Source organism: Clostridium sp. CF012 (assembly GCF_018861755.1).
GTDB lineage: Bacteria > Bacillota > Clostridia > Clostridiales > Clostridiaceae > Clostridium_AD.
Genome location: NZ_JAHLEF010000004.1, coordinates 115,343 through 221,414 on the forward strand (window position 1 = coordinate 115,343; position 106,072 = coordinate 221,414).

The following is a 106,072-nucleotide window of genomic DNA, read 5'->3' on the forward strand; positions in this document are numbered from 1 at the left end:
TCAACTATTCCACGAGATAGCACCGTAGTAGCATCAAGATGACTAAATGTAGTAGCTGGAGCAGGATCTGTTAAGTCATCTGCCGGTACATATACAGCCTGAACTGATGTAATAGAGCCTTGCTTTGTTGAAGTAATTCGTTCTTGCAATTCCCCCATTTCTGTAGCAAGTGTTGGTTGATAACCAACAGCACTTGGTATTCTGCCGAGAAGAGCAGATACTTCGGACCCAGCCTGTGTAAATCTAAATATATTATCTATAAATAACAATACGTCTTGCCCATGATCTCTAAAATGCTCTGCCATAGTAAGACCAGTTAAAGCAACTCTCATTCTAGCTCCAGGTGGCTCATTCATCTGCCCGAAAACCAAAGCTGTTTTAGATATAACTCCTGACTCTTTCATTTCATTATAAAGGTCATTACCTTCACGAGTTCTCTCGCCAACTCCGGTAAATACCGAAAGTCCATTATGCTCTTTTGCAATATTATTCATAAGTTCCTGAATAAGAACAGTTTTACCTACTCCCGCACCACCAAAAAGACCAATTTTTCCACCTTTTTGATATGGTGCTATTAAATCTATTACCTTAATACCTGTTTCAAATACTTCTGGTTCAACAGATTGTTCCTCAAAAGTTGGCGCTAATCTGTGAATAGGCATATATGTATCTACTTTAACGTCCCCCATTTCATCCATGGGCTTCCCAAGAACATTAAATAACCTTCCTAGTACTACATTTCCAACTGGTACTGTTATTGGATTACCTGTGTCAAGAGCCTCAAGTCCTCTCCTTAAACCTTCAGTACTTTCCATAGCTACTGCTCTAATAATATCATCACCAATATGCTGCTCAACTTCAGCTACAACTACCCTGTCATCCATTTGAATTTCAATACTGTTATATATATTAGGAAGACTATCTGAGTCAAACTTTATATCTATAACAGGGCCTATTATTTGAACTACTTTTCCGATATGTCCTGGCATTGTTTTCTCCCCTTTTTACCTTTGAGCTTCTGCTCCTCCAACTATTTCTGCAATCTCTTGTGTAATTGCACTTTGTCTAATTCTATTATAACTTAAATTAAGTCTATCTAGTATATCATTGGCGTTATTAGTAGCTGACCCCATTGACTCCATTCTAGCCCTGTGCTCGCTAGCTTTTGAATGCATCATCGAATTTAGCATTTTGCCACTTAGGAATAAGGCCGTAATTGCATGTAGTGTTTCTTCACTTATTGCACTAGTATCTACATAATCAATACTATTATTATCATTAATATCACAATTTAGAGGAAGTAGCTTTTCAACTTTTACTTCATTTTTCAATGCTGAAATAAGTTTTTTATAAACAATGTAGACTTCACCTACTTCACCACTAGTATACATACTAAGTGCATGATTAATAATAGTAGTAGCTTCCTTTTGAGAAGGTGGATCTGAAATTTCAACGTATTCAGCCACTGTTTCGATATTAAGCTTTTTTAATATAATTCTTCCCTTTTGACCTACAATAATTATATTGTAGTCCTCTTTACTTTCTTTTAATTTATTAATAATTTCATTTACTACTGACCAATTAAAGCCACCACAGAGACCTGTGTCTGAGGTTAATACAACATATAGTTTTTTTCTGTTATTATTTCCTCTTATGTAAATACTATCATTTTCGTAATTTTCTACAACCTGCTTAATAGTTTCTTCAAGCGCATATAGATAATTATTATTAGTATCTACTTTTTCCCTTATTTTTTTATATTTAGATGTGGCGACTAGTCCCATGGCTCTGGTTATTTTAGTAGTGTTTGTTATGGATTTTATTCTCCGTTTAATTGCAAGAAGCCCCATACCTGCCATGTCTCACCTCTCCTCCGCCTCCATAAATATATTATGGAGGCAAATTAATTATCACCTAAAGGTGGTGTATTAACTATTCCCTTGCGCAATACTGTTAATACTTTTCTATTGAAAATATTCTTTTAAACTCTTCTATAGAATCAATAAGTTGTTGTTTTATTTTATCATTTAGCGCCTTTACTTCTGCTAACTCTTTACCTACTTCTCTATGATGTGTATCCATGTACTCCAAGAATTCACTTTCGAATCTAGTTATTTGATGTACAGGAATATCCATAAGATAGTTATTAGCTCCAGCAAAGAAAATCATTACTTGCTTTTCTACTGATACTGGCATATATTGATCTTGCTTTAATATTTCAATTAATCTTTTTCCTTTTTCCAGTCTCATTTTAGCATCATGATCAAGATCCGTACCAAATTGTGCAAAAGCTGCAAGTTCCCTATATTGGGCAAGTTCTAGCCTTAAAGTTCCCGTAACTTGTTTCATAGCTTTTGTTTGAGCATTTCCGCCAACTCTTGATACAGATATTCCAGCATTAACAGCGGGTCTTTGTCCTGAATGGAACAATTCTGCCTCAAGAAATATTTGGCCATCTGTTATGGAAATAACATTAGTTGGTATATATGCTGTAACATCCCCTGCAAGAGTTTCTATTATAGGAAGGGCAGTTAATGATCCACCACCTAATTTATCTGAAAGTTTTGCTGCTCTTTCTAATAATTTTGAATGGATATAAAATACATCCCCTGGATAAGCTTCTCTGCCTGGTGGTCTACGAAGTAATAATGACATAGCTCTATAAGCTACCGCGTGCTTAGATAAATCATCATAGACTATTAATACATCTCTGCCTTTGTTCATAAAATATTCTCCCATGCTGCATCCAGCATAAGGTGCTAAATACTGAAGCGGAGCCGAATGAGAGGCTGTGGATGCTACAACTATTGTATAATCTAAGGCTCCCATTTCAGATAAGGTGTTAACAATATGTGCAACGGTAGATTGTTTTTGACCAATTGCAACATATATGCATACAACATCCTTGCCCTTCTGATTTAAAATAGTGTCTATAGTCAAGGCTGTCTTTCCTGTTTGCCTATCTCCAATTATGAGTTCCCTTTGACCTCTTCCAATTGGTACCATAGAGTCTATTGCTTTTATTCCTGTTTGAAGAGGTACTTTTACAGATTGTCTATCAATAACTCCAGGTGCTTCTACTTCTACAGCTCTTGTCTCTGTAGTTTTAATTGGACCCTTACCGTCTATTGGCACACCTAGAGAATTCACAACTCTTCCTATTAGTGCTTCCCCTACGGGAACTTCAACTACTCTGCCACTTCTCTTTACTACGTCACCTTCTTTGATACCTTCTCCACTTCCTAGAAGTACACATCCCACATTGTCTTGTTCTAAATTGAGGGCCATACCATATACTCCACCTGGGAACTCTAAAAGTTCCCCTTCCATGCAATCATCCAAACCATATACTCTGGCAATTCCATCACCTATTTGAATTATGGTTCCTGAGTCAACAGTGTCAATTTTCTTTTCATATCTTTCTATTTCTTTCTTTATAATGGATGTTATCTCTTCTGGTTTTATATTCATAAACTCACCTCTATTCCTATTTAAACATTAATTTTTTCATTTCGTCTAATTTGTTTTTTATTGTACCATCAATAACGTCATCGCCGACCCTAATATATACTCCACCTATAATGTTTTTATCCAATTTTTCATGAAAGATAATATTCTTATCATACATTTTGAATAATTTCATTCGCAAGTTTTCTTTTTCAAAATCTTTAAGTGGTATTACCGTTACAACCTCCACCAGTAGTGTATTATTACGCTCTAAGTGGATTTTTTCCATTTCTTTAAGTTTTTCTTCAGTAAACAATATTCTATCTTTTTCTATAAGAATAAGTAAGAAAGATAAAAGATCCTCATCAATTCTGCCCTTAAAAATCTTTATGAACATCTTCTTTTTTGCCGAGGTGCTTATTTGTGGGTATTTAATAACTTTAAGAAACTCAGCATCGTTCTTCATTAGCGAAACAATTTCTCTAAGGTCATTTAAATATTCTTCTACTTTTCCTTTTTCCTCAGCAACAGTGTATAGTGCTAGTGCATATCTCTTGTCTAAGTATTCATACATATTAGCTACCTACCTTAAATATAAAATCCTCAATCAATCTTCTATGTTCTTTTTCATCTATATGCTGCTCTAGAGCTTTTTCAGACAATATTAAAGATAAATCTATAACTTGTTTTTTAATTTCACTTTGTGCTTTTTCTTTTTCTCTTTCAATTTCGACTCTTGATCTTTCAATAATAAGTATAGCTTCTTGCTTCGCATCTTCGATCAATTCGCCAGATATTTTTTCTGCTTTTTGCTTGTATATTTCTACTATTTCCTTACCTTCTTTTTTTGCTAACTTTAATTTTTCACCATTTTCTATTTTCAATCTGTTAGCTTCTTCTGTATCACTTTTTGCTTTTTTAAAAGAAGAATCTAATTCTTGTTTTCTTTCATCTAAAATCTTATTTACTGGTATAAACAGATAACGTTTAGCAATGAAAAGTAGTATAAGGAAATTTACCATTGCAGCTGTAATATTACCTAAATCCATTTCTATCATATAAAATCACGGTTTATCAAGTTTTTTTCCCCTTATGCAAACCGAGAATTTCACCTACCTTCCCTTTACTATTTCTTTTTAGCCTTTCACACCAAGTAAAATTAATAATAACGCTATTAAGAAACCATAGATAGCTGTTGCTTCAGATAGAGCTCCACCTATAACTAACGCTCTAATTATTTTATCACTAGCCTCTGGCTGTTTTGCAATACCCTCTACAGCCTTTGCTGTAGCATTTCCTGTTCCTATTCCACCACCTATAACCCCGATAGCTGCTATTCCCGCTCCTATTGCTGACATTCCTGCTATAAATCCTGCTGAATCCATAAAATATTCCTCCTATTAATTTTTATTTTAATGTTCTGAAATTATTACAATATTAATCATTGTTAGCATTACAAAAATAACCATTTGAATAGTGCCATCAAATAAATCAAAATACATATGTAATGGTATTGGTATTCCAAGTTGCGCTACCCAAGTAATTTTACTCAGTCCACCATACACTAATTCCATAATTATAGTTGCCGCAAACATATTTCCAAATAATCTTAGACTTAAAGATACCGGTAGCATAATTCTCTCCATTATATTTATTGGAAGTAATAAGGGTAATGGCTTTGCATATCCAGTAAAATAATGCATTATACCGGCTTTTTTAATTGTATAGCCTTGTATAACTAAAAATGTAATTAAGCTCATTCCCAAAGTTACACTATAATCTGTAGTAGGCGGCTTTATTCCAAATAAGCCTACCAAATTCATCGATAAAAGGTAAATTCCTAGCGTACCTATAAATGGAACGAAATTCTTGAAACTTTTACCCATAGTCTCCTGTACTGTTTCTTCCACAAATTCTACAAGCATTTCAACTATGCTTTGTTTTTTGTCTGGTATTTTTTTAAGATTTCTATTAATAAATGCTATTAGTATGCTCAGCCCCAAAACTATTACCCACTGTACTATTAAACTCTGTGTAATTTGAAAATTATATCCAAATAAATTCACACTAGGCAATTGTGCAATTTCTCCCACTTACTCACTTCCCTTCACACTCTTTTATATTAATTCCGTAAAGTACTAGAGAAATAAATTGTGAAGTATACCCTAATATAAACGCAATTATAGCAAAATTCAAATAATTAAAAACCAATAAGCCTATTCCACATACTATAATTACCCTAAAGAACAATCCAAAAAAGGTAATAAATCCATACTTATTTTTTACTTTACTAAATATAAAATTAACAGATATCAAATTAAATAATAAACTAATACTTGCTACCATTAGACCTAACAAAAAAAATACTGCGTATTTTTTTTCAATAAAATAAATTAGAGTAGTTCCAATGAGTGCAATGAAAAAATTAAAGAAATTAATTTTCTTATACATCTGCGCAGACTTAATATTCACTTTTTTTATTCTCCTCACTATTTACTAACAAATCCAATTATAGTCTACTAATTTTTATAAATAAAACCTAGAATTTCTCAATTTTTCGAGATATGAGTGCATTTAAGTCGGTTTTTTCGAGGAAATCTCATGTTTGCTCTGAATATGTCTATATTGTGATATATTCCGGCTTATCAAATAATTTGCAATTACAATTATTCAATTAATTTATTTCTTTTAATATACTTAATATTCTCAATATTTATAATATTAATGCATAAGATTTTAATACTGTTGATTTCACTGCCCTTTAAGAACTTTTTTAAATAAATTATATTTAGTTAAACATTTACAAAAACTCTATAAAAAAATCTACCATCATTATAATTGTTCTTTTTTTCAATACAATTGCAAGATTTTATTTTTTTTATTTTCAAAAATTCTAGTAATTTCTTTTTTTATTTCAATTATTTTAACATCCAGTAATGCAAATATACATTAAATTACTCTTATTACGCTAGTTATAGGCTTTTTAATACTACATATGAGGATAAACAATACATTTAAGCACCTCTGGTTATCGTAGCCTAATATGATTTTTTTAACATTAGAAACTTTATTTCGAAAATTATTTTTTTTGTATAAATGCTAAAAAAATAGGTTTAAGAATTTAATTTATAAATTCTTAAACCTATTTTAATAAGCTTTTAACAAATCTTAAAATATTTTAATAGTGAATCTACTATTTTAACAGAAGCATTTCCATCACCATAAGGATTAATTGATGTGCTCATACGATTATACTCCTCTTCATTTCTTAGAAGCATATTAGCATTTAATATAATTTCCTGTACTTTTGTCCCTACTAGCCTTACTGTACCAGCCTTCTGAGCCTCTACTCTCTCCGTAACATCCCTAAGTACTAAAACTGGCTTACACAGGTGGGGAGCTTCTTCTTGAATTCCTCCTGAGTCAGTCATTACTAGGTAACATTTCTTCATTAAATTATGCATTTCGTCCGTGTCGATAGGCTGGAGCAAATGTATTCTATCCTCACCTTTTAAAATTCTGTCAACCACATCTTTCACTACTGGATTCGGATGAACTAGATACAATACTTCTACGTCTTCATTTTCGCGGACAACAATTTTCAGTGCATTACATATATTTTCAATTCCAGCTCCCCAATTTTCTCTCCTATGCGCTGTAACCATTATTACTTTTTTATTTTTATAGTCTATTTCATTTAGCTCACAATTTTCAAAAATATAGTCTTCCTTAATAGTAAACTTCATAGCATCTATAACTGTATTCCCCGTAACAAAAATAGCACTTTCCTCTATTCCCTCCCTTAATAGGTTTTCTTTAGAGGTAGTAGTGGGCGCAAAGTGTAAATCTGCAAGGGTCCCAGTTAATTTTCTATTAATTTCTTCTGGATAAGGGAAAAACTTATTATGAGTTCTTAGACCAGCTTCTACATGTCCAACGGGGATCTTTCTATAAAAAGCTGCAAGAGACGCAGCAAATGTTGTGGTAGTATCTCCATGTACTAGCACCATATCCGGCTTCTCGCTCTCAAAGATTTCCTCTAGACCTTGAAGCACAGAGCATGTTATCCCTGTTAAGCTTTGTTTTGATTTCATTATGTTTAAGTCATACTGAGGCTCTATGTTAAAAAGTTCCAAGACTTGGTCTAATAGTTCTCTGTGCTGAGCAGTTACACATACCACGCATTGTATTCGAGAATTTTTTTTTAATTCTTTAACTAGAGGTGCCATTTTTATAGCCTCAGGTCTTGTACCAAATATCACTATAACTTTAATATTTTCCACCAGGGTAACCTCCTAATTTAACTCAATTTAAATTACAATCACAAGAAAATAGCATTTATTAAATTCAAAGATATACAAATTACTCTTTGTGCTTAAAAATACCATATTTCCAAGCTGTCGAAACTGTTATCACCATTACTAATGCTAACATAAAGTAAGCCCTTTGATTGCTCATTTGCATTGCTATAATGGCAATCCCACCTAGCACAGCACTTATAAAATACATAATAATGACCGCTTGCTTTTGGCTAAGTCCCATATCCAAAAGCCGATGGTGCAAATGACCTTTGTCTGCTTGCATTATAGATTTCCCATTAGCTTTCCTTCTAATCATGGCAAAAAGGGTGTCATAAATAGGCAATGCAAAAGCTAGAATCGGCACCGCTATAACAAATGCCGTTGCAGATTTAATAGCACTTTCAATTGAAATTGCGGCTAGTAGAAAACCTAGTAATTGAGAGCCCGTATCCCCCATAAAAATAGATGCCGGATTGAAATTATATGGTAAAAACCCTAAAACCGCCCCACTTAACACCGCAGTTAAAAATGCCGCCTCCAGTCTTCCATTTATTATGGAAACTATCATTAAAGTAACACAGGATATAAATGCTATTCCTGCTGCGAGTCCATCTAATCCATCTATTAGATTAAAAGCATTAGTCACACCTATAATCCATATTATCGTTACAGGAATACTTACCCATCCTATGTTTAAATAAGGATAAAATTCTCTAAAAGGATTAGTTAAAATTGATATTTTTATGCCTGATACTAAAAGACATGCAGCAGCCATTACTTGTATTAAAAGCTTGTATTTAGGACTTAACTCTTTTATATCATCTATCATGCCGCCAACAACGATTATCGTTGCACCGACAATTATACCTAGTTGAGACTTTGTTAAAATACCATTATATAAAATTACTCCTATAACAAAAGATATATATATTGCAAGTCCACCCATAACCGGAACAGGTTTTTTGTGAACTCGCCTTTCATCTTTAGGAATATCAATGGCATTAACAACTATTGCAAATTTCTTAATTAAGGGGGTAATTATAAAAGAAATTAAAGCTGTGATTATCGCTAAAATATAAATATTAATCATAAAAAAAACCTTTCTTTCACAAAAACAGTGTTTTTATTTGATAAATATAAATTAAATCATCACCTAGGTGCTGATATATTAATATCCACCATCACCTTGAAGTGAGTCATCATTTTCTATCCATTTCTCTACATATACAATTTTATACTGTATTTTGTCATCTCTAATTATTACTTTTTCTATACCTGCATTAATTATAAATCTCTTACATAAGGAGCAAGGGGACGCATTATTAACTAATTCACCACTATTTACTTCTTTTCCAACTAAATACAAGGTCGCCCCTATCATATCATTTCTGCGAGCTGATATAATTGCATTTTGTTCTGCATGTACTGATCTACAAAGCTCATACCTTGTGCCTCTTGGAATTTTTAACTCTTCTCTTCTACAAACTCCTAAATCACAACAATTCACTCTGCCTCTAGGCGCTCCAGTATATCCCGTAGACATAATTTCATCATTTTTCACTATTATAGCTGCAAAATTTCTCCGCATACAAGTTCCTCGTTCAGATATGGTTTCGCATATATCTAAATAATAATTATGTTTGTCAATTCTTACCATAAATATACCTCACATAAATATATTTTAATTATGTAGATGAGAAATCAAAATCTAAATCTATAATCTAATAATCAATCCCTATCATTTTACACTAAAAAATTAAGAATTTAAAGTGTTTAATCTGCTATATATATAAATTTACTATAAATTAAAAAAAGCATATATTATTTTTAATAATATATGCTTTCTAAAAAAACTTAAATATAGAGAAAATATAGTTTTAAAGTATGGATTATAGATTTAAATTATTACTCCATTTATACCAATAGTTACCTCTTTGTATGGTACGATTATTCCAGCCTCAAGCATAGCTCCCTTTACGCAGCTAACAATCCCTGCGCAACAAGGTACCTCCATTCTCACCACTGTGATACTCTTAATATCATTATTTTTTAATATTTCTACGATTTTCTCTTTGTAATACTCATTATCATCAAGCTTTGGACAGCCTATTAGTGTTACTCTTCCCTTTATAAATTCTTTATGGAAATTCCCATAAGCGTAAGCTGTGCAATCTGCGGCAATTAATATATCCGCGCCATTTAAAAATCCAGCCTTAGTATTAACTAACTTTAGCTGTACTGGCCATTGATTTAACTCAGAAGCTACTGAGCCCTCTGCATCGTTATTTATTTTAGTTGATACTTTTTTTATATTTAAATCAATATTTCTTTTGATGGACTTTTCCATTGTACCAGGACACCCACAAGGCAAATTAGGCTTTACACTTTGTAGATCTTTTTTTATTTCAACAGCCTGAAGGTCATAATCTACAGCTTCTCTTTGGATTATTTTAATAGCATCTGTAGGGCATTGAGGTAAACAATCTCCTAGTCCGTCACAATACTCATCACTTATTAATTTAGCCTTACCGTCAACGAGCTCTATGGCTCCTTCATGACAGCCACTTATACATATTCCACAACCATTACATTTACTTTCATCTATACTAATAATATCTCTTTTCATTTTAACTCCTCCTGATTTTTTTATATATTTTTTTAAGTCTCATTAAAATAACTAGCACTTAATTTTATTAAATATTTCATTTGTTTTCATGTACCCCAGTGATAATTTAATTGACTGCCTATAGAAATTATATTAGAATTACTTATGATAATATGTAACTCATGTTACCAAATTGAAAATTTGAGGGTGATTTTATGGATAAACTAATAGATTGTTTAAAGCATTGTATTTTATTTAAAGACTTGACGGTTGCAGAATTGCAAAATTTAATTAAGAATATAAACTACTCCATTTCCGATAACTGTAAAAACTGTTTTGAATGCCGTACTTGTATAGTGGCATTAGAGGGTGACATCTGTGAATCACTCGGAATTGTAATCCAAGGCGAGCTGGAAGTACAAAAACATTATGCTAGTGGAAAAGTAGTTACATTGGCAAAATTAAATAGAGGTAAAACCTTTGGTGAGGCGATAGCTTTTTCAGAAACAAATATATACCCAGCTACTATAATATCTTCTAAAGGCGCAATTATACTTTATATTTCAAAAAAAGATATTATAGCTATGTGTAGCGCCTACCCTAAAGTATTGAATAATTTTATGCAACTTCTATCAAGTAAAATCCTTTTATTAAATAAAAAAATTAAAGAACTATCCTTTGAGACACTAAGGCAAAAAATATCGAATTACTTAATTTCTCAATATGAGATTCAAAACACCACAGCACTTACACTTTCTATGTCTAGAAAAAGCCTTGCTGAGCATCTAGGTGTTCAAAGACCATCCCTTTCCAGAGAATTTGTTAATATGAAGGCAGATGGCTTAATAGATTTCAATAAGAGCTTAGTCCAAATAAAAGATCTAGATGGCCTTAAGGATATATTAGTTTAATTGTGGCATGGTAGATTTTTTCCAGTAAATATTAAATTTTACTTGATAATTATTATCCATTCGTGTATAGTTAATATTGTAGGTAATTTAAGTATTAAATTCCTAACTAATCAGTAAACTATACTACTTATAGTAATTGTTATCTGACGCAATAGAATGCCAGGGTAGATAACAATTAATAGTTATTATCTACTTAATAGAACTAAGAGGGGGAAAATAAAAATGAAAAAATTTGTTTGTACAGTATGTGGATATATCCATGAAGGAGACTTAGCACCTGATGTTTGTCCAATTTGTGGTGCAAAAAGTGATAAGTTTATAGAGCAAGATGATAATGAGATGTCTTGGGCAGATGAACATAAAATCGGAGTTGCTAAAGATGCAAGTTCAGAAGTCGTAGAAGCATTAAGGGCTAACTTTATTGGAGAATGTACTGAAGTTGGTATGTATTTAGCAATGAGTCGTCAAGCTGATAGAGAAGGTTTTCCAGAAGTCGCAGAAGCTTATAAGCGAATAGCTTTTGAAGAAGCTGATCACGCTTCAAAATTCGCTGAACTTCTTGGAGAAGTTGTAACATCAGATACTAAGAAAAACCTTGAAATGAGAGTCGCTGCCGAACATGGCGCTTGCCAAGGTAAGAAAGACTTAGCTACTTTAGCTAAAAAACTTAACTATGATGCAATCCATGATACAGTACATGAAATGTGCAAAGATGAAGCACGTCACGGTTCAGCCTTTAAGGGTTTACTTAATAGATATTTTCAATAAGATTTAATTAAGTAAAAAAATAAAAGCAACTTACAGATGATTTTCTGTAAGTTGCTTTTTAAACTTTCATAGTTAATTTATAGTAATCAATTATTTAGTGCCGAACAATCTGTCTCCAGCATCTCCAAGACCTGGTACTATATATCCTTTTTCATTTAATTTCTCATCAATTGAAGCTACATATATATCCACATCTGGGTGCGCATCCGTAATAGCCTTAATTCCCTCTGGTGCAGCTATAAGACACATGATTCTTATATTTATAGCTCCTCTTTTTTTAAGCGCTGATATTGCATCTATTGCAGAACCTCCAGTAGCAATCATAGGATCTGTAATAATTACATCTCTTTCATTAATATCCTGAGGTAATTTACAGAAATATTCAACTGGTTGCAATGTTTCCTCATTTCTATACATTCCTATGTGTCCTACCTTAGCTGCCGGTATAATTTTTAGCATACCATCAACCATTCCGAGTCCTGCTCTGAGTATTGGAACTATAGCCATTTTCTTTCCAGCTAAAATACTACATTTAGTAGTACAAATAGGAGTTTCAATTTCTACTTCTTCTAATTGTATGTCACGTGTAACCTCATAAGCCATTAGCATAGCGACCTCTTGAACTAAGTCTCTAAAATCCTTTGAACCTGTGTTTTTATCTCTTATGTACGCCAATTTGTGTTGTATAAGGGGATGTGTTATTTGTGTTACTTTACTCATATATATTACCTCCTAATATTTTTAAAGTTTATTTAGACTATTTTTTCTCAATTTCAGTGATTTTATCAATTCTTTTTTGGTGTCTTTCTCCTTGAAATTTAGCACTTATAAATGCATCAACTATATCTAGTGCTAAACCAACACCAATAACCCTCTCGCCAAGAGTAAGTATGTTAGCATTATTATGCTCCCTGGTAGCATGAGCGCTAAAAGTATCATGACATAACGCAGCCCTTATACCAGGGACTTTATTAGCAGCGATGCCTATACCTATACCTGTGCCACATATTAATATGCCTAGTTCAAACTTTTCTGCTACTACTACCTCTGCAACTTTTAATGCATAATCCGGATAATCGCAAGAATCTTCAGTATAAGTACCAAAGTCTTTTATCTCAATATTTTTACTCTCTAGATGTAGGATTATCTGTTTCTTTAAATTTAAACCACCATGATCACTACCCAATGCTATTTTCATAGTAAAACACCTCCAAGATATATTTTCTTATTAAAAGATATTATACAAAAAAGAAGATATCAGTATTTAAATATACTATTTAAATACCATTATCTTCCTTGTATTATCCCATAATAAGAATACATTATTCTTTAATCCATCAAAAAACTTTGAATAAATTGTAGTATACGTAACATATGTTCCAATATTATTTACAGTAAATATTTCATTGCAAATAGCTTCTCTAATATAGCTTTTTCGCATTTTATCATTACAAATATATAATATATCCATAGTTCCTCCTCTTATTCATCTGGGTCATATAACAATTATCAATTGTTATATGCCTCGTATTTCTCTGGAATAGACGCCACCTATAACCTGCCATCTACCTATACGTAAATTATATCAAAACCTGCTGACTTCTTAAGCCTATTCATTATAGCAAAACCTATACCCTTTTCTTCAAAGGCTTCTGACAATATCAAATCTACATCTATAGCATCAAAGCTTCTTAAAACTTCAAAAAGATTTCTGCCCACGGTATCTAGATTTTTTCTGCTACCTAAAGAAATAACAGTTCCACAAGTATATTTGTCTTTTGTTTCATCTGTTGCCATAATACCTATTTTTTTCTTGCCCATACTATTCTGCACTATTTCATTGATTTTTGCAATAGTTTTTTCTAAATCTCCACATATAATTTTCACTGGGGCTTTTGGTGCATAATGTCTATACTTCATACCAGGGGCTTTAGGCTTAAAATCATCCTTTTGTTTAGACATTATATTTTTATCAATATATATCCCACCATCTATTTCTCTTAGCATCTCAATGGTTATAGCACCCGGCCTTAGTATGCATAGTGGTGTACAAGTGCAATCCACTATTGTTGACTCAAGGCCTACTTTACTTTTATCTCCACCTAAAATATAATCTATCTTTCCGCTTAAATCCTCAATACAACTCTCTACCTCAGTAGGACTAGGCCTACCAGATATATTAGCTGAGGGCGCTGCAATAGGCGTTCCTGCTGCCTCAATAAGCTTTTTAGCAATAATATTTGATGGCATTCTTATACCAACAGTATTAAGCCCTGCACTTGTTATACTGGGAATCAGATCAGACTTACTAAAAATCAATGTTATTGGACCGGGCCAATATTTGTTCATAATTTCTCTTGCTATATGTGGTATTTCTTTAACTAAAGGATCTATATTAAAATCAGATACATGTACTATAAGGGGGTTATCCTGTGGCCTTCCCTTGGCCTTAAAAATCTTTTCTACAGCTATCTCATCTAAGGCATTAGCTCCAAGCCCATAAACTGTTTCAGTAGGAAAAACAACTAATCCACCTTCAGCTATAACAAGCCCCGCCTCATCAATTATACTTTGATCAATATTATTTTCGTCTATTATTGCTACCTTCGTTTTCATCCTTACACCTCTTAATTAAATCATCTTCTTTAAAGCTGAAATATTGTTAAATCACATTAGTCATTATTAACCCCACTATTATACCCAAAAGTATTCCCAATGTATTTGTAATTCCAGACCAAAGTTTTTTAGACTGTGGAATCATTTCCCCATAAATCACATATAACATAACGCCTGAGGCAAATGCTAGAGCACCACCTAATATATTTGTAGATATACTCCCAATATAAATTCCTATCCAGGCACCAATCGCAGTAGGTAGTGCTGTTAAAAATGCATACAATAATATTTTTCCGCTTCTTGTTCCTGAGAGCATTAGTGGTGCTGCCACAGCTAAACCCTCTGGCACATCATGTATTGCAATTATCACACTCATTTTCAGTCCTAAGTTTTCTCCATTAACAAACCCAAAGCCCATTATTAGACCTTCGGGAAAATTATGAAGCATTATTCCAATAGCAACCATAAATGCCACCTTTGTAAATTGCGAATTTGAATTGCCACTTAGACTGCTTATTTTATCTATTATCGCAACAATGATAATGCCTAGGATTAAAAATAATAGTGTTCCAAACAAGCCGGTTTTCTCTGTAGCCTCTGGGATAAGTTCAAAAACTACAATAGAAAGCATAAGCCCTGATGCAAATCCTATAATATTTCCTAAGAACTTTCGTGAAGGTTTGTTCATAACAACACCTAAAAGCGCACCAGACATAGTACCAATCAAAGCTATTACTCCTGAAAATATAATTATCAAAACAATATTACTGTTCAATTTTATACCCCCACTTCCATAGAATCATAATCATATACCTTACAATTCCATATGAGAACAAAGTATAGAAACATTTATACACTCTACTTATTTCTCTATATCTAATTTTATTCCATCAGTGGGGGTTTATGCAGTATTCTCTATATTCTTTGATTTTTTCTATAGCATCGTCTGAAAATATTGCGTCAACACAAGATCTATAGACGTCATCCAGCAAAATATATTTCCTAAATCCACCATGTTTAATTGTAAAATAAAAATATGTTCCTTCTGGATTCTCAATTTTAATTTTATTATACATCTGTGCTACATAGGGGTGCTTTTTTAAAAAATCTATATCTATGGGGTAAATTCTTTTGTTTCTAAATTTTGATTTTGTTATTATAATAAGCTCTAAGTTCTTACCTTGATCTTCAGTATGAACAAAAACAACTTTTTTGCATATAATAATAAATTTATTTTTTGCAATTCCACACCATATGCTAATTTTGTACCCTTCCAATTTAAAATCAATATATTCCTCATTAATTCTAAGAATCATAACAGTAGCAATAAGTAGCTCATTGCACACCAAATATATTACAAGAAATGCATTTGTAATATTTGACACTATTAGCATAATAGGTAATAAAACAAAAATAAAGCACATCGATAGCATAAACCCTTTATAAGTTTTTTTTTGCTTTCTAATGGCTTTATTTATATTCATTAGTCTCACCTTTCACTAATCGTTATTGCCCATGGCTTGCATTTTTTCTGCTTGGTCAGCAGTTATTAATGTATTCATCATCTCATCGATGTCTCCATCAAGAAAAGCTTCTAATCTATACAAGGTTAAGCCTATTCTATGATCTGTTACTCTTCCTTGAGGATAGTTGTAAGTTCTTATTCTTTCGCTTCTATCTCCCGTACCTACTTGGCTCTTTCTATCTTCAGCTATTCCTGCTGATCTTTCAGCCTCAGCTTTATCAAACAATCTAGATTTTAATATCTTCAGAGCTTTTTCTTTGTTTTTTAACTGGGATTTCTCATCCTGGCAAGAAACTACAAGTCCTGTAGGAATATGTGTCATTCTTACTGCTGAATCTGTTGTATTAACACATTGTCCTCCATTACCAGACGCTCTAAACACATCTATCCTTAAATCATTTGCACTAACTTCAATATCTACATCGTCGACTTCTGGCAAAACCGCTACCGTAGCCGTAGATGTATGGATTCTTCCACTGGACTCTGTATCTGGTACTCTTTGAACTCTGTGTACTCCACTTTCGTATTTAAATTTACTATAGGTAGAGTCACCTTTTACCATAAATACTACTTCTTTGAATCCGCCAATATCTGTTTCATTAGCACTCATTACTTCAACTTTCCATTTATTACGTTCTGCATATCTCGTGTACATTCTAAATAGATTTGCTGCAAACAATGCCGCTTCATCTCCACCTGCTCCAGCTCTAATTTCGATAAACACGTTCTTATCATCATTAGGGTCCTTAGGTAAAAGCAAAATTCTTAATTCTTCTTGCATAGTGTCCTTAGTTAGAATTAAGTCCTTAATTTCCTCTTGAATCATATCTTTCATTTCTCTATCAGATTCATCTTTAAGCATTTCTTTGTTTGTTTCTAAATCTTCTTTAGCTTTTTTATATATTCTATATTTCGTAACAACTATTTCCAATTCTGCATGTTCTTTGCAAAGCTTTTGCCATTCTTTTTGATTGGCAATAACCAAAGGGTCTCCAATTTTCATTGTAATTTCTTCATATTTACTTTCTGTAAACTCAAGCCTATCTAACATTATTTATCACTCCGTATATATATTTTCACATCTAAACATTATACCATAGTTATGTGCGATATACAAATCCAACATAACTATGAATTACTCTACTTCAGTGACCTAATTCACAATATACTGTGGCCCACTAAAGTGTATTAATCCATTAAGGTGCCTTTAATAACCCTATCATTTCCAGATAAATCTTTAATGCATTCTATGGTATTAAATCCCGATTTTAAAAGGATATCCTGGACCTCTTCTCTTTGATCATACCCTATTTCAAAAGCTAAAAGACCACCCTTTTCCAAAACCAGCAAACTCTCTTTTGTAATTCTCCTATAAAAATCCAAACCATCTTCCCCACCACTAAGGGCAATGCAAGGCTCATAATTTTTTACATCCTCCATCAAAGTAGGTATAACTGCTTCTCTTATATAAGGAGGATTAGAAACCACCACTTGAAATTTCTTATTTTGTTGTATAGCACTTTGCAATAAATCACTACTCTCTACACTAACCCTACTCGCCAAGTCAAATCTGTCTATATTTAGTTTTGCAACAGCTATTGCATCGCCTGAAATATCATAAAGCGCTACCTTCGCCCCTTTAATGAATTCAGCTATAGCTATGCCAATAGCGCCACTCCCACTACAAACATCGCAGACTCTAGTATAAACTTTTTCATTTATACACTTAATCACTTCTTCAACTAAAATTTCAGTGTCAGGTCTTGGTATCAAGACTCCGGGCTTTACTATTAAACTCATACCCATAAATTCACATTCACCAAGAATATATTTTATAGGCATCTTACTTTTCCTAAGCTGAATTAGCTGTGAAATTTCCTCTTCTTGCTTTGGATTAAGATTAAAGTCTCTATTAAGCATTATGAACAACTTATCCACATTTAAAACCTTGCCTAGTAAAAGTTGTGAATCTAACATATAGCTCTCAATGCCAACTTTTTTTAAAATTCCATAGGACTTAAGAAGTATTTCTCCTATATTCATTACTTTCCACCACCCTTCTTAATCACAGTTCTAATTAATCTTCAATACCCTCAGCTACTTTAAGAGCCTTTATTGCCACTTCGAGTTGTGACAGATCCGGTTCTCTTGTAGTTAAATTCTGTAGCTTAAGTCCTGGATAAGAAAGGATTTTAGATAAGGAACCCTGGCTTTTTCCCATCCATTTAATAATTTCATAGCTTATACCTGAAATTACTGGAAGAAGTATAATCCTATACATTATTCTCTCCCCAATTGAATTCCAACCAGTTAAAGAGAACACTATTATACTAACTATCATAACTAAAAATAAAAAATTCGTACCACACCTTGGATGTAATCTTCCAAATTTAGCTGCATTCTCTGGAGTTAACTCAACATTGTTTTCGTAACAAAATATGGTTTTATGTTCTGCCCCATGATATTGGTATACCCTCTTAATATCTTCCATTTTTCCTATAAGATACACATATAGTAGAAATATTAAAACCCTAATAATTCCTTCTACAATATTCATACCCATATTACTTGTCCCCATTTTACTAAAAATATTAGCTACCAAGGTTGGTAAAATAAAAAACAACCCAATTGATATAACCAGCGAAATAACAAGGGATATTCCCATAATTACATCATTACTTTTTTCTTTGAATATTTTTTTTATCCATTTATCTAATTTTGAAGGTTCCCCTTCCTCTTCGAAAAATGAAGCTGAATAGTTTAATGTTTGTACCCCTATAACTAAGGACTCAATTAAAGAAATGAAGCCTCTTATTACAGGTAATCCAAAAAATTTATTCTTTTTAGTATAGGAGGTATAGCTTTTTTTCTCCACTACAATTTCTCCTTGCTCGGTTCTCACCGCAGTGGCAATGCCATTACTCCCTCTCATCATAACCCCTTCAATTACAGCCTGACCTCCAACATTAACATTCTTAGCCATAGTTACACCCCTTCTCTAGGAACAATATGACACTTTCTACATCGCGCTTCATAAGATTCTGTAGCGCCAATTAAGACAATAGGATCCTCATATTTAGCTGGTTTTCCATTAATCAAACGTTGAGTTCTAGTAGCAGGATTACCACACACTACACAAATAGCCTGAATTTTGTCCACAAATTCTGCTACAGCAAGAAGTGCAGGTATAGGTCCGAAAGGTTCACCCTTAAAATCCATATCTAGTCCCGCACATATAACTCTTTTATTATTATCAGCCAGCGCTGTAATTACATCAATTATACCTTTATCGAAAAATTGCACCTCATCGATAGCAACAACTTGTGTCTCTTCATCTAATAGGCTTAAGAGCTGCGAACTATCCTTAACCGGAACAGCCTCTTCCTTCTCTCCGCAGTGAGATACCACATCTGCCTTGCTATATCTATTGTCAATTTCCGGTTTAAAAACTTGTAATTTTTGTTTTGCAATTTTGGTTCTTCTTATCCTGCGTATAAGTTCTTCAGACTTTCCACTATACATAGGTCCTATAATAACTTCCACCCAACCATGATTTTTTGGTCCATACATACTCTTACCTCCAATTTTATAAAAAAACTAACTACATGTATTTTATCAAATATACACTATATAATAAAGTCAAATATAATTTTATTCTTATTGACTTAATAATCAATTATATGATAAACTTGAATAGTTGACAATACGGGTATATATCTATTTTTTGAAAGAGGTGAAAAATATGCAAGAAGGAATACATCCAGAATACCATAAAGACACAGTTGTTAAATGTGCATGTGGAAACACTTTTATTACAGGATCTACTAAACAAGAACTTAAAGTAGACGTATGTTCTAACTGCCATCCATTCTACACTGGAAAGCAAAAGAATATTGATGCTGGTGGAAGAGTAGACAGATTCATGAAAAAATTCAACATAAAAAACGAAGTAGAAAACGACGCAGAATAATATATTAATGGAAAAGATTTAATTATCTTTTCCATTTTTTTATTTATGTTATCTAGCCAATACTTCAAAATTCTTATTTAGCATTTCTAAAAATTCTCTATTATTCTTAGTTTTAGCTATTAAATTTAGGAGTTTTTCTGTCACCCCTGTGGCATTACCTTCTCTATACATTATCTTTCTTAAATTATATATAGTTTCCATTTCAATCTTAGTAAGCAATAAATCTTCTCTTCTTGTTCCTGATTTATAAATATCAATGGCAGGGAATATTCTTCTTTCTTGAAGTTTTCTATCTAAGTGAACTTCCATATTACCTGTACCCTTAAATTCTTCAAAAATCATATCATCCATTCTGCTTCCCGTTTCTATAAGTGCAGTAGCAAGGATTGTTAAACTTCCACCCTCTTCAATATTTCTAGCTGCTCCGAAAAATTTCTTTGGCATCAAAAGCGCACTAGGGTCAAGTCCACCAGATAGTGTCCTTCCAGAAGGAGTTACAGTTAAATTGTAAGCTCTAGAAAGTCTAGTTAAACTATCTAATAGAATAACTACATCTTGGCCTTGTTCAACCATTCTTTTAGCTCTTTCAAGTACCATATAAGCAACTTTTGTATGATGATCTGGTTCTTCATCAAAAGTTGAATAAATAACTTCGCCCTTAATAGATCTCTGCATATCAGTAACTTCTTCTGGCCTCTCATCTATTAAAACAACAATTAATTTTACTTCTGGGTGATTTATAGAGATACTGTTAGCGATTTTTTTAAGAAGTGTTGTTTTTCCTGCTTTGGGTTGTGCTACAATTATGCCTCTCTGACCCTTACCTATAGGAGATATAATATCCATCATTCTTGAAGACAGATCTGTTGAGGTAGTTTCTAGTGTCAACCTTTGAGTTGGGTAAATAGGTGTTAACTTTTCAAAGGGTCTTCTACCTATAGCTCTATCTGGATTTTCTCCATTTACTCCCTGTACGTACAATAATGCTTTGAATTTTTCTCCTTCTTTAGGTGTTCTAACTTTACCTTCTACCTCATCACCTGTTTGCAAATTAAATCTTCTAATTTGAGATGGTGAAACATAAATATCATCCTGACCTGATAAATAATTATGCCCTCTTAAAAAACCATAACTATTATTTTCAATTATTTCTAGAACTCCTCTTGCTGACCCTGATTCATTTATCATTTCTTGTAACTTTTCTTTTTTATTTTCATTTTGATTTTTAAAACCAGTATCAATGTCTTCATTATTAGGAGTTTCCTCAGACTGAATTGGATTATTTGGGATTTGCTGCTCTGAATTTTCTATAATATTATCTTGAACTTTAGAAGTGATTTTAGGACTTATTTTTTCTTTTAAAATAACTCCATCTCTTTGCAATGAAACTGGTGTTATCTTCTTTATTTCTTCAATTAACTCACTTTTTTTAAATTTAGAAATGTTTTTAACACCAAGTTCTTTGCAATGTTCCCGCAGTTCAACTACTGTCATATTTTCAAAATCTTTGTTTATCAAAATCTGCACCTCCGAAGGGTATTTTATATATAATATTTAATAAATATCATGGGAATTTAAAAACGTATTTACTATCCAATGAATTTTTTTGAAATGATATACTTTTTTAATTATATCCTATTTTAAAACTTTAATCCACTATATTAAAAATACACATAACCCGCAAAAGATTTATGTGTATTTTATAATTATTTACCATTTATTTTATATCATAGCATAGATTTTCTCTATAGTCTGTCTATGTTCGTTTACTTTTTTTATCACTTTTTCATTCTTACCAATGAAAAATATAGGCAATGCTAATTGCTCACATCCTCCTATTACCATATTTGTTTTCAAAAGCTCATTAATATCATAATGATAAGAATGTTCCTCACCGCATAGGCAGCATTTCACTTCAATTAATATTTCATTACCCTTTTGCAATTTAACAGATAAACATGGAAATCTAGTCCTCATACTCTCTATTTCAAATATTGTCAGTTCTTCCACCTTATATTGACCATTAGAATCCTTTAAAGCCATCGCAATATTCGTATCGAGTATCAATTTTCCCACCTCCACATTTTATATTTTCAAACAATCTCTTTTACGTTAGATGAAGTCTATTAAAAGTATATGCATTTTACTTCATAATAGTCTTTAATATTAAATTCTATAAATTTTATAAAATCCCTGCTTAATTTCAGTTGAAATTAAGCAGGGATTTTATTCTTACTACGGTAAAAGAACCTTTTTCTTATATTATGCTAACAAAAGTATATATTGCGTAGAATGCTTTGAATAAGCCTTAGTAATTCACAATTTATTTTATTTATAGATGCGTTAAGAAAATCACATGTTTGAGCGATAGCGAGTTTGTGATTTTTAGCATCTATAAATAAAATGAATTTTAGAATTACTTGGCGAAGTGAAAGCATTCCTAGCGATATATACTTTTCGTTATAGGATAATATAAGAAAAATCCTACTTCTTCATTGTCTACTCTATAGGATATAGGATACATTAAAATATTATTTTTTATGTTCTAAGGATGCCTTAATAAAATTCTTAAATAGCGCATGTGGTTTATTAGGTCTAGATTTAAGTTCAGGATGAAATTGAACTCCAACAAACCAAGGATGATCTTTAATCTCAACTATTTCTACCAATCTCTCATCTGGGCTTGTGCCTGTAAGCGTAAGTCCTGCTTCTGTTATTACTTTTCTATACTCATTATTAAATTCATATCTATGTCTATGTCTTTCATATATCACTTCATCACAGTATGCTTCATGAGCATTAGAACCTTTTGCTAATTTGCATGCATATAAACCTAGTCTCATGGTGCCACCTTTTTCATCTAAACCCTTTTGATCTAGCATTAAGTCTATTACCGGATACTGAGTTTCAATTTCAAATTCTGCACTATTAGCTCCTTTTAACCCTGCCATGTTCCTTGCATATTCTATAACCGCACATTGCATACCAAGACATATCCCGAAAAATGGCACTTTATTTTCTCTAGCATATCTTATTGCTTCGATTTTACCTTCTATCCCTCTGTCACCAAATCCACCCGGAACCAATATGCCATCAACATCACCAAGTATTTCACTTGCATTGTCTGATGTTACCTCACAAGCATTCACCCATTTAATCTCTACATTAGAATCATTATAAAGACCTCCATGACCTAATGCCTCAACAACAGAAATATACGCATCGTGAAGTTCCACATATTTTCCAACTAATGCTATTTTCACATTTCCAGTTAAATTCTTTAATCTGTCTACCATGGAAGTCCACGCAGCGTTATCTATTTCATGGCAGTTTAGCTTTAATTTTTTACATACTAGAGTATCTAACCCTTCTTTATGAAGCATAAGTGGCACTTCATATAGATTCTCAGCATCTAAATTTTGAATTACAGAATCTGCTTCTAAATTACAGAACAGCCCTATTTTAGCCTTCAAATCATCAGATATCTCCTTCTCTGATCGACACACTATGATGTCTGGTTGAATGCCTATACTTCTAAGTTCCTTTACAGAATGTTGAGTAGGTTTTGTCTTAAGTTCTCCTGCCATTTTTAAATATGGTACTAATGTAACATGGATAAAGCAAACATTCTCTATACCTACTTCATATTTAACCTGTCTTATGGCCTCTAAAAATGGTAGTGATTCAATATCTCCAACCGTTCCACCAATTTCAGTTATAACTACATCTACATTTTTTTCTTTAGCTACTCTATAAGCTCTTTCTTTTATCTCATTAGTTATATGTGGTATTACTTGTACTGTGCCCCCTAAATAGTCTCCTCTTCGCTCTTTTGATATAACTGACCAATATACCTTTCCTGTAGTTACGTTGCTATTCACGCTCAAATCTTCATCAACAAATCTCTCATAATGCCCTAAATCTAAATCTGTTTCCGCTCCATCATCCGTAACAAAGACCTCTCCATGCTGATAAGGACTCATGGTGCCTGGGTCTACATTTAAATATGGATCAAATTTTTGCATAGAAACCTTTAACCCTCTATTTTTTAAAAGCCTCCCCAATGAAGCTGCAGTTATTCCTTTCCCTAAAGATGAGACTACACCGCCTGTGACAAATATGTACTTAGTACCCATAACCATTCCTCCTATAATTTATTTTCATTTTACTTATATGTTTTATTTTCCTCTGATATTGTTAATACATACCTATATAAAGCTCTTAAAAAGCTTATACTAATTTTTCTAAAAACAGCTTGACAGATGCTCTTTATACATCTATAATAGAAATTACCCTATAAATAGAAACGTAAAGTAAAATGCTATAGTTATTTTCAAAAATAATATTAACATCTTATCACATTTTTTTGTGTTTTACTAGTGTTTTTTGTGTTTTCTTTTTTTTGAGAATTCTATTACATAAATTTATAAAAATTAAGGCTATGTTCTATAGAACATAGCCTTAATTTTAATTACTATTGAGCTTTGATACTAATTTTTAAAGTTGTACTTAAAATTTGTTGATTACCTATTATCATATCATAATCTATAAATACATCTCCGCCATTCTTATCCACGTTCATCTTTAACTCCCTAGTGTCTACAGTTAGATCTAACGCACCATGAGGCGTATTATATAAAGTTAAATCCCTTGCATATTTTTTAAATTTCATTTCTGTATTAGTAGTCCCAGTTCTTATAAGTGTAAAATGTTCTTCATCAATTTTTAATGTAGTAGTAGTTCCCTGCATCCCTGAAATTTCTGTCTCTTCGTATACAGCATAATAAGAATTGTCTTTTTTATAAAATTCACCTGGTGTAACTACCTCGATAGCGTCACCATCCTCTTCATTGTCAGATTGTTTGCTAACAATTGAAATTACTGCATTTTTCTTCATAATCTTACTCCTCACTACTTTAAAATATATTTGTTTATTTCTTCTTCTGTTGCCGGTGTTATTTCTATAAATCTGTTTAGTGGGTCACCATAATTACCATATTTAACAGTTATAGTTTTTTCATCCTTACCCTTACAATATCTTCCTGTAATTTTAGCTGCAAATTCAATATCCTCATTTGTGGCTTTACCAATAATAACAACAGTAGAACCATTGTAGTCCCTCGGTAAGAACATTAAATCATCAGGGTTTAAAAGTTGTTCTATTAATTCTCCCTCTTCCTGCATTCTCGTAGATATAATCTTAGCATCTTTAGATATCCTAAAGTGTCTTCCTAGTTTTAATAAATCTAGATCATTTTTAGATGTATCCTCTTTATGCTCTACCAGTTCCTTAAGTCTTCTAGAATAGTTGGGTTCCGTAAGTTTACATCCACCAGCAGGTGATGGATAGTCTTTAATACCCCACTTTGCCGCTAGTTCGATTTGGACTTTTCTATTTCTACCGCTTATATTTAAAAGTGCCTCTCTATCTATTAGCCCATCCATCTCCATTTCAGTTGGTTTAAGGTTTTTAGCACATAAGGGTCTTAAAATTTTATGACCTATTCCAGATTCATTTTTCACTATGTCTAAAGCCGACCTATTTTGAGACATAGGCCTTTGATTTAATACTTCTCCCGTTATAATAAAGTCTGCATGAAATTTTTCTAATAGTTCTCCACAATACCTCATCATCATAGCATGGCAGTCGATACACGGATTCATATTTTTACCATGTCCATGTTTTGGGTTCTTTACCATTTCAAAATGTTCCTCTGAAAAATCTACAACTTCTAAGGGTATACCTATTTGTTTAACAATTTTTAATGCATTTGCCTCATTAAAAAAGTATGATTTAAAGCATATGCCTATAACTTCTATGCCCTGATCTTTTACAAGTTTTGCTGCGAGTATGCTATCCAGGCCTCCAGAAATCATAGCTAAAGCTGTTGTCATAAAACCTTCTCCTCTCCTGATTGTATTTTATTAGACACTAATAAAACTACTATTTATTGTTTCTTTCTATAGCGAGTTCAATAAGCTCATCAATAAGTTCCCCATAAGTTTTTCCTGTGGCTTGCCACATTTTAGGGTACATACTTATTTTAGTAAACCCCGGTATAGTATTAACCTCATTTAAATAAACATCTTCTGTTTCTTTATCCACTAGGAAATCCACTCTTGCCATACCAGCGCAATCTAGTATTTTATATATTTTTATAGCTTGCTCTTTGATTATTTGTAGCTTTGCTTCACTAAGGGCTGCCGGTATTAAAAGCTTAGATGCCTCACTTTTATATTTAGCTTCATAATCATAAAATTCTTTGGCTGGAATTACTTCTCCCGGTATAGATGCCTTAGGATAATCATTTCCCAGTACAGCTACCTCAATTTCTCTTGCATTTATAGCCTTTTCAACCAAGACTTTTCTGTCGTGTTTTAGCGCTTCTTCTAGTCCTAGTATTAGTTCCTCTTTGTTATGTGCTTTTGTTATCCCTACAGAAGATCCGCCATTAGACGGCTTAATAAATACTGCATAGCCCAATTCTTTTTCTATTTTCTCTATTAGTATGTCTTTGCTTTTTACATACTCGTGCGCATTTATCACTACATAATCAGCTTGTTTTATATTAAAGTTTTCTAATAAGTATTTTGTATATATCTTATCCATGCAAATAGCAGAGGACATTACCCCCGGACCCACACAAGGAATATTTGATAATTTACACATCCCTTGAATAGTGCCATCTTCTCCAAAAAGGCCATGCAACACTGGAAATACTACATCTACCTCTTTATTAAATAAGAACTTCTGTCCTTCTGGAATTTTAAAAAATTCGTCCTTTTCCCATTCTCCGCTCTCTATGTTTTCTAATTTTCCAGTATATTCAAACCATAACCCATCCTTAGTTATTCCAATAGGATATATATCATATTTTGTTGGATCAATATTTCTCAATACTGAAGCCCCTGATACTCTAGAAACCTCATGTTCGGTAGACTGTCCACCAAATAATACTGCTATTTTCTTTTTCATTTATCATCTCTCCTTGTAGGCATAATAACTAGCTTATGAGTAATAAAAAATAAGTTTACCAAATAAATTTATTTTTATATATCATCTTTATCTATTACGTTGCATTTTAATTATTAATATCTAAATTTCAAATTTAAATACGCTCCATAATGCCACCACTCCAAATTATAATGGTAAATCAAAAAAAATTCAATAGAAGAGAGGATATATATACACTTTATGCAATATATCCTCTCTTCCACAAGGTAGTCTATGAGACCTCTTAGCCCTAGGCTAAATAGTTAGCTTTCCATTAGGAGTATCTATTATTTCCATTATTCTTTGCTCATACCCAGTATCAGCATTGATGTATACTATAAAGTCTTTCTCCTTGTATGAACCTAGAAATTCATAGCACAAGACTTCTTTATTAGTCTCCGTAGGTACGATAGCTAAGCTAATTTTATTGATTTTCAAACGCTTTCCAACCCTTTCTTGTGCTTTTACTACCGTTACTTTTGGCGTAGGTATCTGCCTTTTTTCAACATGAGATACTAAGAATTTTTCGGATTCAATTCCTATAATACTACCATCATCTAATGCGATCTTAAGCTTTACTTGATCTGGATAAATAGCTACTTCCCCTTGTTTATATACATAACTTACCACTGCTGTATTTTCATAATTCAGTGTATATGTAGGTTCCATATTTTTATACCCTATTTTACCAATAAACGCACTTCCAGCTTGTATAGCCTTATTAATATCTATGGTTGGCTTTCCTATAGCCCTATTATCTAATAAGTATACTATTCTACCTCCATTTTTGCTTACTTCTATTACTGTTTTTGGCTCACCTTTATCTCGTCCTTTAAAGGTTACTTGAAAGGAATAGGCGGGTATTCTAGTTTTCCCTTGTACCGCTTTATTTTCTATACTTTCTATTTTATCTTCTCCAAATATATTTTTTATTATTTTAGCTGCTTCACTTTCGCTTACTTCCTTTTGAGACATTATTTTAGGCTTTATTTCTAATATATTATCAGAAAAAGGGCCATCATAAATTAATGCTGGATATTGAACTATTTGTTTTTGTATACCCTTAAACTTCTCATTTACTATGTCATCCCCTACTTTTGCAAATACGGAAGTACTTTTTTTTCTAATCTCTCCCCATTTTACTTTACCAACATTTATTTCAGAAAGAACTCCATTTAATTGCTCTTGAAGTGTATATGACTGCAGCTCTAATTCATCAATTGCTTCATATTCCTTATCACTAAGATCTTTTCCTTCAGATGTTGCTTTGGCTAGAGTATAGCAAAAATCTCCTACTTGAGTTAAAAATTCGCTAGTATCCCCAATAACCGATTGTTCTATTGGCAAGGAATGTAACTTATCGTTTGCAGTGCCTGAATATCTAAAAATTTCTTCAAAAACTACTATACTCTGTTCTCTAGAACCCACAATAGCAGCTTTACCTAGATTTATTCTTATGTTTTGTACAGAGCTTATAAGTTCATACATATTTTTACTATATTGACCTTGAAGATAATTTCTATAATCTAACCGTTCTAAAAACATTAGTATCGCGAAAGTAGTTGAAAATACAACAATTACGGTAACAGCACTTGTATATAATATTCTTTTTTTTGTCATTTTCATATGTTTTCCTCCTGGAATTCTTTATCATTAGATAGCAATTATGAATGTATCTACTAGTAGTTTTTTTAGATATTTTAATTAACTAAATAGCTTATTAAAAATTTCTAATAATTTAAATTTCACTACTATTTTATTTTTATTTACTGTATTATCTACCAAATTATATTCATCCTCTGATAATACCTCTTTCATTTCACTCTCGGTTTTATCGAAGGATACATTTCCTTTTGTAATATCTACAAAACATAATGGCGGAAACATAACACACCACCAATTTTGTCCACTGCCCTTTCCAATAATTATTCTGTAAGCTTCATATTTTCCTTGAGGCAAAGTTATATTTCCATAAGTTTTAACCGGAAAATATTCCTGGGACAGGGTTGTTACTACTGAATATTTAAACCCATTTTCATTTATAACGCTTTGAGCAATTTTTTTAATATTTTTATCTTCATTATTTATAATCTCTCTTGATTGTTCTATACTTTTGCTATCCGCAAGCTTTGGCGATACATATTCTAAAACAGAATCTCTTACTTTTAATTTTATCCCTTGATCTATTTTGTCATCACTATTAGCTATTACATGAAACCTTATAAGTTTACCTGCAATATCACTTTGAGTAGCTTTTGTAGCTACGTTACTGCCATTTAAAACTATAGAAATAGTAATAATTATAGTAATACTTGTTAATATAACTTTTTTCATGGTTACCCCCCTGAGTACAATAATTTATATTAAAATTATTACCAAATTGTGTAATTATATTCACTGAACTGTTCCAATTCTTCTTATTTCAGTATTAACAGTAACTTTAACAATTGCATTTTTATATTTTTCTTGCCAATCCTTTTCTATTTTATTCCATAAAGAAGGTTTAAACTTTTGAATATGCTCGCTTACACCAAACGGATCTATTTCGAATTCCTCTTTAGCGACTTTCATAATTTTTTCGCACTCTATACTGATGGAGTTATTAAAAGTATTCTGCAACCTTTGCAATTCTTCTTTCCCCAGTATCTTCTTGTCTGCATAATATCCATTTATCTGACCCTCAAGGCTTAAATCTATATTAATGACTAACTTATCGTCCTCTTCCTCCACCCTCATTTCCCTTTCATACCCATTGATTATATAGTCAACGGGGTGACCATCAATGTAAATAACTTTTTTGCCAATGCTGAACTTACCACTCAGCAATTGAATATCCATTAATTCTAAAGGTGTAAAATATCCTTTTAATTCATAATTTTTAATTATAGCAGCCCCACTTAAAATCAATTCTTTTTTTTCCTTTTCTAAAGTTATTCTCGGTAGTAACACATTTCCATTTTCACTTAAAAGAATAAGGAACTCATTTAAATTTATACTCATAATCCTAGAATTTTTTTTACTGTTAGCCATAAGTCCAGAAATATAATATTGGGTACTGTTTTCCGTCATGGGTTTAAATTTTATATAATCCTCAGCTTTGCCGTCTGATACAACTATATCCATCATCCTATTTATATTAGGATTCCGCTGCAGGTAATCTACTACCTCTTTAACTGTGTCTTTATATTCTAATAAATTACTGCTTAATATTAGTAGCTTAGTATGACCCATATATATGTCTCTACTACTTTTAGCCATAGCCTCCGAGGATGCATCTTCCATAGAATAAGCCTCTGTATTAATATATTTCTCCTCTGCGCTTCCACTTTTTCCTGCCCCTACCATACTCATATCTGGAAATCCATAAGTTACATTCATTTTTTTAATCTTCCCCTCGGCAAAAGGTTCTTCTGGATTAATACCTTTCAATTCCTTTTCTTTGGCAATGTCTTCTCCTGGGTCAATAGCTATAGCAGCTATAAAATTGAGCCTATCTATTTCTACTTTATCCCAACATCCCGTAAGTAAAACGCAGCTTAAGATAATGGGTAACCCCATCTTAAATTTCATCTGTACTTTTCCACCTCCCTTTACCTTTTACTTTACCCATAAGTAGTATAAGTATGGGTAAAATTACGAAAACAAATATAGCAGTTAATAAAACCGGGGTAGTTTTGAATTGCAGTGTATAAATTTCTGCTATATTTTCTGGATATAATGCTACCACATAAATAATAGGCATAATTAAAAGTGAAGATATTTTAATGTCTTTCAATTTGAATACATTTTTTATAATCTCGCTGGAAAAGAAATATGTGTTAATAAAGGTAGTGAAATAAAAAAGTATCCAAAGTGCCATCACTATTCCTTCCCATCGCTCTATAAATGTACCAGGTATATATAGTGACCTTATCATAGAAATAGTTGGCCATAATAAAATCCTACTCTGCGCTTTAGAGAACACAGCTAAAACAAGTATTATTACAATTACATAAAAAATTGTTACAAACGTAATACTCTTTCTTAGCACACGGGATGCGTTTTTCTTATTCTTAACATAAGGAAGAATAAGGTAGGCTATTTCAAATCCCCCAAAACATAATAGTGCATATCTAGAAGCACTAAGGTAGTGGTCAGGTTTATTATTAAGTACTGGTAATAAATTTGTAAAGTCTGCATTTATTGCGATTAGTATGAACACCGCAAGTGTTGGAAGGAACATAATCCAGAAGGAAATTTCATTAAACTTAACTAAATCACTTATTTCACCTCTAACTAAGTAGGAACCTGTTAATATAATGGTGATTAAAATAAATTCTGAGGGAGTCTGATTTAATAAAAATTGTTTAATTACTTCAACAAATTCTCTCATCCCCAGGGACACAATGAATATACTATAAATCGCAAAAATAATAGCAAATATTCCTCCAAGAGATTCCCCAAAATTATTCTGCAATATATTCGTAAGATCCTCAAAATCATTTTTTTCCATAACCATATATATAAGATATAGCAATAAAAAAATTACTATTCCAGAAGTTAAAATAACTATCCAAGCATCACTACCTACTTTATCTATGACATTTCTTGGACAAGAAAATATTCCTATACCAGCCACAGCTACTACTACTGTAGTAAATAAGCCAAAATCTCCAATTAGTTTTTTATCTTGCATAATATTGACCCTCCCTCCACATAAAAGATGCTAGAAATCATTTCTGTCTTATCTTATCTCCAGTTTTCATATATTTAGGCCTTTCTTTTAGATTTTGTATTGGCGCTCTAATATACATATCTTTTAAATCCAAAATATTAGTATCAACCGCTGGAGCTAAATAAGGTATTCCAAAACTTTTCATTCTAACAAGATGAATGAGCAGTATAATGAGCCCAATAACTATCCCATAAAGTCCAATAATTGCTGAAGCGATAATAAGGAGAAATCGCACAAGTCTAAAAGCCGCAGTAACTTCATAATTAGGAGTTACAAATGTAGTAATAGCAGTAATTGCCACAATAATTATCATAATGGGACTAACTATTCCTGCACTCACTGCGGCTTGCCCTATAACAAGTCCTCCCACAATACCAATAGTAGCTCCAATGGGCCTTGGCAACCTAACCACAGCCTCCATAAGAAGAGCTAGGAACAATTCCATAATTATAGCTTCTACAAATGCAGGAAATGGCACTCCTTCCTTAGAAGCTGCTATAGCATAGGCTAATTTAGTAGGTATTATTTCTGGATTAAATGAAGTTATCGCTACATAAAGCGCCGGTGCTGTAAGAGAAATAATTATAGAAATCATCCTAATAAACCTAATTATAGAGCCATGCATCCACCTTTGATAATAATCATCCGGAGATTGAAATAAATTAGGCAAGGTAGCTGGAACAATAATTACAAATGGAGAATTATCTACAACCATTGCTATCCTACCTTCGTACAGTGCAGCCGCTACTACATCCGGTCTCTCTGTACTTTGTATTTGAGGAAATGGGGAGTATCTATTATCCTCTATTAGCTGCTCAATATAGGCAGAATCAAAAACTGCATCGATGTTTATTTTATCTACCCTACGCTGGAGCTCTTCAAGTACTTTTTTATTAACTATATCTTCAATATACATAATGGCCACATCTGTTTTCGATCTAGCTCCTATAGCTTTAGGTTTAACTCTTAACCTTGTATCTCTAATTCGCCTTCTTATTAAAGCAGTATTGAATCTTACAGTTTCTGTAAAACCATCTCGTGCGCCTCTAATTACTGTTTCACCAGATGGGTCTCCTACCCCTCGTACAGGCCAAAAACGCGTTGCAATAACATAGGCGCACGTTAACTCATCTATAAACATTAACGTGTCCCCAGAAAGGGCTGCATTAATTCCTTCACTTAATTTTTTTACTTCTCGCATATCAGTAACTGAAAGTATATCGTCTTTTATTTGCTCTGTATTATCTATCCCCTTTGAAAATAGCATTAATGGCTCTAAAACATAGTGATCGAGTAGAAGTTTATCTGCCATTCCATCAATATAAACTATTGACGCTTTCCAACTTCCTACATTGAAAGTTCTAAAAACTACATCAGAGTTATCTATCAAAAGTTCTTTTAAGTACTCTATATTTTTTTCAGCATCTAGTTGAATTTTATCATCAATTATCTCTTTCATATCGCTTCACTTCCTTATAGATATATGTAGATAGACATAACCGCAACTATTTATATTAATTTAACTCCTAATATCAGGTGCTGAAATATGATTAAACTATCCACCTAAGTATAAATAGAATAATAGCTATAATAATTACTAGTGAGCCTAAAGTGCGTGCTTTTTTACTAGTACTGTCATTACCAGTTTTTTTAAAACTTCTTGCATCAATAGTAAGTACTACTGAACCCTGGATTACCATCATTGTTAAAAAATACACATCAAACAAATGTAAAATTCTCATTATTTTTCTCCCTGTTTTATTATAATTAGTAAAAAAAAAAATTATAAAACTCTATACAGATGCAAATTGATTTCACCTTGCTTAAGCTAGTTTTAACGACACTCGTAGAAAATATTCATTTAGGTACAGGAAAATAAAAAAAACGCAAAAAAACCACAAAGGTTTTCCCACGTTCTATACTTCACTATAAAATTTATTCTAAATTGTTCTTGTTATATATACTTCTTTATATTGAGTTTTAAATTTATCATAGCATCTTTGAGCTTTTAACATATCATCAAAAAAAGCAAATATTGTGGGGCCGCTTCCGCTCATCATTGCGCCCATCGCTCCCATCCTGATCATATCCTCTTTTATTCTTTTGAGAACTGGATATTTCCTTAGGGTAACATTTTCAAGTAGATTCTTCATATTCTTACATACGTCTTCTAAATTTTCTTCTTCCATAGCTTTTATTAAGGCTTCTGTATCTGGATGCTTAAAGATTTTAGTAACGTCTAAGTTTTTATAAACCTCTTTAGTTGATACGCCAAAATTAGGCTTAACCAATACTAAAACTTGGTTTTTAAAAGGCGCCAGTGGAGTAATAATATCTCCTATACCTTCGCACAATGCAGTCCCCCCCATTATACAATAAGGAACGTCTGCACCTATTTTTACACCTAACTTCATAAGTTCATTGTCGTCTATGTCTATTTCGAATAATTGTTTCAATGTTTTAAAAACAGCCGCTGCATCTGCACTCCCACCTGCCATACCCGCAGCTACTGGAATATTCTTCTTTAGATATATATTTACACCTTCGCTAATATTATAAGTCTCCATAAAAAGTTTTGCAGCTTTATATACTAAATTCTTCTCATCTGTAGGTATGTAAGGTTTATTACAGCTTATATTAATACCTTTATTGCATTTTTGAAAGGACATAGAATCATATAAATCTACATTTTGCATAATCATTTTTAGCAAATGATATCCGTCTTCTCTTTTACCTACTATATCTAAAGATATGTTTATTTTTCCATAAGCTTTTACTAACATGATTTTCCTCCAACTCTTTATTGTTAATCCGCTAAGGCCACCTATAATTAATAACCGCTTATTCCTCCTTAGGAATTCAGAAACTTATATAAGATTAGCCTTTTCTTGTGAAACATTGTTAATAAATTTAGTATATTACAAGAAATTTAATATTGCTACATAAAATTTTAAATAAGCCACATGTAAAATAAATAACAAGTCAACTATACTAGTATAATGACTTGTTATTTATTAAAATATGACTATATAATTATTCTACCTGGTATAATAAGTTTTTGTGAAACTTTTATAACATTAGGCTCTTCTATCCCGTTAACTCTTGCAACTTCTTGCATTGTAGTATTGTACTTTTTAGCAATTTTCCATAAAGTGTCCCCAGATTGAACTACATAAATAGTGATACTAGCTTTTTTCTTAGGTACTTCACCTTCTATTGGGTAGACGTCAACTAAAAACTTCTTCTGCACCATGTAATTCACTCTTGTATATACCTTCACAACAGCCCTAATTGCTATATTACCAACCTCAATATCTGCATTTATATTTTCAAGTGTTACCTTACATACACTGCTCATATTTATCTTAGTGCCTAATATCTCCGCCCCACAAGTAAAGGGAATCTCCTCAGAAACCGCAGAAAGATATTTTTCTTCATCATCACTTCTATATAATACGGTTACATTCATTATACCCTCAATTATAACCTTATCCTCAATGACTTTTTTGTCTGTTACACAAACGCTAGCATTACACATAATAACCTTGCTAGGCTTTGCCATAGTATTATTTAATTCTATATCCCCCTTAACTAAGGTTTCAGTTAATAATTGTCCTTGCATTACATTAAGTCCATAATCTTTTTTATCCATCTCAAGCTTTGTAGTCGGTGAATAAACATCTTCAATCATATCCACTTCTTCTTTGTGCATAGCCCTTGTATTTGTTTTTATCAAAAACTCTACATCAACAATTCTTTTTTCTCCTAAATCGTCTTCTTTAATATCAAATCCCATAGCATCCACCCTAAAGTCTGTGTAATTGTCCATATAAGGGTTTACATCTTGGAAATCCAACTCTTTATTTAGCATAACTTCCTGTTCAATATAAAATAGTTCTCTACTATCTTTTCCCTTATACATCATATTAATAGATGCAAAAGCATTAATTTGAATTTTTCCTTCGTATAGCTTTACTTCTTTCTTATGGATATTAACATCATATTTTATAACTTTAGCAATTTCAGGTTTATCCATCGAAACTTTCATATTGGCCTTACCAATAAGCTCTCCATTAAAACTTTTTGTAACTTTATCTATACTAGTTGGATTTTTTAAATATTGAACATCCTTTACGGCCTCAATATCTTTAACTATTTGAAAACTAAAACTTTTATACACCTCAGATTTTAATTTCAAAATACCTTCTAGACATATTTTCCTCTCATTAACTATTTTACACTCCATATGTTCTACAAAACACTCAGCATCACAAAGCATTTCGGGCCTTGCACCCATTATATCTATTGTATTTGAAAACTTGGAACTATATACAACATTTTCTACATCAGTGCGCTCTTGATCTCTTGAAATATAAAGTACATTATATTGAAGTTGCCCTTCTAAATATACCTTATCTTCAATAATTTCTTTAGAACTTATAACGGCTTTAACATCTAACATAAGAACTTCTCTAACATCTGGATGAGTATCCGGTATTACATATTCTTCTTTTACTACTGTATCAGCAGTATTTTCTCCTAGTAGTTGCTCATACTCTATATTTTCTCTTATTAAATTTATCTCCATACTATACCTCCTTGTATTTCTATTGTGGCAACACTTTTGAACTGTTACCCTCCTAAAATACCTACTATTAATATATATAGAAGTAGTCAAGAAAATATGATATTCCCTTTCTTTATTCGTATTGCAAAATTCATCAAAATTTTACAAAAAAAATAAAAAAGCATATATTATGTAGATTGTATTTCCCTTTTAATAACGGAATACAGTCTATTTAATATATGCCCTGCCAATTTATAAATGCAAAAATGTAAAAAACGATACCAAGGTGCAGTATCGTTTTATCCTGCAAAAACTATTTGAACTGTTTTTGTCAAAACATCTGAATAACTATATGTCACGGTTCTACGGGTGTCATTATCTAATCTAATAACGAAAATACTTGTGTAAGTCTTTTCAATAACCCCATTATCTACAAGAATTTTTCGTCTTCCACCATTAGCCTTTAATGTTACTCTTTCGCCAACATGACTTTCAATTTCATCTTTTATTGAAGTCAATACATTTATCTGTTCCACAGTAAACACCTTCTCTCTACATTATACATTATACATGGTATATTTGTTTTTGTCAAGTAAACTAATTATTTTATCACTAAAATAACAATTTTGTCAATGTTAATTTTATGTTAACAAAATGCATCTTTATAGATTATTCTACACATAATTGATTTTTCTCTGTTTTATGAAGGCTCACATTATAAGACACTAATATATTTTAATTACGTAACATTTTAAATACTAACCTCCTTAGTATCTCCTCTAATTATATATATATTCAGATTTTTAAACAAAGCCCCCATACAAAATATGGGGGATCCTTTTGATACTTCAAATAAAATAATAGCCATGTATTTTTTCAGGCTGCCTTGGCTATATATACTGAGACTTAGGAAACCCCTCTCTATACTTGCCTCTAGTTTGTAATCCGCCTATACCCTTGAGTCCCGTTATAGTGTTCTGTATAACATCTTCTATGGCTACAACATTTTCTATATTCGTATAGGCTATCTTCTCAGCTACTAGAACTGGATCCAAACAATGTATTAAGACACGATTTGGAGATGAAGCAAAATTAGCACCAGCATCTAGAATTGCCTCATAACAAGATTGACATGCTCCTGCGAATATTACTAAATCATCATAGTTACTATTATAAGATCTAAGGGCCATAACAGACTCCACAAAGTACTTAGAATTTCTGTAACTATTTAAATTTATATAATCAGTTACTCCTTTTATCATACCATCATGACCAGTAATTACTACTATATCAGGTTTAACTTCTTTAACTAAATTTACTATTTCACTTGGTTGATTTTTTTCTGATATTACCCGTCCTACAGCCTCTAAAGATAGCTGTTTGTAAATTTTTAGGCAAACCTCTAGATATTCTGCATCTCCATCAACATGTAGTATTTTTCCTGGTCTTCCAAAAATCATTTCTTTATTTTTGTATTCTTTATATTCTTTATATTTCTCTTGTTTTAACTGTTGGTCTTTGATTTTACCATTAATATCTATGGTGGATCCTCTAGTTCCTTTAATCCTACTCATTAGCACTTTTTTAATGGCTGTGTTTACTTTTTTATTAAAAATTTTGTCTATTTCACCAATTTTGTTTTCTGATACTAATTGTAAATCCTCACTTAGTGAATCTGCTTCAATTCTTAAATTTATTCCCTTAAGTAAATACACCGACCTATTATCTACAGACATAATGTCTATTATTTTAAATGTTATGTCACCGCCGTAAGATTTTCTTACTACAATGTCTCCTATTTTCACAATATCATCTCCATATTAAAGCTTGTAATATATATTATGAAAATATAGTTAATAGGTGAAAGTAAAAAAGTTATGTAAACATTAAATCTACATAACTTTTATATATAGCATGCATGCTTTTTATAGAATAATCTATTCTACCTCTGATTGAATACTTTCTTATATTCTTCAATAAACGCCATACTCTTTTCTTTTTCAGAAATTAGCTCCTCCATCTTCTTGTTAAATGTATTTTGAATCCAAGTAACTTCATTATAATAATATCTATTACAAAGCCTCCAATAGCGTTGTGGAAATACTAAAAATGCATATATAAGTCGATACTCTTCTTCTAACAGAGGATTTACACTACTATATGCCTCGAGTATTATTTCAGCATATTTTATGTCCCAATCCTGCTTTTTAAGCACTTTAATTAAAAAATTAGATAAATCAAATGCTTTCACTTCTCTTTTGCAGTAATCAAAGTCAATTATGTTAACATCATTATTTTTATCAATAATAATATTATGATGTGTATAATCATGGTGGCAAAACCCTTTTTCTTCTTCTGTTTGCCTACATATATCAAAGTACAATGAGTCATCTAATATAGCCATAGCTCTTTTGCCCAATTCCTTTTGAGCGTCCACACTCTTAATGTAATTAATATCAAAGTCAGTTTTAAAATTCTTCTTTTTTCTAATCATGTCTTTCATTTTATCAAAAGACTTTATTCTTTTTTCCATTAAATGAGGCCATCTTCCAAGGTCTGTTTTTAACTTGCTATTTTCTGGTGGTTCATATCCCTTAGATGCAATATGCATATATGCTAATTTTTTTGCAGCTTCCACCAACTCCTCCTCATTGTGAAAATCACATTCTCTGCCATCTATCCAGGATGATAGTGTGTAAATATCTTCATTAACTAAGGCATAAGGATTTCCTTCAGTATTCAAAAAATATCTGTCTATCTTGTCAAATCCATTATTTGCAAGATGTTCTTTGGCTCCGTATACAAACAAAAGTTTTTGTGTTCCATAATTAATTTTCTTTAAACATTTAGCTCCATCATCTGTCTTTAGAAGATAAACTCCCTTGTTGGGACGTATACTTTCTATTTTAATACCATATTGTCTTTCAATTTCAAATTCCCTCATCATGTTACTCATCCCCCCCCTTATAATTTATATTACTAATATTTTTTTTTAGAATATATTCTTATATGTTTTAATAACATTTATGCTTTCTTTTAATATAATAAAGTATATCCATATATTAATCAGTATTTAAGGAGTCTTAAAATGAAAATTGGAATTGATGCAAGAGCTGCAAAATGGTATAGGGGAACTGGTATAGGAACTTATTGTTACCAACTAATTCACTCTTTAAATAAAATAGACAATTATAATGATTATTCACTTTTTGTACCGAATGATTGTCGGCTCGCCATACCTTTCGGAGAAAATTTTCACATAAAAACCATTAAACAAGAAAATCAAAGTAATTTTTGGAATGAGGTGAATATTCCTAACCCATTTATAGACAAGTCTATGGACATATACCATGTTCCTCAAAATGGTATTGGATTACCTGAAAACAAAGACTGTCCCTTCGTTATTACACTGCATGATGTTATCCCCTATAAAATGCCAGAAACAGTTGGCGAACAATATTTAAAAATTTTCAATGAAAAATTACCCAGTATTGTTTCTCTATGTGATGGAATAATTACTGTATCTGAATATTCAAAACAAGATATTGCTGAAGCTTTTAATTTTCCAAGAGAAAAAATATATGTTACTTATTTAGCTAGTGAGGATATCTATAAACCTTATAACAAGACTCTTAGCAAATTAATTATTGAAAAAAACTACTCTATATCAGGAGACTATATTCTATATATCGGAGGCTTTAGTCCTAGAAAAAATATTATCGGGCTACTAGAATCCTTTAGTATACTTTTACCAAAGTTAAAAAAAGATATGAAACTCGTCATTGCAGGTAGCAAAGGTAAATCCTATGATATGTATAAAAAAAGAGTACAAGAGCTTCACATTGAAGATAAAGTTATTTTCCCAGGATTTATATCTATGGACCATATCCCCTTCATGTATAATGCTTGTGAGCTATTCGTATATCCTTCTTTTTATGAAGGTTTTGGATTACCCCCAATTGAAGCAATGGCTTGTGGAGTGCCTGTAATCGCATCCAACGTTACCTCCATTCCTGAAATACTTAAAGATTCAACATTACTTGTAAATCCATATGATACTGTTGATTTAAGTGAAAAAATGTATAATGCTCTCCTTGATAATGACTTAAGACAATCCCTTATATCTAAAGGGTTAAAAAGATCCTCTACTCTAACTTGGGAACATACGGCTACTGAAACTCTAAAAGCTTATAGAAATATATCATTGAATAAATAGCACCGCCTTGCATCTTCATAAAATAACTAGTATACGCTAGTTATTTTATGAAGATGATTAATTTAAGCCAGCAAGATTAAATCCCCATATAGTGATTTATCACTATATGGGGATTCTCACCTAACAATTATAATAATCCTTAAAGGCTTTTAAAAACACTTCTCTATCCGCTCTATATTCCACTTTGTTTTTTAATCTGCTTAAGAACACTTCTTCACTCCACTGCTTTTTCCTTGTGTAATAATCTCTAGCTATACCGTAAAAATCCTCTGGAAAGCTAAGCATACCGTACAATACTTTTAGTTCCTCATTGTCTAATGGATTTATTTGTGTATATTCATTTATTATTGTATGACATTTTTCTATATCGTAGGCGAAATTTTTAATGGCCTTATTTATAAAATTACAAATATCATGTACCTTTAAATCTACCACCGCATAATCGAAGTCTAAGAAATATACTTGTTCCATATTAATTAATATATTATGGTGAGCTAAGTCATGATGACAAAATACAATTTTTTCTTTTTGGTTACATAAATTGTAATACTCCGATGCTTCCAGAATTTTTATACTTTGTATTATATTGTCCTCATAATACTTTTCGTGTTCTAGGAATATATAATCAAACTCATTTTTATTTTCATATAGAGTTGCTATATTTTTAAAAAACATAAGTTCCTTTAATTTTTTATTAAAAATTTGTATTATCTTACCACATAAATACCGCTTTTGATTTTGTACTAATAGAAGTTTAAAGGCTTCTTCATTTATAAGCCCCTCCGACGCCTTATGAAGCTCTGCTAGCGCTCTGGATGTTAACATAACATCTACTGGATTGCTATACTCACACTCTCTGCCCTCCACTAAACTCATGATACAATATATATCATCTTTCCAAGGAACATATATGTGTTTATCTTTTGTCTTTTCAAATTCAATTATTTTATTAAAATTATTGTTTTTAATATACTCAAGACCATAATTAATAAATTCAAGTCGTGAAGTGCTATAGTTCACTTTTTTTAAGACCTTTTCCCCTTTATCTGTATTAAGTATAAATACTTTCCTTACTGGAATAACATCGCTCACCAATAAATCAAATTCGCTAAATAAATTTACATCTAAATCATATTTACTTAAATAAGTCTTATCTTTATATCTAACGTCTAACATGTTCTCACCTCTTTGAATCATATCTATCGCAGCTATTCATAACTTTGAAGCTACTTATCACATTTTATGCTGCAATATTGTATTTTTTATTATTGACTTTTTAATTTAAAATAAAGAACCTCCATCTTGTGCTAATGCTTTTAAAAGTTTCTTAGAAAACCTGTCCTCATGATCCTTATTTTTACCTTCTCGGTACTTATTACAACATTTCATAAATTCGTAAGGATAAGATACTAGAGCTATTAGGAATTCCAAGCTGCTCGCCTCTAGTCCTTCAATATAACAAAATTCGCCAGCAAGTCTTTTGAAATCAAGTTCCAATCCTTTTCTTTTTAATTTACTAAGCAAAATAAAACAATCCATTTCCACCATGTTATAACTACAGTCTTCAAAACTAACTACTTCAATAAAAAAATTATTTTTTCGGAGGTTTTGAAAATCTGTATTTCCGAGGCATATTTCTGTTTTTTTCATACTTCTTGTTATAATCCCTATATAATCAGTTTGATATACCGCTCTTATACATGCTTCCCCTCTTTTTATAACTCCTTCCCCATATTCCATAACTAATTCTTCAAAGGAATTCTTAGGCTCAGCTCTTTTAATGTTATTTATATCAGAAGTCAGCCTTTTAATATAAATTTTAAAGTCTTCTATGACTTTTCCAGTATTGTTATTTAACCTATTCCTTAGATATCCATTAAATCCCAAAGATTTTTCATGAAAATCATGAATAACATGGAACTGTTCTATTATTAATTCTTCAGTTATATCTATAACCACATTTTTACATTTAAAATCAGTTGTTTTTACATTTTTAATACCTTTAAACACCATATAGTCTGAAAAATCATTATAGATGCTTATCGCCAATGGCACCACCTCTAATTAGATCTATTAGTTGCTGTAAAATAACACCTTACTATCTATTCTTTTTACAATTTTTGTCCATCTTCTTTAATATCTCTTTTTGCTCAAATTCTAACTCTTTTATTTTCTTTTGTCTTTTTTTTATTTTTTTTAATTTTTTAACTTCCTCTATCATCTTGTCAAGTTTCATATCATATTCTTCAACAGTAGAGTTTTGCGGCTGTATTATGTCAATTTCACTCTCATCCATGTACATATCATCTTTGTTTTTACCCACAATACTACCTCCCATAATTTATTTTTCTTAATTTTTCTATAAAAATTTGCCTATCCATCCTATCCTCATTAATCTTTTCAAGTTTCTTTAAAAAAAATTCTTCTCCCCAGTCCTTTTTTTCCCAATAATACTGAATTCCTGTTTGCCAATATTCCTGAGGAAATTCCATAAATGCTGCCATTACCTCTATGTCACTTTTATATATGGAATTTGTAGCATCATACTCATCCATTATAAAAAGTGCATTATCTAGGCTCCATTTTCCATTTTTCATTCTTCTTATGAGCAGGCTACTTAAATCATGTAAATGAGTGTCTAAGATACAATAATCAAAATCAATAATATTCACGCCTCCACTTTTTTCTATTAATACATTATGATGAGCATAATCATGGTGGCATAATCCCCTATGTTTAATTTCTTCTTTCATTTTATTTATATATTCACTTTTGCATAAATTACATATTGATCTCCTGCTTCTCTTGAGTTCTTCCTCCATTATTACTAAATAATTTTTATCAAATTCCGTAATGCATTGTTTTTCATTTATCCTTCTTTTGAAATCTAATATCTCATTTTCTCTGGTCTTAAACGTTTCTATCCATTTTAACCATCCTATTCTAGGTTTCATCTCAGGCGTGACTTTAAAATTCAAACTTTTTTTATGAAGATCTGCAAGCTTTAAGGTGCATAATTTTATTTCTACAGGATTATCATAATTGCATTCCCTTGCATTTAGCCACAGTGTTAAATAAGCGTATTTTTTTTCAATACTAATATACTCTTTGTTATCATTAGTCGCAATAATTTCAGGTATCTTTTGAAAACCATTAACCTGCAAATGCTTTATTGCCCCAATAATAAATAAAAAATGCTTAAAGTCATAATTAATGATTTTCAAGCAATACATCTCATTTTCAGTTTCTATTCTATAAACATTTTTTATTTTCTCTATATCATTAATACAAAGAGAATAATTGTCCTTTACTAACTGCTTTAATTCCTGGATTTCCACGCATGCCTCCGAAATATTGTTCTATTGTATTATATGAACACACCGAATAATTTGTGCACAATTATGTTTAGGCAAATAGCACACTTCTTAAGCTAAAATTATATATTAATATATATATTCTTTTAAATTAGATAATGTCATATGAACCCAGATGATGATTATATTATTAATACAGGATTTTTCCAATAATATTAAGGAGTGAATCCCATGAGGATTGCAATTGATGCTAGAGGTATCAATTTTTATAGTGGCACCGGTATAGGAACTTATACAGAAAATGTACTTAAAAATTTAATTAACATAGATTCTTTAAATAACTACAATGTTTATTGGTCAGGTAATAATTATGAGAGTATAAAAAAAGAAAACTGCAAAATAATAATGACCTCTAAAAAACATCAAAGATTCTTTGAGGATCACTATTTCCCAGCCAACTTATCAAAGGAAAAAATAGACATATATCATATGCCACAAAACGGAATAGGATACTCTGAGGAAATATCCTGCAAGAAAATAATTACTATACATGATTTAATCCCATACATTATGCCTGAAACTGTAGGAAAAGGATATTTGCTAAAATTTTTAAAAGAAATGCCCATAATTATAGGAAATGCTGATGGAATAATAACTGTGTCAGAATTTTCAAAGCGAGATATTCTTAAATTTTTCCCAATTGATGAAAATAAGATTTTTGTAACTCCACTAGCTGCTGATAAAAAATATACCCCTTTAGATAAAGAGCTCTGTAAAAGCTTTCTAAAGGATGTGTATAATTTAACGGACCCATTTATACTCTATCTAGGAGGGTTTAGTGAAAGAAAGAATGTGGCTTCTATATTAACTGCTTTCTCTAAAATATATAAGGATTTAAACAAAAATTATAATTTAGTTATTGTGGGTGGCTATAAAGACTCCAGCCAAAGGCTTCTAAAACTTACAAATGAATTGAAGATAGACTCTAATGTTGTTTTTACTGGTTTTGTGCCTGAAGAACATTTACCCATTTTCTATAACTCTTGTGATGCTTTTGTATATCCTTCTCTTTACGAAGGCTTTGGACTACCTCCACTGGAGGCAATGAATTGTGGCACTCCTGTAATAGCATCTAACCTTACCTCTATTCCAGAAGTCGTTGGAGATGGAGGAATTTTAATAAATCCCTACGATATTTCAGAAATTTCTTCAGCTATAGGCAACTTACTAAGTAACGATAAGTTAAGAGAAGAATTGAGTTATAAGGGATTAAAAAGAGCAAGTGAATTTTCTTGGCAAAATACTGCAATTAACACCCTTAAAGCTTATGAGAGTGTATACTATTCTAACTCTCCCTCATAATTGAGAAGGTTCGGCATGTAACAGTGTGGCAGATAGTATATAATGAGTTTTACAGACTCTTAGTTTATGTAATGAAAAATCCCCGTAAGCAGGCCAGGAAGGCCTGCTAGCACTTCTGAGACAGGACGTCGAATAAGTGCGTTAGGGGATTTTTCATGGAATAAACTTAGAGTCTGTTAACGAATTATCTACTATCAGAACATGTTACATGCCGAACCTTTCTTTTATAACTTATTAATAATGCTTGCTAAATATCCGGCTCCAAAGCCGTTGTCAATATTAACAACACTAACTCCACTAGAACAGCTATTTAACATGGATAATAGTGCAGCCAGTCCATTAAAACTAGCTCCGTACCCTATGCTGGTTGGAACCGCTATAACTGGTTTATCTACCAAACCTCCAACCACACTAGTTAACGCGCCTTCCATACCTGCTACAGTAATAACTACCCTAGCACGTCTTATGACATCAAGGTTTTCAAATAGTCTGTGAATACCAGCTACCCCTACATCATAAATTCTTTCCACCTTGTTTCCAAAGATTTCTGCTGTAACGGCCGCTTCTTCTGCTACTGGTATATCAGAAGTTCCTCCTGTTACTAATGCAATATAGGTACTTGAAATTTCTATATCCTTTTTTTTAATTACAATGGTTCTTGCAAGCTCATTGTACTGTGCATCATTACATATTTCTTTTACCCCTTCATACATTAACTGCGTTGCCCTTGTGCCAAGAATATTTACATCCTTAGTAAGCATCAAACTAACTATGCCTTTTATCTGATCTACAGTTTTTCCTTCGCAATATATAACCTCTGGGTAACCAACTCTAAGTTCTCTATGATTATCTATTTTTGCATATCCTAAATCTGAATATGACAAGTCTTTTAATTTATCTATACCATCTTCAATAGATATATCCCCACTTTTTATGGACCTCAGAAATTCCTTCGTTTGTTCTGAATTCATATATTTCCCACCTTTTTTTAATTTAAGCTTCCCATCTTGTATCCCTCTAGGTCTAATGTTACATATTTAAAACCAAGTTCTTTTAGTTTTATTGAGATTTTTTCTAAAACTTTCTCATTTAGAATCTTGTCAAAGTACTTCTTAGGAAGTTCAATTCTTGCTAGATCCTCATGGCTTCTAACTCTAACACCGCTAAAACCTAATCCCATTAAATATACTTCTGCAGTTTCTATTCTTTCAAGTTCTGCCTGAATTACTTCTTGTCCATAAGGTATTCTTGACAGAAGACATGCGTAGGCAGGCTTATTCCAAGTTTGCAACTTAAGTTCTTCAGATAAAGCTCTTATATCCGCCTTAGTAAATTCATTTACCAAAAGAGGACTTATTATATTTAATTCCTTTAGCGCCTTAAGTCCTGGCCTATAATCTTTTGTATCGTCAAAATTAGTGCCATCTAAAATATTATATATTCCCTCAGCACTGGCTTGCTGCTTTATCTTAGTAAAAATGGCATTTTTACAGATGTAACACCTATCTCTTGGACTAAACCTTATTTCATCTATCATTTCTACTTCAATAAATTTATATTTAACCCCAAACTGTTTTAGCAAAACTTTAGCCTCTTCAACTTCCCATTTAGGTGTGTAAGGAGCTATTACCATAATAGCTAACACATTTTCCTTGAGTACATCGCTACAAACCTTAAGTAATAGCGTACTATCCACTCCTCCAGAAAATGCTACAGCAACACTACCAAGGTTTTTTAAATAATTTATTAAATTATCGTGTTTTCGTTTTAACATATTTACCTCCAATGTTATGTATTAATCTTGGACTTCATTTCTTAATTTATCATATACTTTGCTTATAGGTATTCCCATACTCTGGGCTATTTTCTTACATTCTTCATATTCTAACTTACTTTTTATCTTTTTACCTTTGTAATAAGCTTCTTTCACTGTAACTTCACCGTAAGAAGTGTTTACTTTAATAAACTTTCTTTCAAGCATGGCTTTATTCACTTTAAAACTTCTTACGCCAAAGGTAGTAGTTTCTCTAAATAATACTTCTTTCATCTTTTCCAATTTAGTCTCTTTACACAAAACGCTTATTTTTACACTTGGTCTGCCTTTTTTCATTATAATTGGAGTTAAATATACATCTAAAGCGCCCTCATTAAAAAGCTTATCAATGATGTACTCATATGACTCTGGATTCATATCATCTATGTTACATTCCACAATTTCTTGAAATACACTATCTACATTTTCTACTTTATTAGTATTAGACAAATTATTCTCTTCTACGAGCATTACCCTTAGTACATTAGGAATTTCAGTATCTCTGTTACCTATGCCATAGCCGATTTTATTTACAGTAAAACTATTATTATCTTTAAATTCGCAAACATTAACTGCAAGAATTGCAGCACCAGTAGGTGTTGTAGTTTCAAAGGGTACAGCTCCAAGTTTTACTGGTATTCCCTTTAAAATCTCTACAGTAGCCGGTGCTGGTACTGGTATAATTCCATGAGCACATTTAACAAACCCGCCACCAAGCTCCACGGAAGAACTCATTATTTTATCAACATTTAAATAACTTATGCAGATAGCTGCTCCTACTATATCTACAATAGAATCTACTGCGCCTACCTCGTGGAAATGAACTTCATATAATGGTTTTCCATGGACCTTTGCTTCAGCCTCTGCAACCTTCATAAACATTTTCTTGCTTAATTCTTTAACATTAGAACTTAATTCACTGCAATCTATAATTCCCTCAATATCTTTAAGATTTCGCTGGTCATGATGATTATGATTATTGCTCATATGTCCATGAGAGTGTCTGTCTTCGTTTTCATCATGAGAATGTTCATGTTTATGCTCTTGTAACATTACATCTACCTTAGTGCCCTCTATGCCTTTTCTAATGCCTCTTGATACTCTTATTTCATATCCATCTAGCCTTAGCTTGTCTAATTCCTCTATTAAATATTTATCATCTACACCTAAGTCTAGCAATGCTCCTAAATTCATATCTCCACTAATACCTGAAAAACAATCATAATAAAGTATTTTCATTTTCATTCTCTCCATTTCTTTTGTATTTATCTCATTGTACCAAAAAAACAAATATTATAGAATAAATATAAACTTATATCATCAAATATTAGTTTGTTTGGTGGATACGTTATTTTATATATGTAGAAATAAACTCTTTTGACATTTTGGCGATTTTATCTGCATTTGTCCAGTGTAAATAATGCGCCCCACTCAGAATTTCAATCTTTTGAATATGGGGGTTTGAAATTACTTCTTCATGAAGTGGTAGCCACTCTTTTTCAACGTCCACCGCTTCTTTTAATAAGAAGGATAAAACAGGCAAATTATTAGGATATTTCACATCAAACAGTTCTTTTGTGTTTGTGTAGACCATGTTAAATTCATTTGTCACAGAGATATTGCCGCTATTCCAAGCTGTGGCTATTTTTTTCAATTTAATTTGTTTAGCTGAATAATAATTGTATCTATTTTTCCTCCATGATTTTTAGTTGCTTTTAATTATAGTTCAACTCCAGTCGTGGATTGATGGTCATGCCTCATTTATAAAGGCTTTATTCGTAGATTTGAGTATATTTCAAAAGAACCTATTGAAATTTTTTACCCATCCTGAATATAAGAACAAATCCAAAAGCTAATGAAGCTAATGAAAAAATAATATTAATGCCCTGTGGCATTCCTGGATATATTAGTAATACCGACCCTAACACAAAACCTAGTATTAGCATATATGTCTTCCCTGGATACTTTTTCAGCAGTTTTTCTATGGTTTTTGTTGTAGCTATCGTCCCAATTAATATGCCAATGCTTAAAGGAATTAAAAACGGCATATTTCGTGCACTAATTGCTCTAACTGTAACATCATATAGTCCTAAAATTAACAACATAAAAGATGCACTGATACCAGGAAGTATAAGTGCAACAGCTATTACAATTCCTGCAATAATCAAAAAAATAGCACTTTTGGTTCCGCCAATTGTAGTCATGTTACTAACAACTTGTGGTTTAGCAGCCATAGCTAACGCTATCACAAGCCCTATTACAAGTAATAAAAAATCGCTAGTTTCCTTACCTTGGAAAGTAGCTCTCTTATAAAGCACAGGAATACCTCCCCCAACAACACCTATAAAGAAAAATCTTGTTTGAATAGGATAATTATTAATTAGCATTTCTATTAAGCGACTAAATAACATCATTCCTACTAATCCACCTAATGCAATTTCTAGAATTAAAATACTATGCTTCTTCCAATCTTGAAAAAAAGAGCCTATGGCATGAATTAAGTCATCATAAACCCCTAATATTATAGCCATAGTTCCTCCACTTACACCAGGTACAAGAGTTGAAACACTAATGACAACACCCTTTAAAAAATTTATTATACTTTTCATTTTTTCCCCCGTTATAAAAATCGCACCTTCTCATGTATTTTTACTTACTACGATTATTTTATTTTCTATTTCTATTGAAGCTTTATCGCTTACTATCCTAATGCAAATTAATCTTGTAAAATCTAGTTTTTTATTTTATAATGATTATAAATGGGGATATGATTTAATGGGAAAATACCACAATGGCATTGTGGTTATAAGAGTTCGATTCTCTTTATCTCCACCATTAAAAAAAGCAAGTGTTTTTACTTGCTTTTTTTTATATACATTTAATAGTCAGTATTCTCAAATTGTCCACCCCTTGAAGGCAACCCATAAGCATCATTCATAAAGCGGCTCTATTATTTATAAATTAATTATGTCACCTTTTGATTTTGTAACATACAATTTTGTTTTTCAACTTCCATGTAAACTTTCTCCACACTTTCCCCAAAGCACTTAGAGGATAATGCCTCTATACCATCATAAGCATTTTTTACCATAGTATCACATTCCTCTTTATTCATTAAAACTTCGAACAATATTTCAGATAAATCTTCATCTTTATAAAAAATTCTTCCGTTAATTTTATCTCTAATTAGATCGTCTAAATTTTTATCATACTTAGCTACAACAGGAACTTGTGCCGCCATAGCTTCTGTAAAGGTTAATCCCTGTGTTTCAGTTAGTGAAGCACCTACAAACACGTCTCCCATCTGATAATACCTACCAATTTCCGCCCAAGGTTTTTCCCCAGTAAATATTACGGATTTTTCAATATCCAGCAACCTAACTAAAGCTTCTAGATTTTCACGCTCCGGTCCATCACCTACAACTAGAAGTTTAGAATTTGGCATTTTCACAATTAGCTCCTTCATACTATTTATAATTATATCTACGCTTTTTTCTTTTGCGAGGCGCCCAATAAATAATACAACTGGCTCGGTTTCGTTTATTCCAAAAGATTTTTTCTCATCTTGTATAAGGCCTTCATTGTAATTATTTCTTTTGAAAGGTTCAAGGTCAACTCCTGTAGGTATAATATCTATATGTCTTAATAACCCATATTGCTGCAATGCATCTTTCACCTTTAATGTGGGCACTATTATAGCACTGCAATCTCTGCAATATAGTTTACTTACCTTTTTAGCAAATTGCGAAGCAGGTTTCAGCATTATCCCACGGGATACATAGTGTATATAATCCTCATACATTGTATGATAAGTATGAACCACGGGAATATCCAATTTTTTAGCAACTATTCTTCCAAATATGCCTATGCTAAATTCTGTTTGTGTATGTATAATATCTAAATCTAATTTTTTTATCTTAATCATAATTTTACGTGAATATATCATCCCAACTCTTTGAGAAGGTAAAAGAAAAAATGGTATGCTAGGCAATCTCATTATGCCTTCTTCTTCTTCTACATCTGGATGTGCAACTGTAATAATAGTTACACTATGCCCAAGTCTAATTAGCTCATTTTTCAATATAAAAGTAGAAGTAACAACTCCACTTACTTGTGGATAATACGCATCTGTAAAAATTCCGATATTCATAATCAGCCCCCTTTTAGAACTATATTTTTTTTGTTTGATATGTACTAATTAACTGGACTTACTCCTTCATAAAGGCATAAAATCCGAAAATTATGCAAGAGTAAAACGTAATTAATCTCCACAATAATATAGCAGCCATTATGTTATTAGCTGCAAAGAACAAGCTAAAAAACATAAAGAAAGCACCCTCTGCTCCACCCACTGCTCCAGGTAAGGGTATAAATGCTGTTAGCATCATTACAAAGGCAGTTCCGGCTACCATATTTTCTATGCTAGCACCACTCATTCCAAAGCTAAGATAAATAAAATAAGGTATAATAAAAATTATTGTTAACTGACATATTGTATAAATAACAGCCTTAGCCATCATTACTTTACTATGTTTTACTATCTCCATATTATCATGAAATTGATCTAAATTTTCATTAATGTTCATTTCTAACTTTGCTATATCTTTTACCAATTTAAGTTTTTTTAATATCTTAGAAAAAGTTGTTATTAGTCTATGTGTTAATTTTCGATATTTTGAAAATATAATTAAAAATATAATTACACCAGCATTAACTGTAAATCCTATGGCTATTAAATAAAACAAATTGCTCATTTTAGTTTTGAAAAAACTTGATTTCCAAAATATAAGTATCAAGGAATATATAGTTAATACTGACTGATAGATAATAAATTTAATCATAAGTGCTGATCCAGCGCTACCAGCTCCTATTTCTTGTTTTGTAAGTGAATATAGTTGCATTGGTTGCCCCCCAGATGCAAAGGGGGTAATTGAGTTAAAATACTGTCCTACCATAGTAACTTGAAATGCCTTTTTAAATTTATAGTCCTTTTTCATTAAAAGAACAATACTTTGCAATGTTTTAGCTTCAAAAACCCAATATGCCACCATAGCAATAGCTGCTACAATTATCCATTGAATTTGTAAATTTTTCATTTGATGAATTAAATCCATCCAACCATTTGTGAAAATAATAAGCAAAATAAATATAACTCCTGAAGCTATCCCCAAAATAACATTAAATTTATAATTTTTCATTAGTTTACCGTCCTTTTGTTCGAAATACCTTTTTATAAAAATCTTTCCACATATCAAGAACATTCTCTCTTGAATAAAAATTGTGACCTCTTATAGCTTTTTCTTTAGCCCCTTCATAATAACTTGAATTATTCTTCAATTTTTCTATAGCCTCAATAAAACCTTCATTATCATGTTCTTTTAAGTAATAATCAAACAATATATCTTCATATAGCTCCAAATCTCTTAATAGTATTGGAGTATAGGTATTCATTGCCTCCAGTATTGACATAGGGAAAAGCTCGTTATAAGACGGCATAAAAAGAACATCTGATACATTATATATAGCATTCATCAAATCTCTTTCAACTATTCCTGTAAATAAAATATTTTTAGGTGCATGTTCCATCTGATTTTTCAATTCCTTATACCCATCTGTAATATTTCCAAAAGAAAAGCCACCAGCCCAAATAAACTGTACTTCAGGCATTTTTTTTGCAATATCAATAAAATCGATGACGCCTTTCCGAGTTTGTATTTGGCCTACTCCAAGCACAACAAAAGCATCCTTTTCAATTTTCAACTTTTCTTTTGCTATGCAAATATCCTCTGCTGAAAGCTTATAGAATTTTTCAGTTGAAACGAAGTTAGGAATATATGTGATTTTTTTTCTATTAATATTATAAGCTTCAAGCTTAGTTATAAAATTAGGGTTTACTGTAACTAAATAATCCATGTTTTTATAAAAACTTATAATATATTTGTAAAAAATTTTTTCAATTAACTTAGGTAATTTTATACTACCTTCAATAGTTTCAGGCAAAAAATGCACATAGCCTACTGTTACACCTTTCTTTTTAGCAAAAGGGATACTCAAATAATGCTTAAAATCAATAGTATGATAATGCATTATTTCGGTTCTTGCTCTCTTATTTATTACAACTTTATATTCTTCATCTAATCCATTTTGCACTAAGTTTACTTGCTCTAGGTAAGCTGATCCTACCCCTTGACCTTTAACTTTATCTGCTGAAGAAAGCATATTTATAGTCGGCATAATTGTCACTCCCATCTAATTTAACCTTGATTATACATTTATTGTACACTACTATTATTAAGAATTGATTAATGTCACCTTAAAGTTTTCTTAAATTTACACTATTTACTATAAAAAATTAATAATTATTTTTGCTTTATAATCAATAAAACAGCTTTAGATGATAATTTTTTTATATATTTTCATTACAATAAATTACCACTTATATTTTAATACTAAAAGCAGATAATACTCATATAGTTGTCTTAATAAAAAACTGGAGGTAATAAATATGAATACTACTGACAAACAATTAGAAAGCAACAATTTAAAAGTTATTAAAGATCAATTGGGATATGAATCATTGCTTAATAAAAAGTTTAATGAGTATGGAACACAATGCACTGACCAAAATTTAAAGAACCTTTGCACTGAAGCTAGTCAAACACACAAACAGAACTTCAACACATTAAAAACTTACCTTGATTCTCATCAATAATATATATAAATGGAGGGATATTATATGAATACAAGTATGAGTGAAAAAGATTTAATGCAGGATTTACTTGCTACAGAAAAACAAGTTATTTCTGCTTACAGTACAGGGATAACTGAGTCTTCTTGCGAAAATTTGAGAAACACACTAATCGATAACTTTAAAAATAATCAAACTATTCAATATAAAATATTTGATGCTATGAAACAAAAGGGATGGTATCCTACAAAAGATGCTCCAGATAATGAAGTTCAACAATTAAAAAATGAAGCCACCCAAATGATGAGTGAATTAAAATAATGTAATAAGCTTTTAGAAATTTTAGAAACCCTCTAAGGTATTAGTACTTTAAAGGGTTTCTATTACGTCCTTCATTTTTAACCAAAAAAATCTCCACCCTATGACAATATTAATCATCGTAGGGTGAAGCCTAGTTATTCATTTAAATCAAACTATATTTCTATAAATTGATTATATATGTCTGGTACATTTCTAATTTTATTTTGCTCATAACCCATGCAAGCTATTACTAAAAGTATGACGCCTAAAATAAAAATCATTCCATGAATTTCAAAAGCATATTGACCACCTATTAATGCAAATTTAGAGGAAACTGAAATAGCCAGTACGTTATTTATAAAATGTGCAAATATACTTAAATAAATTGACTCCGTTGTTAAATATATAAATCCAATAACTAGTCCTAGTAAAAATGCATTTATGCCTTGAGGAACATTTAAATGCACTAATGCAAAAAATAATGCCGATACCACAAGGGCTATAGTTGGATTTATTTTTTTAGACAGTCCTTTTAATAATACACCCCTGAAAATTATTTCCTCATATATAGGCGCTACCACCGTAGAACTGAGTATTAATATAATTGGTGAAACAGTACGTTCCTCGAAGGCTCCATTTATAAAATCTGGCAATGTTATCCTACTAAGCCACAATGTTAAACTGTTATCAAATACTAGACGGAATGCTATAATCATGAGGGCTGTAAAAATAAAACTCATTGGATTCAAGTGATATTTGAGTTTTTGCTCATTTCTTGAATTACTTAGGCACTTGAGTAAAATGATAATAACATAATATTTAACAAGTACACCAAAAATAAAAATTACATAGGGCAATGCTTTTTCAAATCTTCCAGAAAATAAACTTTTAATTTCTACAGGTACTTGTCCTAACACCTCCAACAAAATTGATAGAAGTACTACAAGAAACCCTTTAATGATTCCCATTTTTTTAATGTTTATGGCTCCATTTTCTATGTTTCTTAAAAATTTCATTCTATCACGCTCTCTAATTTATTATAACCCTTCAACTACTGTAACAACTCCCCCTTACTAGTTATTTCAATTATCTTTAGTTTAGTATATTTATATTCTTTATACTCTATGCTTTCCACTAGAACTATATATCTCTATTTTAATTAGTGTAGTTTTTCCCTTGGCTCTATCTATATATAATTGTCCCTCTTCTATAAATTCCGGACTATATTTTCTTATAAACTCCATAAGTGGTTCATATTTTTCTTCTTCCTCAAGTCTTATAGCACGTCCAAAAGCTATAACACTCTCATACTCCGCACTAAATTGATCTTGTAAAACCTTAGTCTTTCCAACTACTGTGAAGCTCACCTTATCATTCCGGCTAATATTATCTAGTTTAGTTCCAATGCCTGCACAATGAAAATATATATTTTTATCTATAATCACATAGCTTAGTGGTATTCCATAAGGTTGATTATCCTCTCCACAAGTTGAAAGTATACCATATTGGCCCTTCTTTAAAAGTTCAAGAACTTCTACCTCATTCATTTGTCTTTCAATCCTTCTCATTGTTTTCATAGACCCTTCCCCATCCTTTCTAATATTATATTTTTAAGTGTAACATAAAATTCGCACAAAAATCTATGAACTTAGTGGCAATTTTCCATATATAATTAGCATTATAATCCACTTCTAAGCCTTTTAAAGCACAAAAAAATCTATGTTTCTAAAATTGTCAAAACCCAATATTTAGAAACACAGATCTAAATTTAATTATTTATTTTCCTATAAACTGCTCAGTCCAATAAATAGTTCCATTTTTATCTTTTGCTATTCCTACTCCTATTTCGGTAAAATTCACACTTAAAATATTGGCTTTGTGTCCTGCGGAGTTCATCCACGATGTCATGACTGAAGCTGGGGTTTGCTGTCCCATTGCAATATTTTCACCAGCTGTCATATATTTTACCCCGAAATTTTTCATCATATCAAAAGGTGATCCATAAGTTGGCGATGTATGAGAAAAATAGTTTTTATTTGCCATATCCTCTGACTTATATCTAGCTACCCTGGAAAGTTCCCAATTATCTTTTAAGGGAGCTAGTCCTAGTTTTGCTCTTTCCTTATTAACTAGTGTTAGTACTTCTTTTTCTAACTTCATATTCTCAGATACGGTTGGTATCTTTATTATTTGGCTAATGTTTATCTGGTTAGGATTAGTTATCTGAGGATTAACAGCTAAAACCTCTGAAATCCCAACCTCATACTTAACACATATCTTCCAAAAGTAATCCCCTGGCTTAACTGTGTAATTTAGGGTATCTGCAGCGTACACTGTTGAGCTTATTCCTGTTGTTAATAAAATACCTAAAGTTAATATTAGTGCTCTTAAAGTTTTCCTCATCTTTTGTTCCTCCCCTTAAGTTTATAAATATAAAAAGTTGATTTTTTCTTTGCATGTCCATTTTACCATCAGACCGAGATTTTCATAGTATTTATTGTTGGTTATCTTGTAATAATATGTAGTAAATACATTTAATTAGTCACTATTAATACCCATTAAAAAATGTGTTATATAAAAAAATCTGTGTTTGTAAATATCGTTATATTCTAATATTTACAAACACAGATCTATATTTAATTACTTATTTTCCTATAAACTGTTGAGTCCAATAAATACTTCCACTCTTATCTTTTGCTACTCCCACACCTATTTCAGTGAAATTAGCACTTAAAATATTAGCTTTATGTCCTGGGGAGTTCATCCAACCATTCATTACTGAAGCTGCTGTTGGTTGACCCATTGCAATGTTTTCACCAGCTGCACTATATGTTATACCGAATTTTTTCATCATGTCAAAAGGTGATCCATAAGTTGGTGATGTATGAGAAAAATAGTTATTATCTCTCATATCCTCTGACTTAGTTCTAGCTACATTTGAAAGCTGTAAGTTATCCTTTAAAGGAGCTAGTCCTTGTTTTGCTCTTTCCTGATTAACTAGTGTTACTACTTCTTTTTCTAATTTGTTATTTTCAGTTGAATTTGCTTCTGTTGTTGCCTTTGCAGGGGTTACCTTTGTAGGCGCTGCCTTCGTTGGTGTTGCTTTCGCTGGTGTTGCCTTTGCTGGTGTTGCCTTTGTTGGTGTTGGTGCTGCCTTTGCTGGTGCCACCTTTGCTGGATTAGTTGCCTGCGGTTTAGCAGCTGCACATTCTGGAACTACAATCCCATACTTAGCACATATATCTTGAATACTTTCTCCTGGCTTTACTGTATAATTGATGGTATTACAATCTTTAGCATTAATCACTTTGTAATTATTTGTACTACAATCTTGTGCGTACACCGTTGAACTGATTCCTGTTGTTACTAAAATTCCTAAAGTTAATATTAATGGTCTTAAAGTTTTCTTCATTCTTTGTACCTCACCTTCATAATTTTAATATGCAAAGCAAGTTTTTCTCTTTGCATACACATAATATCATCTAAATGAGGTTTTCGCATCTTTTATTAGTGGTTATTCTGTAATATTATGTCGTAAATACTCATAATTATAGTTATTATGTCGTTTTTTCCACATAGCTAAATATCAATAATCGCTAGGAGATGACTGCAATAAAATAAGCATCAGCAGCTACTCCCGCAGCCACTGATACTCAATCTAAAGTAGTCTTCACTCTAATTATATCTTGCTGCTAATTCTGTTATACTAGCTGCAGTACTACCTTCTCCTGTTGCTGTGAATTTCCATTCTCCGTTGTTTCTATAAACTTCACCCATTATTAAAGATGTCATGTTATTGTAATCATTAGAAAGATTAAATTTAACTAACTCATTGTTAGAGGATTTATCCATTATTCTAATGTATGCATTCTTAATCATTCCAAAATGTTGCCTTTTAGATGCACAATTATATATATTAACAACGAAAACCACCTTAGATATATCCCCTGGTACTTTTGTTAAATCTATAACTATTTGCTCATCATCACCTGCACCTGCACCAGTAAGATTATCACCTTGATGAATTACACTCTTACAGGTACTTGTCTTGTTACCAAAGTATATTATACTCTTGCTTTTAGATATTTTTCCGTTTTCATCTAACATTATAGCTGATGCATCACAGTCAATAGTGTTTCCACCATTGCTACCATCCCAACCGAGTCCTACTGTTAATGCCTTTAATGATGCGTTTCCTTTTGTTAAATCTACCTTTTGACCTTTTATTAAATTGACTCCCATATTAATATTCCTCCTTGTGCTAGTGTCTATTTTTTATAGTACATTAAAGTATATTATTGCTAACTTAATATTTAACTGTCTTCAATATACCAAACAAACTACTGTGCGATAGTTAAAGTACACAGTAGTTTATATATTATTAAATGTTAGATACTAACTCCAAAGTTAGTACATAAAGCTCCAAGGCCTCCTTCGAATCCGCTACCCAATGCAGTGAATTTCCATTCAGCTCCGTTCCTGTATAGTTCTCCAACTACTACAGCTGTTTCAATACTGAAGTCTTCTCCCAAGTCAAATTTAATTAACTCAGTAGCCCCGTCTCCACTCATTACTCTGATATAAGAATCTGAAACTTGTCCGAAATTTTGTCTTCTCTCTTCCGCTTCATTAATTGTTACAGTAAATGAAATCTTTTGAACAGTTGCTGGTACTAAGGATAGATCAACAAGTATTTGTTCGTCATCTCCGTCTCCCGCTCCTGTCTTATTGTCTCCCATATGTTTAACTGATTTAGATGTATGTTCTGCATTGTTATAAAATATAAAATCTGTATCTGATGTTACTTTTCCATTCTCTCCTGTTAAAAACGCTGCTGCATCCAAATCAAAGTCTGAACCACCGTCATACTTGTTTGTACTCCAGCCTAGTCCTACTAAAACCTTTGTTAATCCTGGATTTGTTTTTGTTAAATCTACTTTCTGACCTTTTTTCAAACTAACTGCCATTTTTATAACCCTTCTTTCTTTTTTTATTATGCTTTATAATTGTTAATATATAGTAAAGTTTGCACACTACCTTCAGAATAAACTGCTATAGTATATGCAACCTCTTACTTTCATGCTTATTCCCTGTTGTTAAGCTTGTCTATTAAATAATTTAAGCTTTACATAAATAATACATTTTTCTATATTTTTCGTTGTATGTAATACATTGTAACACAAAAGCAAAAAAATTTAAGCAGTGATTAAAGCTGGATACGATTCCCACCCTTTTTCTCCAAGTTCATTGAGCTCAGAATCAAACTCCTCAACCTTTAATATCCCACTTGCTAATACTACAGTTACTTAGCTATTACAGAACTCCTCTATTTCCTTTTTCACAATATTCATAGAACCTCGCCAGAAGTCCTTATCATGCATGTCTATACCAACTGATTTTGCAACATCATATATAGTAGATTTACCTGTGATACACAATAATTCATTATATTTTTTCACAAATGAACATCCCTCATTTAAATACATATTGTAAAGCCCTTTCGAAAATAACAATCCAAAAGCGTATGGAAAATTATAAAAGTTAGCATCTGGATAGTAGTAATGATTTTTATGAATCCATGCAAATGGGTCTAGTGTCTCCTGCGAAATGGCATCTCCATAAGCTTGTTTTTGCGCCCATATCATTAAATCTTTTACTTCTTCTAATGATAATTCCCCTTCTTTTCTTTTTTCAAATACAGCCTTTTCAAAAATATATCTTGCATAAATATCTACAATTACAGAACTGCAATTTACAAGATCTGTACCTAAAATTGATAATGCTTCCTCTGTGTCTGCTGTTTTTAGTGCTGCATTTCTTACTAAAGTTTCACTGAAAATTGATGCAGTTTCTGCAAGGGGCATTGGATATGATGAATTTAAAACACTTTCTTTTTGAAGCATCCTTCCATGATAAGCATGTCCAAGTTCATGTGCTAAGGTACATACATTTTTAAAGTTATTATTATAGCTACATAAAATTCTACTTTCTTTTATGCAATGTAAATTTCTGCAGAAAGCTCCTCCTCTTTTCCCCTCGCGTACTTCCCAATCTATCCATCTATTTTCAAATGCTTTTACTGCCAGTTCTCCCATTTCATCTGAAAAAGAACTAAAATGCTTAACTATAAACTCTCTTGCTTGTTCAAATGTAAACTCCATATTTTTATTTCCTACAGGAGCCATAATATCATAATATGGTAGTTTGCCTTTATGTCCTAGTAACTCTGCTTTCTTTAAAAAATATCTTTGGAATTCTTGTAAATTTTCCTCCATAACCTCAATCATAACATTTAAAGTTTCTTCATCCATTCTAGAGTCTTCTAAGGTTCTATGAAGGGGTGATTTATACTTTTTAATTTCACTTAAAGTAATTACCTCACCTTTTATAGCATTTAATGCTGCAAGCACTCCCTCCGCAATTTTATCATTGCTCTTTCTTTCAGCAAAATAAGCTTTCTTTCTAAGTTCCCCGTCCTTTGAAAACTGCATATTTTTAACTTCATTTATACCTATACTTTGAATTTTACCATCTAACTCTATTTCTACCTTATGGCTGGCAGTTATATGATTTCTATATTTTGACCAAGTACTTGAACCTGTTAAACGCATTTTCGCTATTAACATTTCTTCCTGCTGGCTTAACATATGAGAGCTTTTAGACTTAATTTCCTTAAAATAAAACTCATACTCTTTTAGCTTATCAGAAGAATTTATAACACCCTCTAAATCTTCCATATTACTTATCCATTTTGCAGTGCTAACTTTAACTTCTGTAAGATTAGTTTCCATTTTTTCTATCTTGCTTAAACATTTTTTCGCACTAAAGTTACTTGCATTTGCTGAAATACTTAAACTGCAAAAGGCACTTATTCTGCTATTTAGCCTATAAAATTCCTCCATTTTATCTACATAGGACTCTAACTTGAGGGCAACATCTTCATAGCTATTCAAGTTATTTTTACCCCAATTTATTAACGTCTTAATAAGTTCTTCAAATAATATAATATCATTTTTACAATCTGATCCTTCAAAAGAAGAATAAAGCTCTTTTAAACTCCATTTACCCGTCTCATTAACCATTTTAATCACTCCTTTTCTACAAATATAATTTGTTGTAAATTATTCTTTGCAAACCTTTATTAGCTTAATTAATACATTATACCATTAATTTACCATTTAAAATTTTGTTTTTATCTATACTTAGCCTTTAGCAAATGCGTAACTGTGACTAGAGGAAAATATCGACCTTATCACTCCAATTATATCTTTAGTCAAAAAAAACAGGTTTTTTAATTCCCTGTTAGCATTTTAACTATAATAAATCTATCCTATTAATTATTATATTGTTTTGCAAGAGCACTTATTATGGCTGAGCTAGCTATAAATAATAACCCCGTTTGCGGTGCAATCATTGTAAAATCAACCAATCCATGCCCGATTATTACAGCTTGAATGCCCGCTAGCATTGGAACCAACCTACAATCTTGTCCATGAAGTATCTTTAAATTCCGGAATAAATTAATCTTCATATAAGCATATATGATAAGCCCAACAATTCCAAGTGAGGTCATAATAGTAATATAGATATTATGACCATGGAATAATGTTGCATAATAGTAACCTTTCATAAAATATGCTCCATGGTCTGTAATGCCCATAAGTCCCCAACCTATAATAGGTTTAAGCTTTATCATTTTTAAACATCCCTTCCATATCCCAAGACGACTAGTAAATGAACTGTCAAAATTATGTCCAATTACATTTTCTAAAATCTGTGACGGCATAAATGTAACTCCGGCTGTAAGTATAAATATTGTTATAAACAGCCACCTATCTTTTTTATTGCCTTTAAGAAGATAATAAATAAAAAGTCCAAATAACAGCCCCATAAAAGCACCCCGTGACCCTGTTAGGTACAATGCTATAATAAAAAAAAGTGTTGATATTCCATAGAATATTTTTGTGGTTTTAGATGTAGTGCTACAGAAATAAAGACCTAAAAGAATCATTATAGCAAACCAATTACCCGCTACATTGGGGTTTCCAAAGGTACTATATATTCTGTCATTAAATACTGGCTGAGACGTAAATTCAAGAAATTTCGCCCAAATATTATAATTAAAATATAAATATGTAACTTTCTCAATAATTCCAAAAATCGCTGATAACAATGAAAAAAACACTAAATACCTGCATATCTTTTCCACCTTATTTTCATTTTCACAATAATCTTGCAAAAATATACTAATGCATAGATACATAAAGAGAACAAAAGACGCAGCAATTGATGTAAAACTACAGTTTACAAAACTTACTATCAAGGACCAAATAAATAGTAAACAAAGCCCTATATTCCAGTGATTTTTGTGTATGCTCACTTTTCTAAACAACACCATATATGTCATGTATATGGCTGGTATTATGTTGGTATAAGGGGAAATGACTATTAGTAAAACTAAAATGCCTATAATAAAACCCACTTTCTTTTATAAGAATATACACTCCTTCTTATTTGTACAATAAATGTTCTTGCCCTGAAATTATTCCTGCTAAAATATCTAGTAATAAAAGAGAAAAAATGGGAATGAAGAAGATGATATCATTAGTAGAAATATTTGATAGCCCGTGTCTATAAACATTCCCCTATTTTATATTATATAATCCTAATATTAAAAACATATTAAAAAAGCCTTAGATTTAGCTTAATAATTATAAAAACTAAAAATAATCCATACATTAACGTGAAATGTCGTTAAAGCTAATAAAGGAAAAAGAAGATATCATTTCCCCAATAACTTTTGAATTTCCACTGTTGTCAAAAATCGATGCTGACCCTTTTCCATTGATTCATCTAACATTAATCCTCCAATGGAAACCCGCTTTAAATATACCACATAACAGCCTACTGCCTTTAACATACGCTTCACTTGGTGCTTACGTCCCTCTGAAATAGTAAGATATCCAGAGACAACTGGCTGGTTATAATGGTTTGAATCTATATTGCATAAATTCTCAATAGGCATCTCATATTTAAACTCTTTATACATTCCACATTTTTGCACTTCTATTTTTGCAGGCTTCGTTAGTATCTCACCTTTCCCAATGTAAACTCCTTGCCCTAATTTCTCCCTATCTTCCTCGTCTAAAGAACCCAAAGCCCAAAAAAAATAAGTTTTTTCAACATGCTTTTGTGGGTACATTAATTGATGTTCAAATTCACCATCGTTGGTAAGGAGCAGTAATCCTTCTGTGTTTTTGTCTAATCTTCCAACATGAAATACTCCATTCATGTTAACATTCTCAAAAAAATCAAATACTGTTTTATTAACTGTATCCTTTCTTGCAGTAATGTAGCCAGCAGGTTTATTAAACATATAATATACTTTTCCATTATATTTAACTGCTTTACCACGATACTCAATAACATCAGAACTTTCGTTAATTTCTATTGCAGGTTCTGTTATCACGTCTCCATTTACCTTCACCATACCTTCTTCGATATAAATCCTAACCTTTTTTCTCCTTCCAAGGTCTGATCCTGCTAAAAATTTATCTAATCTCATATCTCATCACTTCTCTTCCTTTGAAAAATCATTTTATGTCCCTCTTACTATTACTGTACATGAAATAATTCAGTCACCCTACCTTAACGATGGAGACACCTAAACAAAAATCCCCTCAAACATATAAGTCCGAGGGAACATAAATCACACTTCAATTCTTACCTAACATTCCACACATGCCACTTGCCACGTGGGTGGCACTAGCTATTTTAAATTAAATTTAGCAAAAGCCTCCGCCATAGCAGAATTACCAGTTGGTTCATCTTTCTTATTCTGTTGATTAAGGAATCTACTAACATCCTTTTTGTCTAAAGCACCTTTTTCATTTTCGCGACGCTTAGTAAAAGCTGAAAGTTTTTCTCTATAGCCACAACCACAAGCGAAAATTTTATTATCTCCATCGCCTCTAATCTCCATTTTCTTGTGACAAGTAGGGCAGCGTGCATTTGAAACTTGTGAAACGCCTTTACGGTATCCGCAATCTCTATCTGGACATACGAGCATTTTGCCCCTTTTGCCGTTAACCTCCAGAAGGTACTTACTACACTCAGGACATTTAACCCTTGTAGCATTATCATGTTTGTATATATCGCTAGAAGCTGCAACATTCTTCACAAGCTTTGATGCATATTCTCGCATATCCCTTACGAAGTTCATAGAATTTGCTTTTCCTTTGCTTATAAGTTGAAGCTGTTTTTCCCACTTAGCAGTAAGCTCTGGAGATTTTAATTCTTGTGGAACCAAGTCTATTAACTGTATTCCCTTTGAGGTTGGGAAAATATCTTTACCGCGTCTCTCCATATAAAAGATATTAAATAGTTTTTCAATTATATCTGCACGTGTAGCAGGAGTTCCAAGGCCTGAAGTATTATCCAAAGCCTCTCTTAAACTCTCATCTTGTATATCTTTTCCTGGATGCTCCATAGCGGTAAGCAGCGTAGCTTCATTATACCTAGCAGGTGGCTTTGTTTTTTCATTTACTGACCGAGCCAAAGTAAGTTTAACTGCTTCCCCTTTATTAATTGGTGGAAGAGACTGATCCTTATCTTCCCCATCATCAGAACTGCTTATTTCTCTCCATCCCTTTGACTTAACTATTTTTCCTTTTGCTGAAAAACTTTCACCCTTTACATCTATCTTTACAGTAGTTTGCTCATACTCGAAAGCTGGGCTTAGAACTTCTAAGAATCTTTTTACAACTAAGTCATAAATGCTTCTCTCTTCTTTGTTTAAGCTTGATAAATCTACATGCTGCTCTGTAGGAATTATAGCATGATGGTCTGAAACCTTGCTATTATCCACCAGTCTATTTGTAGTTTGTATTCTACTTTTTATTATATTTCTAGCGGCTTTTTCATAAGGTCCTATTGCTATGCTCTTTAATCTATCAAGTAGTGTAGCTACTATATCCGTAGTAATATATCTAGAGTCTGTTCTTGGATAAGATAATAGCTTATGATTTTCATATAATCTCTGCATTAAATTAAGAGTTTGTTTTGCAGAGTACCCAAATTTTCTATTTGCATCTCTTTGAAGCTCTGTTAAATCATATGCAAGTGGTGGAAGTTCTTTTTTAAAAGCTTTATTTACCTCTACTACTGTGCCCATTTGATTGTTTACCTTAGAAACTACATCCTCTGCCTTTTGTTTGTCAAAGGTACGTGATTCTCCATTTTTACTGGACCAATTCACTGTAAAATTATTTACCTTACCATTTACCGTCCAGAAATCCTTTCCAACGAATTTCTTTATTTCGTTTTCTCTATCAACAATAAGTGCTAAAGTCGGCGTCTGTACCCTTCCAGCTGATAATTGAGCATTATATTTACAAGTTAAGGCTCTTGTAACGTTAAGTCCTATAAGCCAATCTGCTTCTGCTCTTGATTGTGCTGCCCAAAATAGATTTTCATAGTCTCTTCCAGGTTTAAGACTTGCAAATCCATCCTTTATTGCTTTTTCAGTTTGGGAGGAGATCCATAACCTTTTTATTGGCTTTTTAAAGCCTGATTTTTGAATAATCCAACGTGCCACAAGTTCCCCTTCACGCCCAGCATCTGTGGCTATAACCAATTCATCTACATCAGCCCTTTTAAGAAGTTCGTTCACAACCTTATATTGCTTTGAGGTTTCTTTAATAACCACCAATTTTAAATCCTTTGGTAACATCGGAAGATCTTCCATTTTCCAACTTTTATATTTTTGATCATAATCCTCAGGCCCTGCTAGTGTAACAAGATGTCCCAGTGCCCAAGTTACAATATATTTTTGTCCCATTAAATACCCATTTCCGCCTTGACTACAATTTAAGACTTTTGCAAGCTCTTTTCCAACGGAGGGTTTTTCTGCTAAAACTAATATTTTTCCCATATATAAAACTTCCTTTCTTATGTTCAATAATTTACTGTGTGTTAATCAGTTTTTTCACTTCGTCATTAGGTAATTATACCGCTACAAATAATACCATCAACCCAATATGTACAAAATCCTATAAAATATAATATACATACTATCTATATTATAAACTACTTTGTAGGGATTGTTCAATTTTTTTGTTAAGCTAGAAAAACAGTGCATGTGTTTTTTATGATTATAAATGATATACTATATAATGGATATTCAAAAAAATAAACAAATTTAGAGGTAATTTAATGAACTATATAATATTTGATTTAGAATTTAACCAGGGCTACAATTTTGGAGTGGAACCTAAAACTTTAACAAACCCTAAATGTCCTTTCGAAATAATTCAGATAGGTGCCGTAAAGCTAAATGAAAATTTAGAGAGAATTGGGGCTCTAGATGTATTAATAAAGCCAGAAATATATACTACCCTTAATCCCTTTGTAAAAGAACTCACTGGAATAACAATTGATGAGCTAAATAGTGGCAAATCCTTTAAAGAAATGTACAGTGAATTTATAGAATTTATGAAAGCTGATAAAAGTGTATTATGTGTATGGGGCGTGGCAGATATAAAAGAATTATTTCGTAATATAGAGTATCATGAATTGGATTCAACTATGGTGCCCACAGAATACATAAACATACAATCCTATGCTTCTAGTGCGCTTAACTGCCAAAAGGGAATCAATATTGGACTAGGCAATGCAGCTAAACTACTAGGTATACCAATTGAAAACCAATTTCATGATGCTTTCAACGACGCCTTCTACACGGCCGAAGTTTTTAAAAAAATTCATAGCAATGAAATTAAAGCTAGGCTTTATAATCCCCATAAACACAAACGTTTAGACAGGTCTTCTACTGAAAATTACAAACTTGATACCTGTAATTTAATGAGACAATTCGAAAAAATGTTTGAGAGAGAAATGACTGCGGAGGAAAAATCTATAATTAACCTAGCTTATATTATGGGCAAAACAAATCAATTTCAAATCCCTCAGAGCCCGAATAAATAACCAAATGAATAAAAGCAGTATAGAACAATCTTCTATACTGCTTTTAGTATTCTTATTAGTTTTCAGTTTCTGTTTCCTCGCCTGGTTTAACAAATTCTAAATCTGCTCTTTTATTTTCTAAATTAGCTTTTCTATTGTCTAAGGTATTAAGATTTATAGGATGAGTAACCATATCTTCAGCTGTACCCATTATATATCTATTTAAAAATATTTTTCCTTCAGGAGTATTTGCTATAGCATAAGGCTCAGTTTCTTTTTTAAATAGAACCCAAGTATAACCATTATTAATTACTCTATTTAGATCTTCTTTATCTATTATAGTCCTTGATTTTTCTTTACCATATCTATCTCTCAATATTACAGCAACAGTTTCTCCATCCAGTTCTTCATAATCATTTATTGTATTTTGATTATATACTTCTAAATTAGCTTTTCTGTTATCAAGTGAATCTCCATTGATATGTCTAACAGGCGCTTTTGGATGAACATCTAAAATGAAAGATTGAAGACCTTGCTTTCTTCTATATTTTTTTTCTTCAATATAGTAACTACCTAAATTTTGTGCTAAGTAATTATTAAGCTCTTTGTTCCACTCTGCAAACCAAAGACCCTTTTCTAATACTCTTTGTAAATCAACAGTATCTATTTTGCCTTCAATAGTTGTACCATCTTTTTTGACTAATTTTAAAATTGTAACTTCTTCTAATATTTGGTGTTTGTTGGATTTAATCTCAACTTTAGTTTCTTCTGTTTTCTTTTCCTTATTTATAATAGGACACCTCTTTCTTCTATTTAAGAATCTTCAAAAAAACAACTAGTCAGTTACATTTTTGACATGTTATTTCTTTCAGATTTCTATATGGGCTTTAAAGTTGCGTATAACTTTAACATTTCCCTAATTTTTAATTAACATTTGAGTTTTTCTCTATAATACGCATGTTTACTTTTACTACATTATTTTTATTATACCACATTGGTTGGTGTAAAAACACCAAATTTTAAAAGGAATTTAAAATATATTTATTTGTTTGTTTTTATTTTAGTATATCAGGCTTTTCACTATAAGCTAAATATATCTTTTAGCACCTCATACCGAACGTGGGTAAGAAGAGCATCTTTATCAGTATTTTTTAGTTTTATCACATAAGTCCATCTACCATAAGGATAAATTTTATAAATCATAGAAAGATTTATAATATAAGATTTGTGACTTCGAAAAAATTGATTCTTATCTAGTCTTTCTTCTAATTCGCTTAATGCTTCAGATGTAATATAACTATTATCTACAGTATAAATAACCGTATTTCTGTCTTCTCTCTGAATAATAACTATATCTTTTGTATCTACAAAGCTTATACCTTCTTTATTTTTAATTAGTATTTTATTTAGACCATTTTCGTAGCGGATTATTTTGTGCATTACTTCCTTATTTTCCTCACCATTTAGTGTTTTAATACGGTTTAAAGTTTGGTAAACCCGGTCTAGTTTGAAAGGCTTTACAAGATAATCAAAAGCATAAAGTTGAAACGCATCTGTCATATAGGTAGCATGAGCAGTAGCAAAAACTATTATGGTTTTAGGATTTACATCTATTATTCGTTTTGCGCATTCTATTCCGTTAAGTTTGGGCATTTCCACATCTAGAAATACAACTTGTGGCCTTGATTCTTCAACAAAGGTGAGGACAGCCTCACCATCAGCTGCCTCGCCTATTAATTTAAATCCTTCTACTTTTTCAATGGCTTTTCTAAGGATCATTCTCATGCCCTCTTCATCGTCTCCTATTAACACTTTAAATTCCAACAATAATCACCGTTTCCTTCTCTTTGACTTTGGTTTAGCAAATATTTCGGAATACACCATTGCTTGCATAATATTTTCTCCTTTGAAATCTAAATCGAAATATGGCATTTCTTCTTTCTCTACTTCCAACTGCTGTGGTTCAAGGTTTTCATTCTTAATTGTAGTTAAGTCAGTGTACCTGTCATATTCCATTGGTACTGATTTTCTAGGCTCTTCTGTTTGCATTTCTATTAGTTCTCCATTTGTTATAGATTTAAACATAGCTTCTACCCCTCAATATTCTTAGGTACAGTATTCATATTTTCTTTCTTTTTACTCTTTCCCCCCTTAGAAATAGCTTCTCTCATATTTGTATCTGCTATTACATTTTGCATATCATAATAATCCAAAACTCCCATTTTTCCTTCTCTTAATGCTGCGGCTAGAGCTCTTGGAATTTCCGCTTCTGCTTCCACTACTGCTGCCCTCATTTCCTGCTCCTTTGCAACTGCCATGGCTCTTCTTTCTTCTGCTTTTGCCTGGGCAATATTTTTATCAGCCTCAGCTTGAAGTGTCTGAAGTTGTGCACCAATATTTCTTCCAACATCTATGTCTGCAATATCAATAGATAATATTTCATAAGCCGTACCTGCATCTAGTCCTTTTGCAAGAACTGTTTTAGATATAGCATCCGGATTTTCTAAAACCTCCTTATGAGAATTTGCAGTACCTACTGTAGCTACTATGCCTTCCGCAACCCTAGCAAGCACTGTTGCCTCTCCCGCTCCACCTATTAATCTATTTAAATTAGCTCTTACTGTTACTCTTGCCTTTGCTAAAAGTTCAATTCCATCCTTTGCAACTCCTGAAACATTTGGCGTTTCAATAACTCTTGGTGTTACACTCATTTTCACTGCTTCAAGTACATCTCTACCCGCAAGATCGATGGCTGCTGCCCTTTCAAAAGACAAATTCATACTTGATCTTTGAGATGCAATTAGTGCATTTACTACCGCTTGTACATTCCCTCCAGCTAAATAGTGGGCTTCTAATTGATTTACGCTTACTTCTACTCCACCCTTTGTTGCTTTTATTAGTGGTAGCACAATCTTCTTAGGTGAAACCCTTCTGAGTCTCATACCTATCATAGTTGAAAAACTAACCTTTACATTTGCAGCTAAAGCTGAAATCCACAATCCTACTGGTATAAAACTGAAAAACAAAGCTATAAAACACGCTACAACTCCTATAATAATAACTATAGCAATATTACTTTCCATAATGTTACCCCCTTATATTAAAATACTATCAATTAACATATCCTTATTTGCTTTCAGTAAGCACTCTTACAACAATTCTTCTTCCTTCTACTTTTATAATTTTAACCTTGGTATTCTCACAAATAAATTCACCTTCTGAAACTACATCCATTTTTATTCCATTTATCTCTGCAATACCTGAGGGTCTTAAAATTGTTAATGTAACACCTTCTTGCCCTACAAAGTATTCCAAATCCTCTGTGCCTATGTAACCATCTTCCTTTTTTTGAGTTTCATGCAAAATAAGAATTTTCGAAAGACGTCCTTTGGTTACAGATTTCAAAACAAAATTAAGCATTACTCCGAGTATTGCAATTATAATGCCCAGAAGTACCAATACCTCCATAACGCTATTACAAGCAAGTACTACCCCTACAACAAGAAGTATTGCACCTAATATTCCTGGTATACCAAACCCTGGGTGAAACATCTCTACAATCACAAATATAAACCCAAAAGCAAAGCAGATAATAGCAATCCCACTTATATTGGATAAAAAACTTATTAATTCCATACCACCACCCCCTTAAAAATTTATATGTTTACCTTATGACAATACAATATACCCTATATGTTTTTTAAAAAATAGATAATTGCTAAAGAATACATATGCTTGTCTAAAATGTCATATTTACAGTATTGTATTTTTTATCTTGGTATCCAACCCTCAAAAATAGTAGCCTCATTATCACTAAGTATTTCAATATCTCCCTCATATTTTTTAAGGATATCTTTTACAATAGATAACCCCATGCCCTCTCCCTTATCCCCCTTTGTAGTAGCTCCAGTTTCAAAAATTTTATTAATCCATTCTTCGCAAATCTTAGGCCCATTGTTTTTAATCCTAAATCTATAGGTCTTTAAATCCTCAAATAGCTCAATTTTAATAATCTTATTTTCACCCAGCTCTTGAAGTGCATAAATAGCATTATCGATAATATTGCCAAGCACTCTGCAAAACTCCCAGGCTGGCACCCTTAAATCTTCTAGTGCAGAGGTTACTACAATTTCTGTTTTAATTCCTCTTTTTTCTCCATAGATTATTTTTGCTTGAAGCAGTGCATTAACTGCAGGATTTGAGGTTTTTAATACCTTGTTTATCCTTTGAATATCTGTAAACACCTTTTCAATATATCCTGTGGCTTCAGTGTATTCCTCCATTTCCATTAAACTATATACTACTTGTAAATGATTCATAAAATCATGCCTTTGACCTCTAAGAGTTTTATTTAAGTTTTCTAGCTGTCCCAAAGTATCCTTTAACATACTGTACTCAATGTTATGTTCATTTAAAGAACTAATATCTTTAACAACAAAAAAGCTGTTAATAACGCTAAGAATTATTAATACATATATAATCAATTCCCCGTTATTAAATTTCTCTTGAAAGTTCATAAGATTTTCATTGAAATAATTGTATAATATCACTGTTAAAATGGTGATAATTTGAATTATATTTAAAACAATTACTGTTATTATAGTTTTATTAATATTTAATTTTTTCTGCATATATTTCTAGTGCCTCCTATACTTTACACTTTATAGCTTACCAAATAATATGCTATAAGGAAATGTTTATTATTTAAATACAGCATTATTACCATTAACTGTAAACCTATTTTTATAAATACTACTAACATCTTTATTATAAATATTTTCTTTTATTTTTGGTTAAACTTCTTAATAGATACATTGTGGAATCCAAAAAAACTAGCAAATTGACTGGTTATTTTTTTGAAGATGCCTAAGGAGGAGATATAATGACAAAAATTAATTGTAGCGTTTCAAATTGCTCCCATAATAATGAAAATGCCTGCTTTGCTAACATAATAAATGTTGGTGGAAAGAGTGCTAAAGAAGATTGTGACACTTGCTGTGCATCTTTTTTAGACTCCAAAATCTATAGCGATCTTACAAATAATATTAATGACAGTGGCAACAAGTGCAGCGCTATTACCTGCAATGTAGGTACTTGCACCTATAACTCTAATAATCTGTGTAATGCTAAGTCTATAGATGTCAGTGGCGATAATGTGAATCTCTACCTAGAAACTAATTGTTCAACATTTAAAATCACATAAGTAAATAGTTTTAAGAAAAAAAGGGTCACTTAGTATCCATACTAAGTGACCCTTTAGACCTATTTATTTATCAAAATATCTTTCTAAAAGCCCTTTAAAAGCTCTTCCATGTCTTGCTTCATCTTTGCACATTTCATGAACTGTATCATGAATAGCATCAAGATTTTTTTCTTTTGCAAGAGCTGCAAGCTTTTTCTTTCCAGCACAGGCTCCATACTCCGCTTCAACTCGCGCCTTTAAATTTTCTTTAGTGTTCGGCTTAACCACTTCACCTAACATCTCTGCAAACTTAGATGCATGCTCTGCTTCTTCAAACGCAATTCTTTTATATGCTTCACCAATCTCCGGGAAGCCTTCTCTATCCGCCTGTCTTGACATGGCAAGGTACATGCCAACCTCTGTACATTCAGCTATAAAATTTGACCTTAGGTCATTTACAATGTCACTATCAACATCCCCTGCCACTCCAATTATATGTTCATCTGCCCATGCTAAGTCATCTTCTACTTCATTAAATTTACTTTTATCAGCCTTACAAATTGGGCATATCTCTGGTGGCTCATTTCCCTCATGGATATATCCACATACTGTGCAAACAAATCTTTTCATTTATAATCCTCCTACAAAAAATACTTTTCAGTATAGTATTTTCTTTTTCATATATTTTAGTCAAAGATTATAAATAATACATTTAACAAATACAGAAATAACTAATTTCTGTTATCCATTTTGTAATTCTGTTATCTCTTTCTCTGTTAAGTATCGCCACTTACCGTTATCTATACCATGAATTTTTATGTTAATAATTCGAATTCTCTCTAGTCTCACAACTTTAAAACCAAAAGAACTGCTCATTCTACGAATTTGTTTATTTAGTCCCTGGGTGAGAATAATACTAAAAATATTTTCGCTTACTCTATTAACCTTGCAAGGTCTTGTTATAACTCCACAAATTTCCACACCTTCAGACATTCCTTTAATAAAAGAATCATCAAAAGGCTTATTCAAAGTTACTATATATTCTTTCTCATGTTCATTTTCCGATTCTAAAATTTTATTTGCAAGATCTCCATCATTTGTCATTAATATTAACCCTTCTGAGGCTTTGTCGAGTCTACCAACTGGAAATATATACTCTGGATAATTCATAAAATTAATTATATTGCTTTTCACCGTCTTTTCCGCTGTACAGGTAATTCCAACTGGCTTATTTAATGCAATATAGATTTTATCTTTCACTGGAATAGGTTCATTATCAATAAGAATAATATCTACTTCTTCTACCCATAGTCCGGGCGTGCAAAGCTTCCCATTTACTATTATTCTATTTTCCAGGATAAGTCTATTTGCATCTGTTCTCGAACAAATACCATGATTACTAAGAAGTTTATTTATTCTCATTTTTATATCTTTATCCTTTCACTTAACCCCACTAAAATGGCTTATTTAAAATTACATTAACCCATGAGTTATTTTTTAACAACTATTAAATTAATAGATATTAAATATTTATTTTCCCATTTTATTAATTACAGCTTCTGCAAACTCTTGTGTTCCAGTATTACCACCTAAATCACAAGTTAAATATTTCCCCTCTTTCAACACAGCTTCCACAGCTTTCTCTATTTTGTCTGCAGCTTCTACTTCGCCTATATATCTTAGCATCATAACACCAGATAAAATACAGGCAGTAGGATTTGCTATGTTTAAACCCGCTATGTCTGGTGCAGATCCGTGAGCTGGCTCAAAAACCGCACCTTCTTCTCCAATATTTGCACCAGGAACGAGTCCTAGTCCGCCGATTAGTCCCGCTGCCATATCTGATAGAATATCTCCATATAGGTTAGGCATTACAAGCACATCATATTTTTCTGGATTCATAACAAGCTTCATGCTCATAGCATCAACTATAACATCACCAAAGGCTATTTCTTTATGCATCGAGGCTATGTTTCTCGCGCATTTTAAAAATAATCCATCGGAAAGCTTCATAATATTTGCCTTGTGAACCGCTATTACTTCTTTTCTATTCTGCTGCTTTGCTAATTTAAAAGCATATTCTACTATTCTATCGCTAGCCTTCTTACTTATTATCTTTATGCTCTCTGCAATATCCTCTGTAATCATATGCTCTATTCCTGCATATAAATCTTCACTATTTTCTCTTACTATTATTAAATCTACATCATCATACCTTGCTGGAACCCCTTCAAATGTTTTTATTGGCCTTATATTAGCGTAAAGATTTAATTCCTGCCTCAATGTAACATTTACACTTTTAAATCCCGTACCAACCGGCGTAGTTACAGGCCCTTTAAGTGCAACTTTATTTTTTTTAATACTTTCTAAAACGTAGGCAGGTATAGGAGTATTAAATTCCTCTATAACCTCTGCCCCCATACGTACTATTTCCCAAGCAATGCAAGCTCCACTATGATCTATTACTTTAACAGCAGCGGAAGTTACTTCTGGGCCAACTCCATCGCCAGGTATAAGTGTAATATTATGTTCCATGCTTCTATTCGCCTGCCTTTTTCTTGTTTTTCATAAGATTTATTAATCCACCATATATAAGCATCTCTTTTTCTCTTTGTGTTACTTCAGGTCGAGTTTTATACTCAGATCCCTTTGTTATATTACGTACAATGACAATACCACTTTTAATCTGCGCCCCAGCATCTTCAATGATTAATTCATCCATCACTGATATATCTTTGTAGTCATTAACATTCTCAAATACCAAGGGTATTATAGCGTTATTAATTAGATTAGCCTTATGAATTCTTGCAAAAGATTTCGCTATAACAGCCTTAATACCTAGATAAAGAGGCGCAAGTGCCGCATGTTCGCGACTCGATCCTTGCCCATAATTTGAGCCTGCAATAATAATTCCACCACCATTTTCTTTAGCCACAGCTGGAAAATTCTCATCACAAGGAGTTAAACAAAATTCTGATAAATAAGGAATATTGGACCTAAAGGGTAGTAACTTAGCATTAGATGGCATTATATCATCCGTTGTAATATTGTCCTCTAATTTAATTAAAACCTTTCCGGTAACATTTTCTTTTAATTTTTCTACTTTAGGGAATGGCCTTATATTAGGCCCTCTTTTTACTTCTATATTTTTACCATTCTCTGCTGGATTTATAATCAAATTATCATTAATTGTGAATTTTTCTGGCATAGTCACTTTAATCGCTTGTCCAAAATCTCTTGGGTCAGTTATGTGCCCTGTAAGTGATGACGCAGCCGCCACTTCTGGACTCACGATATAAACCTTAGCTGACATAGTTCCAGATCTGCCTTTAAAATTTCTATTAAAGGTTCTTAATGATACTGCATCAGTTGAAGGTGATTGCCCCATTCCTATACATGGACCACAGGCACTTTCTAAAATTCTTGCACCAGCATCAATCATATCAGAAAGTCCACCATTTTTAGAAAGCATATTTAAAACTTGCTTTGAACCTGGAGATATAGCAAGTGACATTTCTTCTGGAATAGTTTTCCCTTTAAGTATTTTGGAAACTTTCATCATATCTGCATAAGATGAATTAGTGCAGCTTCCTATTAACACTTGGTCTACCTTTATGTTTTTTAGTGATGATACAGGAACTACCTTATCCGGACTATGAGGGCAAGCAGCAAGAGGCTCAATTGTGCACAAATCTATTTGGATTATCTCATCATATTCTGCTCCCTCATCTGCCTTAAGCTCTATATAATCGCTTTCTCTATTCTGCGCGCTTAAAAATTCATAGGTTATCTCATCGCTAGGAAAGATTGAGGTAGTGGCTCCAAGTTCCGCACCCATGTTTGTAATTGTTGCTCTTTCTGGCACTGTTAGAGTTTTAATTCCGTCCCCTGCATATTCAAATATTTTATTAATTCCGCCCTTAACTGTTAATCGTCTTAATAATTCTAATATAATATCTTTTGCTGAAACCCAAGGATTAAGTTGTCCTATTAACTCTACCTTTACAATTTTAGGCATTATTATATAATATTCTCCACCACCCATTGCAACAGCTACATCTAGCCCTCCTGCCCCTATAGCAAGCATACCTATGCCTCCGCCTGTAGGAGTATGGCTATCTGATCCAAGTAGTGTTTGTCCTGGAACTCCGAATCTTTCTAAATGAACTTGATGACAAATACCATTTCCAGGTTTAGAAAAGTATATACCATGTTTTTTGCAAACGGTCTGTATATATAAATGATCATCTGCATTTTCTGGACCAGTTTGCAGAATATTATGGTCTATATAAGCAACAGATTTTTTAGTTTGGACTTTATCAATCCCCATAGCCTCAAATTGAAGGTAGGCCATTGTACCTGTAGAATCTTGCGTTAGAGTTTGATCTATTTTAATTGCAATCTCAAGATCAGAAATCATCTCACCATTAACTAAATGGGCCTTAATTATCTTTTGTGCTGCAGTAAATTTCATAATATTCCTCCATTTCTTCACATATAAATAGTATTAAAAATATCTAACTCATATCAACAGACTGCGGTGTTTTGTGTTTTTACAATTAACTCTGGAATAACGTTCTTTGCAATTAATTCTAGTTCCTCATTTTTCATTACAGTGTTTCTACCAGTCTCGTATTGCTTATCTACCCATTCTTTTATAATATGAATTCTCTCATCTTTTTTATCTATTTTGTCTGTTTCCTTTAATCTAAAATAAGTATTAACCCAAGCTGCTATTCCTGCAAGACCTGAATGTTCATTAACTGCTACAACAATTGGTCTACCTAATATTTTTTCAGTATCAAAAATATTATATATTTCCTCATCCTTTAATATGCCATCTGCATGTATACCAGCTCTCGTAACATTGAATTCACTACCTACAAATGGTGTTCTTGGTGGAATACTATACTTAAACTCACCTTCAAAATATTGTCCAATTTCTGATATAAGCTTTAGATTCATATCTTTTACGTTCCCTTTTATTTGACCATATTCTATAATCATAGCTTCTAAGGGGCAGTTTCCTGTTCTTTCACCGATACCAAAAAGAGAAGTATTTATAGCTGAACACCCATGAAGCCATGCCGTAGTAGCATTGGATACCACATTATGAAAGTCATTATGCCCATGCCACTCAAGAGCCTCTGGGGGAACCCCTGCATAAACTCTTAGTCCATGTATTATATGTTGTACACTTCTTGGTAACTGCGTTCCTGCATAAGGTAACCCTAGTCCCAGTGTATCACATGCCCTGATTTTTATCTTGATACCCGATTTCTTTGAAAGTTCCATAAGCTTTTGTGCAAAGGGTACTACAAATCCAAAAAAATCAGCTCTAGTTATATCTTCAAGATGGCATCTTGGAGCTATACCATTTGCCAAGGCTTCTTCCACCAACGAAAGGTATAAATCCATTGCCTGCAGCCTTGTTTTATTCAATTTTTTGAATATATGATAATCTGAACAGGACATAAGCATTCCTGTTTCCTTTAGTCCCATGTCCTTTACCAGCTTAAAGTCTTCCTTATTAGCTCTTATCCAAGAAGTTACCTCTGGAAATTTATATCCTCTTTCCAAACACTTTAGAGCTGCATTTCTATCCTTTTCAGTATACAAGAAAAATTCTGTCTGTCTAATTATCCCAGAATTATTATCAAGCTTGTGTAGATAGTCAAATATTGTAATGATTTGCTCCTCAGTATAGGTGTCCATAGCCTGTTGTCCATCTCTAAATGTAGTATCCGTGATCCAAATATCTTCTGGTATAAACATTGGGATCTGCTGACTTCCAAAAACCACCTTTGGAATTTCTGAGTATGGGAATATATCTTTGTATAGCATTGGCTGCTGTTCATGCCTTGCCTGTAAATTAATTATCCCCATCTTACGCGCATCGTTATAATTTGTTATTTGCAGCTTCTTCATTTGTCATTCTCCTTATTAACTTTTTTTTAAGTATTACATATAATTATAAGTTTTATGAATTATTCAGGTATTAAAAATTCAATTTAATGATTATTATATAGCCTAAAGGTTGACTTGTAAAGATATTATGCAATTCCACATGACTAATCCGTCATTTTTTTCAATAACAACTCTCATAAAAATTAAATCTATAAGTAAATTTCCATCCATAACAATATATTCCTTCACTCCAGAATTATTATTATTATGTAATTTTAAAATAATTAATGGTGATAATTTAAAATAATCATTTCATAAAAAGTAGCAATAAAATAAACAAAGTCTTCCATTGTAAAGATAATCATGATTATCTTTACAATGGAAGACTTTGTTTTGTGGCTTAATATTATATTTCCGTAAACTCTTTGTATATGTCTAACATATCTCCAGGTTTATTTCGCTTGTACCATCCATAGGCAGAAATTAAAATTGTAATTCCTAGGATAAAAGCTGTCCCACGAATTAATACGGCGTTCTTTCCACTTATTAATTCGAAGGCTCCTGATATTGTAATTCCAACAGAATTATTCACAAAGTGTGCAAATATACATAAATAAATTGAACCTGTATTTAGATATATTGCTCCAATAATCAATCCTAGCAAAAATGCGTTTATGCCCTGGGGGATATTCAAATGAACCAAAGCAAAAAATAAGGCTGAAACTATAAGTGCTAATGTTGGGTCTATTTTACTCGCCATACCCTTTAGCAAAATCCCTCTAAAAATAACTTCCTCATATATAGGTGCTATAACGGCAACTGTAAGTATCAAAACAATAGGTGAAATAGCTAATTCTTCAAAGGCTTGATTTATACCATCAGGCATAGGTATCTTATTAACCCAGTAAATTAAGCTATTATCATATGCTAATCTAAAACCTATAATAATTAACGCCACACAAATAATTTTTTTTCCATTGATGCTGTGTTTATTAGTCTTTTGGTAGTCTGTTTTACTATACCATTTTAATAAAATAATAATAACAAAATATTTAACTAATACCCCTGCAGTAAAGTTTATATATGGTGCTACATTTGTATATTGTTCAGAAAATATATTTAATATTACTATAGGTATTTGTCCTAAGGATTCTAATAAGACCGATACAATCATTACAAAAAAAGCTTTGATTATGCTCATTTGATTAATACTTATAGTTTCTTCTTCTATACTTTTTAAAAATTTCATAATATCACGCTCTCTACCTTATTGTATTTCTTAACATACTTGCAGTTTGTAATATACTAATCATACTATATATTAGTTAAAATGTCTTTACTATGCTAATCCTTTAACCATATGCTGAAATTTAATCATTATAACTACAAATTAAAAATTTCGTTATAAAATCGTAAGAAATAAGTTAATTAATGATGTGACCCTTGCTGTATATTTAAATTAAATTTAAATATGTATTGAAGGGATGGATTATTTAATGAACAAATTATTAACAAGTAAGTTGAGATTTATGAATGTCTTATTTATATTATTTTCTATATTATTGGGATTACAGTGTACGGTTCATGCAGCGACAAGCGTAAAAATTACTGACAAGGAAATAAAGAGTCTTGTTGAAACTGAGGTTACTAATTTAATAAACAAAAAAACTACAAAGGGTGCAGTTGTTTCAATAATAAAAGACGATAAAAGTATTCTTTGCAGGGGGTATGGTTATGCAGATAATGGTGGGTCAGGACTTGGCCTTGCAATAGTAAAAAGTATAGCAGAGAAACATAAAGGAACAATTAGAGCACGATATTTTTATACCTATCGTGCTCCTTATATTTACAAATTAACTCTAATTTAAGTATTATAATAAATTATTTGCCATTTAAACCCGACATATGACCACCATGACCTATTTTGTCAGCTTGAGCCTGAGTTATAATTCCACTATCTACAAGAGCTTTTAATGTACTAATATGATTATCCTTGTTTGCATCCATATATGCTTTGCATTCTTCCTTTGTCATATCTTTAGTCTTTTCAAAATCTGCTTTCTTTGCAGCTTGTTCTTTAATCATGGCAGCTTTAATTTTATCTGATTGACCCTGAGTTATAGTCTTATCAGCTACAAGCTTTGCTAAATTTGTTTCTAAATCTAATTGTCTTTTAGCATCCCTTTGAATTTGCTCATTAGATTTTAGAGCATCCGCCTTTGCCTGTGTCAATATTCCGTTACTAACTAATTCTTTATAAAAATCAGGTTTTTCTGCTTTATTCACTTCTTTATTATCTTTAGCTTTAATTTTGCTACTTTCGTATGCTAAAATTTTATCGCTTTCTGCCTGTGTAATTATGTTTGAACTAACAGCTACCTTAAGCGTAGCTTCTAGTTGAGCTTTGGGTTGTCTAAATTCATTTCTAAAATCTGCTTTCCCATTTGATTTTCCAAGGCCACCAAAGCCTATTTTTTCAGCCTGAGCCCGTGTTATAATTCCACTATCTACAAGCGCTTTTAATGGATTAATGTGATTATCCTTGTTTGCATCCATATATTCGATGCGCTCTTCCTTAGTCATATCTTTAGTCTTTTCAAAATTTGCTTTTATCGTAGCTTGCTCTTTAATCATAGCAGCTTTAATTTTATCTGATTGATCCTGAGTTATAGTCTTATCAGTTACAAGCTTTGCTAAATTTGTTTCTAAATCTAATTGCATTTTCGCATCCCTTTGAATTTGCTCACTAGATTTTAGGGCATCCGCCTTTGCCTGTGTCAATATTCCGTTACTAACTAATTCTTTATAAAAATCAGGTCTTTCCCCTTTATTCACTTCTTTTTTATCTTTAGTTTTAATTTTACTATTTTGGTACGCTAAAATTTTATCGCTTTCTGCTTGTGTAATTGTGTTTGAACTAACACCTAATTTAAGTGTAGCCTCCAGTTCACCTTTCCCTTGCCTTAACTCATTTGCGAGTGGTGCCTTTCCATTACTACTTACCGGTTTGTTAGTTGTTGCAAAAGCTAAACTAACAGAGGATAAAAGCATGCCTCCTGTTATTAATCCTGTTACTATTTTTGTTTTCAAAGATATACTTTTCAATTTAATCTCTCCTCATTTATATATTTTTATTGTTTGGATACTTTATATCTTATCCACTTATCATGTCAACACCGTGTCAACATTGTGTGTATTTTATGTGTTTTTTATAAATTGTTATTATGAGGAAATTAAAATCATTAGATATTCCCTGTAAACCAATAATTCTCAAAATATATGATATACTATTTTAAAAGTCGCAATAGTTAGTAGTAAATTTTAAAATAAGAACAAAATGGAGGGGTTCTAATTGCTAAAACTTATAAATCTTTCAACCTATCAATGTGATATGGATAGGTTTCATTGCCATAGCTCAGAAATAACAAATTTCTTAGGAAAACATAATATAGATGGTGTAGAGCTTTTAAATCCTTTAATATGGGATGAAAATATTGTTCCGAGGAGTATAGTTCGCGGCGTACATTTAAAGTACTATCCTACTTGGCTTGATTTTTGGAATAATAACGAAAGTGAATTATTAAGACAGTTTGGTAGCATGGAGAAAGTAAAGAATTATTATGGTGGAACAACTAGAGAGTGCATAATAGATCATTACAGAAATGAAATACAGCAGGCTGATAAAATCGGTGCTGAGTATGTGGTTTTTCATGTGGCACATGTGCAAGTGGAGCATTCATACACCTATGATTTTACATACACTGATGAGGAGATCATAGATGCAGCAGCAGAATTAATAAATGAAGTTTTCAAATGTTTAAATACAAACATAAAACTATTATTTGAAAATCTATGGATACCTGGTTTAACCATGCTTAGCAAAGATATGCTACTTAGATTATTAGAAGCGGTTCAGTACTCTAATAGTGGATTTATGCTAGATACTGGTCACTTAATGAATACTAATTTTGATCTTAACAATGAGAAAGAGGGAATACGATACATTTTAGATACAGTAAGTAATCTTGGTGAATTAAAGAAATTCATAAAAGGTATACATCTTAACTGCTCTTTGTCAGGAAAATATGTAAAAGAGCAAATACAAGCAAATCAGAAATGTAAATTACCAATTAATGAAATGAAAAAAAACGTGCTTTTTCATATAATGAAAATAGACATGCATAAGCCATTTAGTGATATAGATGTTAAAAAACTTATTGATTTCATCAATCCAGAATATGTCATTTATGAATTTATCACAAATTCTTTTGTAGAGTTGGATGAGTATATTACAATTCAGAATAAAGCTTTGCAAATATAATATCGAAAAAAAAGAATTGTCATAAGACAACTCTTTTTTTGGTCGGGGTGACAGGGATTGAACCTGCGACCTCATGGTCCCAAACCACGCGCGCTCCCAGCTGCGCTACACCCCGGCGACAAGATTTATTATACAAAATAAATGCATAATTGTCAACAACTTTTACAAATATTTCTGAAACATTTCTGTAAAGACATAATAACCGAAAAACTCCACCACATAATATGCGATGGAATTATTTCTGATTATTAGATTATATATATTTTTCTGTTTCGTCATACTCCTTAAGTTCATTAACCAGGTGCTTGATCTCTTGGTCCTTATTTTTATCCATTACCAATATTACATCTCCTGCGTCAACAATTATAAGATCCTTTATACCAAATCCAATTATCAATCTATCCTTACCAAATACTGAACAATTTTGACTTTCTTCCATAAATGTATTACCCAAAACATTGTTACCCCGTAAATTGCTTAGAAATCTCGAAAGTGCTGCAAAGGTTCCTATGTCATCCCATACAAACTCACATTTTATAACAAAAGCCTTTCTAGTCTTTTGCATTATTCCAAAATCCACTGATATTCCATCAATCTCATTGTACTGTTCTTTTATTACTTCACTTTCTTCATCAGTGTCTATAGCCTGATATACCGTCATTAATCGCTTATACATCTTAGGTAAGTACTTCTCCATCTCTCGCAAAAACACATCTGCTCTCCATACAAACATACCACTATTCCAAAGGAAGTTTCCTTTTAAGAGCAAATCCTTTGCTACTTCTGTGTTAGGCTTTTCTAAAAAACGTTCTACTTTGAACGTGGGCATATCACCGGGTGCCCTATCTCCCATTTCTATATAACCATAACCAGTTTCTGGTCTTGTGGGCTGAACACCTATGGTTACTAGCCCTCTTTTTTTGTTTGCAATTTCAACTGCTTGCAGCACTGTTTCTTTAAATTCCTTTTCATTTTCTATATAATGATCAGATGGTAGAACTATCATGGTAGCTTCCTTGTCTTGTTTTAATAGCTTGGCAGCAGATAGACCTATACACGTAGCAGTCCCCTTATTCACCTTATAGGTTATCTTATAATTAAATTTTAAATTTATAAAATATATCAATGCTCTTTTGTTTCATTTGCTTATCTTCAGAAATAATAATTTTTTCTATTAAGCTTTCTACCATAATTCTATCTAAGCTTTGAAAGGATAAAACTTTGTCAATCTCACTTTTATAAACCATATACATATCCTCATAATTATTAAATAATTCTAATTTTAATAGTATTTCCTTTTTCCGGTTAATTGATGCTTGTTGTTTTTTTTCAATACTATTGGATAAAATCTCAAAATTTCTTTCACTTACTTTTCCATTAAACTTATCCAAATATAGTTCCTGGAACTGTCTATCCAACTTTCTTAATTCACCTTCTATATTCTTAAGTTTCGTAGCATGGTTTTCACTTTTATTAATATACTTATCTATTTTATTATATATATCTTTTTCATTTAATTCTCTTAAAGCACATTGTTTTAAATCAGAAATTATAATATCCTTTAGCTCTTCTTCCTTTAAAGAGTGTGCAGTACATCTTCCTCCGCCCATTTGACTATTAGTACATTTATAGCCTTGAAATTTTTTTCGATAGGACATACTTCCTCCACATTCATTACATTTCAGTACTGAAGAAAATATATATACATTTTGGCCTTTATATCTATAATTTGTAGATCTTTTACTTATAATATTTTGTACTTCTTCAAATATTTCTTTTGATACTATGCCTTTAAACTCCCCCCCATAAATCCATTCTTCCTGAAGTGTAGCTCTCACTTTCTTTATTTTATAACTAATTTTCCTCCATCTTCCTTGAACCATAATGCCCCCATATTTAGGGTTATTTAAAATTGCTTTAATTGTATTATTGGTCCAAAGTCCAAATTTAGAAAAAGCGAAATTATTTAATTTTGCAGAAGGTGGGGCTATTCCTTTCAAATTTAAATAAGTTGCTAATTTTCCAAACCCATACCCTTTAATATATAGTTCAAATATTTCTTTTACAGTTTCCGTTGTCTCATCCTGTTCCGCTACTAATCTAATTGTTTTTACATTGCCCGCGTATTCTTCTTCAAACTTATAGCCATAAGGTGGCTTGCTTGCAATTGATGATCCCCGTATCATTCTTTGCTTTAGTCCATCCCTTGACCGCCTTGAACAATCTTTAATATACATCTCATTTAATATGTTTTTAAATGGTATGATATCGTTTATTTCCTGTAGTGTGTCTACATTATCAAGCACAGATATAAACCGTACTTCATTAACCTTAAAATACTCCTCTAAATAATATCCCGCTGTAATATAGTTTCTAGAAAATCTCGAAAGGTCACGGGTTACAATCATATTTATTATGCCTTGCTCTATGTCTTCCTTCATTCGAATAAAGCTATCTCTTTCAAAATTAGAGCCAGAAAATCCTGAATCTTCATATACCTCTACAAGATTATATACAGACTCGCTGTCCGTTTCACTTTTTTCAAGTAACCATTTTTTTAAACTTTGCACCTGTGCCGGCATTGACTCCTGTTGCTCCTTCTTATCTGATGAAACTCTTGCATAAACCGCTACATTCCATGTTTTTCTCAAACTATTCACTGAATACTTGACTCCTGATGGATGGCTTTTTTATCAGTGTGCATATTGTAATATGTTTTATCATACTCTTCACTATTAAATTTTACATTTGAAAGCCTTATTGACAATAGATTCTCTATTATTGTTTTTAAATCCTTATTTCCATAGTGCCTCTCTATTTTGAAAATAATTTTTGTCACTGCAAATCCTCCATTAAGTACTTCACTTTAATATATGCTATAAAAATAATAGTAATGTTTATTATATATATCAATCTTTATTGTATTTATCTCTTAATTGATTTAAAATTTAACATACTTTTATATGAATTTTCATTTAATTATGAACAATATGAACAATATGATTACTTTTTACTATTCTTTTGGTATAATTTGCTTGTAAATATTTTACGAATAATAACAGTATATTCCTTTAGTTTGACAATTAACAAACGTAGTTGTTAATTTATTAACATAGAATTAATTTGTTTTTATTTCGTTAAAATATAATATACATAATATAAATAGGGGGGGATTTCATTGAATAAAAGATTAAAAGCATTAAGCTGCGCTTTAGTAGCAATATTTGCACTTACTATTGCAGTAGATAGTCCAAAACTCGGACCTTTTGGTGTAGATACTGTTTCAGCAGCTACTGGAGTAGTTACTCCAGCTAAACCGACTACACCAACTAAAAAACCTTCTAAACCATCTAAACCATCTACACCATCTAAACCATCTACATCAAGTAAGACAACAACTAACTATATATCAACAGGTTATACCCGTTTACTTAGGTCAGGTTCTGTAGGTAGTGATGTTACGCTTCTACAAACTAGCCTTAACAAATTCGGATACAAGCTCAAAGCTGATAACTTCTTTGGTAAACTAACTTTAGCTGCAGTTAAGAACTTTCAAGGTAAGAACGGTCTTGCTATTGATGGATTAGTTGGACCAGCTACTATTGCAAAGTTAAATGCAAAACCAGTAGTTACTCCACCTGTTGTTAAACCACCAGTAGTTACTCCACCAGTTGTTAACCCACCAGTTGTAGTGGTACCACCAGTTGTAGATGTTGTAACAACTGCTTCATTAGTAAATACTGTAGCGAATTTTGAAAAGGCAATAAGCACTAAAGAAACAGGCGGTACATGGATTATTACTACTCTAGGAGATTTAACTACTACTAAGGACCTCGTTTTAGACGGCGAATTTGTAAATACAAAAACTCCTCCTGTTGTACAACGTAAGATAGGTCTTTACACTCAAGACACTAAAGCAGATGGTACGAAAGTTGTAACTGCTAAATTCACTTTAACAGCTCCTAAACTAACTATTAAGAGTCCTAATGCTAGTTTAGAAAATGGAACTTTTATAGGCGATATTTATGTTTCCGCAGCAAACTTTAAGTTAAAAGGTGCTATCGTTAAAGGAAATGTATATTTCACTACTCAAGCAGCAAAAGATTCATTTACTATGGATGCTACTAGCTCTATAGCAAAAAACAAAGAATTAATAGAAGTAGATGCTATAACAAGTCCTTCATTAGTAAAAGATGTGGCTGCTTTTGAAAATGCAATTAGTACAAAAGGTAATTGGATTGCTTCTGTTTCAAAAGATTTAACTACAACTAAAGAACTTGTTTTAGATGGCGATAAAATGAATACAAAAGTTCCGGCTGTTTCACAACGTAAAATAGCTCTTTATTCTCAAGATGATAAGCATGTTACAACTCGTAAGTTTACTTTAACAGCTCCAAAATTAACAATTAAGAGTATTGATGCTAGTATTCAAAAAGGTACTTTTGTTGGTGACATTTATGTTTCAGTAAAAAATTTCCAGTTAATAGATACTAAAGTTGTTGGAAATGTATTCTTCACTACTCAAGAAGCCAAAGATACATTCAAAATGGATGCTACTAGTTCTATAACAGGAAACAAAGAATTAATACAAATTGACGCTGTAACAAGTGCTTCATTAGTAAAAGATGTAGCTGCTTTTGAAAATGCAATTAGCGTAAAAGGTAACTGGATTGCTTCTGTTTCAAAAGATTTAACTACTACTAAAGAACTTGTTTTAGATGGCGATAAAATGAATACAAAAGTTCCGCCTGTTTCAATGAGAAAAATAGCTCTTTATTCTCAAGATGACAAGTATGTTACAACTCGTAAATTTACTTTAACGGCTCCAAAATTAACAATTAAGAGTATTGATGCTAGTATTCAAAAGGGAATTTTTGTTGGTAACCTTTATGTATCAGCGAAGAATTTCCAATTAATAGATACTAAAGTTATAGGAAATGTGTATTTCACTACGGAAGTAGCTAAAACTACATTTAAAATGGATGCTACAAGTTCTGTATCAGGAATACAAGAATTAAAACTTAACTAACATTATGCATCAAAGCCCCATATGTATAAATACATATGGGGCTTTTTCCATCTTAAAAATGACCTATAAAGTTAATAAGGAGGTCTCCTTATTACTAGGCTCTACAAATATATTGGATTTTTGAATCTCTGGAAGTTCTTTGCAAATTTTATCAAAATAATCTTCGTTGGTAACTACGTAAATATTTTCATTTCTAACTAAGCATTTTATTCTATCCACAGTGCTTCTTAAAAAGCTCTTATTATTAATAATATTCAAAAACTGCTTTGGGTTTTGTGCACGAGATAGAGGATAAAGTCTTGTTCCTTTTCCACCTGCTAAAATTAGTACATATAGCAAAAAATACCACCCCAATTTATTACTCATTTCATTTTATGAAGCCTTGGTCTATGTTGTGAGCACAATTTAGAATAAATAATGCTCTGAGCATTTTTCTGAATAATTTAATAGTTTTTTATCCAATATATATAGTGAAGAGCAACTTCGTTTCATTTCACGCTTTTTAAAATATATTTAGAAAGGAAGAGTCAGATTATGTTACCTAAAGATACACCTTACCCTTATGATGATATGCCTGAGGACAATTATTTTGGGGAGTTTAGAGAGTTGGTAAATTCTATAGGACACAATGCACAGAAAGATAAAGATAAAAGCTATGATTATCCAGGTAACGAATACCCAGATGATACTTTTAATGAATTTTCAGTATTTCCTAAAGATTAAAGTTTGAACGGTTTTAAAATTATAAAGTGTGTAAAATGAAAACATATATTTTCATTTTACACACTTTATATTTAAACATATTTATTTTTCATCCAAAACAATGGGCTTCTCATCAAATGGGTAAATGAATTCAAGGCTATCTGTTGAAATTTTACCCCCACTTTTCTTTAGTAATTCAAAGGTATCATATTCTTCAAGTTCATATTGCCTTAAAACAGAGCTTATATCCTTCTTACCATACCCGGGAAGACGCTTTGAAAAGGAACTAAATAATTCTTCTCTGAAATACTCTACATCTATTCTAGGTAAATCTGGTAATGGATAAAATCCATACTCTTCAGCTTTTTTAACACCTGAAGCATCATATTTAAAATAATATTTTTCTTCTCGTCTAGATAATTCGCCTACTTTAAATGATTCACCTTCGCTATTTCTCCATATCATCCATATTATATTCTTCACGTCGCTAGTCATCCCTCTCACCCTCTTATTTAAAAGATTTATACTTTAGTATATTGCTGTCATGATACCTATTATTACATTTGCATTTTAATATCGCTTAATTTTTCTGTCAATTTTTCCATAGCTACTCTTGGATTTCTATAAAATTCACTAGCACGTATTTTATAAAATTCCCAACCCATTCTTTCAAGGCACATCTGCATTTCATAGTTCTTTTGCCAATTATAATCTTCATCCGATGTCATTCCGATACACTGCACTGCTATTTTTTTATAATTAGCCTGCTCCATTTCCGAGGATAAATCTGTTTCTACAACAAAATCTATAGTATATTTTCCAACTTTAACTTTTGGTGTAAGCTTATAATCAAGGTCCTTTATACTCCTTGCTATATGCTCTTCAAAATCATTTAATAATAAATATTGTGAAGATTTAACCTCTTCCCTTCGTTCATTCTGTTCTAAACAATATTTTAATAAGGAGTACCTAACACACTTATTATTAAGGTTCTCTAAATCTACTGAGTGAAATAGCCACATTTGATTTCTTGCTCGACTGGCTGCCACATTAAATCTTCTTATGTCCGACCCTTTAGTTAGAGCTGCAAACTTAGCATTATTTGCAATAACCATAGATAGGAACATTATATCTCTCTCATCTCCTTGGAAGGAATAAGCATCTCCACAGATAAGTCTTCTGTGAAGCATTTCCTCCATGCCAAGCCTCTCTACTAACTGGCTTTGTATTAATTCAGCTTGAGCGTCACCTAGAAGAGATATAACCCCCATAGTCATTCCGTTATACCGCGAGTTACTACAGCACTCTACTATCTTATCTACAATGCACTCTGCCTCGGGTATATTTACAGCCTTCGTTTCATCCCTGCATCCATCTATAACTTTAGAAGTTACTATAAAGGGACCAACTTTTTCAGTTACATCTATTCTTCTTAAAGGTATTATTTCGTTTGAATAGCACAATTCATTACTAAAGCCAATTATTTCTGGTACGCATCTAAAGTGCTCTTTCAATAACAACCTATTTGGAAATACTCTTAGGGCAGTATTGTATAAACTAGTTTTTAAATCAAACCACTCAGCATGTGGTATACCTTCTAAGTATGTATTAATTAAATTTTCTACCACCGCATGGTCCTTCCCAATGGCTTCAGGGCTTATTTGCTTTTCATCTCCTACAATAATTGCCTTCTTAGCCCGCATCAAAACCGTTATAGCTGATATGTCACTTTGACTGCTCTCGTCAACAATTACCACGTCGAATAAATTTTCTGTAAGCTTTAAATTTTCCATAACTCTATTTATTGGCATAATCCACACAGGGATCACATCTTTACAATTGTCCATTTCCTTTTGCGCGATTTTTCTATACTTTACCGCCTGTGTGCCTGTCCCTTTTCCAATTCTTTTTATAGCTTCCATCCAAGTAAATAAACTTCTTTTTTGAGCTTCTGTAGTACGCTCTATTTGATTAAACCAACTTCTTTTGGAAACAAGTTCTCCTATAATATATTTTTCTTTAATCTTTTCTTGCGCTACATTTTTCTCTAAGGCTTCTACAGGGGCCTCACCTAATTTACTTAAGAACTCATTCCATTTACTCCACTTCCAAGCCTTTTCCCAATCTGCACACTGTAAATTTATCATAATTTCATTTTCACCATTTGTGATGTTTTTAAGTAAAAATGGACAGCATGCTTCTAATTTATTTCTTAGCTCTTTTAATTCTAACACCTGAGGAGCTACTTTCATTAGATTATCTATTTCTGCATAAATAGCTTGTATACCGCAGATGTCCCTTTTGTTTATAGCATTGTGTAATTTTTCTAAACACCCGCTATTATTAAAGGTTTTCTTTATTTCTTCCATTTCACAGCACAATTTATTATATTTATTTATGTACTTTAAACTCTCGAATCCCTTTTTAAGATAAATATATGTTTCTTTTTCATACCAAGATAGACTACTCGGCAAATTTTTGCCGGGCAAATTTTTGCCGGGCGTATTTTCGCCGTTGATACTCTTATCTGGCAAAAAATTAATTATGTTATTTCTGAAGTCTTTGTCAAAGTCCATAATTGTTTGAATACTTTTAATATCCTCAGACAATCCAATTATATAGTTTAAATCTGAATCATCAACAATCACTCTACCATACTCTTTTACTGTATTGTTCCAAAGATTCTTAAGTTCTCTTTCTAATAGCTGTAATTTTATATATAAATCAACCACCACTATTTGGTCACCACTATTTATAAGTTCAAAATCCACCTTACAATTTTCAAATAAATATTTAAGATTTCCATGAAGCATTTTAAATATGATTCCCAGTCTTCCTTTTTCTCTAATTGCTTTTGCTACAACATCAAAGTCCATTTTAAATTTGTTTATCTCAACATCCTTTGGTAGTTCCAATTTATGATTATTTAATTCTTTTTTGATTTTATCTATATTTTTTATATATTCATTACATTTTTGTACTAATTGCTTCCAAAGTTCCTGTGACTCATTATTAGAATAATAATATTTCATCACATTCTTTAGCCAGTTATTTTCAAATCCTTCAAGTCTTTCTATGGCATCATCTACAAGTTTTAGAAGTCTTCTATTCCCATAGTCTATAGCATTTGCATTATTTAAGTCTTTAACATTATCCTCATAAATTTGCTTCTGCTGCTCTAATTTAAATAATTCTGCAGTTTTATCACATAGATCAATTTCTTTAGGTAGTACTTCCATGTATTTTCTCAGGCTGTTTATTTCATGAATTTGTTCCTTTTCAATTATACTAGACAAGGTAACTAGCCTTTTAAATTCTTCCGTGTCCAGCGGCTTTTCCACATTAAACGCAAGCTTATCTACTAGCCAAGAATGATCTACTTCATTCTCTTTAACCCACTTAGCCATATTCATTAAGGTATATTTTTGCCCCTCATATTCTATTTTTTCATTTTCTCTGTCTTCAATACACTTTAACTCTCCATATAAATTCTTCTGCGACTCACGACAATTAATAAGTTTATATTTTAGGAGTTTTATTTCTTTACGTAGTTCCTTCGTATCCATGGATAAATTTTCTGTTATTTTCCTAACAGACTCGTCCAATTCTTCTAATGATTTCGTATCATTTCCCAATATCGAAATGCATAATGCCCTAACATCTTCTGGTATTTTATTAGATAAAACTCTTAATGCTCTATCTGTTTGGCTTGTAACTAGTACCCTTTTACCATGAGCCAATAGATGACATATTAAATTAGCTATAGAATGGCTTTTACCAGTGCCTGGTGGCCCCTGTACTACAATGCCATAGTTCTCAGCGAGTCTCTTAGTTATTTCCATTTGCTCTTGATTTGCAGGTAGTGGGAATAACACATCTTCTCCTACTTCCTTCCATTCATTAAGCATGTCAATATCTTGTACTACTTCACTCTCTGAGACCAGGGCCTCTATAGTTTTAGGAATAGGAAATCCCGCTCTTATTTGCGACAACACATCATTTAGTTCCATATTCCAAAGTCTTGTATCCACCTTACGTAGTATTATGCAAGGTGCATTGTAAAATTGTATATTAGATTGAATCAGTATATCGGATTCATCACTTAACTCCTCAACATAAAAGCCTTCCATATGCGCTTTTAAAAGCATAGCTATCTCTTCAAAAATTTTTGAAGCCATTTCGATGTTTCTCACATCTAGAGCCATGTCCTTTGCTTTATTACGAAGGGTTAGGAGACTATCTAAGTTAACCTCTAAGTACTCATTTAAAAACTCAAGTTCCACATTGGTTTGGTTGTTATATGGCTTTAGAGTAAATGTTTTTTTCACTAAATCAAATTTTATTTCCATCTTAGTTGTAAAAATAGGATGGACTATTTTTTTGCCTTCCTTCTCCCACGTTAAAAGCCCATTTGACCAGATGATCTCTAAATCTTCACTGTTTTTTTCTAATTGTAGATATGTTTTTTGAAACTGATTATATAATTTTTCTGCTCTCTCATCTATAGTTAACCAATAATCCTTATTTTCATCACAGTTAAATGTACATCCGCGTGTGTTTTGAAGTTCCTTTTGCCAATATACACTTTCATATTCATTAATATTTCTTATCGTTTTCTCATTCATATTTTTAATACTTAGTAAATAGGAAAATACTTTTTCTACTTTATTATTAATATTCAAAGCTTCGCTACCTCCAACTTTTTAATTGAAAATCATATCTTTTGTATAATGCGCTTTCAAATAATTATAAGTCTTATTAAAACTTATCTGTTTTAATAAGACTTATAATTATTTACAGGAGTCTCTCTCCACTATTCTGTAAGGTAATATAAAATGTTTTTCCTCAACAACTAAATTGTTTATGGATTTTATAAGCATTCTCATACTTACAGAGCCCATGTCATACATTGGTTGAGATACTGTAGTAAGTTTTGGATAGAATATTGAAGCTGAATAGATATCATCAAAACCCATAACATCTACGTCTCCAGGGACTTTAATATCTTTATCTCTTAATGCATTTATTACTCCCATAGCAATTTCGTCACTAGCACAGAATACTGCATCTACCTTTGTACCACTATCTAATATAGTATTAATTCCCGCATAACCATCTCTAGCCTTAACTCCACCAAAATAAACTAAATCTTTATCAAGGTTTAGTTCCATTTCCTCTAATCCTTTTTTGTAACCTGTGTACCTTTTAGATAATGCATTAACTTTTTCTGTAGTGGTGCCTACATATGCAATCTTTTTGTTGCCCTTATTTATTAAGTATTTTACTGCGTCTGAGGCTGCCATTATATTATCAATAGAAACGCTAGGAAATATTCCATCAGCATCCGTAGTTTCTACAAGCACCGTTGGCATTTCAAGCTCTTTTATTAAACTTATAATATTTTGCTCTATGGAATTACTCATATATATAACTCCGTCTATCATTTTTTCTTTAAGTATTCTTAGTGCTTCCATTTCTTTATCTACATCTAAATCCGCATTGCAAAGCATAATATTATAATTATAAATATTAGCTACGTCCTCACACCCTCTAACTATTTCCGGGTAAAATTGATTTGATATATCCGGTATAATTATTCCTATAGTACTAGATTTTTGTGTTTTTAAGCTTCTAGCAACTATATTAGGTCTATATGATAATTTTTTTATAGCATCCTTTACCCTTTTCTTCGTATCTTCATTTACCACATCTATATCATTTAAAACTCTAGATACTGTGGCAATAGAAACTCCCGCTTCTCTTGCAACATCTTTTATTGAAGCAGCCATATTTCTCAACTCCTATTTTTTTCTTATCCGATTATTTTTCTTATCCTAACAAATCACTTATCATATCATTATACTTATAAAACCTTCTTATTTCAAGCTATAATATGAACTTTAAACTATTAGTATAATTATATTATTCCCCATTCAAATGATTTTTACAATAATATCCGTACTTTATGATTAAAAAGAAAGTATGCGACAAATATCGCACACTTCCCAAAATCACTAATTATACTTTTTCTACAGTGAGTTCCAAATCTTCTCCATTTATCTTAACTGCATTGTATTCCCTTGTGGCATTGTACATAACTTCTACAGATAATGTATCCCGTTTGATTTGATCTTCAAATTTTAAAATTACATTTTGAAGCATTTCATTTCCAGATACATACAGTCTAATCTTGTCTGCAACTTCAAAACCGCTTTCTTTTCTCATGTTTTGAATTTTACTCAAGATCTCGCGTACATTTCCTTCCTCTTTAAGTTCCTCAGTGATATTAGTATCTAAGACTACTCCCATTTCGCCTTCTCCAGCAAATGCATAGCCTTCAAGTCCTTGCATAGTAACAAGTAATCTTTCACTATTTAATTCTATTTCTGTTCCATTTACGTTTATAGTAACTACCTCACCCTTATTTATAGTTTGGGCAAGCTCCATTTGGTTCATAGCCCCTATAGCTTTTTTGATGCCAGGTATTAACTTACCATATGGTTTACCAAGTACAGGTAGGTTTGGTTTTATTTCAAATTTAACATATTTAGAAAGATCAGCTCCTAGCTCTACTTCCTTAATATTAAGTTCTTCTTTTACTATGTCTCCATAGTATTCTGGAAGTGATCCCAGGCTAACTCGCATTTTAGCTAGTGGCTGTCTATTTTTTATATTAGCAGCATTTCTAGCGCTTCTTCCTAGTTTAACAGTCTTATAAGCCTTATCCATTTCATCTTCTAAAAGACTATCCACAAGGTCTTCTCTAAATTCAGGCCAAGCACATAAATGGACACTTTCTGGAGCGTTTTTATCAAAGGGCACCACTAAGTTTTGATATAACTCTTCTGTTACAAATGGTATAAAAGGAGCTGCTATTTTAGCAAAAGTTATGATAACTCTATATAGTGTCATGTAAGCGCCTATCTTATCATCTGTAAGTGACTCTACCCAGTACCTTGATCTATTACGTCTAACATACCAATTAGAAAGTTCATCAACAAAGGCTTCGAGTTCAAGCGCTCCTTGAGTTATTCTATAGTTTGTTAAATGCTCATCTGTACTCTTAACTAATGAGTTTAATTTTGACATCATCCATTTGTCCATAATATTTCCAGATACAAAATTGTCATATTTAGTTGGGTCAAAATTGTCTAAATCAGCATATAGAATGTAGAATGAATATACATTCCAAAGTGTTCCTATAAACTTTCTTTGTGCATCAATAACTGCATCTTCATAGAATCTTGATGGAAGCCATGGAGCACTAGCAGTATAAAAATACCATCTTAGAGCATCTGCTCCTTGATTATCTAGTACTGTAAATGGACTTAACACATTTCCTGTATGTTTAGACATTTTAAGTCCGTCTTTATCTAAGACGTGGCCAAGTACAATACAGTTTTCAAATGGGTTTGTATCAAATACAGTAGTTGATATTGCAAGTAGTGTATAGAACCAACCTCTTGTTTGATCTACTGCCTCTGAAATAAATTGAGCTGGAAAATCAGCTTCAAACATTTCTTTGTTTTCAAATGGATAGTGATGTTGTGCAAATGGCATTGACCCAGAGTCAAACCAGGCATCTATAACTTCTTCTACCCTAGTCATTGATTTATTGCATTTTGGACATTTTAAATGTACCTTGTCTATAAATGGTTTATGAAGCTCTATTCCTTCTGGCACATCAATTCCCTTTTCATTAAGTTCTGCTATACTTCCTATCATTTCGCGATGGCCGCATTCACATTCCCAAATTGGAAGTGGAGTTCCCCAATATCTAGTTCTACTTATACTCCAATCTATAACTCCTTCAAGAAATTTACCCATTCTTCCTGTTCTTACGTTATCTGGCATCCAATTAATTTTATTATTATTTTCTATAAGTTTGTCTCTAACTGAAGACATTCTTACAAACCAACTATCTCTTGGGTAATATAAAAGTGGTGTATCACATCTCCAACAATGTGGGTAGGAATGTGTGAATTTTTCTGATTTATATAAGACGTTATTTTCTTTTAGATATTCTACTATCTTAGCATCAGCATCTTTGACAAAAACACCCTTCCATGGAGTAACACAATCTATAAACTTACCTTCTACATCAACTAAATTAATAAGTGGTAGACCATTTTGTTTTCCAAGCATGTTATCGTCCTCGCCATAAGCAGGGGCAATATGAACTATACCTGTACCATCTGACAGAGTTACAAAGTCCCCATGAACTATATAGAAGGCTTTCTCTATAGGTGTTTCGAATTTAAACATTTGCTCATATTCAAGGCCCAAAAGCGCTTCTCCTTTAAATTCTCGTACTACTTCATAATCTCCCTCTAATTTTCCTAATAATTCTTTTGAAAGTATTAAAGTTTCATCTTCCTGTACCACTTCAACATAATCATATTTTTTGTTCACTGCAAGTGCCACGTTACTTGGAAGCGTCCAAGGAGTTGTAGTCCAAACAAGTATCGACTTTTCTTCGTCTTTTACTTTGAATTTCACATAAACTGAAGTTTCTTTTACATCCTTATATCCTTGAGCTACTTCGTGAGATGATAGCGATGTTCCACATCTCGGGCAATACGGCATTATTTTATGCCCTTTGTATACTAAGTCCTTATCCCACATTTGCTTTAATGCCCACCAAACTGATTCGATATAATCGTTATGGTAAGTTACATAAGGATTCTCCATATCTATCCAGTATCCAACTCTCTCAGACATTTCTTCCCACATGCTAACATAGCTAAAAACACTATTCTTACATTCTGCTACAAATTTTTCTACTCCATATGCTTCTATTCCAGGTTTACCATCAATTCCAAGTCTTTTTTCTACTTCTAGTTCTACTGGGAGTCCATGAGTATCCCAACCTGCTTTTCTAGGCACTTTGTAACCTTTCATTACCTTATATCTTGGAATTATATCCTTCATAACCCTTGTTAAAACGTGTCCTATATGTGGCTTACCATTGGCTGTTGGTGGACCATCATAAAAAGTGAAGGTCTCTCCTTCCTCATTTAAATCAAAATTCTTTTGAATAATATCTTTTTCCTTCCAAAGCTTAAGTATATCTTTTTCTATATCCATAAAGTTTTTTGAAGGATCATTTTTCTTGTACATAATAAAACTCCTTTCCCTATTTCATTTAATAATAGACACTTAGATTTGATTGAATTTATGGAATAATTATTTAAATTATCACCTTTGGGGTATTCATCATCTTAGCAACTGCTCATAACCTACGAGCTACAATATTTTTAAATATAAAAAAACTCCATCCTAAATAGGACGAAGTTAAATTCGTTATGCCACCTATATCATAAATACAAATTAAAGTACTATCATACTTTATCCTTTAACGCAGAAATACGGATAAGCTTACTAAATCTTCAGCTCTCAGCTCCTAGGTGATTTTCTTCAAACCTTCACTATGGGTTCACACCTTGCCCCACTCTCTGTAAGTTACCTGCTTAAATACTTTTCCTAATCAGTGCCTTTTTTTACTCATAATAATTTAAATACATTATAAATCAGTATGAACTTCCTACAATTATATAATAATGAATTTTCATTGTCAATTTCTTTTTCATTTATTCTTATATTCCCCATAAATAAGTCTATACAATTAAAAATCAAATTATATTTTTACGAACATTCATGCTCATTTCATTAAAATAGTACGTGAATACTACGGTTTTATGGCTATAATTGCAACTTTCATCATAGAATATGCATATTTTCATAGATATATGTGATATAATATTAGATAAAAAAGAAATTTACCGTGATTTGAATTAAAAATAAGAGTAGAATACGTTTACAAAATGAATTCACATTTTACTCAACTTGCAAAATAGCATGATTGTTTTGTATTTAAATATAATTCATGATGTTTTGTATTGACATACTTTCATTATTATAATAAAATCATTTTATTTAGTTGAGTCTTAGACATAAAATTTCCATATATATAAATGAAAGTGTTATTTTAATGTGAATGTTATTCTATTTCTAAAAATATTGATGGAGTCGCTTTCGTGGCTTTTAAATAAAAAGAATATATTTTAAAGGAGGAAGATTATTTTGAAAAAATTAATTTATGTAATTCCAAAAGAAAATCATTCTGAAAAAGATATTAAAGAAATTCTGCTTGCTCACTCTGAAGTGAAATTCGTTTCTCTAGTAGGTATTGACCTATCCGGAAATGACACCGATGAAAGAATTCCTATGACTGTATTTTTAAATGATATTAGCGGTTTCTCTAAGGGGGCTATACAAACTGACGGTTCCTCTGTAGTATTCCCAGGAATCGCTACTCTAAACAATGCTAAAACAGATATGCTTGCGGACTTTGATTGTAATTGGTTTATCGACTACAATTATGAAAACATTGATCCCGAAACAAATCTGCCTGTAGGAACTTTAAAGCTTCCATGTTTATTATTGCATAATAATATTCCAGTGGATTCCAGGTCTATCTTAAAAAAATCTGTTAGCTGCTTTAAAACAACTCTTCTTAATTTATTCAAAGAATATCCCTCCACACTCGCTTCTTTTAATTTTTCATATCAAGATATTGATGAAATTCTACTTACTTCTGCTACTGAGTTAGAATTCTGGGTAAAAACACCTAATGATAACGCTGATATAGAGGAACTATCTACTTCTCAAGAGCTAAAAGAGCAATATTGGAGTAGACTTAAAGGAAGCGTGCGAACTGCCCTAGAGCAATGTCTTACTCAAATGGAAGAGTATGGTTTCGAACCAGAAATGGGCCATAAAGAGGTTGGTGGTGTAAAAGCTCAACTAGGAGAAACTGGCTCACTAACTCACATTATGGAACAACTTGAAATAGATTGGAAGTTTTCTGATGCTCTTCAATGTGCGGATAACGAGCTATTTATAAGAAATTTAATAAGAGAAACCTTTAGACGTAACAGTTTAGATGTTACCTTTTTAGCAAAACCTGTACAAGATGTAGCTGGAAGTGGTAAACATATTCATGTTGGGGTAGCTGTAAAATTGAAAGACGGGAAGAGAGTTAATTTGTTTACTTCAACTAAAAAACATTTCCTAAGTACTATAGGTTATGCTTCCGCCATGGGAATACTTAAAAACTATGAAGTAATAAATCCATTTATTGCTCCAACAAATGATTCACTAAGAAGATTAAAACCTGGTTTTGAGGCCCCTGTTTGCATAGTAACTTCCCTTGGCCATAGTGTAGACGTTCCTTCAAGAAATAGATCTATACTACTGGCACTAATAAGAGACCTTGATAATCCACTTGCTACAAGATTTGAGCTTAGAGCTCCAAATCCACATACTAATACTTACCTAGCCTTAGCTACCATATATATGGGCATGCTAGATGGGATTGTATACTCTATAGAAAACAATAAAGGTGAAGATGACCTTTTAAAAGAATTATCTAAAGCACCCGGCGAGGATAGTGAATATTTAGAAAAGCATAGAGCATACAGAAGTGAAGAAAATGTATTTGATTTCTATACAACTGAGCAACGGGAAGAGTATTTTGGAAAAGCACCTAAAACTATTTATGAAAATCTTCTTGGCCTGGATGAATATCCTGAAAAGCTTGAAGTTCTTAAGGCTCATGACGTATTTACTACTAGTTTACTAAATAGTTTTAAAATGGCAATAACTACTAGATGGGTTACTGAAATAAATAATAGAATATTAAATACTTATGCAGAAGAAATTCGAAATTCTAAAATGATTCATACTCCTGAAAAGGCTTTAGATTTAGACTTGGCAAATTGGCAAAAAATTAACGATTTAAGACATTTTATAATGAAAGACACTTATTCAAAAACTAGCCTTTTTACTAAGATAAGAGAAGCTTCCAAAGTTGAAAACTACAAGGAGCTTTCTGTATTACAACTACAATTAGATGGACAGATGGAAGAACTTAGACTTTGTTATAGCAACTATAAAAAGAATTTGTTAGATATTTAAATTATATATTGTAAACCATAAAAAATCACCTAAATAGTAAAAACTATTTAGGTGTTTTTTTTATAATAATTTTAATTAGAAATTATTAATATACTATATTAGTTATTCCTAAAGTCTTAAGAATACCTGTTGAAATTGCCTTAGCTAACTTGTTTTGGTAGTCCTCAGTAACTAATAATTTTTCTTCTTCTGGATTAGAAACGAAGGATGTTTCTACCAATATGGCTGTAGCATCTGTATTATTTAAAACATAAAAACCTGCAGTTTTAATTCCTCTATCAAGTCTTCCAGTTTCTTTAATTAATTCAGTTTGTACAGCCTGAGCCAACTTTTGCCCAGCTAAATTCCCGCTAGAATAGTAAGTCTCAATACCACTAGCTGTGGGAGTAGCGGCATTGGCATGAATACTTACAAAATAATTTGGTTTAGCGCTATTTGAAACATCACATATTGCTTGAAGACTTTCGGTTAAAGTGGTGGACGGAGCTATTTCGTCACTAGTTCTTGTGTACACCGTTTCAACACCATTTTTAATTAATATATTTCCTATTTTTAAAGAAACTTGTAACACTATATCCTTTTCTTTAGTTCCCATTGGCCCTACTGCTCCTGAGTATCTTCCTCCATGACCTGGGTCTATTACTATCTTGTAGTTATTTTTAGTAACATTAATTATGACTTTAACTTTCTTATCATAATTTGCTATACTTCCCTCATAGGTATAAGTACCTATTGTATTTAGAAAAACTGAATTTTCAAGCCATTCTACTACAACAGCTTTTGCCACGTTATTGCTCATTGTAGCTTGTACCGTTTTAGGGAATGTATATGTATTGCCTTCTTCCAAATTTACAACTATATCTGTCACTGAAGATATTGGAAAAATAGAATCATAATAAGTATCTGTATTGGCAAATCCAGCATAGTTCATTAGCCCATTCGCTATAGCCTTTGCAGTATTATTTTGATATTTGTCACTACTGAGTAATATCTCTTCAGCTGGATTGCTTAAAAACCCTAATTCCAACATTACAACAGGAAAGCTTGTCTTTTTTAGTATCCCAAAATTTGTTGTTTCACCTGCTAATTGTATTCCCCTATCTTTAGCATCTGTTGCTTTTATAATTTCACTTTGTATTGAACCTGCTAACAACTTATTCTTATTACTAATATCAGATAGGTAATATGTTTCAATACCACTGGCTTCGGTATTTGAAGAATTATTAGTGTTTATACTTAAAAATATATCAGCCTTTGCATTCTTTGCTATTGCAGCTTTCGCATCATCCTCATCACTGGCACTCCAAGGTACTTCATCAGTGCTTCTAGTATATACTACATTGAATCCTCTTAATTTTAGTATATTACCTAGTTTTAACGCTGTACTTAAATTTATATCCTTAGCCTTAGCGCCCTTTACACCAGTGATTGCTTTATAGAACTGAGCGGGATCTATACATACCGTAACCTCACTTGGTTTTGTAGGTGTACTTGGTTTTGTAGGTGCACTTGTTTTTATAGTTTCTGTATTAAAATTCATTCTAACTTCCTTAGGAAGGGGTTTACCATCTGTAGACTTAACCTTTTCCGTCACTATTAAGGTATATGTCTTATTAAATTCATAATTTTTTACAGGACTTACTGTTACCTTTTTATTGTCACTAGATAAACTAACCTTGACTTCTATGTAACTATTATTTTCTCCAACTACCTTAATGTTTGTGTTGGTAACAGTAGCTGGACTTAAAGGTTTATTGAAACTCACTGTCCAGGGCTTGCTAACTAGCACCTCGTTTTTAGGCCCCATATCTACATATGCACTAGCCTTAACTGTTGTTTGCATAGGTATGAATAATGCAAAAGTTAAAATCATAATTGTAAAAGCTTTAAAGATATTTTTCATATAACCCCTCCTAACCCCTCATATTTTATTATTTATATCATTAGTTAGATAATTTTAAGCATGATTGTAAATTATGGTATTAATCCTGAGATAATTATACTACAATTTTATTACCTTCTCTATAGTTTATAAATATTTTTCAAATATTTATTGAAATTCAAAATACTTACTTTTTAAAAATAGTTTAGCTTCCTTCTTTTACAACTACAATTAGATAAACTAATGTAGAACGTAGACTTTGTAAATTATCGTTAATAAAAAAATCACCTACATTGTAAAATACTACGTAGGTGATTTTTTAAATAATATAAATTAAGGGAGTATATTAGTTATTCCTAAACTCTTAAGAATACCTGTGGAAATTGCCAAAGCTAATTTATCTTGGTAAGCATCGGTAACCAATAATTTTTCTTCTGTTGGATTAGTAAGGAACGATGTTTCTACCAATATGGCCGTAGCATTTGTATTATTTAAAACATAAAAATTAGCAGTTTTAATCCCCCTATTAACTCTTCCAGTTGCGTTAATTAATTCCGTTTGCACAGCTTGCGCAAGCTTTTGCCCTGCTACATTACCAGGAGAATAGAAGGTTTCTATTCCACTTACTGTCGATGCTGAGTAAGCATTGGCATGAATGCTTACAAAAAAATCTGGTTTAGCAATATTTGAAACATCACACTTTTCTTGAAGACTTTGTGTTTTATCAATTGTCCTTGTGTATACGACTCCAACACCATTCTTAGTTAATATATTTCCTATTTTAAGAGAAATTTGTAGTACTATAGTCTTTTCTTTTGTTCCTAATGTTGTTCCTATTGCCCCAGGATCATTTCCTCCATGTCCTGGATCTATTACTACTTTGTAGGTATTTTTAGCAACATTGATTATTACATTAACTTTCCTATCATAATTTGCCATAACCCCTTCATAAGTATAAGTACCTACATCATTTAGATAAACTGAATTTTCAGCCCATTGTACTGCAACATCTTTTACAGAGTTATTACTCATAGTAGCTTTGACAGTTTTAGGGAAGGTATATGTACTTCCCGCTTGTAAGTTAGCCACTATATCTCCCACTGAAGATATTGTAAAAATAGAATCATAGCTAGTATCTGTATTAGCAAATCCAGCGTACTTCATTAACCCATTTGCTAAAGACTTTGCAGCATTGTTTTGATATTTATCGCTACTGAGTAATATTTCTTCCGCTGGGTTGGTTAGGAACCCTAATTCAACCATTACTGCAGGAGAGCTTGTCTTTTTTAATATCTGAAAATTTGAAGTTTCCATTGCAAGTTTTATTCCCCTGTCAACAGCCTCTGTTGCTTTTATTAGTTCAGTTTGCATTGCATTAGCAAGCAACTTATTACTTCCACTATCAGATATGTAATATGCTTCAATTCCATTTGCTTCAGTATTTGAAGCACTATTAGTATTTATACTTAAAAATACATTAGCCCTTGCATTCTTTGCTATTGCGGCTTTTGCATCAGCCTCATTACTTTCGCTCCAAGGTACTGAATCAGTGTTTCTAGTATATACCACATTGAATCCTCTTGCTTTTAGTATATCACCTAGTTTTATTGCTACGCTTAAATTTATATCCTTAGCCTTAGCACCATTTTTACCAGTGATATCACTAAAATACTGAGCTGGATCTATACATACCGTGAACTCGCTTGGTTTTGATGGCGTAGCTTGGGTATTAAAGGCCATTCTAACTTCTTTAGGAAGAGGTGTTCCATCACTAGATTTAACCTTATTAGTAACTATCAAGGTATATGTCTTATTTACTTCATAATTATTGACAGGACTTACTATTACTTTTTTGTTCTCATTAGATAAACTAACCTTGATGTCTATGTAATTATTATTTTCTCCAACTACCTTAATGTTTGTTGTGTTAACCGTAGCAGGACTTAAAGGTTTATTGAAACTCACTGTCCAAGGCTTGTTAACTACCACATTGTTTTTAGGACCCATATCTACATAGGTACTAGCCTTAACTGTTGTTTGCATAGGTATGAACACCGCAAAAGTTAAGATCATAATTGTAAGTGCTTTAAAGATATTTTTCATATAACCCCTCCTAACCCCTCATATTTAAATATTTTTATCATTATTTAGATAATTTTAAGTTTGCTTGTAAACTATGGTATTAACCTTGATATTATTAACTACAATTCTAATCTCACCTCTATACTTTATAAATATTTTTTAATATTTTTCAATTATTTATTGAAATCCAAAATATTTACTTTTAAAATAGTATATAATTCAAGAAATATGCCATAATTGAATGATAAACAACCATATAAAATTTTCTCTCACTATACAATACGTACCGTTTAACTAATTTGTTTCAATTTAAGATAAAATATTTAAAAATAATTTAGAAAAGGAGGATTTACATGGAAATAACTTGGCTAGGACATTCATGCTTTCTTTTGCAAGATTCAAAAGGAAGAAAGCTTTTAACAGATCCATTTGATACTACTCTAGGATATGAAATTTATAAAGGCAGCCCAGACATTGTAACCATAAGCCATCAACATTTTGATCATAATTATACAAAGGAATTAGATGGTAACTATAAAGTAATAGATAAAATCGGTATTTTTAATATATGTGATATACCTATAAAAGGCACTCCCTCTTATCACGACAAAAATAAAGGTTCAAAACGTGGTGATAACATAATATTCACATTTAAAATGGAGGACTATACCTTCTGTCATTTAGGAGATTTAGGTCATAGTCTTTCAGATGATGATATAGATGCTATTGGAAGTGTAGATATATTGTTTATTCCTGTAGGTGGTAATTACACCATAGGTGGCAAGGAAGCCGCGGAAGTTACTAAAAAAATAAACCCCAAAATAGTTATACCCATGCACTATAAAACTTCACTAGTATCCTTTCCCTTAGATGGTGTAGAAGCATTTCTTATGCATATGAAAAATGCAGTAAAAATAGATAGTAATACACTAATAATTAGTGGTGAACTAAGGGAATCACTGACTGTTAAAATATTAAATTATATTTAAATAGAACAAAGTCATATATTGCTAGAAATGCTATTTGAACGAACTTAGCATTTTACGCAAGATATGACTTTTTAGCATATTTATTTATTCCATAATATAATTTTATTTTCCGAAATACTCTTTTGAACATCAATGATTCTCTGGTTGGAGGAGCCAGTATACTTACTAGCATCTGCTTTTAATTCTTCATTAAACTTACCATCAATAAGTACGTCTATGAATCTTAGTAGCCCTAGTTTGTCTCTATCTCCACTATGTAGTATCTCTTCAAACGCGTATCCACTATAACACCAAATATTTAACCCTAGGCTTCTAACGCCCTCTGACAATTTTGATAGTGCTAATGCACTTTCAAAAGGTTCTCCGCCTGAGAAGGTGACCCCCTTAATTATGGGCATATTCTTTACTATTTTTTTCAGAATATCATCTACAAAAACAGAATCACCATAATCAAAACCTTGCATAACCTGATTTTGGCAGCTCACGCATTTATGCATGCAGCCAGATACAAAGACTACCGCCCTCATTCCATCTCCATTTACTAATGAATTATCTAAAAACCCACCTATTTGAAGTTTCACTAAAGTACACCGCCTTTTAATAAGTAGCTGTATGATTACCAGTATGGGATATTCTATCTGCTCTCTCTGCTGTTTTTCCACTGCCAAATCTTTCATCTAAACTTAAGTAACCTGTTACTCTTGAAATTCCTTGTATATTATGACTCCCACATTTGTTGCATTTTTGAACCCCACTTTGGAGATAGGTTCCACAGTCTTTACAATATCTTATATGGAAATTAATTCCCATATAGCTAATATTTGTTTGCTTATATGCATAATCTAATATGTCCATTATAATTTCTCCTGTTGGGTAATCATCAAGTTCTATATAACTAATGTGCCCAGCATTACATAATTTATGG

The 106,072-nt window shown here is 31.9% G+C and carries 100 protein-coding genes, 2 tRNA genes, 1 pseudogene and 1 other annotated feature (1 of these 104 only partly in view); of the genes and pseudogenes, 16 read left to right on the plus strand and 87 right to left on the minus strand.

The window, feature by feature from the left end:
- The 12 genes from atpD to KPL50_RS06265 all read right to left on the minus strand — a co-directional run.
- Positions 1 to 989 carry the 5' portion of a F0F1 ATP synthase subunit beta gene (atpD, locus tag KPL50_RS06210; RefSeq protein ID WP_216297588.1) on the minus strand. 406 nt of this gene lie to the left of the window's left edge, so the window shows 989 of its 1,395 coding nt (coding positions 1-989); its start codon is at positions 987 to 989; the stop codon falls past the left edge of the window.
- Between the two features lie 15 nt (positions 990 to 1,004).
- Complete coding sequence (gene atpG / locus KPL50_RS06215) at positions 1,005 to 1,859, minus strand: ATP synthase F1 subunit gamma (protein ID WP_216297589.1); 855 nt, start codon at positions 1,857 to 1,859, stop codon at positions 1,005 to 1,007.
- 94 nt (positions 1,860 to 1,953) lie between these two features.
- Positions 1,954 to 3,471, minus strand: a complete 1,518-nt coding sequence (gene atpA / locus KPL50_RS06220) for a F0F1 ATP synthase subunit alpha (protein WP_216297590.1) — start codon at positions 3,469 to 3,471, stop codon at positions 1,954 to 1,956.
- Positions 3,472 to 3,487: 16 nt separating this feature from the next.
- Entirely contained in the window at positions 3,488 to 4,021 is a 534-nt protein-coding gene (locus tag KPL50_RS06225; RefSeq protein WP_216297591.1) for a F0F1 ATP synthase subunit delta, read from the minus strand.
- A 1-nt stretch (position 4,022) separates the two neighbouring features.
- A complete protein-coding gene (locus tag KPL50_RS06230) occupies positions 4,023 to 4,502 on the minus strand; it encodes a F0F1 ATP synthase subunit B (RefSeq protein WP_375372906.1) in 480 nt (159 codons plus the stop codon).
- An 81-nt stretch (positions 4,503 to 4,583) separates the two neighbouring features.
- The gene (atpE, locus tag KPL50_RS06235) at positions 4,584 to 4,832 is read right to left on the minus strand and encodes an ATP synthase F0 subunit C (protein WP_216158274.1); all 249 of its coding nucleotides are present in this window, start codon (positions 4,830 to 4,832) and stop codon (positions 4,584 to 4,586) included.
- Positions 4,833 to 4,859: 27 nt separating this feature from the next.
- Complete coding sequence (locus KPL50_RS06240) at positions 4,860 to 5,540, minus strand: F0F1 ATP synthase subunit A (protein ID WP_216297592.1); 681 nt, start codon at positions 5,538 to 5,540, stop codon at positions 4,860 to 4,862.
- 4 nt (positions 5,541 to 5,544) lie between these two features.
- Positions 5,545 to 5,919 (minus strand): hypothetical protein, encoded by a 375-nt coding sequence (locus tag KPL50_RS06245; RefSeq protein WP_216297593.1) that lies wholly within the window; start codon positions 5,917 to 5,919, stop codon positions 5,545 to 5,547.
- A 686-nt stretch (positions 5,920 to 6,605) separates the two neighbouring features.
- The gene (gene wecB / locus KPL50_RS06250) at positions 6,606 to 7,730 is read right to left on the minus strand and encodes a non-hydrolyzing UDP-N-acetylglucosamine 2-epimerase (RefSeq protein ID WP_216297594.1); all 1,125 of its coding nucleotides are present in this window, start codon (positions 7,728 to 7,730) and stop codon (positions 6,606 to 6,608) included.
- Between the two features lie 79 nt (positions 7,731 to 7,809).
- The gene (locus KPL50_RS06255; RefSeq protein WP_216297595.1) at positions 7,810 to 8,838 is read right to left on the minus strand and encodes a glycosyltransferase family 4 protein; all 1,029 of its coding nucleotides are present in this window, start codon (positions 8,836 to 8,838) and stop codon (positions 7,810 to 7,812) included.
- A gap of 78 nt (positions 8,839 to 8,916) precedes the next feature.
- Positions 8,917 to 9,405 carry a deaminase gene (locus KPL50_RS06260; RefSeq protein WP_216297596.1) on the minus strand — a complete coding sequence of 163 codons (489 nt, stop codon included), beginning with the start codon at positions 9,403 to 9,405 and terminating at the stop codon, positions 8,917 to 8,919.
- A 240-nt stretch (positions 9,406 to 9,645) separates the two neighbouring features.
- Complete coding sequence (locus KPL50_RS06265; RefSeq protein ID WP_216297597.1) at positions 9,646 to 10,374, minus strand: ATP-binding protein; 729 nt, start codon at positions 10,372 to 10,374, stop codon at positions 9,646 to 9,648.
- A gap of 194 nt (positions 10,375 to 10,568) precedes the next feature.
- Between KPL50_RS06265 and KPL50_RS06270 the strand changes: the two genes are divergently transcribed.
- Both KPL50_RS06270 and KPL50_RS06275 read left to right on the plus strand, forming a co-directional pair.
- Positions 10,569 to 11,264 carry a Crp/Fnr family transcriptional regulator gene (locus KPL50_RS06270; protein ID WP_216297598.1) on the plus strand — a complete coding sequence of 232 codons (696 nt, stop codon included), beginning with the start codon at positions 10,569 to 10,571 and terminating at the stop codon, positions 11,262 to 11,264.
- 222 nt (positions 11,265 to 11,486) lie between these two features.
- Positions 11,487 to 12,032 carry an NADH peroxidase gene (locus KPL50_RS06275; RefSeq protein ID WP_216297599.1) on the plus strand — a complete coding sequence of 182 codons (546 nt, stop codon included), beginning with the start codon at positions 11,487 to 11,489 and terminating at the stop codon, positions 12,030 to 12,032.
- Positions 12,033 to 12,122: 90 nt separating this feature from the next.
- On the opposite strand, the gene upp is transcribed toward KPL50_RS06275, so the two are convergent.
- From upp to KPL50_RS06325, 10 genes are all read right to left on the minus strand, one after another.
- The gene (gene upp, locus KPL50_RS06280; RefSeq protein WP_216297600.1) at positions 12,123 to 12,752 is read right to left on the minus strand and encodes a uracil phosphoribosyltransferase; all 630 of its coding nucleotides are present in this window, start codon (positions 12,750 to 12,752) and stop codon (positions 12,123 to 12,125) included.
- A 37-nt stretch (positions 12,753 to 12,789) separates the two neighbouring features.
- Complete coding sequence (rpiB, locus tag KPL50_RS06285) at positions 12,790 to 13,230, minus strand: ribose 5-phosphate isomerase B (RefSeq protein WP_216297601.1); 441 nt, start codon at positions 13,228 to 13,230, stop codon at positions 12,790 to 12,792.
- Positions 13,231 to 13,305: 75 nt separating this feature from the next.
- The gene (locus tag KPL50_RS06290) at positions 13,306 to 13,503 is read right to left on the minus strand and encodes a hypothetical protein (RefSeq protein WP_216297602.1); all 198 of its coding nucleotides are present in this window, start codon (positions 13,501 to 13,503) and stop codon (positions 13,306 to 13,308) included.
- Between the two features lie 98 nt (positions 13,504 to 13,601).
- Positions 13,602 to 14,648: an L-threonylcarbamoyladenylate synthase gene (locus KPL50_RS06295; protein WP_216297603.1), complete on the minus strand. Its 1,047-nt coding sequence runs from the start codon at positions 14,646 to 14,648 to the stop codon at positions 13,602 to 13,604.
- 46 nt (positions 14,649 to 14,694) lie between these two features.
- The gene (locus KPL50_RS06300; protein WP_216297604.1) at positions 14,695 to 15,423 is read right to left on the minus strand and encodes a ZIP family metal transporter; all 729 of its coding nucleotides are present in this window, start codon (positions 15,421 to 15,423) and stop codon (positions 14,695 to 14,697) included.
- A 115-nt stretch (positions 15,424 to 15,538) separates the two neighbouring features.
- The gene (locus KPL50_RS06305) at positions 15,539 to 16,132 is read right to left on the minus strand and encodes a hypothetical protein (protein ID WP_216297605.1); all 594 of its coding nucleotides are present in this window, start codon (positions 16,130 to 16,132) and stop codon (positions 15,539 to 15,541) included.
- Between the two features lie 15 nt (positions 16,133 to 16,147).
- Complete coding sequence (gene prfA / locus KPL50_RS06310) at positions 16,148 to 17,227, minus strand: peptide chain release factor 1 (protein WP_216297685.1); 1,080 nt, start codon at positions 17,225 to 17,227, stop codon at positions 16,148 to 16,150.
- A 134-nt stretch (positions 17,228 to 17,361) separates the two neighbouring features.
- Positions 17,362 to 18,216 carry a peptide chain release factor N(5)-glutamine methyltransferase gene (prmC, locus tag KPL50_RS06315; protein ID WP_216297606.1) on the minus strand — a complete coding sequence of 285 codons (855 nt, stop codon included), beginning with the start codon at positions 18,214 to 18,216 and terminating at the stop codon, positions 17,362 to 17,364.
- Between the two features lie 34 nt (positions 18,217 to 18,250).
- Positions 18,251 to 19,156: a DUF1385 domain-containing protein gene (locus KPL50_RS06320; RefSeq protein ID WP_216297607.1), complete on the minus strand. Its 906-nt coding sequence runs from the start codon at positions 19,154 to 19,156 to the stop codon at positions 18,251 to 18,253.
- Positions 19,157 to 19,158: 2 nt separating this feature from the next.
- On the minus strand, positions 19,159 to 19,743 hold the full coding sequence (locus tag KPL50_RS06325; RefSeq protein ID WP_216297608.1) for a thymidine kinase: 585 nt from the start codon (positions 19,741 to 19,743) through the stop codon (positions 19,159 to 19,161).
- Positions 19,744 to 19,915: 172 nt separating this feature from the next.
- Here KPL50_RS06325 and rpmE point away from each other — a divergent pair, with 172 nt between their 5' ends.
- Complete coding sequence (gene rpmE, locus KPL50_RS06330; protein ID WP_216297609.1) at positions 19,916 to 20,143, plus strand: 50S ribosomal protein L31; 228 nt, start codon at positions 19,916 to 19,918, stop codon at positions 20,141 to 20,143.
- A gap of 48 nt (positions 20,144 to 20,191) precedes the next feature.
- Here rpmE and rho read toward each other — a convergent pair whose 3' ends face one another.
- From rho to KPL50_RS06415, 17 genes are all read right to left on the minus strand, one after another.
- Positions 20,192 to 21,661: a transcription termination factor Rho gene (gene rho / locus KPL50_RS06335; protein WP_216297610.1), complete on the minus strand. Its 1,470-nt coding sequence runs from the start codon at positions 21,659 to 21,661 to the stop codon at positions 20,192 to 20,194.
- 204 nt (positions 21,662 to 21,865) lie between these two features.
- Positions 21,866 to 22,210, minus strand: a complete 345-nt coding sequence (locus KPL50_RS06340; RefSeq protein WP_216297611.1) for a hypothetical protein — start codon at positions 22,208 to 22,210, stop codon at positions 21,866 to 21,868.
- 464 nt (positions 22,211 to 22,674) lie between these two features.
- The gene (locus KPL50_RS06345) at positions 22,675 to 24,279 is read right to left on the minus strand and encodes a CTP synthase (protein ID WP_216297612.1); all 1,605 of its coding nucleotides are present in this window, start codon (positions 24,277 to 24,279) and stop codon (positions 22,675 to 22,677) included.
- Positions 24,280 to 24,617: 338 nt separating this feature from the next.
- Complete coding sequence (locus KPL50_RS06350) at positions 24,618 to 25,040, minus strand: DUF1934 domain-containing protein (protein WP_216297613.1); 423 nt, start codon at positions 25,038 to 25,040, stop codon at positions 24,618 to 24,620.
- A 14-nt stretch (positions 25,041 to 25,054) separates the two neighbouring features.
- The gene (locus tag KPL50_RS06355; protein WP_216297614.1) at positions 25,055 to 26,038 is read right to left on the minus strand and encodes a tRNA 4-thiouridine(8) synthase ThiI; all 984 of its coding nucleotides are present in this window, start codon (positions 26,036 to 26,038) and stop codon (positions 25,055 to 25,057) included.
- A gap of 49 nt (positions 26,039 to 26,087) precedes the next feature.
- Complete coding sequence (locus tag KPL50_RS06360; protein ID WP_216297615.1) at positions 26,088 to 27,119, minus strand: D-alanine--D-alanine ligase family protein; 1,032 nt, start codon at positions 27,117 to 27,119, stop codon at positions 26,088 to 26,090.
- A 273-nt stretch (positions 27,120 to 27,392) separates the two neighbouring features.
- On the minus strand, positions 27,393 to 28,763 hold the full coding sequence (gene ypeB / locus KPL50_RS06365) for a germination protein YpeB (RefSeq protein WP_216297616.1): 1,371 nt from the start codon (positions 28,761 to 28,763) through the stop codon (positions 27,393 to 27,395).
- A gap of 78 nt (positions 28,764 to 28,841) precedes the next feature.
- Positions 28,842 to 29,471: a stage II sporulation protein R gene (gene spoIIR, locus KPL50_RS06370; RefSeq protein ID WP_216297617.1), complete on the minus strand. Its 630-nt coding sequence runs from the start codon at positions 29,469 to 29,471 to the stop codon at positions 28,842 to 28,844.
- A 60-nt stretch (positions 29,472 to 29,531) separates the two neighbouring features.
- Positions 29,532 to 30,707: a Ger(x)C family spore germination protein gene (locus KPL50_RS06375; protein WP_216297618.1), complete on the minus strand. Its 1,176-nt coding sequence runs from the start codon at positions 30,705 to 30,707 to the stop codon at positions 29,532 to 29,534.
- Positions 30,697 to 31,812, minus strand: coding sequence for a GerAB/ArcD/ProY family transporter (locus tag KPL50_RS06380; RefSeq protein ID WP_216297619.1), 1,116 nt, complete (start codon positions 31,810 to 31,812; stop codon positions 30,697 to 30,699). Before KPL50_RS06380 ends, KPL50_RS06375 begins: the two co-directional genes overlap by 11 nt.
- Before the next feature lie 37 nt (positions 31,813 to 31,849).
- Entirely contained in the window at positions 31,850 to 33,310 is a 1,461-nt protein-coding gene (locus KPL50_RS06385) for a spore germination protein (RefSeq protein ID WP_216297620.1), read from the minus strand.
- A 91-nt stretch (positions 33,311 to 33,401) separates the two neighbouring features.
- Entirely contained in the window at positions 33,402 to 33,593 is a 192-nt protein-coding gene (locus tag KPL50_RS06390; RefSeq protein ID WP_216297621.1) for a CLC_0170 family protein, read from the minus strand.
- A gap of 198 nt (positions 33,594 to 33,791) precedes the next feature.
- A complete protein-coding gene (gene ispE, locus KPL50_RS06395; protein WP_216297622.1) occupies positions 33,792 to 34,634 on the minus strand; it encodes a 4-(cytidine 5'-diphospho)-2-C-methyl-D-erythritol kinase in 843 nt (280 codons plus the stop codon).
- 242 nt (positions 34,635 to 34,876) lie between these two features.
- Positions 34,877 to 36,439 (minus strand): SPOCS domain-containing protein, encoded by a 1,563-nt coding sequence (locus KPL50_RS06400; RefSeq protein WP_216297623.1) that lies wholly within the window; start codon positions 36,437 to 36,439, stop codon positions 34,877 to 34,879.
- A gap of 278 nt (positions 36,440 to 36,717) precedes the next feature.
- Positions 36,718 to 36,954: a Veg family protein gene (locus KPL50_RS06405; protein ID WP_216297624.1), complete on the minus strand. Its 237-nt coding sequence runs from the start codon at positions 36,952 to 36,954 to the stop codon at positions 36,718 to 36,720.
- A gap of 354 nt (positions 36,955 to 37,308) precedes the next feature.
- Positions 37,309 to 38,223 carry a sporulation peptidase YabG gene (gene yabG / locus KPL50_RS06410; RefSeq protein WP_216297625.1) on the minus strand — a complete coding sequence of 305 codons (915 nt, stop codon included), beginning with the start codon at positions 38,221 to 38,223 and terminating at the stop codon, positions 37,309 to 37,311.
- Positions 38,224 to 38,360: 137 nt separating this feature from the next.
- On the minus strand, positions 38,361 to 39,365 hold the full coding sequence (locus KPL50_RS06415) for a CotS family spore coat protein (RefSeq protein WP_216297626.1): 1,005 nt from the start codon (positions 39,363 to 39,365) through the stop codon (positions 38,361 to 38,363).
- A gap of 141 nt (positions 39,366 to 39,506) precedes the next feature.
- Here KPL50_RS06415 and KPL50_RS06420 point away from each other — a divergent pair, with 141 nt between their 5' ends.
- Positions 39,507 to 40,634: a glycosyltransferase family 1 protein gene (locus tag KPL50_RS06420; RefSeq protein WP_216297627.1), complete on the plus strand. Its 1,128-nt coding sequence runs from the start codon at positions 39,507 to 39,509 to the stop codon at positions 40,632 to 40,634.
- Positions 40,635 to 40,754: 120 nt separating this feature from the next.
- Here the strand turns inward: KPL50_RS06420 and KPL50_RS06425 are convergent, their stop codons facing one another.
- The 4 genes from KPL50_RS06425 to KPL50_RS06440 form a co-directional block, all read right to left on the minus strand.
- A complete protein-coding gene (locus KPL50_RS06425; protein ID WP_216297628.1) occupies positions 40,755 to 41,810 on the minus strand; it encodes a CotS family spore coat protein in 1,056 nt (351 codons plus the stop codon).
- A 105-nt stretch (positions 41,811 to 41,915) separates the two neighbouring features.
- The gene (locus tag KPL50_RS06430) at positions 41,916 to 42,683 is read right to left on the minus strand and encodes a spore coat protein (RefSeq protein WP_216297629.1); all 768 of its coding nucleotides are present in this window, start codon (positions 42,681 to 42,683) and stop codon (positions 41,916 to 41,918) included.
- Between the two features lie 49 nt (positions 42,684 to 42,732).
- On the minus strand, positions 42,733 to 42,957 hold the full coding sequence (locus KPL50_RS06435) for a hypothetical protein (protein ID WP_216297630.1): 225 nt from the start codon (positions 42,955 to 42,957) through the stop codon (positions 42,733 to 42,735).
- A gap of 4 nt (positions 42,958 to 42,961) precedes the next feature.
- Positions 42,962 to 43,972, minus strand: a complete 1,011-nt coding sequence (locus tag KPL50_RS06440) for a CotS family spore coat protein (protein WP_216297631.1) — start codon at positions 43,970 to 43,972, stop codon at positions 42,962 to 42,964.
- Positions 43,973 to 44,179: 207 nt separating this feature from the next.
- Here KPL50_RS06440 and KPL50_RS06445 point away from each other — a divergent pair, with 207 nt between their 5' ends.
- The gene (locus tag KPL50_RS06445) at positions 44,180 to 45,310 is read left to right on the plus strand and encodes a glycosyltransferase family 1 protein (protein ID WP_216297632.1); all 1,131 of its coding nucleotides are present in this window, start codon (positions 44,180 to 44,182) and stop codon (positions 45,308 to 45,310) included.
- A 224-nt stretch (positions 45,311 to 45,534) separates the two neighbouring features.
- Here the strand turns inward: KPL50_RS06445 and larB are convergent, their stop codons facing one another.
- The 5 genes from larB to KPL50_RS06470 form a co-directional block, all read right to left on the minus strand.
- Complete coding sequence (gene larB / locus KPL50_RS06450; RefSeq protein ID WP_216297633.1) at positions 45,535 to 46,281, minus strand: nickel pincer cofactor biosynthesis protein LarB; 747 nt, start codon at positions 46,279 to 46,281, stop codon at positions 45,535 to 45,537.
- Between the two features lie 17 nt (positions 46,282 to 46,298).
- Positions 46,299 to 47,084 (minus strand): ATP-dependent sacrificial sulfur transferase LarE, encoded by a 786-nt coding sequence (gene larE, locus KPL50_RS06455; RefSeq protein ID WP_216297634.1) that lies wholly within the window; start codon positions 47,082 to 47,084, stop codon positions 46,299 to 46,301.
- 21 nt (positions 47,085 to 47,105) lie between these two features.
- Positions 47,106 to 48,362: a nickel pincer cofactor biosynthesis protein LarC gene (gene larC, locus KPL50_RS06460; protein ID WP_216297635.1), complete on the minus strand. Its 1,257-nt coding sequence runs from the start codon at positions 48,360 to 48,362 to the stop codon at positions 47,106 to 47,108.
- Positions 48,363 to 48,471: 109 nt separating this feature from the next.
- Entirely contained in the window at positions 48,472 to 48,777 is a 306-nt protein-coding gene (locus KPL50_RS06465) for a hypothetical protein (protein ID WP_253200479.1), read from the minus strand.
- A gap of 151 nt (positions 48,778 to 48,928) precedes the next feature.
- The gene (locus KPL50_RS06470) at positions 48,929 to 49,732 is read right to left on the minus strand and encodes a DUF368 domain-containing protein (protein ID WP_216297636.1); all 804 of its coding nucleotides are present in this window, start codon (positions 49,730 to 49,732) and stop codon (positions 48,929 to 48,931) included.
- Positions 49,733 to 49,884: 152 nt separating this feature from the next.
- Between KPL50_RS06470 and KPL50_RS06475 the strand changes: the two genes are divergently transcribed.
- Positions 49,885 to 49,958: transfer RNA gene (locus KPL50_RS06475), tRNA-Ala, on the plus strand.
- Between the two features lie 130 nt (positions 49,959 to 50,088).
- Here KPL50_RS06475 and KPL50_RS06480 read toward each other — a convergent pair.
- The 3 genes from KPL50_RS06480 to KPL50_RS06490 are packed head-to-tail and all read right to left on the minus strand — an operon-like array spanning position 50,089 to position 53,357.
- Positions 50,089 to 51,273 carry a glycosyltransferase family 4 protein gene (locus tag KPL50_RS06480; RefSeq protein ID WP_216297637.1) on the minus strand — a complete coding sequence of 395 codons (1,185 nt, stop codon included), beginning with the start codon at positions 51,271 to 51,273 and terminating at the stop codon, positions 50,089 to 50,091.
- A 58-nt stretch (positions 51,274 to 51,331) separates the two neighbouring features.
- Positions 51,332 to 52,321: a lysylphosphatidylglycerol synthase transmembrane domain-containing protein gene (locus KPL50_RS06485; RefSeq protein ID WP_216297638.1), complete on the minus strand. Its 990-nt coding sequence runs from the start codon at positions 52,319 to 52,321 to the stop codon at positions 51,332 to 51,334.
- A gap of 4 nt (positions 52,322 to 52,325) precedes the next feature.
- A complete protein-coding gene (locus tag KPL50_RS06490) occupies positions 52,326 to 53,357 on the minus strand; it encodes a glycosyltransferase family 4 protein (RefSeq protein ID WP_216297639.1) in 1,032 nt (343 codons plus the stop codon).
- Between the two features lie 271 nt (positions 53,358 to 53,628).
- Between KPL50_RS06490 and KPL50_RS06495 the strand changes: the two genes are divergently transcribed.
- Positions 53,629 to 53,835 (plus strand): hypothetical protein, encoded by a 207-nt coding sequence (locus KPL50_RS06495; protein ID WP_216297640.1) that lies wholly within the window; start codon positions 53,629 to 53,631, stop codon positions 53,833 to 53,835.
- Between the two features lie 36 nt (positions 53,836 to 53,871).
- Positions 53,872 to 54,132 carry a spore coat protein gene (locus tag KPL50_RS06500; protein ID WP_216297686.1) on the plus strand — a complete coding sequence of 87 codons (261 nt, stop codon included), beginning with the start codon at positions 53,872 to 53,874 and terminating at the stop codon, positions 54,130 to 54,132.
- A gap of 152 nt (positions 54,133 to 54,284) precedes the next feature.
- On the opposite strand, the gene KPL50_RS06505 is transcribed toward KPL50_RS06500, so the two are convergent.
- The 10 genes from KPL50_RS06505 to KPL50_RS06550 form a co-directional block, all read right to left on the minus strand.
- Positions 54,285 to 55,127 (minus strand): CPBP family intramembrane glutamic endopeptidase, encoded by an 843-nt coding sequence (locus tag KPL50_RS06505; RefSeq protein ID WP_216297641.1) that lies wholly within the window; start codon positions 55,125 to 55,127, stop codon positions 54,285 to 54,287.
- A gap of 99 nt (positions 55,128 to 55,226) precedes the next feature.
- Positions 55,227 to 55,688, minus strand: coding sequence for a pyridoxamine 5'-phosphate oxidase family protein (locus KPL50_RS06510; protein ID WP_216297642.1), 462 nt, complete (start codon positions 55,686 to 55,688; stop codon positions 55,227 to 55,229).
- A 199-nt stretch (positions 55,689 to 55,887) separates the two neighbouring features.
- Entirely contained in the window at positions 55,888 to 56,514 is a 627-nt protein-coding gene (locus KPL50_RS06515) for a CAP domain-containing protein (protein ID WP_216297643.1), read from the minus strand.
- 241 nt (positions 56,515 to 56,755) lie between these two features.
- On the minus strand, positions 56,756 to 57,523 hold the full coding sequence (locus KPL50_RS06520) for a CAP domain-containing protein (RefSeq protein WP_216297644.1): 768 nt from the start codon (positions 57,521 to 57,523) through the stop codon (positions 56,756 to 56,758).
- Between the two features lie 263 nt (positions 57,524 to 57,786).
- Positions 57,787 to 58,353 carry a TerD family protein gene (locus KPL50_RS06525; protein ID WP_216297645.1) on the minus strand — a complete coding sequence of 189 codons (567 nt, stop codon included), beginning with the start codon at positions 58,351 to 58,353 and terminating at the stop codon, positions 57,787 to 57,789.
- 146 nt (positions 58,354 to 58,499) lie between these two features.
- Positions 58,500 to 59,078, minus strand: coding sequence for a TerD family protein (locus KPL50_RS06530; protein ID WP_216297646.1), 579 nt, complete (start codon positions 59,076 to 59,078; stop codon positions 58,500 to 58,502).
- 339 nt (positions 59,079 to 59,417) lie between these two features.
- Positions 59,418 to 61,193, minus strand: a complete 1,776-nt coding sequence (locus KPL50_RS06535) for a M3 family oligoendopeptidase (protein ID WP_216297647.1) — start codon at positions 61,191 to 61,193, stop codon at positions 59,418 to 59,420.
- A gap of 251 nt (positions 61,194 to 61,444) precedes the next feature.
- A complete protein-coding gene (locus tag KPL50_RS06540) occupies positions 61,445 to 62,374 on the minus strand; it encodes an O-antigen ligase (protein WP_216297648.1) in 930 nt (309 codons plus the stop codon).
- Between the two features lie 519 nt (positions 62,375 to 62,893).
- A complete protein-coding gene (locus KPL50_RS06545) occupies positions 62,894 to 63,676 on the minus strand; it encodes a pseudouridine synthase (protein ID WP_216297649.1) in 783 nt (260 codons plus the stop codon).
- A gap of 204 nt (positions 63,677 to 63,880) precedes the next feature.
- Positions 63,881 to 66,043 (minus strand): DNA topoisomerase III, encoded by a 2,163-nt coding sequence (locus tag KPL50_RS06550; RefSeq protein WP_216297650.1) that lies wholly within the window; start codon positions 66,041 to 66,043, stop codon positions 63,881 to 63,883.
- Between the two features lie 281 nt (positions 66,044 to 66,324).
- Between KPL50_RS06550 and KPL50_RS06555 the strand changes: the two genes are divergently transcribed.
- The gene (locus tag KPL50_RS06555; RefSeq protein ID WP_216297651.1) at positions 66,325 to 67,095 is read left to right on the plus strand and encodes a 3'-5' exonuclease; all 771 of its coding nucleotides are present in this window, start codon (positions 66,325 to 66,327) and stop codon (positions 67,093 to 67,095) included.
- 55 nt (positions 67,096 to 67,150) lie between these two features.
- On the opposite strand, the gene KPL50_RS26905 is transcribed toward KPL50_RS06555, so the two are convergent.
- From KPL50_RS26905 to KPL50_RS06585, 6 genes are all read right to left on the minus strand, one after another.
- Entirely contained in the window at positions 67,151 to 67,450 is a 300-nt protein-coding gene (locus tag KPL50_RS26905) for a hypothetical protein (RefSeq protein WP_253200480.1), read from the minus strand.
- A gap of 704 nt (positions 67,451 to 68,154) precedes the next feature.
- On the minus strand, positions 68,155 to 68,898 hold the full coding sequence (locus KPL50_RS06565) for a LytTR family DNA-binding domain-containing protein (protein ID WP_216297688.1): 744 nt from the start codon (positions 68,896 to 68,898) through the stop codon (positions 68,155 to 68,157).
- A gap of 6 nt (positions 68,899 to 68,904) precedes the next feature.
- Positions 68,905 to 69,159: a hypothetical protein gene (locus tag KPL50_RS06570; protein WP_216297652.1), complete on the minus strand. Its 255-nt coding sequence runs from the start codon at positions 69,157 to 69,159 to the stop codon at positions 68,905 to 68,907.
- Positions 69,160 to 69,164: 5 nt separating this feature from the next.
- Complete coding sequence (gene floA / locus KPL50_RS06575; RefSeq protein ID WP_216297653.1) at positions 69,165 to 70,157, minus strand: flotillin-like protein FloA; 993 nt, start codon at positions 70,155 to 70,157, stop codon at positions 69,165 to 69,167.
- 43 nt (positions 70,158 to 70,200) lie between these two features.
- Complete coding sequence (locus tag KPL50_RS06580) at positions 70,201 to 70,710, minus strand: NfeD family protein (RefSeq protein ID WP_216297654.1); 510 nt, start codon at positions 70,708 to 70,710, stop codon at positions 70,201 to 70,203.
- Between the two features lie 134 nt (positions 70,711 to 70,844).
- Positions 70,845 to 71,705: a sensor histidine kinase gene (locus KPL50_RS06585; protein WP_216297655.1), complete on the minus strand. Its 861-nt coding sequence runs from the start codon at positions 71,703 to 71,705 to the stop codon at positions 70,845 to 70,847.
- Positions 71,706 to 71,956: 251 nt separating this feature from the next.
- On the opposite strand from KPL50_RS06585, the gene KPL50_RS06590 reads away from it, so the two are divergent.
- Entirely contained in the window at positions 71,957 to 72,277 is a 321-nt protein-coding gene (locus KPL50_RS06590; RefSeq protein WP_216297656.1) for a DUF1540 domain-containing protein, read from the plus strand.
- A gap of 63 nt (positions 72,278 to 72,340) precedes the next feature.
- Here the strand turns inward: KPL50_RS06590 and KPL50_RS06595 are convergent, their stop codons facing one another.
- The 6 genes from KPL50_RS06595 to KPL50_RS06620 all read right to left on the minus strand — a co-directional run bounded on the left by KPL50_RS06595 (position 72,341) and on the right by KPL50_RS06620 (position 79,412).
- Positions 72,341 to 72,886: an NADH peroxidase gene (locus KPL50_RS06595; RefSeq protein ID WP_216297657.1), complete on the minus strand. Its 546-nt coding sequence runs from the start codon at positions 72,884 to 72,886 to the stop codon at positions 72,341 to 72,343.
- A gap of 111 nt (positions 72,887 to 72,997) precedes the next feature.
- Positions 72,998 to 73,678, minus strand: a complete 681-nt coding sequence (locus KPL50_RS06600; protein WP_216297658.1) for a pseudouridine synthase — start codon at positions 73,676 to 73,678, stop codon at positions 72,998 to 73,000.
- A gap of 108 nt (positions 73,679 to 73,786) precedes the next feature.
- On the minus strand, positions 73,787 to 74,791 hold the full coding sequence (locus KPL50_RS06605; protein ID WP_216297659.1) for an isocitrate/isopropylmalate dehydrogenase family protein: 1,005 nt from the start codon (positions 74,789 to 74,791) through the stop codon (positions 73,787 to 73,789).
- Positions 74,792 to 74,795: 4 nt separating this feature from the next.
- Positions 74,796 to 76,730: an aconitate hydratase gene (locus tag KPL50_RS06610; protein WP_216297660.1), complete on the minus strand. Its 1,935-nt coding sequence runs from the start codon at positions 76,728 to 76,730 to the stop codon at positions 74,796 to 74,798.
- Between the two features lie 53 nt (positions 76,731 to 76,783).
- A complete protein-coding gene (locus KPL50_RS06615) occupies positions 76,784 to 78,142 on the minus strand; it encodes a 2-isopropylmalate synthase (protein ID WP_253200488.1) in 1,359 nt (452 codons plus the stop codon).
- Between the two features lie 427 nt (positions 78,143 to 78,569).
- The gene (locus tag KPL50_RS06620) at positions 78,570 to 79,412 is read right to left on the minus strand and encodes a CPBP family intramembrane glutamic endopeptidase (RefSeq protein WP_216297662.1); all 843 of its coding nucleotides are present in this window, start codon (positions 79,410 to 79,412) and stop codon (positions 78,570 to 78,572) included.
- 247 nt (positions 79,413 to 79,659) lie between these two features.
- Here KPL50_RS06620 and KPL50_RS06625 point away from each other — a divergent pair, with 247 nt between their 5' ends.
- Positions 79,660 to 80,031 (plus strand): ATP-binding protein, encoded by a 372-nt coding sequence (locus KPL50_RS06625; RefSeq protein ID WP_216297663.1) that lies wholly within the window; start codon positions 79,660 to 79,662, stop codon positions 80,029 to 80,031.
- A gap of 13 nt (positions 80,032 to 80,044) precedes the next feature.
- On the opposite strand, the gene KPL50_RS06630 is transcribed toward KPL50_RS06625, so the two are convergent.
- The gene (locus KPL50_RS06630; protein ID WP_216297664.1) at positions 80,045 to 81,268 is read right to left on the minus strand and encodes a hypothetical protein; all 1,224 of its coding nucleotides are present in this window, start codon (positions 81,266 to 81,268) and stop codon (positions 80,045 to 80,047) included.
- Between the two features lie 247 nt (positions 81,269 to 81,515).
- On the opposite strand from KPL50_RS06630, the gene KPL50_RS06635 reads away from it, so the two are divergent.
- Positions 81,516 to 82,484, plus strand: coding sequence for a TIM barrel protein (locus tag KPL50_RS06635; protein ID WP_216297665.1), 969 nt, complete (start codon positions 81,516 to 81,518; stop codon positions 82,482 to 82,484).
- Positions 82,485 to 82,523: 39 nt separating this feature from the next.
- Here KPL50_RS06635 and KPL50_RS06640 read toward each other — a convergent pair.
- From KPL50_RS06640 to KPL50_RS06655, 4 genes are all read right to left on the minus strand, one after another.
- A tRNA-Pro gene (locus KPL50_RS06640) sits at positions 82,524 to 82,599 on the minus strand.
- A 138-nt stretch (positions 82,600 to 82,737) separates the two neighbouring features.
- On the minus strand, positions 82,738 to 83,562 hold the full coding sequence (locus tag KPL50_RS06645) for a sugar phosphate nucleotidyltransferase (RefSeq protein WP_309245142.1): 825 nt from the start codon (positions 83,560 to 83,562) through the stop codon (positions 82,738 to 82,740).
- A 19-nt stretch (positions 83,563 to 83,581) separates the two neighbouring features.
- Entirely contained in the window at positions 83,582 to 85,144 is a 1,563-nt protein-coding gene (locus KPL50_RS06650; RefSeq protein WP_309245143.1) for a recombinase family protein, read from the minus strand.
- On the minus strand, positions 85,141 to 85,323 hold the full coding sequence (locus KPL50_RS06655; RefSeq protein ID WP_216297666.1) for a hypothetical protein: 183 nt from the start codon (positions 85,321 to 85,323) through the stop codon (positions 85,141 to 85,143). Before KPL50_RS06655 ends, KPL50_RS06650 begins: the two co-directional genes overlap by 4 nt.
- Positions 85,324 to 85,662: 339 nt before the next feature.
- Between KPL50_RS06655 and KPL50_RS26910 the strand changes: the two genes are divergently transcribed.
- Entirely contained in the window at positions 85,663 to 87,513 is a 1,851-nt protein-coding gene (locus tag KPL50_RS26910) for a peptidoglycan-binding protein (RefSeq protein ID WP_253200481.1), read from the plus strand.
- Between the two features lie 78 nt (positions 87,514 to 87,591).
- Here KPL50_RS26910 and KPL50_RS06665 read toward each other — a convergent pair.
- A pseudogene (locus KPL50_RS06665) lies at positions 87,592 to 87,852 on the minus strand (sugar phosphate nucleotidyltransferase); the annotation flags it as partial.
- 195 nt (positions 87,853 to 88,047) lie between these two features.
- Here KPL50_RS06665 and KPL50_RS06670 point away from each other — a divergent pair.
- Positions 88,048 to 88,236 (plus strand): hypothetical protein, encoded by a 189-nt coding sequence (locus tag KPL50_RS06670; protein WP_216297668.1) that lies wholly within the window; start codon positions 88,048 to 88,050, stop codon positions 88,234 to 88,236.
- Positions 88,237 to 88,317: 81 nt separating this feature from the next.
- Here KPL50_RS06670 and KPL50_RS06675 read toward each other — a convergent pair whose 3' ends face one another.
- From KPL50_RS06675 to ileS, 4 genes are all read right to left on the minus strand, one after another.
- A complete protein-coding gene (locus tag KPL50_RS06675; protein WP_216297669.1) occupies positions 88,318 to 88,698 on the minus strand; it encodes a hypothetical protein in 381 nt (126 codons plus the stop codon).
- A gap of 74 nt (positions 88,699 to 88,772) precedes the next feature.
- Entirely contained in the window at positions 88,773 to 92,897 is a 4,125-nt protein-coding gene (locus KPL50_RS06680; protein WP_216297670.1) for an AAA domain-containing protein, read from the minus strand.
- A gap of 108 nt (positions 92,898 to 93,005) precedes the next feature.
- Complete coding sequence (locus tag KPL50_RS06685; protein WP_216297671.1) at positions 93,006 to 94,004, minus strand: LacI family DNA-binding transcriptional regulator; 999 nt, start codon at positions 94,002 to 94,004, stop codon at positions 93,006 to 93,008.
- 229 nt (positions 94,005 to 94,233) lie between these two features.
- Positions 94,234 to 97,335, minus strand: coding sequence for an isoleucine--tRNA ligase (gene ileS, locus KPL50_RS06690; protein ID WP_216297672.1), 3,102 nt, complete (start codon positions 97,333 to 97,335; stop codon positions 94,234 to 94,236).
- A 161-nt stretch (positions 97,336 to 97,496) separates the two neighbouring features.
- Positions 97,497 to 97,715: a binding site (T-box leader), on the minus strand.
- A gap of 580 nt (positions 97,716 to 98,295) precedes the next feature.
- Between ileS and KPL50_RS06695 the strand changes: the two genes are divergently transcribed.
- Positions 98,296 to 100,194: a glutamine synthetase gene (locus KPL50_RS06695; protein ID WP_216297690.1), complete on the plus strand. Its 1,899-nt coding sequence runs from the start codon at positions 98,296 to 98,298 to the stop codon at positions 100,192 to 100,194.
- Positions 100,195 to 100,279: 85 nt separating this feature from the next.
- Here KPL50_RS06695 and KPL50_RS06700 read toward each other — a convergent pair whose 3' ends face one another.
- Together KPL50_RS06700 and KPL50_RS06705 are read right to left on the minus strand one after the other, a co-directional pair.
- A complete protein-coding gene (locus KPL50_RS06700) occupies positions 100,280 to 102,097 on the minus strand; it encodes an N-acetylmuramoyl-L-alanine amidase (RefSeq protein ID WP_216297673.1) in 1,818 nt (605 codons plus the stop codon).
- 312 nt (positions 102,098 to 102,409) lie between these two features.
- The gene (locus tag KPL50_RS06705; RefSeq protein ID WP_216297674.1) at positions 102,410 to 104,179 is read right to left on the minus strand and encodes an N-acetylmuramoyl-L-alanine amidase; all 1,770 of its coding nucleotides are present in this window, start codon (positions 104,177 to 104,179) and stop codon (positions 102,410 to 102,412) included.
- A gap of 332 nt (positions 104,180 to 104,511) precedes the next feature.
- Here KPL50_RS06705 and KPL50_RS06710 point away from each other — a divergent pair, with 332 nt between their 5' ends.
- Positions 104,512 to 105,147, plus strand: a complete 636-nt coding sequence (locus tag KPL50_RS06710) for an MBL fold metallo-hydrolase (RefSeq protein ID WP_216297675.1) — start codon at positions 104,512 to 104,514, stop codon at positions 105,145 to 105,147.
- Positions 105,148 to 105,227: 80 nt separating this feature from the next.
- On the opposite strand, the gene nrdG is transcribed toward KPL50_RS06710, so the two are convergent.
- Positions 105,228 to 105,728 (minus strand): anaerobic ribonucleoside-triphosphate reductase activating protein, encoded by a 501-nt coding sequence (gene nrdG, locus KPL50_RS06715; RefSeq protein WP_309245144.1) that lies wholly within the window; start codon positions 105,726 to 105,728, stop codon positions 105,228 to 105,230.
- A 16-nt stretch (positions 105,729 to 105,744) separates the two neighbouring features.
- The coding region (nrdD, locus tag KPL50_RS06720) for an anaerobic ribonucleoside-triphosphate reductase (protein ID WP_290443204.1) at positions 105,745 to 106,072 on the minus strand (328 nt) is incomplete at its 5' end.

Bases quoted from the DNA above. Each gene is read 5' to 3' on its own strand.
- atpG (WP_216297589.1), bottom strand. From the start codon at position 1,859: ATGGCAGGTATGGGGCTTCTTGCAATTAAACGGAGAATAAAATCCATA.
- atpA (WP_216297590.1), bottom strand. From the start codon at position 3,471: ATGAATATAAAACCAGAAGAGATAACATCCATTATAAAGAAAGAAATA.
- KPL50_RS06225 (WP_216297591.1), bottom strand. From the start codon at position 4,021: ATGTATGAATACTTAGACAAGAGATATGCACTAGCACTATACACTGTT.
- atpE (WP_216158274.1), bottom strand. From the start codon at position 4,832: ATGGATTCAGCAGGATTTATAGCAGGAATGTCAGCAATAGGAGCGGGA.
- KPL50_RS06255 (WP_216297595.1), bottom strand. From the start codon at position 8,838: ATGATTAATATTTATATTTTAGCGATAATCACAGCTTTAATTTCTTTT.
- KPL50_RS06260 (WP_216297596.1), bottom strand. From the start codon at position 9,405: ATGGTAAGAATTGACAAACATAATTATTATTTAGATATATGCGAAACC.
- KPL50_RS06265 (WP_216297597.1), bottom strand. From the start codon at position 10,374: ATGAAAAGAGATATTATTAGTATAGATGAAAGTAAATGTAATGGTTGT.
- KPL50_RS06270 (WP_216297598.1), top strand. From the start codon at position 10,569: ATGGATAAACTAATAGATTGTTTAAAGCATTGTATTTTATTTAAAGAC.
- KPL50_RS06275 (WP_216297599.1), top strand. From the start codon at position 11,487: ATGAAAAAATTTGTTTGTACAGTATGTGGATATATCCATGAAGGAGAC.
- upp (WP_216297600.1), bottom strand. From the start codon at position 12,752: ATGAGTAAAGTAACACAAATAACACATCCCCTTATACAACACAAATTG.
- rpiB (WP_216297601.1), bottom strand. From the start codon at position 13,230: ATGAAAATAGCATTGGGTAGTGATCATGGTGGTTTAAATTTAAAGAAA.
- KPL50_RS06290 (WP_216297602.1), bottom strand. From the start codon at position 13,503: ATGGATATATTATATATTTGTAATGATAAAATGCGAAAAAGCTATATT.
- KPL50_RS06295 (WP_216297603.1), bottom strand. From the start codon at position 14,648: ATGAAAACGAAGGTAGCAATAATAGACGAAAATAATATTGATCAAAGT.
- KPL50_RS06305 (WP_216297605.1), bottom strand. From the start codon at position 16,132: ATGAATATAAATAAAGCCATTAGAAAGCAAAAAAAAACTTATAAAGGG.
- prmC (WP_216297606.1), bottom strand. From the start codon at position 18,216: ATGAATATAGGAGAAATACTTCTTAAGTCCTATGGAATTTTAAAAAAA.
- KPL50_RS06320 (WP_216297607.1), bottom strand. From the start codon at position 19,156: ATGGCTAAGAATGTTAATGTTGGAGGTCAGGCTGTAATTGAAGGGGTT.
- KPL50_RS06325 (WP_216297608.1), bottom strand. From the start codon at position 19,743: ATGTATGGACCAAAAAATCATGGTTGGGTGGAAGTTATTATAGGACCT.
- rpmE (WP_216297609.1), top strand. From the start codon at position 19,916: ATGCAAGAAGGAATACATCCAGAATACCATAAAGACACAGTTGTTAAA.
- KPL50_RS06345 (WP_216297612.1), bottom strand. From the start codon at position 24,279: ATGGGTACTAAGTACATATTTGTCACAGGCGGTGTAGTCTCATCTTTA.
- KPL50_RS06350 (WP_216297613.1), bottom strand. From the start codon at position 25,040: ATGAAGAAAAATGCAGTAATTTCAATTGTTAGCAAACAATCTGACAAT.
- KPL50_RS06355 (WP_216297614.1), bottom strand. From the start codon at position 26,038: ATGACAACAGCTTTAGCTATGATTTCTGGAGGCCTGGATAGCATACTC.
- KPL50_RS06360 (WP_216297615.1), bottom strand. From the start codon at position 27,119: ATGAAAAAGAAAATAGCAGTATTATTTGGTGGACAGTCTACCGAACAT.
- ypeB (WP_216297616.1), bottom strand. From the start codon at position 28,763: ATGAAAATGACAAAAAAAAGAATATTATATACAAGTGCTGTTACCGTA.
- spoIIR (WP_216297617.1), bottom strand. From the start codon at position 29,471: ATGAAAAAAGTTATATTAACAAGTATTACTATAATTATTACTATTTCT.
- KPL50_RS06375 (WP_216297618.1), bottom strand. From the start codon at position 30,707: ATGAAATTTAAGATGGGGTTACCCATTATCTTAAGCTGCGTTTTACTT.
- KPL50_RS06380 (WP_216297619.1), bottom strand. From the start codon at position 31,812: ATGCAAGATAAAAAACTAATTGGAGATTTTGGCTTATTTACTACAGTA.
- KPL50_RS06385 (WP_216297620.1), bottom strand. From the start codon at position 33,310: ATGAAAGAGATAATTGATGATAAAATTCAACTAGATGCTGAAAAAAAT.
- KPL50_RS06390 (WP_216297621.1), bottom strand. From the start codon at position 33,593: ATGAGAATTTTACATTTGTTTGATGTGTATTTTTTAACAATGATGGTA.
- ispE (WP_216297622.1), bottom strand. From the start codon at position 34,634: ATGTTAGTAAAAGCTTATGGAAAAATAAACATATCTTTAGATATAGTA.
- KPL50_RS06400 (WP_216297623.1), bottom strand. From the start codon at position 36,439: ATGGAGATAAATTTAATAAGAGAAAATATAGAGTATGAGCAACTACTA.
- KPL50_RS06415 (WP_216297626.1), bottom strand. From the start codon at position 39,365: ATGATGAGGGAATTTGAAATTGAAAGACAATATGGTATTAAAATAGAA.
- KPL50_RS06420 (WP_216297627.1), top strand. From the start codon at position 39,507: ATGAAAATTGGAATTGATGCAAGAGCTGCAAAATGGTATAGGGGAACT.
- KPL50_RS06425 (WP_216297628.1), bottom strand. From the start codon at position 41,810: ATGTTAGACGTTAGATATAAAGATAAGACTTATTTAAGTAAATATGAT.
- KPL50_RS06445 (WP_216297632.1), top strand. From the start codon at position 44,180: ATGAGGATTGCAATTGATGCTAGAGGTATCAATTTTTATAGTGGCACC.
- larB (WP_216297633.1), bottom strand. From the start codon at position 46,281: ATGAATTCAGAACAAACGAAGGAATTTCTGAGGTCCATAAAAAGTGGG.
- larE (WP_216297634.1), bottom strand. From the start codon at position 47,084: ATGTTAAAACGAAAACACGATAATTTAATAAATTATTTAAAAAACCTT.
- larC (WP_216297635.1), bottom strand. From the start codon at position 48,362: ATGAAAATACTTTATTATGATTGTTTTTCAGGTATTAGTGGAGATATG.
- KPL50_RS06470 (WP_216297636.1), bottom strand. From the start codon at position 49,732: ATGAAAAGTATAATAAATTTTTTAAAGGGTGTTGTCATTAGTGTTTCA.
- KPL50_RS06480 (WP_216297637.1), bottom strand. From the start codon at position 51,273: ATGAATATCGGAATTTTTACAGATGCGTATTATCCACAAGTAAGTGGA.
- KPL50_RS06485 (WP_216297638.1), bottom strand. From the start codon at position 52,321: ATGAAAAATTATAAATTTAATGTTATTTTGGGGATAGCTTCAGGAGTT.
- KPL50_RS06490 (WP_216297639.1), bottom strand. From the start codon at position 53,357: ATGCCGACTATAAATATGCTTTCTTCAGCAGATAAAGTTAAAGGTCAA.
- KPL50_RS06495 (WP_216297640.1), top strand. From the start codon at position 53,629: ATGAATACTACTGACAAACAATTAGAAAGCAACAATTTAAAAGTTATT.
- KPL50_RS06500 (WP_216297686.1), top strand. From the start codon at position 53,872: ATGAGTGAAAAAGATTTAATGCAGGATTTACTTGCTACAGAAAAACAA.
- KPL50_RS06505 (WP_216297641.1), bottom strand. From the start codon at position 55,127: ATGAAATTTTTAAGAAACATAGAAAATGGAGCCATAAACATTAAAAAA.
- KPL50_RS06510 (WP_216297642.1), bottom strand. From the start codon at position 55,688: ATGAAAACAATGAGAAGGATTGAAAGACAAATGAATGAGGTAGAAGTT.
- KPL50_RS06515 (WP_216297643.1), bottom strand. From the start codon at position 56,514: ATGAGGAAAACTTTAAGAGCACTAATATTAACTTTAGGTATTTTATTA.
- KPL50_RS06520 (WP_216297644.1), bottom strand. From the start codon at position 57,523: ATGAAGAAAACTTTAAGACCATTAATATTAACTTTAGGAATTTTAGTA.
- KPL50_RS06525 (WP_216297645.1), bottom strand. From the start codon at position 58,353: ATGGGAGTCAATTTAATAAAAGGTCAAAAGGTAGATTTAACAAAAGGA.
- KPL50_RS06530 (WP_216297646.1), bottom strand. From the start codon at position 59,078: ATGGCAGTTAGTTTGAAAAAAGGTCAGAAAGTAGATTTAACAAAAACA.
- KPL50_RS06535 (WP_216297647.1), bottom strand. From the start codon at position 61,193: ATGGTTAATGAGACGGGTAAATGGAGTTTAAAAGAGCTTTATTCTTCT.
- KPL50_RS06540 (WP_216297648.1), bottom strand. From the start codon at position 62,374: ATGTATCTATGCATTAGTATATTTTTGCAAGATTATTGTGAAAATGAA.
- KPL50_RS06545 (WP_216297649.1), bottom strand. From the start codon at position 63,676: ATGAGATTAGATAAATTTTTAGCAGGATCAGACCTTGGAAGGAGAAAA.
- KPL50_RS06550 (WP_216297650.1), bottom strand. From the start codon at position 66,043: ATGGGAAAAATATTAGTTTTAGCAGAAAAACCCTCCGTTGGAAAAGAG.
- KPL50_RS06555 (WP_216297651.1), top strand. From the start codon at position 66,325: ATGAACTATATAATATTTGATTTAGAATTTAACCAGGGCTACAATTTT.
- KPL50_RS06570 (WP_216297652.1), bottom strand. From the start codon at position 69,159: ATGTTTAAATCTATAACAAATGGAGAACTAATAGAAATGCAAACAGAA.
- floA (WP_216297653.1), bottom strand. From the start codon at position 70,157: ATGGAAAGTAATATTGCTATAGTTATTATTATAGGAGTTGTAGCGTGT.
- KPL50_RS06580 (WP_216297654.1), bottom strand. From the start codon at position 70,710: ATGGAATTAATAAGTTTTTTATCCAATATAAGTGGGATTGCTATTATC.
- KPL50_RS06585 (WP_216297655.1), bottom strand. From the start codon at position 71,705: ATGCAGAAAAAATTAAATATTAATAAAACTATAATAACAGTAATTGTT.
- KPL50_RS06590 (WP_216297656.1), top strand. From the start codon at position 71,957: ATGACAAAAATTAATTGTAGCGTTTCAAATTGCTCCCATAATAATGAA.
- KPL50_RS06595 (WP_216297657.1), bottom strand. From the start codon at position 72,886: ATGAAAAGATTTGTTTGCACAGTATGTGGATATATCCATGAGGGAAAT.
- KPL50_RS06600 (WP_216297658.1), bottom strand. From the start codon at position 73,678: ATGAGAATAAATAAACTTCTTAGTAATCATGGTATTTGTTCGAGAACA.
- KPL50_RS06605 (WP_216297659.1), bottom strand. From the start codon at position 74,791: ATGGAACATAATATTACACTTATACCTGGCGATGGAGTTGGCCCAGAA.
- KPL50_RS06610 (WP_216297660.1), bottom strand. From the start codon at position 76,730: ATGAAATTTACTGCAGCACAAAAGATAATTAAGGCCCATTTAGTTAAT.
- KPL50_RS06615 (WP_253200488.1), bottom strand. From the start codon at position 78,142: ATGGGGATAATTAATTTACAGGCAAGGCATGAACAGCAGCCAATGCTA.
- KPL50_RS06620 (WP_216297662.1), bottom strand. From the start codon at position 79,412: ATGAAATTTTTAAAAAGTATAGAAGAAGAAACTATAAGTATTAATCAA.
- KPL50_RS06625 (WP_216297663.1), top strand. From the start codon at position 79,660: ATGAACAAATTATTAACAAGTAAGTTGAGATTTATGAATGTCTTATTT.
- KPL50_RS06670 (WP_216297668.1), top strand. From the start codon at position 88,048: ATGTTACCTAAAGATACACCTTACCCTTATGATGATATGCCTGAGGAC.
- KPL50_RS06685 (WP_216297671.1), bottom strand. From the start codon at position 94,004: ATGGCTGCTTCAATAAAAGATGTTGCAAGAGAAGCGGGAGTTTCTATT.
- ileS (WP_216297672.1), bottom strand. From the start codon at position 97,335: ATGTACAAGAAAAATGATCCTTCAAAAAACTTTATGGATATAGAAAAA.
- KPL50_RS06700 (WP_216297673.1), bottom strand. From the start codon at position 102,097: ATGAAAAATATCTTTAAAGCTTTTACAATTATGATTTTAACTTTTGCA.
- KPL50_RS06705 (WP_216297674.1), bottom strand. From the start codon at position 104,179: ATGAAAAATATCTTTAAAGCACTTACAATTATGATCTTAACTTTTGCG.
- KPL50_RS06710 (WP_216297675.1), top strand. From the start codon at position 104,512: ATGGAAATAACTTGGCTAGGACATTCATGCTTTCTTTTGCAAGATTCA.